The organism is Clostridium sp. ETTB3 (assembly GCF_053571985.1).
In genome coordinates this window covers 1,494,902-1,610,244 of the sequence record NZ_CP199832.1, presented here as the reverse complement: position 1 = coordinate 1,610,244, position 115,343 = coordinate 1,494,902, and the positions used below count along the sequence as shown (strand labels likewise).

The window sequence follows — 115,343 nt, the reverse complement described above, 5'->3', positions numbered from 1 at the left end:
AAAAAATATAAGAACTCTTTATGATAGCAATGATTATTCAGAAATATTACTAAGAACAATAAATAAAAATAATCTTTCTGACAAAGAAAAAGCAAGCTTACAAATAAATTTAACCCAAAGGGATGTAAATAGAGATAAATATTATTATGAAATTGATTTAAAAATAGGTATAAAAAAATATTATGTGGTTAAAAATATAGCGGAGTTAATAGAGGCTAGAAAATTTGGAAAGTTATTAAAATATGGAAAAGAATTTACATATGATCCAAATGTTCATTATTTTTCAGAAGAGGATGAGGATATTTTAAATTTTATAGAAGAATACATATCATTAAATGAACCATTTGAAAGAAGTTTTTCAGTTCAAAGAATAACAAAAAATGTTTTTGGAAACAATAAAACTTTATTTATACCACAAGCGGCTTTAAGAAGATTTTTTGATAATATAAATGATAAAACTATTATGTTTACACAAGGGCTTAATAGTATTTATGCAGAGGTATATAAAGAGGATTTGCCTATTGAATTTAACATAAATGAAGAAGATGGAGAAATTAAAATTTCATCTAATGAAGATATGCCAATAAAGTTAACATATAAAGGTGATGTATATCTTTATAATAATAAAATTTATTTGCCAAATAAAAAGCAAATAAAAAATTATAATTTTATAAATGATATTTTTTCTAAAAAACCAACAATAACATTTAAAAATAAAGAAAAGCAAGAAGTATTTAATAAGGTAATACCTGTATTTGAAACTATAAGTAAAGAAATAAATATAGATGAAAATTTAGCAAAAAATATTATAAAAGAAAAACCAAGTTTTGAAGTTTATTTTGATAGAGATAGAAAGAAAACATGGGCAACAATTAAAGCTATTTATGGAAATGTTAATTTTAATATATTAAAAAATGTTAAAGAAAATGAATATGTTATTAGAGATTTAAATGAAGAAAATGAAATAGAAAAAATATTAAATGAATTTTCATTTTATAGGAATAAAGATGTTTTTATGTTTAATGGAGATGATGAAAAATTATTTGATTTATTAAAAAATGATTTATCTTTATTAAAGGAAAAAGCTACTATATATTATTCAGAGAGATTTAAAGAAAGAAGAGTATATGGAGCTTCATCATTAAATGCAAAAATATCAGAAGGAAGAGGAAATTATTTAGAATTTTCTTTTAATATAGAAAATGTAAATGAAAATGAATATAAGAAAATAATCAATGCTTTTAAGGATAATAGAAGATTTTTTAAGCTTAAAGATGAAAGTTTTGTAGACTTAAAAGATAAGGAAGTTATTAAATTACTTAATTTAATAGATAATTTAAGTGAGGATTCAAGTATTAAATCTAATGAAATTAAAATACATAAAAGTAAGGCGGTATTTATTAATGAGAGTATAAAAGATAACAGTTTATCCTTTATACATGGTAAAAATATAGTAGAACATATTTCAAATAAAATAGAAAGTTTAACTGATATTAATTACGAAGTTCCTAAGGATTTAAAAGCTAAGCTTAGAGATTATCAATTAACAGGATTTAATTGGTTTAAAACATTAAGTTATTATGAATTTGGAGGAATATTGGCAGATGAAATGGGATTAGGTAAAACATTACAAACAATTACCTTCTTATTATCTGAAAAAGGAAAGAAAAGTGTTATAGTAACCCCAACATCATTAATATATAACTGGAAAAGTGAATTTGAAAAATTTGCACCAAATTTAAATATTAAAATAATTCATGGAAATAAAGAAGAAAGAATTTTTACAAAAGAATATATTAAGGAGTATGATGTATTACTTACAACTTATGGTACCTTAAGAAATGATTATAATTTATATGAAGATATAAATTTTGATTATTGTATAATTGATGAAGCTCAAAATATTAAAAACTCTTTATCTCAAAGTAGTGAAGTTGTTAAAAAATTAAATGCAAAAGTTAAGTTTGCATTAACAGGGACTCCAATTGAAAATAATCTTATGGAGTTATGGTCTTTATTTGATTATATAATGCCAGGATATTTATATTCAAAGAAGAAATTTCAAGATAAATTTATTAAAAATGAAAAAGGAATTATTGAATTAAAAAAATATATAAAGCCTTTTATTCTTAGAAGATTGAAAAATGATGTTATGAGTGAATTACCAGATAAAATAGAAAAAAGATATGTAGTAGAAATGACTAAGGAACAAAAGAAGGTTTATAAGACATATATAGATAATATCAAAAATAAGATGAAAGAAAAGGATCTAATTAAAGATAAGATAACTATTTTTTCTTATTTGACTAAGCTAAGACAATTAGCTTTAGACCCAGGAATACTTGTTGATGGGTATATAGGGGGAAGTGGTAAGATTGATGTTACTGTAGATTTAATAAATGAATTTATAAATAACAATCATAAAATATTATTATTTTCACAATTTACATCTGTTCTTGATAGTATAAAAACTATATTTGACGCAGAAGGAATAGAATATTTTTATTTAGATGGTAGTACAAAGGCTTCTGAGAGAGTTTCATTAGTAAATGAATTTAATAATTCAAATAAAGTTAAGGTGTTTTTAATTTCACTTAAAGCTGGAGGTACAGGACTTAATTTAACTTCTGCAGATGTTGTTATTCATTTTGATCCATGGTGGAATCCGGCAATTGAAGATCAAGCAACAGATAGAGCTCACAGATTTGGGCAAAAAAATATTGTTGAAGTTATTAAACTTATATCAAAGGGAAGTATTGAAGAAAAAATAATTAAGCTTCAAGAAAGTAAAAAAGAAATTATTAATGAAATAATGAATGGAAATTATACTAATGGAGGATTCTTAAGTAGTTTAGATGCAGATGAAATAAAAGAATTATTTAGTTAATTAATAAAAAAGAATGATATTTTTGTGAAATATCATTCTTTTTTGTTTATATCATTTTTTTTAATTACTCTACAGTTACTGATTTTGCAAGGTTTCTTGGCTTATCAACATCACAACCTTTTTGTTTTGCAACATAGTAAGAAATTAATTGAAGTGGAACAACACTTATAAGTGGAGTTAATATATCAATAGTTTTTGGAATATAAACTAAATCATCAACAACTTCCTTAGTAGTTGTATCTCCTTCATTTACAACTGCAAATATATTTCCACCTCTTGTAGAAACTTCTCTTACATTACTAATCATTTTATCCTTTAATGATTCTTGAGTTAATAAAGTTATAACTGCAGTATTTTTTTCTATTAATGCTATAGGTCCATGTTTTAATTCTCCACCAGCATAAGCATCACAGTGTATATAAGATATTTCTTTAAGTTTCAAAGATCCTTCCATTGCAACTGCATAATCAAGACCTCTTCCTAAGAAGTACATATCTTTGTGATTATAATGAGTTGAAGCAAATTTTTGAAGAGAATCTTTTATTTTTAATGCTTTATCAATTTTATTTGGTATTTGTAATAATTCTGCTTTAATTGTTTCAATTTCTTCATTAGTCATAGTTTCTTTTAATGAAGCAAAATATAAACCTAAGATATAAAAAGCAGCTAATTGAGTAACATAAGCCTTTGTTGAAGCAACTGCTATTTCAGGACCAGCTAATGTATAAAATACATCATCAGCTTCTCTTGATACAGATGAACCTACAACGTTTGTTATAGCTAAAACTCTTGCACCTTGTTTTTTACTATCTCTTAAAACAGCTAAGGTATCAGCAGTTTCACCAGATTGAGATACAACAATTATTAATGTTTTGTTAGTTACCATTGGCTCTCTATATCTAAATTCTGATGCTATATCAATTTCAACAGGTATTTTAGCAAATTTTTCAATTACTGTTTTTCCAACTAAACCTGCATGATAAGCAGTTCCACAAGCAACTACATAAACTCTATCAAAGTTTTCTAATTGTTCCTTTGTGAAAGATATATTATCTATTGAAATTTCTTTTCCTAAAGCAATCTTACTAGCTAAAGTATCTTTAACAGCTCTTGGTTGTTCATGAATTTCTTTTAACATGAAATCCTCAAAACCACCTTTTTCAGCTGCATCAATATTCCAAGTAACATGATAAATTTCTTTTTCTATTTTTTCGCCATCTTCATTTCTAAGTTCAACACCATTAGGAGTTAGTATGGCAAACTCTTTATCTTCTAAAAGATAAACATCTCTTGTATGATTTAAAACAGCAGGTATATCTGAAGCAATAAAGCTTTCATCTTTACCTAAACCAACTATAAGAGGACTGTCTTTTCTTACAGCAATTAATTTATTTGGCTCATTTTTAGCTATTACACCAATAGCAAAGCTTCCTTCAAGTTTAGAAGTTGCTTTTACTACAGCTTCAAATAAATCATCTTTATAATAGTAATCAATTAAGTTTGGTATAACTTCTGTATCTGTTTCTGAAAAGAATTTATATCCCTTTGAAGATAACCATTCTCTTAATTTCATATAATTTTCTATAATACCATTATGAACTACACTAATTGTAGCATTTTCTGTAGTATGAGGATGTGAATTTACATCAGATGGTTCACCATGAGTAGCCCATCTAGTATGACCAATTCCAATATGACCATTAACAGGTTTTTCTTTTAAGCTTAATGCTAAATTATTTAAACGACCTTTGAATTTTCTAACATTAATTCCTTCATTTAAAATTGCAACACCTGCAGAGTCATATCCTCTGTATTCTAATTTTGATAATCCTTCTACTAATAGATTAGACGCTTGTCTTTTGCCTACATATCCAACTATTCCGCACATAATAAATAATCTTCCTTCCATTATTAAAATATTTTTTAGAGTTTATTGTAATTTTTAAATGACAGTATTAAAAAGGGTATACTAGTACTAGGACATTTAAAAACACAATGAAGGTTTTAACACCAGACTAGAATTGTGCTACAAATCACTTTGTAGTTTTGCTAGTCGTTAACGGTAGTGCGATACCGTGGGGCACCCGCCGAAGAATTCGATACTCCCCATCCTCGTCAACTTAAGTGAGACCCCAAATCTTCGATTTGGTTGGTCGAACTTACTCAGCATAAGCTGAGTTTCCTTTAAAAAATCAAATCTTCGATTTGGTTGATCGAACTTACTCAGTGTAAGCTGAGTTTCCTTTAAAAAATCAAACCTTTGGTTTAATTAAATGATTTAAAAGCTAGTTAACTATATCCACTTAAGTTCTGGCGCTTTTATGAAATTATAATTTGTTGTATTACTATAATAATCACATCCTTCGTTAATTATTTAGTATACCTGTTCATAATTCTAACACAAAATTATGATTTGTCTATAGTTTAGGTATAACTATTATGAAAATTTATCCAAAAATAAAAATTATAATAATACATTATATGGATTTAAAATAAAAATGTCATAAGTTCATATAGAAAAAATATTCAGCCTAATTTTAGGAGGAAATATATTAAAATTTAAATGTAAATAGGGTAAATGTATAAATTATAAATTATCTGGCAAGAATATCTAAGAGAGTTTAAAAACAGGAGGTAATGTGAAGTGTCAGGTTTAGAAATTAATAAAAGACCAACAGATATTCCAAATAGTGCAAAAAAATCAAGAAAACATGGTAAGGTACCAGGTGTTTTATATGGGAAAACAATAAAAAACTTAGCATTTGAAGTAGGAGAAATTGAATTAGCTCATGAAATAGGAATTAATGGGCAACATGGAGTTCTTGAATTTTCTTTAGATGGAGAAAATCATAAAGGTTTAATAAAAGAAATTCAAAAAGATCCAGTTACAAATAAAATTATTCATTTGGATTTAGAAGAAGTAAGAGGAAATGAAAAGGTAATTTCTTCTGTACCAATACATTATATTGGTGAAGAATTTCTTAATAAGAAAGGTATTGTATTACAAAAAGAAAAAGATAATGTAAAAGTTGAATGTTCAGCTGAAGCAATACCTAAATATATAGATTTTAATGTAGGTACAGGAACTGTTGGGTCTGTATATAAATTTGGAGATTTAGAAGTTGCATCAGAAATATCAATTTTAGATGATTTAAATTCAGTAATTGCTTCTATAAGTTATGAACGTAAGACGGTTAGTGATGATATGGATGAAGCACAAGAAGCTGATATAAAAGATGTAGCAGAATAAAAAATATATGCAAAAAATAAGGGGCTGTCGCACTAAAATTTTTATACACAATATATTGTTTTAAAAATAAAAATCAACACAATATATTGTAGTATTTATTCTTAATGCGACATCTTCTTATTTTTTTATTTAATTTTATATAAATTTGGTATATAATAACTAAGGGATATACTATTGAAAATGTTTAGGAGGGAATAAAATGAATTATAAAGAGAAGTATAATGAGTGGTTAAACTCAAAAGTAATATCAGAAAGCGTAAAAGAAGAACTAAGAGGAATTACAGACGAAAAAGAGTTAGAAGATAGATTTTATAAAGAATTAGATTTTGGTACAGGTGGACTAAGAGGGGTTATAGGATATGGTTCTAACAGAATGAACGTTTACACTGTATCAAAGGCAACACAAGGCTTTGCTAATTATTTAAATAAAAACTTTGAATCACCAAAGGTTGCAATTGCATATGATTCAAGAAATATGTCAAAGGAATTTGCTGAAGCAGCAGCTTTAACTCTTTGTGCAAATAATGTAAAAGTATATTTATATGAAAGCTTAAGACCAACACCAATGCTTTCTTTTGCAACGAGACATTTAAGTTGTCAAGGTGGAATAGTAATTACAGCTTCACATAATCCAAAAATATACAATGGATATAAAGTATATGATGAATTCGGTGGACAAGTTACAGACGAAAAGGCTGGACTAATTATTAATGAAGTAAATAGCATAGAAAATTATGAAGATATAAAGACTATTTCTTTAGAAGAAGCAATAAAAGACAATCTTTTAGAATATATAGGTGAAGATGTAGATAAGGCTTATCTTGAAGAAGTAAAAGGTCTTACTATAAGAACAGAATTAGTTAAAGAGCATGCTAAAGACTTAAAGGTTATATATACTCCAATTCATGGTAGTGGAAATATGCCAGTTAGAAGAGTTCTTAAAGAATTAGGATATGAAAATGTTGAAGTTGTAAAAGAACAAGAAAAACCAGATGGTAATTTCCCAACAGCTTCTTATCCAAATCCAGAAAATCCACAAGTATTTGAATTAGCTTTAGAAATGGCTAAAACAAATACTCCTGATATCATATTTGGTACAGACCCAGATTGTGATAGAATAGGTGTTGTTGTTAAAGAAAATAGTGGGGAATATAAAGTTTTAACAGGAAATCAAACAGGTCTTTTATTAACAGATTATATATTATCATCACTTAAAGAAGAAGGAAAATTACCTTCAAATGGAGTTGTTATTAAAACTATCGTAACAAGTGAAGGTGCAAGAGCTATAGCTAATTACTATGGTGTTGAAATAATGGATGTTTTAACTGGATTCAAATATATTGGAGAAAAAATAAGACAATTCCAAGAAAAGGGAGATAAGAAGTATTTATTTGGATTTGAAGAAAGTTATGGATATTTAGCTGGAGAATTTGTTAGAGATAAAGATGCTGTTATAGCTTCTATGTTAATAGCAGAAATGACACTTTATTATAAAGAACAAGGAAAATCTTTATATGAAGCTTTAATTGAACTTTATAATAGAATTGGATTCTTTAAAGAAGACTTAATTTCAATTGAGTTAAAAGGTAAAGAAGGGCAAGAAAAAATTAGTAAGTGCTTAGATTTATTAAGAGAAACAGCTTTAACAGAAGTTGATGGAGTTAAAGTTGAAACTAGACTTGACTATAAGTTAAGTAAAGAAGAAAATTTAGAAAACAATACAGAATTTGTTATTAACTTACCAAAATCAAATGTATTAAAATACATTTTAGCTGATGGTTCATCATTTGTTGTTAGACCTTCAGGTACAGAACCAAAAATGAAAGTTTATTCAGCAGTTAAGGGAGAAAGTTTAACAAATGCTGAAGAAAAGTTAAAGAGATTTAACGAAAAGGTTATGGAAATTATAAATGAAAAATTAGCATAATAAAAGGGCTGCTGGTATTCCAGCAGTTTTTTTATTTTACTTAATTAATTTGAAACTTTTAAGGTAATAATGTATTATGAATAATGAAATAATTTACTAAAGGAGTGTAATTTATGGATTATAAGGCAAAAATTAAGGAAAGAATGAGTAAATTATTATTTTTAGAAATGAATAAAGATGGATTTAAAGAAAATATAGGAATACCATCATATGTTACTTTTAAAAATAAAGATTTATATTTACCAATTAGTTCTGAATACATAAGTTCAAATATAAATGATGAAATAAAGATAAAGAACTTACCAATATACTATTTTATAGAAGGAATGTTTATAGCAATTGGTGCAGATGAAAATTTAAGATTTAATGATGATTATGAGTTAATTTTAGATTATATAAAAGATACAGAAAATTGTATTAAATCATTAATAAGCAAAAGAATACAAGAAGAAAGATATTTAGATGCTTATCTTTTATTAAAAGGATATTATTCATATTCAAAGGACCTTGAAGTTATGAAAAAAATACTTCTTGTAGGTGAAACTATAAGAGAACAGGATAGTAGCTTTAAGGATATATTATTAGATGATATTGAATATTGCATTACAAATAATTTAAAAATAGCAGAACCATATTTATATAAAGCAATTGTTCTTAAAAATGAAGGTGATTTTAAGGCTGCAAGAGTTGCAATTAATGAATATATAAATAAGGGTGGCAAGGTAACTAAAGAGGTTGAAATAATAAATACTGATATACAAAATATTTCAGATTATGAAAATGCAATTGAATTATTAGCTGAAGAACCAGCAAAGGCAGTTGAAATATTATTAAGACTTGCAGGAGAATTTGAAGAAAATCCCCTTATTTATTATTACTTAGGAATTGCTTTTAGAAAATTAGAAGATTATCACAAGGCTATTTATTACTTAAAAGAAAGTGTAAAGAGAGAAAGTGGAATACTTGAAGTTATAGTTGAATTAGGTTTAAATTATGCTTGTATTAATGATTTTGAAGAAGCTATTAAATTCTTTAAAAAAGCATTTGAAGCATCTAGAGATGTTGAAATTTGTACTAATATTGTAATGTGCTATTTAAATATTAATGATTTAGAAAATGCAAAATTACATTTAGATATAGCTAAAAATTTAAATCCTGATGATGAAATAGTAAAACAATTAGATACTATGATTAACAAGGAGCAATAAGGAAAGAGAGTATATGGGTAAAGCTGAAAGATATAGAAATATAGATATGTTAGGTTATAAAATTTTTGCTTCTGATATGAATAGCTGCTTAGAAAAAGTTTTTTCCATGAAAAAGGTTCATATTGTATCAGGAAATCCAGAAGTATTATATGTTGGATTAAATAATAAAGAATTATTTAAAAATTTTATATCTGATAAGTCAGTAATAATACCAGATGGAGTTGGAGTTCAAATAAGTGCAAAAATATTAAAGACTCCAGTAAAGGAAAAAATAGCAGGAATAGAATTAATGAAAAAAATACTTGAAAAATGTGAGAAAACAGGAGAAAGTATTTATTTATTAGGAGCAAGTGAAGAAAATTTAAAGGCTTGTGTTGCTAATATAGTTAGGGATTTTCCTAAAATAAATATTGCTGGATATCATAATGGTTTTTTTGATTTAAATAATCCAAAAGAAATATTAGAAGAAATAAAAGAAAAGAAACCAATGGCAATTTTTGTAGCAATGGGATGTCCAAGACAAGAAAATTTTATTGTGAAATATATGGATGAATTACCTTGCAAAATATTTATGGGGGTTGGTGGAAGCTTTGATGTTATTGCAGAAAAGGTTAATAGGGCACCAAGATGGATGATTAATATAGGTATGGAATGGGCTTATAGAGTATCCAAGGAACCGTGGAGAATAAAGAGGCTTGGAAGTATTCCTAAATTTATAGGAATTGTTATTAAAAATAGGGGTAAAAAATATGAAAGGTAGCAAAATATTTAAAGCAGCATTTATTGTAATGATTATAAGTATAATAAGTAGATTTTTAGGTTTATTTAGAGATATGCTTGTAAGCTATCAATTTGGTATGAATATGTATACAGATGCTTATAAAGCAGCTGTATCTGTACCAGAAACTGTTTTTACTATTGTTGGGCTTGCTATATCGACTGTATTTATTCCTATGCTTAGTAAAGTCAAGTATGAAAAAAATAAAAAAGAAATGTTTAAATTTTCCAATAATATAATATCCATATTATTAGTAATATCTATTATTGCATTTTCTTTAGGGTTTGCATTTACAAGAGAAATAGTTTCTTTTATGTTTGATGGGTTTAGTAATGAAAAATTTATACTTACAGTTTTTTTAACTAGAATAACATTATTTAATCTTTTGTTTTTATCAATAAACGCTTGCTATACGGCAATGCTTCAAGTATGTGAAGATTTTGTTATACCATCAATTTTAGGAATGTTTTTTAATGTACCAATGATAATTTATTTATTATTTTTTTCAAATATAAATATTATTGGACTTACAATTGCAAATGTTATTGGTAACTTTTTAAGAGTTGCAATTCAAGTTCCGGTTTTATATAAATATGGATATAAATTTAAATTGTTTATTGATTTAAAAGATGAAAGAATTAAAAGGATTTTAATATTAATTATTCCTGTAATAATTGGATCAGGAGCTAATTCATTAAATATGGTAGTTGATATGAAAGTTGCATCATCATTGGGAGATGGAGCTGTTAGTGCTTTAGATTTTGCACAAAAGATAATAGTTTTTGCTAATACTGCAATAACAACAGCAATTGTATCGGTAATGTATCCTTTAATGGCAAATAAGTTAAATGAAGGAGATAATGAAGGTTTTGTAGTGTATTTATCAAAATCTGTTTCAATAATAGCATTATTATTAATACCAATTTCATTTGGATTTATATTGTTAAATAAAGAAGTTATTAGTATTTTTTATGAAAGAGGTAATTTTACAGCTTCTGATGTAGGATTGACTTCATTGGCATTTTTAGGTTATTCATTAGTATTACCATTTACAGGAGTAAGAGACATATTAAATTCTTCATTATTTTCAATGCAAAAAACTAAGGTTACAACGATGAATGGTGTTATAGGGGTTATTGTAAATATTATTTTAAGCATTACATTATCAAAGATATATGGAGTTTTTGGAGTGGCAATGGCTTCAACCATATCATCTATAGTAACTGCAGTACTTTTATTTATTTCTACTAGAAGACTTGTAGGTAATTTTGATGTTGTACCTATGATAATAAAGTTATTAAAAATACTTTTTGCTGCAATAATGATGTTATTTGTATTAGTTGCATTAAATAATGTGTTAAACCTTGATAATAAAATAATAATAATTTTAGTTAATGGAACTGCAGGTATACTTATATATTCTATATTATGTAAGATATTAAAAATTGAAGAATTTAATGAAGCGATAGATATGATAAAAAATAAGGTGTCTAAAAAAGCTGCATAGGAGGAAAATATGAAAATATTATTTATAGCATGTTATTCACCATTAATAAATAATTCTGCATCTATAGAAACACTACAATATTTAAATAATTTAGCTAAAATAGATGAAAATGAAGTTCACTTATTAACGGTGAACTTCCCAAAGAATTCAATTTATTATGATGAGTATATACTTAGCATGTTAAACGAAAAAGTGAAGATGCATATAATTTCAGGAGGTAAAATCTTTGAAAAAATTATGCCAAAGAAGCCTAGCAATAAAGCTGCAGTAAATTCTTCACAAAATAATAAAAGTTTTATAAAAAGTATGCTTAAAAAAGGAAAATCTATAATTGCAGTACCAGATATGTATTTTAATTGGGCTAAAGCAGCATCAAAGTATGGAATAGAATTAATGAAGAAAGAAAAATTTGATGTTATGTTTTCAATGCATGAACCGCCATCAAGTCATATTTGTGCAATGAAAATTAAAGAAGAGTTTAAAGATTTACCATGGGTAACTTATTGGAGCGATCCATGGCTTAAAGATTCAACAAGAGAAAATATAAGTCCAGTAAGAAGAAAATATGAACAATCATTTGAAAGAAAAGTTGTTAATTTAAGTGACAGATTTATTTTTGTAACTAATGCTAATAGAGATGATTATGTAAACTCATATAATATTCCAATAGAAAAAACATTTATAGTAACTAGAGGATATGATGAAAAGCAATATAAAGAAATAAAGGAAAAATCAAATCCTAAGCTTATAGAAAAGGAGAAAATAAATTTTGTTTATGCAGGAGAAATTTTTTCAAAGCTTAGAAATGTTAATCCATTTATAGATGCTTTAAATGTAATTAAAAATGAAAATATTGATTTATACAACAAATTAAATATTATGTTTTTTGGAAATATTGATAGTGATGAAGTTAAAAATAAATTAAATGTTATTGATAAAGTTAGTGTTTCACCGAGAATTCCATATGATGAAGCTTTAGGGTATATGCTTAATAGTCAAGTGCTTTTATTATTTGGAAATAAAAATTCAAAACAAATCCCAGCTAAGGTTTATGATTACTTTGGTGCAGAAGGACTTATTTTTGTTATTCTTGGAGATGAAAATGATCCTATAAAAGATGTAGTGAAAAATAAAGAAAAGTGTATTGTTGTCAATAACAATGTTGATGAAATTGTTAATGGAATCAATAAAATAGCATCTATGATTGAATTGGGAATAAAGCATGGAGCTATAGAGGAATATAAATGGCAGTACATTTCTAAAAGACTTAATGATATATTAAGGGGGTAATCATTATGCATGTTATGTTTATACCTTCTTGGTATGATAATTCAAGAAATAAAGTTCATGGTAGTTTTTTTAGAGAACAAGCTAATAAACTTCAAGAGAGTGGAGTAAAAGTAACTGTTGCTTATAACGAAATATGGCCATTAACATTAATGGGCAAAATAAAAGAAAAAAGTGGATTGTTTTTTGAAATTGAAAAAGGATTAAGAACTTATAGATATAAAAATTATAATTTTATACCTAAAAGTTCTTTAATGTTTAATGTATTTGATAAAAGAGTGGAAAAGTTATATAAGGAAATTACTAAAAAAGAAGGTAAAGTAGATATTATCCACGCTCAATCATCACTATGGGGTGGAATAAGTGCAGCTTATATAGCAAAAAAATATAATATTCCATTAGTTATTACTGAACATTCTTCTGTAGAAAGAGGAGTTTATGTAAGAAAAAGCTATTATAAAAGAATTATAGATTCTTATAAAACTGCAGATAAGATAATAACAGTTGGAAATGGCTTAAAGAAGGAAATTGAAAAATTAGCAGGAAGAAATGATATAGAGGTTATTGGAAATCTTGTTGATTTATCTTTATTTGATATTAGAAATGTTAAAAAAGAAAATAATGATTTTACATTTTTCAGTGTTGCATTTTTAGAAGGTGAAAAAGGGTTTGATACATTAATTAAATCTTTTGCAAAAGTATATAAAAATAAAAATGTTAAATTAGTTATAGGTGGAGATGGAAGTCAAAAGGAATGGCTAAAGGGAATAGCAAAAGAAAATGGAGTAGAACCACAAGTATTATTTACAGGAGCATTATCTAGAGAAGAGGTAGCAAGTTGGATGAATAAATGTGATATATTTGTACTACCTTCAAGATATGAAACCTTTGGAGTTGTATATATTGAAGCTTTAGCAAGTGGAAAACCAGTAATAGCAACATTTAATGGTGGAGCAGAAGATATAATAAATGAAGAGGTTGGAGTATTAGTTGAAATAGATAATGTAAATAAATTAGCACAAGCTATGGAAAAGGTAAGGGAGAATTATAGTAAATATAATCCAGAAAGTTTAAGGAATTATTGTACTGAAAAGTTTAGTGCAAATGTTATAATAAAAAAAATAATAAATGTTTATAAAAAAGTTATAAGATAAAGAGGTGTTAATATGTATTTTAAGGATTATTCAATAGATAAGTTTTTATATGAATTAAAAACAGATTTACCATCACCAGGAGGCGGAAGTACAGCTGCATTAGTTTCAGCATTAGCAGGAGCTTTAAATTCTATGGTATATTCATTTACTGTAGATAAAAAATCATTTGAAAATTTAAATCATGAAAATAAAGAAAAAATGAAAAGTTTAAAAGTAAAATGTGAAGAATTTATAAGTAAAAGTATTTCCTATATGGAAACAGATAGGGAAACCTTTATAGCATTAATGGATACATTTAAACTTCCAAAAGAAAGTGATGTAGAAAAGAAATATAGATCACAAATGATTAAAGAAAAGACGATAGCAGCAATGGAATCTCCTTTAAATTTAGCTAAAGATTCGTTAAAATTTTATGATAATATAGATTTTGCTATTGAATTTGGAAATAAGAATTTAACATCTGATGCTATAGTAGCAGCAATACTTTTACATTCAGCTATAGAAAGTGCAGTAGTTAATGTTTTTGTAAATTATAATAGTTTATATAATAAAGAAGGATATGAAAATATTCCAGAAGAATGTAGAGAAATAATTAAAAAGTCATTAGATAAAAAAGAAATTATAGTTAAAGAATATGGAATATAAATAATAAAGCTGTAATATAAGTTTTTCAACTTTATATTATGGCTTTATTATTTTGAAATACTTAGGTTTTATATATTAATTTTTATTGTGATTGGTATTCAGGTAAATCAGTAAGAGGTTTAAATTCATAGCCATCAGCTCTAATTTGTTGTATTACAGTTTTTAAAACAGCAGTATTTGTTTTTGAAACTGCATGTAATAACATTATGCATCCAGGATGAACACCTTGTGTTATTTTTTTTATAGCGACTTCTTCGCTAGGTTGATTGTCTATAATCCAATCTTTGTAGGCAAAACTCCAAAAAATACTTTTATATCCTAAATCATTAGTTTTCTTTAATGAATTAATAGAATATTTGCCCATAGGTGGTCTAAAAAATTTAGGCATATCGCTACCAACGACTTCTTTGTAAGCATTTTCTACATCTATAAATTCAGATTTGAATTTTTGTGGATCTGTAACACTTGCCATTGATGGATGGTGGTTAGAGTGATTACATACTAAATGACCTTCATCAGCCATTCTTTTAACTATTTCAGGATTTTGAACTATATATGGTTTTACAACAAAAAAAGCAGCAGGAACTTTTTCATCACGAAGTATATCTAATATTTTTGCTGTATATCCATTTTCATACCCTTAATCAAAAGTTAAGTAAATTACTTTTTCATTAGTATCGCCTAAATAATAGGCATTATATTTAGATAAAAGTCCTGTTGCTTCTTTAGGGCATTCAGGCATTAAATCTTTGCCTCTGTTAACAAAATACCAATTCAATTCAAAATCATCACCGATTGAATATTTTGAATAAGCATAGGCATTGCTTACAATTAAAGAAATTAAAATAAAAATTGATACTAATAAAAAGGAGAATTTATTTTTTTTCAATAGTATCACCTCCTAATAATATCTTTTGTAGAGCCGAAAATATTACACATGGAAAATAAAGAAAATATATAGAAAAAATTGACAAGAAGCTATTAAAGGGATATAATGGAAATGTATTATTAATGAAGGAGGTAGGAATATGTTAAAATCTTATATAAATTTAAAAGAAATGTTTAATTTAATTATAAGTAAATATAACAATAATATTTTTAATAACCCTATCTCTAGGAGTCTTTTTAATATATAAAATAAATATTATATTTATTAAAAAGATATGTAATAAGATTTGTTTATGGAGGTTGTGGTTATTATCACAGGTATTTTTTATATTTAAAGTTAGTATATTTAATAATAAAAGGTCGTGGAGTAATCATGGCCTTTTATTATTTTTTTAAGGGGTGAGTTTGTATTTATAAAAGGAAGAAAAGGTGAGTAAAAAAATTATAATTATAAGGGGGAAGAAAAATGAAGAGGATACTTAAGTATGTTTCTAAATATAAGGGAACTGTTATTATTGGAACAATGTGCATGTTGATAGTTATAGGAGTAGATTTATTCCTTCCATATTTACAACAAGTATTCATAGATAGTGGATTAATGAAAGGAAATCAAAATGTTATTGTTTCAGTATTAGTATGGATAGGGATTATAACTATCATAAAGGCAATGTTAGGATATGGAAAAGAATTTTTATATGATGTATTAAGTAGTTGGGTACATCAAGATATAAAAAATGATTTGTTTGCACATATTCAAACATTAGAATTTGAATATTTTGACAATATGAATACAGGGGAATTGATGTCAAGAATAGGTGAGGATGCAGAGAATATATGGCAAACAATAGGATATGGAATGAGACTTTTTATTGAAAATATAATTTACTTTGTGATTTCAACAATAATACTATTTGTTTTAAATTATAAGTTAGCTTTAGCTTGTTTTATTGTAATGATTCCAATTGGATTTATAGGAATAAAATTAGAAAATAAGTTTGGAGAAACCTATAGCAAAATAAGTGATCAAACAGCTGAAATTAATACTATTGCTCAAGAAGATATTGCAGGAATAAAACTTGTTAAGGCTTTTTCAAGAGAAAAATATGAAATAAATAAATTTTTAAAGATGAATAAAGTTTATTATGATTTAAATATGGAGCAAGCAAAAATAATAGGTGATTATTTTCCACCAATAGAGTTCTTAACAAATATTGCACTTGTTATAATGATTGTTTTAGGTGGATTTCTCGTAATGGATGGTGAAGTAAGCATAGGTATATTAGTTGCATTTAATGGATATATATGGAATTTGATATGGCCAATGAGAATGCTTGGAGAACTAACAGACTTACTTTCAAGAACAGTGTCATCTGCAAATAAAATTTTTGCAATAATGGATAAGGATCCTAGTATTAAAACTAAAGAAAACTTTAAAGATGTTAAAAATATTAAAGGTAATATAAAATTTGAAGGGGTTAACTTTAAATATGATGATAAATTAGTATTAAAAAATATAAATTTAGATATAAAAGCAGGAAGTACAGTAGCTATAATGGGAGCAACAGGCGCTGGAAAATCTTCTTTAATAAATTTAATTGGTAGGTACTATGATACTTGTAAAGGTAGTATAAAAATTGATGGAATTGATATAAAAGAATATAACTTAGAATTTTTAAGAAAAAATATGGCCATTGTTCCTCAGGAAACATTCTTATTTTCTGAAACGATTTTAAATAATATAAAGTTTAGCAATGAAAATGCAAGTTTTGAAGAAATAAAGGAAGCTAGTAAATTAGCATGTGCTAATGAATTTATTGAAGGGTTAGAATTAGGATATAATACTGAAATAGGAGAAAGAGGAATAGGTCTTTCTGGGGGACAAAAGCAAAGGATAGCTATTGCAAGGTCATTAGTTAGAAAAGCTAAAATATTAATTTTAGATGATTCAACATCAGCATTAGATATGGAAACTGAACATGAATTATTAAAAAATCTTTCAAATAGGAAGCATGAAAGTACAACATTTATAATAGCGCATAGAATTTCAGCAGTTAAAAATGCAGATTTAATTATATATTTAGAGGATGGACAGATAAAGGAAAGTGGTACTCATGATGAACTCTTAAAGAAAAAGGGAAGATATTATGATATTTATAACGACCAATTTAGAGATTTTAATTTACTAGAAGAAGAGGTGATTTAGATGAGTTATAACGAAATTGTGAAAGATGAAGAAATAACAAGAAGAAGCAAAAAAGAACTAACTATGAAGCTTATAAAATATCTTAAGCCTTATAAATTTAAAGCTTTAATTATAATAATTCTTATGATTTTTGTAATGGTTAGTGGAATAGTAAATCCATGGTTATTACAAGTTGCTATTGATAATTATATTGTAAATTTTAATGTAAAAGGATTGCTAATTATAGGAGCAGCATTGATTATATTAAACTTAGTTGCATGGGTCTTATCAAGAATAAGGTGGAAAATGATAACTTCAATTACAAATAATATTTTAGTTAATATAAGACATGAATTATATACACATATACAAAGCTTATCTTTTGATTTTTTTGATAGCAGGCCTGTTGGTAAAATACTAGCAAGGGTGGTTGGAGATGTTAATGCATTAAAAAGCTTGTTTTCTCAAAGTATTGAATCATTAATACCTCAATTATTAAATTTAATTTGTGTTGCAGTTATAATGCTTATTCTTAATTACAAGTTAGCATTAGCATGTATTACATTACTTCCATTGTTAGGGATTGTAATTTTTGCAATTGAGATATTTTCAAGAAAAAGATGGGAAATATATAGAAATAAAAGATCAAATTTAAATGGGTTTACTCATGAAGATTTTTCAGGAATAAAAGTTGTACAAGGGTTTGCAAATGAAGAGGGAACTAGAAATAATTTTAAAGGAATGGTAAAAGAATTGAATGATTCTTTTATAAAAGCTGTAATGTTAAATGATTTCTTTTGGCCATTAGTTGAATTATCATGGGGAGTTGGAACAATAGTAGTTTTTGGATTGGGATATAAGATGGTTATAAATAATGAAATTACAATTGGTACATTAATTGCATTTTCTATGTATGTAGGGATGTTTTGGAGACCCATAATGAATTTATCAAGTTTTTATAACACATTAATTACTAACTTTTCAGCTGCTGATAGGATATTTGATATATTAGACCAAAAGCCAATAGTTAAAAATTCACAAGCTGCAAAAAGTATTGGTAAAATAAATGGAACTGTAGAATTTATGGATGTTTCTTTTGCTTATGATAATGATAATGAAGTATTAAAAAATATTAATTTTAAAGTTAATAAAGGTGAAAAAATTGCACTTGTTGGAGCAACAGGGGCTGGGAAAAGTACAATTGTTTCATTAATAAGTAGGTTTTATGATCCTACAGTTGGAGAAGTGCTAATAGATGGGAAAAATATAAAAAATGTTGAATTAGAATCTCTTAGAAGTCAAATGGGAATAATGCTTCAAGATACATTTTTATTTTCTGATACTATTATGGAAAATATAAGATATGGAAGATTAGATGCTACTGATGAAGAAGTAATTAATGCAGCAAAAGCGGTTAATGCTCATGAATTTATTATGAAACTTGAAAATGGATATAAGACAGAAGTAAATGAACGTGGTTCTAGATTATCATTAGGACAAAGACAGTTAGTATCATTTGCAAGAGCATTACTTGCTAATCCTCGTATTTTAATTTTAGATGAAGCAACATCCAATATAGATACAGTAACAGAAAAATTAGTTCAAAAAGGAATAGAAAAATTACTTCATGGAAGAACTTCTTTTGTAGTTGCTCATAGGCTTTCAACTATTAGAGATTGTGATAAAATAATGGTAATTAATAATGGAAAAATTGAAGAAGAGGGAAATCATGAAGAACTCTTAAAATTAAGAGGAATTTATTATGAATTATATATGGCACAATATAATTTTATGAATCAGTGAAATGTTACAAGTTTAGTTTAAAACTCTCTTTTGGGAGTTTTTTATATGAGTGGAGATTGTTTTTAGGAGTTTTTAGTATACAATTAACACAAATAAAATATAAAATGTATTTTAAGTTAATATTTAGATTAAAAGGTTTATATTAATAATAATTTTATAGTAATTTTAATTATTTTTATTATGTTAAAGTAAGTTGTATTTACAATAAAAATAATGAAGAATCAAAAGAATATGAATTTACACATAAAATTATTAAATGAAATATTAAATATTAAGGGAGAATAGTATGACAGAAAAGGAAAAAATGTTAGCTGGAGAATTATATTATGCAAGTGATGAAGAGCTAACTAAAGAACATAATATAGCACAAAGAATTTTGTGGAAGTTTAATAATTCACCAGAAGAAAATAGAAGTGAAATATTAAAAGAGTTATTTGGAAGCACAGGAGAAAATTTTTGTATAAAGCCTAATTTTCGTTGTGATTATGGATATAATATTTATGTAGGAGAAAACTTTTTTGCTAACTATGATTGCGTTATATTAGATGTTTGTAAAGTAACTATAGGTGATAATTGTATGTTAGCTCCAAGAGTATGTATTTATACAGCTACACATCCATTAGATTCACAAACTAGAATATCTGGATTAGAATATGGAAAACCTGTGGTTATTGGAAATAATGCATGGATTGGTGGAAGTTCAGTTATATTACCAGGAATAACTATTGGAAATAATGTAGTTGTAGCAGCTGGTTCTGTAGTTGTTAAAGATGTTCCAGATAATGTTGTAGTGGCTGGAAATCCAGCTAAAATTATAAAATATTTATAAAGTATTAAAAAATTCAGTGAAAGCTGAATTTTTTTTAACAAAAAGTTATAAAGCAAAGAAAGTAAAAATTATAATTTCAGAGACAAATGTTGCAATATTTGAAAATGTAGATTATAAGAAAAATAGATAATTATTAAGTGATAAATGTTAAATTCATATTAAGAAGTGATTTGATTAATATATAAATATATAACAAATCAATATTAATAAATAAATCAGTAAAGGTAAAAGGAAATTCAATTGATAGTTTGTAATAAAAATGAAAACTATGGAGAATTAACGTACATTTTATCATTGAAATAAAATTACTTATAGAGTATAATCTTAGAAGTATTAGTAAGGTCGAAAGGATGTTATATAGATGAGATTAGGGATTGTAGGACTACCAAACGTAGGAAAAAGTACATTATTTAATGCTATAACAAAAGCAGGAGCTGAATCAGCAAACTATCCATTTTGTACAATAGAACCAAATGTTGGAGTTGTTAGTGTACCAGACACTAGATTAGATGTATTAGAAAAAATGTATGGGACAAAGAAAAAAGTTTATACTGCTGTTGAGTTTTATGATATTGCAGGATTAGTTAAAGGTGCTTCTAAAGGTGAAGGGTTAGGAAATAAATTCTTATCACACATAAGAGAAGTAGAAGCTATAGTACATGCTGTTAGATGCTTTGAAGATGAAAATGTAGTTCACGTTGAAGGTTCAGTAGATCCAATAAGAGATATAGATACTATTAACTTAGAGTTAATATTTGCTGACTTAGAAGTTTTAGAAAGAAGAATGGAAAAGGGAGTAAAACTTGCTAGATCAGGAGATAAAAAAGCTAAAGCAGAATATGAAATAATGGAAAAAGTAAAAGCACACTTAGAAGCTAATAAGCCAATAAGAACTTTAGAGTTAAATGAAGATGAAGAAACTTTTGTTAAATCTTTATTTATGATTACTTCTAAGCCAGTATTATATTCTTGTAATATATCAGAAGATGATATGATGAGCGGAAACCTTAATAATAAGTATGTTCAAATGGTTAAGGAGTATGCTGCAAACGAAAATTCAGAAGTTGTAGTTGTATGTGCTAAACTTGAAGAAGAATTATCAGGATTAGAGGATGAAGAAAAAGCAGAAATGTTAGAAGAATATGGATTAACTGAATCAGGATTAGATAAGCTTATAAGAGCTTCATATAAATTATTAGGTTTAATAAGCTACTTAACTGCAGGTGTTCAAGAAGTAAGAGCTTGGACAATAAAAGAAGGAACTAAAGCTCCAGCAGCTGCTGGGAAAATTCACTCAGATATTGAAAGAGGATTTATTAGAGCTGAAGTTGTTGCATATGATGATTTAGTTGCATGTGGTTCAGAATCAGCAGCTAAAGAAAAAGGTCTTTACAGATTAGAAGGTAAAGATTATGTAATGAAAGATGGAGATGTTGTAAACTTCAGATTTAATGTATAATGTTTTTAAGGAACTGTAAAAAAACAGTTCCTTTTTTTCTTATGATAAATTACAATATCAAGTGCAACACTAATTAATTGCAAAAAAAATAACCCATACGGGTACGTTCATGTTAAAGTAATAATTGACTAGAAAACCACTTTAAAGGACGTGACTGTATGAGCTATAAACATATTACTATAAATGAACGTTGTTGTATAGTAGAATATTTAAATTTAGGATGGAGTTTATCTAAAATAGCCAAAGAACTCAACAGAAATAAATCAAGTATTTCAAGAGAAATTAAAAGAAACAATCTTAATGGAAGATACAAAGCTCATGTAGCTCAAGATAAATATGAAAACAGAAGAGTTAAATGTAAACCTCATGGAAAAATTGCTAACGCTTCGTTAGTAAACTATGTTCAAGAAAAGCTAAATAATCACTGGTCTCCAGAACAGATTTCAGGTCGTCTAAAACTTGAATTTAATAAACAAATAATTTCATTTAGCACTATATACTCTTGGCTATATAAAGGTATTTTGGAGCACTGTTCCGTTGACCTGCTTCGCAGGAAGGGTAAATCACTAAAACCAAGAGAAACTCGAGGTAAATTCAATATAGGGAAAACAATAAGTCAAAGACCTAAAGATGTAAGAAAAAGATTAGATATTGGACACTGGGAACTTGATACTATTGTTTCAAGTAGGGGAAAATCTAAGGCGTGTCTTTCAACTTTCGTTGAAAGAAAAACACGTTTAACAAAAATCAGAATAATGCAAAATAGAAAAGCTTCTACTTTTAATGAACATTGTATTATTGCATTATGCAAATTTGGTAGGAATAATTTAAAATCATTGACTGTAGACCGTGGTAAAGAATTTGCTGGATATTTAGAGTTAGAAAATAAATTAGACTTAGATGTGTATTTTGCTGATGCTTACAGTTCATGGCAAAGAGGAACTAATGAAAATACAAATGGCTTGATTAGATAATTCTTTCCTAAAAAATTTGATTTTTCTACTATAAATCAAAATCATGTTGATATTGTTGAGGATATTTTAAATAATAGACCACGGAAATGTCTTGGATACAAGACACCGTTAGAAGCATTTAACGAAGAACAAGCTAAGTGTTGCACTTAGCTTGACAATTCGTCTTATAATAAAAATGTCTAATAAAAAAATAGAAAAATAATTAAAATTAATATTTTATATGAATATTGTGGAAAAAAACATTTTAAAATATATTATTTTATTTGAAAAAATTTTTTATATTGATTTCGCTATATTTTAACAAGAAAAAAATATATTTTTAAACAAATTTATCTTGAAGGAAAAGAGATAATTCTATAGAATATATATATAAGATGTAAAGTGGTTAAAAGTGGATTAGTTAATGCTTAATTGGGAGAATATTTTAATTGTGTAACATCTATAAAGCTTAAATGTAAAAAAATACAATTGTTATATTTTTGATATTAAGAAAAGAACTTATAAAGTGAAGTTTATAATCACTAAAAGAACGGATGATATTTTTATGGATATCAAATGAAAGAGTATAAAATGCTTGAAGAAAAACTAAAAAATTACCATTAACTAATAAAGATGCCAAGGCATTTGTAAGATTCTTTTTTGCAGATGCTTGTGAAGTTGAGACGGACAAGCTAAAGAAGATGATTAATTCCATTAAACCTAAAGGAATACGCCGGCATAGAAAAGGATATAGTAAGCATAGGGACTTTAAGTATAATAGAGATTTAGAGTAAGGAAAAATGGCAAGAAAATAATGAATCAAATATTGATTTTAACTTAATTGCAGAAAAAATGGCGATTTAGGAATATAAGGAGTAATAAAAATGGAATTTAATCACGTATCAGTTTTACTTAATGAATGTTTAGAAGCACTTAATATTAAAGAAGATGGAATTTATGTAGATTGTACTTTAGGAGGAGCAGGTCATTCATCACAAATAGTGAAGAGATTATCTAAAAATGGAAGATTAATAGGAATAGACCAAGATAGGGATGCATTAAGAGCAGCAGGAGAAAGATTACAGAATTTTTCAAATGTTACTTTAGTACATAACAATTTTCATAATATAGGAGCTATTTTAGAAGAGCTAGGAGTAGAAAAAGTTGATGGTATTCTAATGGATTTAGGAGTTTCTTCTTATCAATTAGATGAAGGTGAAAGAGGCTTTAGTTATATGAAAGATGCACCTTTAGATATGAGAATGAATAGAGAAAATAGTTTTTCAGCCTATGATGTAGTAAATGATTATAGTGAGGAGGAATTATATAGAATCATAAGAGATTATGGAGAAGAAAAATTTGCAAAAAGAATTGCTAACTTTATTGTAAATAAAAGAAGTGAAAAAAATATAGAAACAACATTAGAATTAGTTGAGATAATTAAAGATGCAATTCCAGCAAAGGCAAGAAGAGAAGGACCTCATCCAGCAAAGAGAACTTTCCAAGCAATTAGAATTGAGGTTAATAGTGAACTTTCAATTTTAAATAAAGCAATAGAAGATGGAGTTAATAAATTAAACAGTGGAGGAAGAATGGCAATAATAACTTTCCATTCTTTAGAGGATAGAATAGTTAAAAATAAGTTTAGAGATTTAGCTGTATCTTGTAGATGTCCAAAGGAATTTCCAGTTTGTATATGTGGAGAAAAAGCAAAGGTAAAAGTAATAAGTAGAAAAGCAATTGAGCCTTCAAAACAAGAGGTTGAAGAAAATCCAAGAAGTAGAAGTGCAAAACTTAGAGTGATTGAAAAATTATAAATATATTATGAAAAATAGCAGGGATGTGAATAAAATGGGAGTTAGAGAATATGATTATATAAGAGGAAATACAGCTTTAGCACCAGATAAAAAAATTAAAGAGACTGAAAAACAAAGAAAAAAACAAAGGATACAAAGTAAAAAAAGAGAAAGGGCAATGAAGAAAAATATTTTAATTGCAGGTTTTACAGTAGGAACAATTTTATTTGCATTAGGATCTACAACTTTATTTTTAGATAGTAAAATCCATGATTATCAAAAGAAATTATTAATTTTAGAAGAAAATCTGAAGGAAGAAAAAGATGTAAATGCTGCAATTAATGTTAAAATGCTTAAGTTTGCATCTTTCGATAAAATAAAAAGCACAGCAGAGGATGAGTTAGGAATGATATATCCTAACTCTGAAAGTACTATAACTATTGATATGTCAAAAGAATATTTTTCACATTTAAAAACTAAGGAAAATAGCACGAGTAATTTTTTACAAAAAATTATAGGGGTATTTAAATAATGAATAGTTTATAGGATATTTGCTTTTAATTTTGCTTACAGCTCTATTTTTACAAAAATCTTTATCATTCGTTTATAAATGCTCCTTGGAGGAATTTGTATGAATAAAAAGATTTTTAAAGATAGAGCTGTTATGAGAAAAAGAATGGTTTTAGCTTTAGGGTTTATTGTTGCTATATTTGGTTTATTAATTGTAAGATTATCTTATGTTATGATTGTAAAAAGAGATGATTATTCAAGTAGGGCAGAAGAACAATGGACTAGTGAAGTTAGAATTGATGCCAGAAGAGGTAGAATATTAGATAGAAATGGCAATGAGTTAGCAGTTTCAGCTAATGTTTATAGAGTGGATTTTGATTTAAATTCAATAAGACAGTATTTAAAGAAAACTGATAAGAGTACTGATGATATTGCACCATTAATTTCAGAAGCTACAGGAATAGATACTAAAAAGGTAAAAGATAAGTTAGAAACTAAACTTGCAAATGGAAGTGATGCAGGTTCAGCTACTTTAGTAAGAAGAGTTGAAAAAGATGTTGCTGATAAAGTTAATGATTTAAATATTCAAGGGGTTATTGTTTCACCTGATACAAAAAGATATTATCCAAAAGGACAGTTTTTAGCTCATGTTCTTGGAAGTACAAACAGTGATGGACAAGGATTAACAGGAGTTGAATTACAATATAATGAATATCTTTCTGGTGTGCCAGGATTGAGAATAACTGAACTTGATAGAAATAGTGAAGCTTTAGATTATACAATATCTAAGTTTACTCCACCAATTAGTGGTAAAGATGCAACATTAACAATAGATGAAAATTTACAAGAAATAGCTGAAAAGGTAGCTGAAAAAGGTTTAATTGATAATAAGGCAAAAAGAGTATCAATATTAATTATGAATCCTCAAAATGGTGAAATTCTTGCCATGGTAAATGAGCCAGACTTTGATCCTAATAATCCATTTTCTGGATTTGAGGATTTTGTTGGGGAAAGTGATTCAGAAAAACTTCAAAAAATGTGGAGAAACAGTTTAGTAAATGATACATTTGAGCCTGGATCTATTTTTAAAGTTATTACTATGTCAACTGCTATAGAAGAAGGCTTAGTTAATGAATCAGATGAATTTACTTGTGGTGGAAGTTTACAAGTAGGACCTCATACAATTAAATGTTGGAAACGTGGAGGACATGGAACTCAAATTTTACCTGAAATACTTCAAAATTCATGTAATGTAGGATTTATGAAATTAGGTGAAAAGATAGGCAGTGAAAAATTAGTTGAATATATTAAAAAGTTTGGATTTGGTCAAGTATCAGGTGTTGATTTGCCAGGAGAAGCAAGAGGAATTGTTAAATCAGCAGATAATATGAATGATGCGGATCTTGCAACAATATCTTTTGGTCAAACAAATACTGTTAATGCAGTTCAATACATGACAGCTTTTAATGCTATAGTTAATGGTGGAACTTTAATTCAGCCACATGTTATGAAAAGTATAAGCCATACTGATAGTGAGGGAAATACAATTATAGATGAAGAATTTGAACCTAAAACAGTAGAAAATGTAATTTCAGAATCTACAGCTGCTACGTTAAGAGATTATTTAGAAAGAACTGTTAATCAAGGAGGATCTAATAAGGCTTATATAGCAGGGTACCATATAGGAGCAAAAACAGGTACAGCTCAAAAGGTTAATGCTCTTACAGGAGGATATGAATCAGGAAAATATATTTCATCTATGGCTGGATTTGCAAGTGTAGATAATCCGCAAATAACAATTTTTGCAACTATTGATGAACCAAGTAATGGAGCTTATTATGCAGGTGTGGTAACAGCACCTTTAGGAAAAGAACTATTTCAAGATATATTTAATTATATGAATCAAGAATTTTCACAAGATGAAAATGTGATTTTAAAAGATGTAGTTTTGCCTGAAGTAAGAGGAGTTTCTGTTTCAGATGCAAAAAAAATATTAAAAGAATTAAATATAAATTGTACAGTTGAAGGTGATGGAGATACAATTACAAATATGCAACCATATCCTGGTTATAATGTTAAGGAAGGTTCAACAATTAATCTTTACACAAATCAAAATGAAACTTATAATAAAGATGTAATTATGCCAGATGTAAGAGGATATTCAAAAAAAGCTGCCATAGAACTTTTAGAAGAATTAGGTATTAATTATACTATCCAAGGTGATGGGCTTATAATAAATCAAAGTATTCCAAGTGGAGAACTTATATCAAAAGGCACAACTGTTAAGCTTACATTAAGTGCTGAGTATGAAGAGGATTAATTATTATTTAAATTTTTAGCATGTGAGTTTTCACATGCTAAATTTATGCCTATAATAATTAAATAGGTGATATTAATTTTATTTAAAATAATAAGATTAATTAAAGTAGTATAACTATAAATAATTTAAAAGCAGTTATAAATAATATTTGAATTATGAAAGTAGAGTGATTATTATGCAAATGACTTTTGAAGAAATGTTAAAGGCAGTAAATGGAGAGGTTATTGTACAAGGGATAGAAAATACCTTTAATAAATTATGTATTGATACTAGAAAGATAGCTAAAAATAACGTGTTTTTAGCTATAAAAGGAGAAAATTTTAATGGAAATGATTTTGTATTAAAAGCATTAGAATTAGGTGCAAGCATTATTATTGTTGATGAAGTAAAATTTGATGCAAATGAAGTAAAAGAAAGTGGAACTATAATTAAAGTTGAAAATACAAGAAAAGCATTATTAGACTTAGCTAAATTTTATAGAAAAAAATTAGGACTTAAAGTAGTAGGAGTAACTGGATCTACAGGAAAAACTTCAACTAAGGATTTAATAGCGGCTGTATTAAGTAAAAAATATAATGTATTTAAGACTAAAGGTAACTTTAATAATGATATAGGTTTACCATTAATGATATTAGAGCTAACAAGTGATTATGATGTAGCAATACTTGAAATGGGAATGAGTTCCCTTGGAGAAATAGAACTTCTTGCAGATGTAGCAAGACCTGATATTGGTGTAATAACAAATATAGGATTATCACATATAGAAAACCTTAAAACACAAGAAAATATTTTAAAAGCTAAAATGGAAATAAGTACTTTCTTTGATGAAAAGAATGTTTTAATACTTAATGCAGAAGATGAATATTTAAAGAATATTAATAAAAAAGGATTTAAAGTTAAAAAAATTGGTTATAATCATGAATATGATGTTTACGCATCTAATATTATATTAAGAGAAGATGAAACAAAATTTTCAGCTCATGCCTTCGGTGAAGAAGCTGTATTTACTCTACCAATGGCAGGTAAGCATAATGTTTTAAATGCAATGCTTGCAATTGAGGTTGCAGAATGTCTTGGTGTATCTTTTAATGAAATGATTTTAGGATTGGATAATTTAGAAGCAACATCAATGAGATTACAAGTGATAAAAAAACAAGATTTTATAATAATAAATGATTGTTATAATGCAAGTCCAGATTCTATGAAATCTTCTTTAGATGTTCTTTCTGCTTATAAAAATGGAAGAAGAGTTGCTGTATTAGGAGATATGTATGAGCTTGGAGATAAAGCTAAAAATGCTCACTTCAAAATTGGAGAATATGCAAGAGATAAGGCTGATTTATTAATTGTAATAGGTGAACAAATTAATAACTTTAAAGATGGATTTAAAAATGATAATATAATCATGTACAATACAAAAGAGGAATGCATAAAAGAATTGAAAAGTATTGTAAAAAAGAATGATGTAATATTAATTAAAGCATCAAGAGGTATGAAACTAGAATATGTTGTTAAAAGTCTAGAGGAAATGTAATTATACGAAGGAGGTGAACTGCTTTTTAAAGCAGTAAGAGATGGGGGATAGTGTTATGAACATATTACAAGGAAATATAACAAAAACATTAATTATTACATTTATATTAGGGGTTGTCATATCTTTAGTACTTGGGCCAATTACAATTCCATTATTAAGAAGATTAAAATTTGGTCAAAATATTAGAGAAGATGGACCTAAGACTCATTTAAAGAAAGCTGGAACACCTACTATGGGTGGTGTAATATTTATTTTATCAACTACAATTGCTATGTTTATTGTTAGTAGAAGTTTAACTGATAAGGGAATGATAGCATTATATTCGCTTATTGCTTTTGGGTTTATAGGATTTTTAGATGATATTTTAAAAATACTTAAAAAGCAAAGTGAAGGATTAAAGGCTTGGCAAAAGATGGTTTTATTACTTATAGTTTCAGGAGCATTTGCTTATTATAGCTATGTAAATTTACCACATTATATTGCAATTCCATTTACAAATATGGAACTTCCTTTAGGTGTATTATATATTCCATTTGTTATATTTGTTTATGCTTCTATGACGAATGCAGTAAATTTAACTGATGGATTAGATGGATTAGCATCAACAGTTTCAGTTTTAGTTTTAACATTCTTTGCAGTATTAACATTTACTTTAAAAGATTACTCATTAACCGTATTTTCAGTAGCATTAATAGCAGGATTATTAGGTTTCTTAAAATATAATGCTTATCCAGCAAAAGTATTTATGGGGGATACAGGTTCTCTTGCAATAGGAGGAGCAATTACTACTATAGCAATTATAAGTGGAAATCCATTAATAATAGTTTTAGTAGGTGGAATTTATGTGTGTGAAGCTTTATCAGTAATAATTCAAGTTACTTCATTTAAATTAACAGGAAAAAGAGTATTTAAAATGGCTCCAATTCATCATCATTTTGAACAATGTGGATGGAATGAAGTTAAAATAGTTACAGTATTTTCAATTATAACAGTACTTTTATGTATAATAGGTTTTTTTGCAATTTAGTTAATTAAATTGGAGGAATGTCTATGAATATAAATAAGCCCAATGATAATAAGAATATGGGACAAATAGATTATGGAATATTTTATACATTATGCATATTGTTATCTATAGGTGTTATAATGGTATATTCCGCTAGTTCATTTTATGCTATGTTTCATAATAATGATAGCATGTATTTCTTTAAAAGACAGTTAATTTGGGCAATTATTGGTATAATTTCAATGAGTATTATGATGTCAATTGATTATCATAAATTAAAAAAAATTACACCGCAACTACTTATATGTACAATACCATTATTAATTGCAGTATTCTTCTTTCCAGCAATTAATGGTGCTAAAAGATGGATTTCGTTAGGACCATTATCTTTTCAACCATCTGAATTAACAAAATATGCAGTTGTAATGTTTTTGGCCTTTAGTATTGATTTAAAAGGTGATGAAATAAAAGATTTTTGGCATGGGTTAGTACCATATTTAGGTCTTTCAGGATTTTTTGCTGCTTTAATATTAGCAGAACATAATATGAGTATTGCAACTATTATAATGATAGTTACATTTATTATGTTATTTGTAGCAGGAGGAAGAATAAAACACCTATTTGGAATAATATTACCATCGCTATTTACATTAGCAATATTTTTTATATTTAGTTCAGATTATAGAAGAGAAAGAATGTTAAACTTTATAGATCCATGGAAAGATGCAGCGGATGCAGGATATCAATTAATACAATCATTTTTAGCATTAGGTTCAGGTGGATTAACTGGATTAGGTTTAGGTCAATCAAGACAAAAAACATTATATATGCCAGAACCACATAATGATTTTATCTTTTCTATTATAGGAGAAGAAGTAGGATTAATAGGGTGCTTATTTATAATTGCATTATTTTTGATATTTATATGGAGAGGAGTAAGAGTTGCTATGAATGCAAAAGATACTTATGGTAAATTATTAGCAATGGGGATTACTTCAATTATAGCAGTTCAAGCGATAATTAATATTGCAGTTGTAACTGGGTCTATGCCTGTTACAGGAGTTCCAATGCCTTTTATTAGTTATGGTGGTACATCGCTTGTAATTAATTTAACGGCTATGGGGATTTTACTTAATATTTCAAGGCAGGTAGAAAAGAAAATAGTATAATTTTGGATAAGAGCTTCTAGTTTTAGGAGCTCTTAAATTTTTATGTACAATCAATGAATAATAATATAAAATAATTATAAAAAATATAGCTTTTATGTTAGAATTATAGTAAAAGATAGAAATTATAAGGAATAAGGTAAATTATGAAAGATGTAAAAAAGTTTATTAGAGCAAAGAAAAGAAAGAAGAAGATAAAAAAATTAACTTTAATGACAGTAGTAATTGGAGCAGCTTCATTTATTTTCTTTACTAAGGCACCAATATTTAATATTAAAACTATTTCATTTAATGGAAATGTAACTATATCAAATGAGGTTTTGTATGATGAGGTAAAGGATAGAATAGGCTTAAATATTTTTACTGTAAATCAAAAAAAAATTAAAGAAGAAATTTTAAAAAATAGGTATGTAAGTTCAGTTAATATAAAAAGAAAGGGAGTGAATACTTTGGTAATAGGAATAACTGAAGAAGCTCCAGTTTATTATATAGATAATGGATCAAAACTTGAAATTATTAATGAAAATTTAAATGTATTAGAAGAAGTAGATAGTATTGAAGGAAGAAATTTAGTTGAAGTTAAAGGTATTGATTTAAGTAGAGTTAATGATGAGAGTTATGCAGATGATATACATACTTATAAAAGTATTTTAGCTAATTTTTATCCATTTATTTCTGAAAATAAAGAGCAAATACATCTTTCAAGTTTAGATATAAGTAATATAGTAAATATAATTGGGTATATAGGGGATGTTAAAATTTTCTTTGGGGATGATAGTGATTTATATAATAAGATGGAAAATGTGTATAGAATAATTTTAAGTGAAAATATAAATATAAAAAAAGGTTATATAAATGTTAGTATAAAGGGATCACCAGTAATAAAAAATGAACCAGTTGATGAAAGCAAACCTAAAAATGAAGCAGAAACATAAGCAAAGATAAATGAGAAAATACAAACAGAAAATGAATAAAATTTAAGTTTTGAAAATGTGAAGTAGGAGGAGAGTATGAAAAGAACAGTATCTCAAATTTTTGTTGCTATTGTTTGTGCATTATTAGGTTTTTTATTAACATATCAGTTTAAACAATTAAATATAGCAAATAGAAAAAATATAGATTACAATAGTTCAGATATATTATTAGAATTAGAAAATCTAAAAAAAGAAAAAGAAGATTTGCAAAAAAATAATGAAATTTTATCTGAAGAATTAAAGCAATTAGAAGATGCGGCAGCTGAGGAAGGGGAAGTTGAGGGTGAAATAAAAAAACAACTTGATAATGCAAGAATGCAACTTGGACTTTTAGATGTAAAAGGACCAGGATTAACTATTACCTTAACTTTGAAAAATTCAGTATTTGGTGCAAATGGTACTCAAAATGTAAATACTCTTAGTGAAGAAGAAATTATAAATTTAATTAATTCTTTATGGTATGCAGGGGCTGAGGCTATATCTATAAATGAAATGAGAATTACACCACAAACAGGGATAAAAACAGCAGGTAGTTCAATTTCTATAGGATCAGCAGGTAGAGTAGATCCAAATAGTGAAGTTGTAATTAAAGCAATTGGAGATAAAAGTAAATTAAATGTTGCTGTAAACTATCCAGGTGTTTTAGATTATGGAGCTTTAAAAAGTTATAATAGTGATGTTAAGCAAAGTGATGACATAACAGTAACTAAGACAACACAATCATTAAGATATGAATATATAAAGCCAATTCAATAAATAGGAGGAAGAGTTATGATAGCATTAATAGGTTTGTTATTAGGTGTATTTTTAGGACTAGTTTTTGATGTAAATATACCAGAAAGTTTTTCGCCCTATATGTCAGTTGCGATTTTAGCATGTTTAGATTCTGTATTTGGGGCATTTAGAGCATCTTTAAATAATAATTTTAAATCAGATATATTTATATCAGGATTTTTTGGAAATGCTTTGCTTGCAGCAGGATTAGCATATCTTGGAGATAAATTAGGTATTCCTATATATATTGCATCAGTAATAGTATTTGGGGGAAGAATATTTGATAACTTTGGAGCTATTAGAAGAATTTTATTAGAAAGATTCAAAAATAGACGAAGAGGTGATTAGGTGGTTAAAAATAAAAGCAAATTTTTTCTTTTCCTTGGAACGATATTAATTGGTTTTTTTATTGTTATTAATATAGATATTAATAATACTAATAGTTTTTTTAAAATGAATTCAAAAGAATATAAAAATGCAATTGAAGAAAGAAATAAATTATATGATGAAATTACAGCGTTAAGTGAAGATAATTATGATTTATTAAAGAAAATATCTCAACTTAATGTAGATGATAATAAAGATAATCAAAAAGTAATAAAGCATATGAAAGAACAATTAGAAGAATATAATTTGCTTTCTGGAGTAGTTGAAGCAAAAGGACCAGGGGTTGTCTTAACTATTAGTGATGGGAGTTATGATATTTATAGTGATAGTCAAGAGGAAGTTAATAGAAAAACATTACATTCAGCTGATGCAGCATTAATATTAAATGAATTAAGAACTGCAGGTGCAGAAGCAATTGCGATAAATAATTATAGGGTTTTAAATAATACAGGGGTTGTTTGTGCATGGGCTTTTATAAGATTTGAAGAAAATAAAAATGAAATGGAAGGAGCTCCATTTCATTTTTATGCAATTGGAAATCCAGAACAAATTGAAGCAGCGTTATTTGCTGAAGGAAGCCATTTAAATGAATTAGTTTTAAGAAAATTAAATGTAACATTAAATAAATATGATGAAATGGAATTACCAAGTGCGAGTATATCAATTTCACCAAAATTTATGAAAAGAGCAGATAATTAAATTTAAAAAAGTATTAAAAAAATTATAGAAAAATGTTATAATTAATTATAGTATAGAAGGAAATTTGATACTTTTAAAGAATATATAATTATAAAAGGTTATTATGCTCTTTTAAAGGAGGGATAAATATTAGTATTGCAGAAAAAACAATAGCAATTTTAAATGAGATACCTAATGATGTTACTTTAGTAGCAGTATCTAAAACTAAACCAATAGAAATGATAAAAGAATGTTATGATATTGGTCAAAGAGACTTTGGTGAAAATAAAGTTCAAGATTTAATTGCTAAAAAGGAATTATTGCCTAAAGATATAAGATGGCATTTTATAGGTAAATTACAAACTAATAAGGTTAAATATTTAGTTAATAATGTTTATTTAATACATTCTTTATCTAGCATAAAACTTTTAGAAAAGATAGAAAGTGAATTTTCAAAAAGTAATTCATCTGTAAATGCACTTATTCAAATAAATATTGGAAGAGAAGAAAGTAAGAGTGGAATTTATGAAGAAGAACTTGAAGATATGATAAAAGCTATTGAAGCTTGCAATCATGTAAAAGTAAAGGGAATAATGGTAATTATCCCAAAAGGAAATGATGAAGAAAATAGGTATTATTTTAGCAAGACTAAAGAGATTTTTAATAAATTAAAAGATAGAAATCTTAAGAATATATCTATGGAAATTTTATCAATGGGAATGACAAATGATTATAAAATTGCAATTCAAGAAGGAGCCACAATGATAAGAGTTGGCTCGGGAATTTTTGGATTAAGAGAAAAATAGGAGGATGGAAAAATGAGTATGTTTGATAAGTTTAAGGAAATAATAGGTGGGTCAGATTATGATGAGGACTTCGATGATATAGAAGAAGTAGATGAAGAGGAAGAAGTAGAGGAAGTAGAACCAATTATATCAAAACAAAGGGGTAATAAAGTGGTTAATATTCATAATTCAGCATCTGCTAAGGTTATGGTTGTTAAGCCAAATTCTTATGATGAAGCAAGAGAAATTGCAGAGGCAATAAAAAATAGAAAGATAGTTGTTGTTAATACTACAGCTATGGAAACTAAAGTTGCTCAAAGATTAGTTGACTTCATAAGTGGAGCATGTTGTGTTTTAGGGGCTCAGCTTCAAGAAGTAGAACAAAGAGTTTATTTACTTTCACCATCAAATGTTGAAGTTAGTAATGAATTAAGAACAGAAATAAGTTCGAAGGCATTATTTAATTGGAATAAATAGGGGGTGACTTCTTATAGGAATTATACGTAGTTTTTTATATTTACTGTTTTCAGTCTTAAACTTAACAATTTTAGCTGAAGTAATATTATCATATATTCCAAATATTAATGAAACTAATTTTTATAGAATATTAGTTTCATTAAATCAGCCTATATTAGAACCATTTAGAAGGCTTCAAGAAAAATATTTTGGAAATATGATGATTGATTTTGCACCTGTTATGGCTATATTAGTTATAAATTCAATAAGTGGGATGTTGTTATAATAATGATTTCAAAAGATGAAATTCTAAGGAGTTTTCCAAAAGAAGATATTGAAGAAGTTTTAAAAGTTTATCAAACTATGAATTTAGCATATAGTAAAGGGATTACAACCTTTACTAATTTCTTTTGTAAGCCTAATATATGGAATTATTTTATTGAAAAATTTGATTCTAAAAATTTTAGGGTACAAGCAAAGGGGGCCTTTGATGAATGTGATAGAAGAATATTAGTTTTTAATAATATTTATAATATTCCTATGCCATATAGAATATTAAAAATAAATAATAAATCAAAATTTAATAATTTATCACATAAAGATTATCTTGGTTCAATTATGGCTTTAGGATTAGAAAGAGAAAAATTAGGGGATTTAAGAGTAATTGATGATTATGCAGTACTTCCTATTTATGAAGAAATTACAGATTATATTATAGGGCAATTAAAAAATGTAGGAAAAGCTCCTATAACAGTGGAAGAAATTTATGAAGAAAATTTACCAAAATGTAATTATATTGAGGAAGTAATTATAGTTTCATCTTTAAGGATGGATAATATAGTTGCAAAGCTTGCAAGACTATCAAGAGGAAAGGCAATTGAATTAATAGATAGTGGTAAGGTATTAATTGATTATTCTAAGAATTCTCAAAAAAGTAAAGAAATAAAGACAAATCAAAGAATTACTATTGGAGGAACTGGAAAGTTCATAATAGGGGAAATTGTAGGAAATACAAGAAGTGGAAAATTTAAAATTAAAATAAACAAATTTGTATAGAAGAGGTGGATGGAATGAAATTAACTGCTATGGATATAAACAATAAGGAATTCAAAAGGGGACTTAGAGGATACTCAGTAGAAGAAGTAGATGAATTTTTAGATCAAGTTGTTGAAAATTATGAAGAATTATATAAAGAAAATTCTAGATTAAAGGAAAGCTTAAGCAGAGTAAACGAAAAATTAGAGCATTATGAAAAATTAGAAGCTACAATTCAAAATACACTTTTATTAGCACAAAATGCAGCTGATCAAGCAAAGGAAAGCTCAGAAAAACAAGCAGAATTAATAATAGGAAATGCTAATGAAACTGCACAAAGAATTTTAGATAAGGCTCATGGTGATGTTATTTCTATAAATGATGAATATGAAAAAGTTAAGGAAGAGTTTATAAAGTTTAGAGCTAAGTTTAGAGGATTTATGAATACTCAACTTCAAACTTTTGATGAACTAGAAAAGGATTTAACTAAGAATTATAGTGTTTCTCAGCCAGTTGATAACTATGAAATTCATGAAAAGGAAGCTGAAACTACTAATACTGAAGAAAAAGAAGAGTTTAATGTGGAAGATCTTAATGATGATATAAATGCAGTTAAGAGCTTTTATGCAAATAGCTAATACATATAGGAGGCCGAAATTCGGTCTCCTTTAGTTAATTTATGTTATTAGATATTATAATATTATAAATAGTATTAGGAATTAAGTTTATAATTTCTGATAGTATTGAGAAAGATAGCTTTATATATTATAATGTCTTAAGAACATAAATAAACGGAGTAAAATTATATGGAAATTTTAAATTATATAATTAATGAAGATCAAGAAGGTCAAAGAATAGATAAATATTTATCCATTAATATAGAAGGAAAATCAAGATCATTTATTCAAGGATTAATTGATGAAAAAAAGGTAATGGCTAATGATAAAATTATAAAAAGTAATTATAAATTAAAAAATAAGGATTTAATTACTGTGGAAATGCCAGACCCAGTTGAGTTAAATGTTGAGCCAGAAAAAATGGATTTAGATATTGTTTATGAAGATGAAGATGTAATTGTAGTAAATAAGGCTAAAGGGGTAGTTGTACATCCAGCACCAGGAAATTATACTGGAACTTTAGTTAATGGAATATTATATTATTGTAGTGACTTATCAGGAATTAATGGCGTAATAAGGCCTGGGATTGTACATAGAATAGATAAAGATACATCTGGAATATTAGTAATAGCTAAAAATGATGAAGCTCATAATAAGCTAGCAATTCAATTTAAAGATCATTCAATTAAGAGAGAATATTATGCTTTAGTTGAAGGGAAATTTAGCAATACCAATGGAACTATTGATAAGCCATTAGGTAGAGATAAAAAAGAAAGAATAAAGATGGCAATTAATGAAGAGGGAAAAAGGGCTGTTACTCATTATGAAGTATTAGAACAATATGATAAAGGAGTTTCCTTAGTAAAGTGTACTTTAGAAACAGGAAGAACTCATCAAATAAGAGTTCATATGGCATCTATAGGGCATCCATTAGTTGGTGATTTAGTTTATGGTTATAAAAGACAAAAATTTAATATTGAAGGTCAAGCATTACATGCAAAAACTTTAGGGTTCATACATCCAAGAACTAATGAATATATTGAATTTACATCTGAACTGCCAAAATATTTTAAAGAATTATTAGAAAAATTAAAAAATAATGTTAATAATAAATAGTATATTTTTTTTATATAAAATAAAAATAGATTTTTATGAATCATATTACAAAAAAAGCTATAAGATAAATTAAGAAAATATAAAATAGGGAGTTATTTTTATGAAATTAAAAGCTAATTTATTAGATGAAAATGCTGTTAGAAGAAGTTTAATTAGAATTTCACATGAAATAATTGAAAAAAACAAAGGTGTTGAAGATATCGTATTAATTGGTATAAAAAGAAGGGGATATCCATTAGCAAAGAGAATTGCAGAAAATATAGAGAAAATAGAAGGAGTATCTGTAGAAGTAGGATATGTTGATATAACTCTTTATAGAGATGATATAAGTGAAATTACAGAAATACCTAAAGTAAATTCAGTTGATTTAGGCGTTGAAGTAAAAGGTAAAAAGGTAATATTAGTTGATGATGTGTTATTTACTTGCAGAACAGTAAGAGCAGCAATTGAGGCTATAATTGATGGAGGAAGACCGTTATCAATTCAATTAGCTGTATTAATTGATAGAGGTCACAAGGAACTGCCAATAAGAGCAGATTATGTTGGAAAAAATATACCTACATCAAAAAATGAAATAGTTTCAGTTGCAATAAACGAAATAGATGGAGAAGATTCAGTTAAGATATATGAATCTTAGAAGGAGAAATTAAATAATGGATTATAATTTAGTAGCAACAACAACCTTTGGATTAGAAGGAATAACAGCTAAAGAATTAAAAGCTTTAGGATATGAAGATTTAACTGTTGAAAATGGTAAAGTTCATTTTGAAGGGGATGAAATGGATATTGCAATTGCAAATGTTCATTTAAGAACTGCAGATAGAATTTTTATTAAAATGGCAGAATTTGAGGCTAGAAGTTTTGAAGAGTTATTCCAAGGAACAAAGGCTGTAAAATGGAGTGATATAATTCCGGTAGATGGAGTTATGCACGTTGTAGGAAAATCTGTTAAATCAACACTATTTAGTGTTCCAGATTGTCAGTCTATAGTTAAAAAAGCTATAGTGACAAGTATGAGTGAATCATATGGAGTAAGCCATTTTTCAGAAGATGGTCCAGTTTATAAAATAGAAGTATCAATATTAAAAGATGTTGTAACATTATCTATTGATACAAGTGGTATTGGGCTTCATAAAAGAGGATATAGAGAAGAAGCTGGTATAGCACCTTTAAAGGAAACATTAGCGGCAGCATTAGTTTTAATATCAAGATGGAAGGAAGACTATACTTTAGTTGATCCATTTTGTGGTTCAGGAACAATTTTAATTGAAGCAGCAATGATAATGCAAAATATTGCACCAGGGTTGTTTAGAAATTTTGTTGCTGAAACTTGGCCAACAATAGGACCAGATGTATTTGAACAAGTTAAAGAAGGCGCTGAAAGGTCTATTAAAAACAAGGATATAAAACTTATTGGATATGATATAGATGGAAGAATGCTTAAGATTGCAAGAAGTAACTCACAAAAAGCTGGAGTAGCTAAGTACATAGAATTCCAAAAAAGAGATTTTAAACAATTCTCTAGTAATGAAAAAAATGCATTTATAATTACAAATCCTCCTTATGGTGAAAGATTAGGAGAAAAGAAAGAAGTTGAAGAACTTTATAAATATTTAGGAATGAATAAGAGAAAACTTGATACTTGGGATTTTAACATATTAACATCATATGAAGGATTTGAAAATCCATTTGGAAGAAAAGCAACTAAGAATAGAAAATTATATAATGGTAAGTTAAAGTGTTACTATTATCAGTATTTTGATAATGAAAAAATAAAAAATCATGGAGATATGGTAGTAAATCACATTTAGCTTAATTAGAAGTTAGAAGTGTGTAGTTTGTAGTTAAGGTATAAATTCAACTTAAGTTGAATTTATAAAATTATATTTCAAGGGGTTGTCGCACTAAAACTTTTATACACAATATATTGTTTAAAAAAATAAAAATTAATACAATATATTGTAGTATTTATTCTTAATGCGACATCCCCTACCTTAACTATTAACTTATAACTACTAACTTCTAACTATATTCAGGTTGTTAATTTCAGAGGGTTCTACTGTCATAGTATAATTAGTATGATAAATAACCATTCCTGGATTAGCACCATTTGGTTTTTTTAGGTTTTTAACTAATGTATAATCTACATCTACTTTTGATGATTCTTTAGCTTTACTATAATAAGCAGCTAAAACTGCAGCTTCAATTAAAGTATTATCAGGTATATCAGTAGAGCATACAATTACATGTGAACCAGGAATATTTTTAGTATGAAGCCACATATAATTTTTATTTGCAAATTTTAATGATAAATGGTCATTTTGAATATTATTTTTACCTACAAAAATATCAATACCATCTGATGAAATAAAATGAAGGGGTTTAGAAGGATTAGATTTTTTATTTTTACCATTAACTTTTCTTTTTCTAACATAGCCAGTTGAAATAAGTTCTTCTTTTATATCATCAATTTCAGCATAACTTTCACAGTTTTCTATATTAGTTAATACAGAGTTAAGATATTTAAGTTCATATTCATTTTTTTCTAATTGTTCAATTGCAGATTCCTCTGATTTTTTTAATTTATTATATTTTTTATAATAAATTTGAACATTTTCAGAAGGAGTTTTATTTTCATCTAAAGGTATTGTAATTTCTTCGCCATCTTCACTAAAGAAGTTTACAGTTGTAAAAGAAGTGTCCCCTTTTTTTATACTGTATATATATGATGTTAATAAATCACCTTTAATTTTAATATCATCTTTTAAATTACATTTTTCTAATACTTCATTTAATTTCTTTTCTTTTTTTAAACAACGTTCAATATTAGTAGTAACAAGTTTTTGAAGATTTACTGAACGTCCTTTTATTCTTTCTTGTTTATCCTTTTCTAAATAATAATTATCCATTAATTCATGAGTATTATCAAATATTTCAGCAGTAAATATATCTTCAAATTGATCTAAAGGAATAATATAAAAATCTACATAATTTCCATCTTTGTCTTTATAAATTTTAAAAATTTCATTATTTATTAAGTCTTTTAAAAATTTATTAATAAAATTATTTATATTATTTATAGAAAAATCACTATAAATTTTACTATATTCAATAAATAAATGTTCAGATAATGGTTTACTAATACCTGTAAAACAAGAAATAAAGAAATTTTTATTAAAAGTAATAGAGTTATTATTCACAAATTCTTCTAAAGTGATATTATTATAAGAGAAAGGATTAACTTTAGGTGATTTTGGGGGAAGCTTGTAGGTTGCTCCAGGATGTAAAATTCTAAAGCTATTCATTGATGGAGTTATATGTTTAATACACTCCATTATTTTATTATCTCTTTCTCTAACTAAGGTAATGTTACTGTGTCTGCCCATTATTTCAACGATTAATGTGTAGATACTGTTAAAACCAAGTTCATCAGATGCTTCAATTAAAAATTTTACAATTCTATCACCTTCAAGTTGAACAATGTCAATTATTTTACCACCAGTTAAGTATTTTCTAAGAACCATTGTAAACATAGGGGCTTGTAATGGGTTAGGTTTAGTAACTTCTGTTAGGTGAATTCTTGGGTAATTAGGTGATGCAGATAACAAAAGTTTAAGGTTTTTTCTTTCTTTTCGTAATGTTATTATAATTTCATCTTTTTCAGGTTGATTAATTTTATCTATTTTAGAATTTAATATTGATTTTTTTAAATCTTCAACTAAACTATATAAGTAGATACCGTCTATTGCCATAAATATCATCCTTTCTTTAGTATTAATTAAAGTAAGTATATCATTATTTTTTGTAATAGTAAAACGGTAAAATGAAGGAGGGGATATATTATGAAGTTTACAAAAATGCATGGAACAGGAAATGATTTTATATTTTTATTAGATTTGAATAATGAATATGTTGGACAAGAAGAAAGTTTAGCTAAAAAGCTTTGTCATAGAAGATTTGGAATTGGAGCAGATGGGTTAGTTCTTGTTAGAAATTCAAATGTAGCAGATATACAAATGGTTATAATTAATAGTGATGGGTCAAGAGCTAATATGTGTGGAAATGCTATTAGATGTTTTGGTAAATATGTATATGAAAGAAATATAGTAACAAAAGATTTAATATCAGTTGAAACTGGAGATGGTATAAAGAAGCTTGAACTTACAATAACAAATGGAATTGTTAAAGGAGTAAAAGTATATATGGGTGAAATATCCTTTGATGGATTATTAGTACCATTAAAAAATAAATCAGAATTAATTGATGAAGAAATTAATGTTAACGGTAAGAAGTATAATGCAACATCTATTTTAGTTGGGGTTCCTCATACAGTTATTTTTGTTGATGATGAAAATTTTGATGTTAGTGAGGGAAAGAATATTGAAAAATATGAGCTTTTTGAACAAGGTACAAATGTAAATTTTGTAAAAGTAGTTGATGATGAAAATATTATAGTAAAGACCTGGGAAAGAGGAGCAGGAGCAACTTATTCTTGTGGAACTGGATGTTCGGCATCAGTTGTAGTATCCAATAAGTTAAATTTAACAAAGAAAAAAGTAAATGTAAAAGTTCCAGGTGGGGATTTAAGAATAGAAATTGAAGGTAATTCAATTTATATGATTGGAGATGCAAGCTTTATTTGTGATGGAAGAGCATATTAAAAAATGAGGAAAAATAGATGACTAAAAAAATATATATAAAATTATTAGTAGTAATTCAAATTATGGTATTAGGAGTTATGCTTATTAGTTGTGAGAAAGATGAGAAAAAAGATGAAACTGGCATTTTGTTAAAGCAAGGTGCCTTCGTAGATGAGAAAGATAATTATAAAACATTTAATGAAAATGATGAAGGCGTTTATAAAGAAATTGATACAAATGGGAAAATAATAAATAATTATAATTTATCTTCTAATACATATACTTTTTTTAAGGATAATAGTTTTTATGTTAATTATAATTCAGAAGATATTAAAATAAATCATGATAAAATTGCAAATTTGAAGATATCTCCTAATGGAGAATATATTTTTTATTTTATTAATGATGAATATCTTATCCCTGCTGTTATGAATCTTAAACAAAAAAAAGAAATATTATTAGAAAATAAAGCTCTTATTTCAGGGCAATTTATTGATTGGATTACAAATGAAAAGCTTGCTTTTTATGGTGTAGATACAGATAAGAAGACAACAGGAATATTTACATATGATATTAGTGATAATAGCGAAGAAAATCTTTATAAAATCAATAATGGTTTTGTTAAATTTTTGAAACATATAAAAGATGGCGTAGCACTTGTAGAAGAACACTATGAAGAAAGTACAGTATTAAAAGTTATTAATATAGATTATACAGTAAAAGAAATTTCAAATGAAGTAATAGATATTAATGATGTTGAAGAAGTTAATGGGAATCTTTATTTACTAGGAAGAGTTAAAAATAATAATTTTTCAATTTATGAAATTAGTGATAATGGTATAAAAAGATTAATTTTTGATTTTCCCAATATATTATATGTAGATAAGGGATTATCAGTAAATGAAGATGGAGAAATATTATTTATAGGAAGTGCTGGAGAAGATAAGAAAGAATATATTTATAAGTATTCGGATGGCACAGTAACTTTAGTTGATGAGGATATTGATACTTGTAATTTTATAAATATTAATTAGATAAGAATTTAGAAATATTTCTAAATTCTTATCTAATTTTTTTTATTTTTTTATAAAAAATATTTTATTTGTATAAAAGTTAATTAAAGTGGCAAATTTTATAAATAGTTATGAAATTAGATAATAAATTTTCAGTAAAAGATATTGATATTACAGTAGTTAGAAGAATCAATGAATTAAAAGCAGTTAAAATTAAAGCATTTCCATTTAAAGAAAATGAAGAGGAGGTTTACATTTATACTAGTAATTTTACTAAAGAAGCAGAAGAGGAAATAATGTTTATTTTTAGAAAAAAGGTAAAAGCCATAATTATTAGTGAGGAAGAATTTAATTATTTATTAAAAATAGTATTTTTAGGTCAAAAAAGAAATGTATATGAAATTATAATAAAGGATGCAATAAATTTAAATGTATCAGATATTCATTATGAACCTTATAAAAATTTTGTGGTAGTTAGATTTAGAATAGATGGATTATTAAGGATAATGTATATTTTTAATAAAGAAGAATTTCAAATTGTTTTATCAAAGATAAAAATAAACTCTAATATTGACATAACAGAAAAGAGAAAACCTCAAGATGGAAAGATTTCATTTGAGTATAAAGAAAAAAGCTATGATTTGAGAGTATCTACAATGCCAACAATTTTTGGAGAAAAAGTAGTTATAAGAATTTTATATGGAAATGATTTTAATTATGCTATTGAAAATCTTAATTTTACAAAAGAACAAATAAGAAAAATAAATTACATCATGAAAGTTAGCAGTGGGCTTACCATAGTTAATGGGCCTACAGGTTCAGGAAAATCAACAACTCTTTATAGTATATTACAAGAATTAAATAAAGATGAAATAAACATATCAACACTAGAAGATCCAATCGAAGCAATAATTACCGGAATTAATCAAATGAATTTAAACAAAACATTAAATATAGGATTTGCAGAAGGATTAAGGTGCTTTTTAAGACAAGATCCAGATATTATAATGCTTGGGGAAATAAGAGATGAAGAAACGGCTAAAATGGCTGTTAGAGCTTCCCTTACAGGGCATAAGGTTTATTCTACAATTCATACATGTGATCCAAGAGAAGTTTATTTTAGGCTTGAGGATATGGGAATTGAAAAATATTTAATAAGAGATTCTTTAGTAGGAATAATATCTCAAAGGCTTATTAGAATTTTATGCAATAATTGTAAAGTTGAAACTAATGAAAAACTTATAAATGGTAAAAAAATAAAGCTTTATAAAAAGTGTGGATGTAATAAGTGCAATTTTACAGGTTATAAGGGAAGAGCTTTAGTTGCTGCAATTCATATTATTAATAAGGAAATGAAAGAAAAAATAAAAAATATTTATAATGACAGAAGTATCTTATCAAATTTAGAAATGATAGAAAATTTAAATGAATTATTAGAAAAAGGAAATATAACTTTAAGTGATTATAATAAATTTATTGAAATGGAGGGCCTAAATTTTAGTTATGAAAAAGAAGGTTAGTTATAATGACTTAGCTTTAATTGCAGGTAATATTTCTACATTATATGAAGATGGAATTCAATTATTAAATATATTTACTTTGCTAGATGAATTGCCCTTAAGAAAAGAATATAAGAGTTTATTAAGGGAAATGGAAGAGGTTATAAAAGAAGGTGGAAGTTTAAAGTCTGCTTTTAGTAAGGAAAGAGAAACATTGATTCCTAATTTTTTTATTTCAATGGTAGGCATTGGTGAAAAAACAGGAAGAATAGTTTATGTGTTAAAAGGATTAGAAATTTATTATAAAAAACTAGAGCAAATAAATAAAAGTATTATAAAGGCAATTACATATCCAATATTTTTAATGTTAGCTCTTATTGCACTTGGGATCTTTGTGTTATTTTTCTTTATTCCTAATATGGCAGATATTTATGGAGCTATGGGGAAGGAAATTCCTAATGTTTATTTAAAGGTTATTTTAATAAAAAATAATTTTTTAAACAACACATTTTTAATATTATTAGAAACTTTTATTTTAGGAATATGTGTGCCATATATTGTTTTTAAATTTTTTATAAAAGAGAATTTGAATTTTTTAATGCAAAAAATACCTATTTATAACTTATTTAATGAATACATTATTATTGTATTGATATCAGTTATTATTAATAGTGGAATTAATATTGCTATAGGACTTGAATACTGTTATCAAGGAGATTTAAATAAAAATATTATGATAGGATTAAAAAAGATTAATAATGATTTAAAAAATGGCAAATTACTATCCCAATCCATGATTGAAACAAATATGTTTTCAAAATCTACATTAGCTCATATTAAGTTAGGAGAGGAATGTGGAGCTTTAGATAAACGATTAACTATTCTTGAAGATACTATATTTACTAATTTAAGTTTTAAAATTAGTAAAATAACATCAATGATTCAGCCGTTTTTAATATTATTTATTGGTGTAATTATTATAATTTTTATTATTAAATTTTTAATGCCACTTTTAGATATTGTATTGGTTTGAAATATGAAAAAAGGTTATACATTAATTGAATTAATAATTGTTATTGCTATTATTGGAATTTTAATGCTTCCAACATTAAAGTTAACAAAATCATTTAATAATATTTTAAATAAATCAGCAGCCATGGGATTTTGTAATGAGTTAAGCAATATGATAAGTTATGGAAAATTCTATTGCATGAAAAATAATAGCTATGGAGAAATTGAAATTAATAAAAGTGCAGGAGTAGTTAAGTTTAAAGATAAAAAACAAGGTGGAAAGGTAATAAAAACTATATTTTTACCGGGAAACTTTAAGTTTTCAGCAATGTATATTTTAAAAATAAATACTTTAGGTAATGTAGAATCAGATACTATAAGAATTTTTGATAATTATGGAAATGTGTATAAAGTTACTATATCAACAGGAGTAGATACAGTAAATATTTATGAAGGTGATTAAATTTGAAAAAATATAAAGGAAGTACTTTGATTGAAGTTATATTAGGCGTAAATATTATTTTATCAATGTTTATTATAGTAGCATTATTAATTGGAAGTAATAAAGCAAGTCACATAAAAAGAATTAAAATTGAAGAAGGTAATAGAATTATTTATTGTGTTATGCAAGAAATTAAATACAATATGACTATTAATGAATTAATTGGGAAGGAAAATTTAATTAGTTTTTCTTTAAAATATAATGAAAAATTTTTAGAGAATTTAATAAATACTTCTATAAAAGATATGGAAAAGGGAAAGGAAATAGTTATAACGATCAATAAAATAAATGATGAAAGTGTAAATGTTAATATAAGCTATAAATTACCTTTTGATAATGAAATTATTGATAGAAATTTTATTAAATATAAGTGGATGGAATATTATGAGTAATTATAAAATGGGATATACTTTGATAGAAACTATACTAGTAATAGCAATAGTTTTTATTTTAGGAGGAATAACAATTACTTTATCTATTGAAAGCATAAATGATTATAATTTAAGTTTAAGCAATTGTTATTATGAAGATAAATTTGATAATGCTTTATTAAATTTAGAGTCATTATGTACTTCAGCAGGAATTGAGTATATAGAAGGAAACAAAGAGCTGAATGATGTGTATTCAGCAGAAATAATTGGAGATAATATAACAGTTAAATTTAAGGATATAAATAATGATGAAAAGATAAAAATTATTTATTTAAATAAAGAAAAATTAATGATAAAGACTATAAGTTTTTCAAATGGAATAGTTAGTGTGGGAAATAATGTCCTTATTGATAAGATAGAAAATTTTTCAGTTAAAAAAAAGAATAAGCTTATTTACTATAGTATAAAAAGTAAAGAAAATGGAGTTAGAATAAGATGTATTTAAATAAAAATAATGGAGTAATAATGTTAGAAGTAGTAATGCTTTTAAATGTATTGATAATATTAATTGTTTTAAGTTCAAAGATGATAATAGCAAATGTAAGCAAGTTTTCTCTTTATGAAATAAAAGAAGATATTTTAACTTTAAGTAGTGAAGAATATGAGTTTTTAAATGAAGTTAAAGAAAGTGTATTAAAAGATAATGAAATAATAAAAATATTAAAACAATATAAAGAAGATAGGAATTTAGAGTTTCAATATACATTTAGTAAAAATAATAATATGCAATTTATTATTAAAGAAAATGAAATGTTTATAAAAGAAGATTATTTAAGATCGTATGAATCAATTAGAAAGATAAATGTAATAGTTAAAGAAGATGAGAACAAAACAGAAATTATATTTATTCCCACATTATATAAGTATAAAAAGGAGATTTAAAAGGAGCAAGTATGAGAGATATAGTAATAGCCAATAAAAATAAGTATATTTACAATGGTAAATTATATGATGATATTTCTATTAAGAGGGTTATAAGTAAAGAAATAGAGTTATATGTAATGGAAGAAGATTTACTAATAAAAACATATGATGAAATTAAAAATGATAAGGAAGATATTGTATATGAAATTATAAATGAAGAGTATGGAAGTGAAAAATCTGCATTGATGCATTATGAATATGATAAGAAAAGAAAAAAATTATTCTTGTATTCCATTGGTAATGGGGAAAGAATACAATTTTTATGTGAAGATTTAAATGAAGTAATAATATTGCCAATACAGTTTTATATTAGAGATATTGTAATAAAGAAAATAAAAAAGATATTTAACTATATAGTGTTAATAGAAATTAAAGAAGTTGTGTATTATTTAGAAATAAAAAATAAATTAATAGTAAATAGTTTGATCAAAAATAAAGAAGACTTTACAAATGATTTTAAATTTAATGAAATAAAAAAAGAAATTCCATTAATTATTGATAAAAGCTTAGATTATTTAATACCAAAGGAAGCTGATTATAAAATAGAAATTGTACAATTGAATATTGGAGATAAAATAAATGAAAAAATATTTAAAATATAAAAATTTCATTCCGTTAGATTTTATTGAAAAAAAGAAAAATAAAGAAAATAAAGGAAATAAAAGAGGTTTTCAAGTGTTGATATTGGTTAATTTAATATTAATAAGTATTAATTTACAGTTTATATTTAATAAAAAAGAAGAGGAAGTTATAATTACCTCAGAAAAAGAAGATAGTTCTTTAAATAAAGAAGAAATTTATAAGTGGTTAAATTTATATGATAATAAGATGGTTGAATTAAATGTTGAAAATAATGACGGAAGTATAATATATAATATTGATGAAGATATTGATTATTTAGAAAAGAAAGGGCTTACAATAAGTAAATCCACTAAAATAGATGAATTTAAGGTAGTGAAAGTGATTTATGAATAAATTTAAGTTTTATATTGAAGAGCATAAAGAAAATATAATTATTTTAATTACAATATTACAAGTAATATCTTTAGTTTTTTTTAGTGGAATAAAAAAGCAAGAACATAAAAATGAAGTTATAGTTACAAAACATATGCTTATTTCATATAGTGAAATTGCTAAGGAGTTAAATAAAATAAAAGATATAGAAGTTATGGAAATAGAAAATTGTGGAGAAAGCTGGCGTATAAAAATTAAATTAAATGGAAAAGCTAACGATATAATAAAAAACATAGAAGAATTAAAAAATTTTACCGTAAAAACTTATAATATTAATGGAAAAGATAATAATTTATTAACAATATTAGAGTTAAATAGATAATTATATTAAAAAATTTCATGTTCTACTTTAAATAATTGCATTTCTTTAGTAATTTTGATAGAATGTTTTTGTTGTGTCATTAAACAACAGAAGAAGTTATGACTATTTACATAAAATATAGGTCATAATAACTATGAATTCAAGTTATTTGGAGGGAATTTTTTATGATATCAGCAGGAGATTTAAGAAAAGGTACAACTTTTGAGTATGAAGGACAAGTATATACAGTTATAGACTTCTTACATGTTAAACCAGGTAAAGGAGCCGCTTTCGTTAGAACAAAGTTAAGAAACGTTATTTCAGGTGGAGTTACAGATACAACTTTTAACCCAACAGCTAAATTACAAGAAGCTGTAATTGAAAGAAAAGAAATGCAATACCTTTATTCTGATGGCGAATTATACTACTTCATGGATCAAGAAACTTATGAGCAAATTCCATTAAATTATGAAAAAGTAGAAGAGGCTATAAAGTTTATAAAAGAAAACATGTTTGCTGTAATTAAGTTCTACAAAGGTGAAGCATTCTCAGTTGAAGCACCAAACTTTGTTGAATTATTAATAACTCAAGCAGATCCAGGTGTTAAAGGAAACACAGCTACAAATGCTATGAAACCAGCTACATTAGAAACTGGAGCAGTTGTAAATGTACCAATGTTCGTTAATGAAGGTGACACTATAAGAGTTGATACTAGAACTGGCGAATACATGGAAAGAGTTTAATATTTAAGATAAATGCTAGGTTTAAAGACTTAGCATTTGTTTTATCTAAAAAATTTAAAAGTGGGTATAATTAGTAATAAAGCTAAAGTTTCTTCGAAGGAAGTGAAAAGATGAAAGAATTAAATGATAAAATAAATAATTTAAAAGAACAAATTGAAAATATCAAAGAAAATCAATATAAAGATTTATTTGAATCTGTAAGTGGAATATTATCAGATTTATCTTCTAAGGTTGAAGAAATATCATTAAGGCAAGATTACTTAGAAGAAAATATGGAGTTTATGGATAATGACTTAACAGATATACAAGATGAACTTTTTGAAGAAGTTTCATTTGATGATTTAAGTTCAATTGAAGATGAATATGTAGAAATAAAATGTGAAAATTGTGATAAGCCATTATTTGTTGAGCAACAAGCATTAAATAATAATTCAAGTATTCCTTGTCCGTTTTGTGGAAAAAGGGCAAGATAGTGATAAATAAATATTTAATACATACCCCAAAATATAAAGCATAGACTAATGCAATAAATTTGCAAAAGTCTATGCTTTTTTGTTTTTGGGGGGATGTCGCATTAAGAATAAATACTAGAATATATTGTGTTAGTTTTATTTTTTAAAACAATATATTGTGTATAAAAGTTTCGGTTTGACAACCCAATACTTATTTTAGAGATTAATTTACATAGTATTAAAATTGAAAATTTTAAGGCACATAAAATAAATATTTTACATATTTTTTTATACTATGAATAATTATTAATTATGTGAAATAAGAATTAAAGAGAGAAAGATAATTAAGGAAGTGAATTTATGAAATATGATGAGATTTGCAAAATACTTCCAAAAGAGATTGGTGATGTGGTAAATAAATATTTAAATGATGATGTAATACAAGAAATACGTATAAAGGTAGGAAAGCCAATAATATTAAATTTATCATATGGAGAAAAAATACTTGAGTATAAGACAAAGGTTGAAGATTTAAAGTTTATGATGGCAAAGATATCTAATTATTCTTTATATGCTTTTGAAGAGGAAATTAAACAGGGATATATTACATTAAAAGGTGGACATAGAATAGGATTGGCTGGGGAATGTGTAATATCAAATGGAGAAGTAAGAACTATAAAAAATATATCATCTTTAAATATAAGAATTTCAAGAGAAGTAGTAGGTTCTTCAGATAAGGTAATGAAATTAATAACAAATAATAACAGAGTATATAATACGTTAATTGTTTCCCCTCCTAAGTGTGGTAAAACAACAATTTTAAGAGATATAGCAAGGAATATATCTAATGGTATGTATAAGATAAGTTTAAGTGGAAAAAAAGTAGTTATTGTAGATGAAAGAAGTGAAATTGCAGCTTGTTATAATGGTATTCCACAAATGAATGTTGGTATAAGAGCTGATATATTAGATAATTGTTTAAAAAAGTCAGGAATGATTATGGCAATAAGGAGTCTTTCGCCAGAGGTATTAGTTTGTGATGAAATAGGGACAAAGGGAGATTTAGAAGCTTTAAATATGGCGTTTAATTGTGGAGTAAATATAATTGCTACAGTACATGGATATGACATAAATGATGTTTATGGAAGAGCTGTATTTAAGGATTTAATTGATAATTGCATATTAGAAAGAATAATACTTCTTAGCAATAGAAAGGGGGCTGGAACAATAGAAAAGATATATAAGGTTAACAGGGAGAAGGGATTACAATGTTTAGAAATATAATGATATTTTTAATGTTTCTAATTTGTACATTTATAGGTTATTTCATAGGAGAAAATTACAAAAGAAGAAGTCAAAATTTAAAAGAAATACAAAAAGTATTGTTGTTATTAAATAATGAAATAATATATTCTAATACACCTTTACCAACTGCTTTATTTGATGTTGGAAATAAGGTTTCAGAGCCAATATCAAATGTATTTATAAAAATGGCAAATATGCTAGATGAAGGAACAAGCAATAGTGTTTATGAAAGCTTTGAAAAAGCATATTTAGAAAATAAAGAAAAACTTAGTTTAAATTCTGATGATTATAAAATATTAGAAGATTTTTTTAAAACCTTAGGTAGTAGTGGAATATCAGGACAAGAAAAAATTTTTAGCTTAGCCTTGGAGAATATAGATATCAATTATAAAGAAGCTAAAAAGAAGGAAAAAGAAAATATTAAATTGTATAGAACGTTAGGTATATCTATTGGTGCAATGTTAGCAATATTTTTTATCTAAAGGGGGAAGGGCTTAAGGATGTTTGATGTAAGTTTATTATTTAAAATTGGAGCAATGGGAATTTTACTTATGGTTATTGAAAAGATATTAAAGGGAAATGGAAAAGAAGAAATAGCAGTATTAGCAAACTTAGCGGGAATTATTATTATTTTAATTACTGTAATAGGAATGATTTCTAATTTGTTTGATACTGTAAGAACTATGTTTAGTCTTTAGGTGAGGTTTATGGAAATTATTAAAGTTGCTTTTTTTGCTTTAACTGCTTTATTTATATATCTTTTATTAAAACAAAATAAATCAGAATTAGGAATGCTTATAGTACTTGTAGCTGGAGCAGGAATTTTTCTATATATGATAGGACAACTAGGGGAAGTAATTGATTTTATAAATGATATTGCTAATAAAGCCAATATAGATACTGTATATATTGGTATAGTACTTAAAATTTTAGCTATTGCTTATATTACATCATTTTGTAGTGAAATTTGCAAAGATTCAGGAGCAGGTAGTATAGGAAGTAAAGTTGAATTTGCAGGAAAAATAATGATTTTAGGCTTAGCTATTCCAATACTTATGGCAGTATTAGATTCAATACTTCAGATATTGTAGGTGATAAAATGAGAAACAATATTTTAAAAGTAATTTTTATTGGGGTATTAACACTTATATTAGGAATTACTTATATTTCTTCAATAAGTGAAAATGAAGTTTATGCAGAGGAAAATACAGGAGTAACATTAGTTAATGATGAAGAAACAGAATCAAAATTAAATAGTTTATATGATTATATTAATACAATGAAAAGTGATGTTGAACTTATGAATGATTTAGATACAGTTTCATATATACAAAATTATATTAAAACTGGTGAAGGAAATTTATCAGTTTCAAAAGTGTTAAGTGCAGTTGTAAGTTTATTTTTTAAAGAAGTAAAAACAGTTTTATCATTAGCATTTTCAATTATTGTAATTGGAATAATATGTTCTCTATTTAAAAATATACAATCATCTTTTTCTAGCGAAGGCATTTCACAAGTTGCATTTTTTGCATGTTATGCAATTTTAATAATATTGCTTACAAAAACATTTTTAGTGTCATTATCACTAGCAAAAGATGTAATTATTCAAGTTACAACATTTATGGATAAGGTTTTACCAATATTGGTTGTTATGTTAGCAACTGCTGGTGGATTAACACAAGCAGCAACAATGGATCCTATAATTTTAGGAGCAACTATATTGATACCTAAAATTTATTTAAATGTAATTATTCCATTAATTTTAATTACATTTGTATTACAGTTTGCTAATAATATTTCTACAGAACCTAAATTATCAAACTTTTGTGGATTAATTAAAAAATCAACAGTTTGGCTTCAAGGAATTATTATTACTATATTTGTTGCAATTCTAACAATAAGAGGAGCAACCTCTTCAACGATAGATGCAGTTACACTTAAGACTACAAAATTTACAATAGATAATTTTATACCTATCGTAGGTAAATCACTATCAGATGCAATTTCTTCTGTGGCTGGATATTCATTAATAATAAAAAATGCAATTGGTTCAATTGGCTTAATTATTATTATTTTAATAATTGTATATCCAATAATAAAAATAGCATTATCATCACTTATATTTAAACTTTCAGCTGCATTACTAGAGCCAATAACAGATAAAAGAATTACTAATTCAATTGCAGCAGCAGGTGAATCTTTAATATTAATAATGTCATGTGTTGTATGTGTAAGTTTAATGTTTTTTGTTCTCATATCAATAATGATATCAGCAGGAAAATTTGTTGTGGGAGGATAAGAGATGGAATACTTAAATAATTTTATTATTACTTTAGTGGCAACCATGATTTTTATGACAGCTATAGAGATAATTGCCCCAGATAACTCTATGAAAAAGTATATTAAGTTTGTATTAGGACTTATATTGATTTCAGTAATGATAAATCCAATAATTAAATTTTTTACTGGTGGAGAACAAGAGGTGATTAATAGAATAAAAAGATATGAAGATATGTTGAATTTAGGAGTTACAAATGAAGGTGAATCTAAAGAAGTAATAGAAAAGCAAAAAGAGGCCTTTAAAAGTAATTTAAATAGTAACTGTGATAATTTATTAAAAGAGAAGTTTTCAGATAAGGATTTTAAGTCAGATATAAAATGCAATATAAATTTAAGTGATATGACTTATAGTATAGATAGTTTAGAAGTTGGTGTAAGGGAAAATGGTATAAGGCTTGTAGATAAAATAAGAATTAATGTAAATGATGAAAGTGAAGAAGCTGTATCAAATAATGAAAAAATTGATAATGAAGAAGAAATAAAAAACTATTTATCAGAACTTTTTAAAATACCTATAGAGAAAATAAAATTATACAGTATGGGAGGATAAGGTTATGGATAAAGATAAGCTAAATAAAGATATGAATAAAATGTTCCAAAATAAAAAGTTTGTTAATTGTTTAATTGTTTTATTAGTTATTATATTTCTTTGGTTAGCAGTAAGTAATTTTTTAGGAAATGATAGCAATGTATCTGATAAAAATAATGCACCAAAGGGGGCACAAGAAGTTTCTACAAATGATGGAGGAATGACATCAAAGGAATTGTTAAGTTATGAGGAAGATCAAAAGAAACAATTAGAAGATATACTTTCTAAAATGAGTGGGGTAGGTCAAGTAGTAGTAACTATTCATTTTGAAAGTGGAGAAACGCAAGTGCCAGCAACAAATTCAAGTACTCAAACATCAGAAACTCAAGAGGAGGATACAAATGGAGGTACAAGGCTTACAAAGCAAGAAACAGAAGGTACAACTGTAGTTATGAAAAGTGATTCAAATTCAAGTGAACCATTTATAACCAAAACATATAAACCAGCAGTTACAGGAGTGCTTATAGTTGCAGAAGGTGCTAAAAGTAGTGAAATTAAGTACAACATTCAAAAGGCTGTATCTAAATTATATGATATAAGTTTAGAGCAAGTTAACGTATATCCAATGAAGGAATAGCATATAATGTTATATAAATGTATGGGAGGAATTAAAAATGACAAAAAAACAATTTGGGATTATCTTTACACTAATGGCCTTGATAGTATGTGTGGGTGTATTATCAATGAAGTTAAATAAAAATGGATTAAATGATCCAACAAGCTTAGAAGCTGTATTAGAACAAAACAGTACCAATAAATCAAGTGAAAGTGAAACATCAACAGATGAAACATTAAGTACAACAGAGTATTTTTATAGTATGAGATTAACAAAGGAACAACAAGATGAGAAATATGTAGCAGATATGAAAGCAATTACTGAAGATGCAAATGCATCACAAGAATCTAAAGATGCAGCAAACAATGCATTAGTAGAAAAAGCAAAAATGAATGATCAAGAAAGTAGAGTTGAATCTGAAATAAGAAATAAGGGATATGAAGATTCTTTATGTATGATTAATGAAAATGGAAATGTTAAGGTTTATGTAAAAGTAAATGAAACTTTGTCTGAAGAAGATTCAGCATCAATTAAAAAGATAGTTGAAGATATTACTACATTAAGTGATGTAGATGTTACTGCAATGAAATAATACATTGTAAAATAGTAACTCTTTTGTTATAATGAACATAAGTAAAGGTAGGTTTAACTAGATAAACCTTTAGGAGGTTAAGGTCATGGAAAATGTAAACAATGAATCAGCAATAGGAATTGTTAAGATTTCTGATGAAGTTGTAAGTGTTATAGCAGGAATAGCTGCAGATGAAATTCAAGGAATTGTTGAAATCCCACATGGTGTTTCAAGTAACATATCACAAATTTTAAAAGGGAAAAAAGCTTCTAGTGGTAAGGCTGTAAAAGTTACATTAGAAGAAGATAAAGCTATTATTGAATTAAATGTAGCTGTAGAGTATGGAATGAGAATTCCAGAGGTAGTAGCTTCAGTTCAAGAAAATGTAAAAAGAACTGTTGAGGCTATGACTGGATTGAAAGTTGACAAGGTAAATGTTAATGTTCAAAACATATATGTTCCAAAGCAAGAACAACAAGAAGCAGAAAAAGAAGTGTAATTAAAAGAGGGGATGTCGCATTAAGAATAAATACTACAATATATTGTGTATAAAAGTTTTAGTGCGACAGCCCCTTTCTCAATGTATACAATAAAAATGTTAAATAAATACATTTAATAATTGTAAAATAAAATATGAAAAATTATTTTTATAGACAGAAATAAGATAATATTGTAATATACATATGTTTAATTAATATAGTATAAGTTTATAATGAAATTATTTACATTACATACCTAGGAGGAAATTATGAAAAGACAAAAATCAAGAGAAAAAGCAATGGAGCTGCTTTTTAGTATGGAATTAAGCAAAAATAGTTATGATGAAACTATAGAAACATTTATTGAAGATTATGAAATGGACTTAAAAACTATAGATGTTGAATACATAAAAAATGTTGTAAAAGTAGTTACTGATAATTTAGGTACAATTGATGACAAAATTTTAAGCTCATTAGTAAATTGGAAATTAGATAGAATTTCAAAGGTAAACTTAACAATTTTAAGATTAGCAGTAGGAGAAATGCTATTTATAGAAGATGTACCAGGTGGAGCTGCAATAAATGAAGCTGTTGAATTAACTAAAAAATATTCAGATGATAAGAGTTCATCTTTTATTAATGGTGTATTAGATAAAATATTAAAAACAACATTAGAACAATAAGAATTTTTAAATTTGGAGGGGCAAAATGGGTAAAAGAATAGATGGCAAGGAAATTGCTTTAGGAATAAAAGAGGAAATTAAAGCATTTGTTAATGATAGAAAATTAAAAGGGCTAAGCACTCCTAAAGTAGCATCAATATTAGTTGGAAATGATGGTGGATCAATTTTTTATTTAAATAATCAAGAAAAGGTAGCCATATCACTAGGAATGGAATTTGAAAAGGTTCATTTAAATGAAGAAATAGTAGAAGAAGAATTAATAAATAAAATAGATGCTTTAAATAATGATAAAAGTGTTAGTGGAATAATTCTTCAATTACCATTACCAAAGCATATTAATGAAAAAAAAATTATCTCATCTATATCTCCTAAGAAAGATATTGATTGTTTAACATTTGTTAATCAAGGAAAGTTATATATTGGAGAAGAAACTTTTATGCCATGTACTCCTAAGTCAGTAGTAACTATTTTAAATAGTTTGAACATCAATTTAGAAGGAATGAATGTAGTTGTTATAGGAAGAAGTAATATAGTTGGTAAACCAGTAGGTGCCTTATTACTTAAAGAAAACTGTACAGTAACAATGTGTCATTCAAAAACAAAAAATTTAAGAGAAGTATGTAAAAGATCTGACATTTTAGTTGTTGCAATTGGAAAAGCAAAGTTTATAGATGATAGCTTTGTTAAAGAGGGAGCTATAGTTATAGATGTAGGAACAAATTCAGTTCAAGGTAAAATTACTGGAGATGTTGATTTTGATAAGGTTATTGATAAAGCTTCATTTGTAACTCCAGTTCCAGGTGGTGTAGGAGCTCTTACAACTACTTTACTTATGAAAAATGCATGTGAGGCTATAGAAAAATATGAGGATTAAAACCTTAACGGTATCTGAAGTTAATAATTATATAAAAAAAATATTAGATAATGATTTTATATTAAATAATCTTTCAGTTAGGGGAGAAATTTCTAATTTAAAATATCACTCAAGTGGACATATTTATTTTTCATTAAAAGATGACAATAGTAAAATTAATTGTATTATGTTTAAAAGTAAAATCTATGATTTAGATTTTGTTTTAAAGGAAGGTATGGCTGTAATTGTTTCAGGAAGGGCAGCTGTATATACTGCTAATGGAACCTTTCAGTTATACTGTAATACAATACAACAAGAGGGCCTTGGAGAACTTCACATAAGGTTTGAAAGGTTAAAAGAAAAGTTAAGTAGGGAGGGGTATTTTAATGCAGAAGTTAAAAAAAACCTTCCTAAAAATCCAGAAAGAATTGGAGTAGTTACATCAGAAACAGGTGCAGCTATTTGTGATATAATCAATGTTATAAGAAGAAGAAATAATAAAGTAGATATTGTACTTTATCCTGCTTTAGTGCAAGGAGAAGGTGCATATAAAACAGTAATAGATGGAATTAAATATTTTAATAATAAAAAAAGTGTTGATATAATAATTATAGGAAGAGGCGGAGGAGCTCTTGAAGAATTATGGAATTTTAATGAAGAAGAGTTAGCTAAAGCTATTTATAATTCAAAATTACCTATAGTATCTGCTGTAGGACATGAAGTAGACTTTACGATATCAGATTTTGTTGCAGATTTTAGAGCAGCAACACCTTCACAAGCAGCTGAGATTGTGGTGCCTCTAGAAGATGAATTATATAGAGAAATTAATGAGTATGAAAATAAACTAAACTTTATTATAGATAATAAATTATCTAATGAAAGAAGAAGAATTCAAAACTTAGAAAAAGTTTTAAGTTTAAATTCACCAAGTAGTAAAATTGCAAATGCATATTTGGAAATAGATAATTTAAAAGATAAGATTGAAAAAATTATGGCATTTAAAATAAAAAGCAACAAACAAAAGATTTTTTCACTTAATAATATATTAAATGCGCATAATCCTATAAATATATTAAAAAGAAGTTATGCTATAATAGAAGATGAAAATGATAAACTAATAAAAAGTAAAGATTTCTTTGATGAAAAAAAGAAAATTAAGATTTATATGGAAGATGGATATGTTGTGGGAAATTTTATTCCGGTAGAAAGAGGGGGAAATTATCATGGCAAAGAAGGAAAGTTATAATGAAATGCTTGAAAATTTAGAAGGTATTTTATCTACTTTAGAAAATGATGAATTAAGTTTAGAGGATGCTATGAAAGAATATGAAAAAGGAAGTAAAATAGTTAATAAATTATATAAGACCCTTGATACTTTAGAAGGAAAATTTTTAACAATAAAAGAAAATTCCGAAGTAGTGAGGGATAATGATGTTTAATGAAATGAAAAGTGAAATAAATAGCTTTCTATTAAATTATTTTAAAAATAAGGGCACTTTTAACAAAATAATATATGACTCTGCAAGCTATAGTCTTAATATAGGTGGTAAAAGAATAAGACCTTTGCTTATGTTATTAACTTATAATATGTATAAAAATAATTGGAAAGATATAATAGAGTTTTCAGCAGCAATAGAAATGATTCATACATATTCATTAATCCATGATGATTTACCTTGTATGGATAATGATGATTTAAGAAGAGGAAAACCAACTAATCATAAAGTATATGGTGAAGATATTGCAGTTTTAGCTGGTGATACATTATTAAATGAAGCAATGAATTTAATGATGAAGTTTTCATTAAAGCATGGAAAAGAAGCTTTAATGGCAGCACAAAAAATAGCTGAAGCATCAGGACCGGAAGGGATGATTGGTGGGCAAGTTGTAGATATAATAAATGAAGGCAAGAAAATAAGTGAAGAAGAACTTAAATATATGCATATGAAAAAAACTGGAGCACTTATTAATGTTTCAATAATTTCTGGTGCAATACTTGCAAATGCACCAAAGGAAGATATTAATTTATTAGAAAAGTTTGGAGAAAAATTAGGGTTAGCATTTCAAATAAAGGATGATATATTAGATGTCATTGGGAGTACGGAAAAACTAGGTAAAAATGTATTAAGTGATAAAGAAAATGATAAAACTAATTTTATAACAATGCATGGTTTAGATTATTGCATTAAGGAGTGCGAAAAGCTAACAAATGAAAGCATTAAAATATTAGATAGCTTATCTGTAGATACAGAAGCTTTAAAGTTTTTAACTAAGAAACTTTTGGATAGAGAAAACTAAACAAAGGAATGGTAATTATGTCAAAATTATTAGAGGATATAAATTCACCAACAGACATTCATGCCTTAACTGATAAAGAGTTAAATGAGCTTAGTGATGAAATAAGAAGCTTTTTAATAGATAAGGTATCAAAAACTGGGGGTCATTTATCTTCAAATTTAGGTGTGGTGGAATTAACACTTAGCTTATATAAAGTCTTTAATTTTGAAGAAGATAAAATAGTATGGGATGTTGGACATCAAAGTTATGTCCATAAAATATTAACAGGAAGAAAAGATAGGTTTGATACATTAAGAAAGTATAAAGGGCTTTGTGGATTTCCTAAAATAACCGAAAGCAAATATGATGTATTTGGAACAGGTCATAGCAGTACATCAATATCAGCAGCCCTTGGAATTGCAAGAGCAAGAGATATAAAAAAAGAAAACTACAATGTTATTGCAGTTATAGGGGATGGGGCATTAACTGGAGGAATGGCATTAGAAGCACTTGATGATGTTGGATTTAATAAAACTAATATGATTATAGTTTTAAATGATAATCAAATGTCTATTTCTAAAAATGTAGGGGCATTATCAAATCATTTAAATAAGCTTAGGGTAGGACCAGGATATAATAAGCTTAAGCAAGATATTAATAATACACTTAGTCATAGTGATGCAGGAAAAACTGTGGTTCAATGTTTACATAGAGTAAAAGACAGTTTAAAGCATTTAATAGTTGAACCAATGTTATTTGAAAATATGGGAATTAAATATATTGGTCCAATAGATGGTCATGATATAGAACTTATGAATGATGTATTTAGTAAGGCAAAGTCAATAAAAGGACCAGTTATAATTCATACTATCACTCAAAAAGGAAAGGGATATGAATTTGCAGAAAAGAATCCAAATAAGTTTCATGGAGTTTCGCCTTTTGATTTAGAAAGTGGAGAATCATTTATGTCACCAAAGAAAACATATTCTAAAGTATTTGGTGATGCTATGATAGAATTTGCTAAGGAAGATAGTGATATAGTGGCTATTACAGCTGCTATGCCAGATGGTACAGGCTTAAAGGAATTTGCAAATATATATAAAAATAGATTTTTTGATGTAGGAATAGCTGAGCAACATGCTGTTACTCTTGCAGCTGGTATGGCAAGTGCAGGATTAAAGCCTATTTTTGCAGTATATTCTACATTTTTACAAAGGGGATATGATCAAATTATACATGATGTATGCATTCAAAATTTACCTGTAATATTTGCAATTGATAGAGCTGGTATTGTAGGAGAAGATGGTGAAACTCATCAAGGGGTTTTTGATTTATCTTATTTATCAGCTATACCTAATATGACTATTTTAGCTCCTAAACATTTAGAAGAGTTGCCTTTAATGTTAAAATGGGCATTAAATCAAAATAGACCTATTGCTATAAGATATCCAAGGGGGACAGATTGTGTTGAGGATATAAGACCATTATCTGAAATAAAATACGGGAAATGGGAAAAGATGATAAATGGTGATAAAATTGCAATAATAGCAGTTGGTAAAATGATTCAACATGCAGTAATTGCAGCTAAAACTTTAAATAAACAAGGGATAAACCCAACAATTATAGGCGCAACTTTTGTAAAACCTATAGATATAGAAATGTTAAAAGAATTAACGAAAGATGGATATAACATTATTACAATTGAAGATAATAGTATATGTGGTGGCTTTGGAAGCTATGTTTTAATGGAACTTAGCAAATTAAATTTTAAAGGTAAATTTAAAGCTTTAGGATATAGTGATAAATTTATACCTCATGGCGATATTGATTTATTATATAAAGATGCAGGATTAGATTCAAAATCAATAGAAAAAAGTGTTATAAACATTATGAATAAAGGAGAATAATATGGCATCAAAAAAAGAAAGATTAGATGTATTATTAGTTGATAAAGGAATTTGCACATCAAGAGAAAGAGCAAAAACTAATATTATGGCAGGACTTATTTTTGTTGATGGACAGAGAGTAGATAAGGCTGGTGAAAAGGTTAGTGTTGATGCAGATATAGTATTTAAAGGAGAAGAACTTAAGTATGTAAGCCGTGGAGGATTAAAACTTGAAAAGGCAATGAATACTTTTGGGATAGATCTTACTAATAAAGTATGCATGGATATTGGAGCTTCAACAGGAGGATTTACAGATTGTATGCTTCAAAATCATGCAAATAAGGTTTTTTCAGTAGATGTTGGTTATGGGCAATTTGCATGGAAATTAAGAACAGATGAAAGAGTTGTCTGTATGGAAAGAACAAATATAAGATATGTAACACCAGAAGATATTGGTGTACCATTAGATTTTGCATCAATAGATGTATCTTTTATATCATTAAAAACAATAATGCCTGCAGTTAAAAATCTTTTAGGAGATAAGGGTGAAGTTGTAGCTTTAATAAAGCCACAGTTTGAAGCTGGAAGAGAAAAGGTAGGAAAAAAAGGTGTAGTAAGAGATATAGAAGTTCATTTAGAAGTTGTAAATAAAATAGTAACTTTTTTAATTGAAAATGAATTTAATATATTAGGATTAAGTTTTTCACCTATTAAGGGACCTGAAGGAAATAGAGAATATCTAGTATACTTTACTAAAGATAAAGAAAAAGAAGGATCTTTTGAAATGAGTCAAATTGATGAAGTTGTAAAGGAATCACATAGCCAGCTATAAAAAGCTGGCTTTAGGTATATAGTATAAGATTTTAAAGGGAGAAATATGAAAAATATTGTAGTAGCATTAAATCCTTCAAAAGATAAAGATGGAAAAATATTATCTTTAGTAATGTCTCAAATTACAACGGTATTTAAACATTCTAAGGTTATAGTGTTAAATAGTTATGAAATGAATAAATACAGATTTCAAGACAAGCTTGATTTGTTAATAGTATTAGGTGGAGATGGTACATTATTAGGTGTAGCAAGAGATATTAATGGGAAGTATGATGTTCCAATTTTAGGAGTAAATATTGGAAATTTAGGCTTTTTATCTAGTATAGAAATACAAGATTTTAGTGAAGCATTAAAAAAGATTAAAAATGGACAGTATATTATTCAAAATAGAATTCTCTTAGAATGTACAATGTTAAATCAAGATGATAATGACAAGGGTAAAGCTTTAAATGATGTTGTTATTGCAAGAGGTACATTATCAAGAATGGCTAAATTTGAAGTGTTTATAGACAATAAGCTTTACTATAGATTTAAGGGAGATGGATTAATAGTTTCAACTCCTACAGGATCTACAGGATATTCATTTTCTGCAGGAGGACCATTTATTTATCCAGATGTAGATGTTATAATTTTAACCCCTATATGTCCTCATACAAGGGGAATGCAGCCAATAGTCTTAAAAAGTAGCAGTGAAATACTTATAAAGGCTGAAAATTATAATGGAGAAATTTATTTAACATTTGATGGACAGGAAGCAAAACAAATAAATGATAATACATCTATAATAATAAAAAAGGCAAAACAAATAGCAAAAATTTTATTATTTGATAATTATGATTATTTTAATGTTTTACGGCAAAAAATATTAGATAACTAATAAGTTAAGAAGAAACTTTTATATAGAGAAGGTGATTGATTTGAAATCTAAAAGACACAATCAAATTTTAGATATTATAAATAATAATGATATAGAAACTCAAGAAGAATTAGCAGATGCACTTAAGATTGAAGGATATGATGTAACACAAGCAACCGTGTCAAGAGATATAAAATTATTAAAATTAGTAAAAATGCAAAGTGAAAGTGGTAAATATAAATATAGTGCACCTACAAAAGAAGAAAGAGATATTAATGATAAGTTATATAGCATATTAAAAAATGCTGCAATTTCTGTAGAACAAGTAGATAAATTTGTTGTTGTAAAAACTTTAACTGGAGCAGCATCAGCTGCAGCAGAAGCAATAGATAGTTTATATACTAATGATGTTGCAGGAACTATTGCAGGAGATAATACGATTTTTGTATTAGTTAGAAGTGATGAGAAGGCTGTAGAGCTTATTTCAAAGATAAGAAAAATGATTTCTTAGATTTTAAAGGTGGGGTATAATGCTAGTTGAGTTAAATATTAAAAATTTTGCGTTGATTCAAGAATTATCAGTTGAATTTGGTGCGGGATTCAATATATTATCAGGAGAAACTGGTGCAGGTAAATCAATTCTTATTGATACAATAGATTATGTATTAGGCGGAAAATTTTCTAAAGATCAAATAAGATATGGAGAAGATAAAACAATGGTTGAAGCTGTTTTTTCTATAGAAAATGATGAAATATATGAAGTGTTAGATGATTTATCTATAGAAAAAGATGATATGCTTATAATTCGAAGAGAAACAACTTTAAATGGTAAAAGTATTATAAAAGTTAATAATAGAAGTATTGTTTTATCTCAATTGAAAAAAATTAGAGAAAAGCTTTTAGATATTCATGGGCAACATCAAAATCAAAATTTGCTTAATAAAGGAACTCATATTTTATATGTTGATGAATTTTATCATGATAAAATAAAGGATTTACTTAATGAATATGAAGAATTAAGACGTACATATATAGAAAATTCTGAAAAAATAAATGAATTAAAAGGCAATGAAGATAGAGAAAAATTAGCAGATTATATTAAATTTCAAATAGAAGATATAGAAAAAGCAAATTTAAAAGTTAATGAAGAAGAAGATTTAAAAGAAGAATTTAATATGCTTGCTAATGCAGAAAAGATTTCTAATAGTTTAGTTAGAGCATATGGATATTTAAATTCTTCAAATGAGGGAATTTCTATATTGGAAGGATTATCAAAAGTTATTTCTGAATTATCTTTAGTTGAAAATCACTCAGATGTAATAAGAGAAAAGAAAGTTCAAATTGAAGAAGCTTTTTATAATTTAGAAGATGTTACAAGGGAGATTAGAGACATAGGCAGTGAAATAACATATGATGAAGATAGATTAGCTGAAATTAATGAGAGAATTTATAGTATTAGTTTATACAAAAAGAAATATGGAAATTCAATAAAAGAAATATTAGATAATTTAAAAAACTTAAAAGAAAAATATAATGAACTAATAAATAGTGAAGAAATTATAAATAAACTAAAAGAAGAGCAACAAAAAATTGAATCAAAAATGAAGATTATAGGAAAAAAACTTCATGATTTAAGAGTTGAAGCAAGTGAAATATTAGAAATTAAGATAAAAGAAGAATTATCTTATGTTGGACTTGAAAAAGCAATAATAAAAATAGATGTTGTATTAACTGAAAATATGAATAGCAGAGGATATGATGAAGTACAATTTTTAGTTTCTGCAAATCCAGGAGAACCTTTAAAGCCTTTAGAAAAGGTATTATCTGGTGGGGAACTTTCAAGAATTATGTTGGCATTAAAATGTGTTTTTGTAGATAAGGATAAAATCCCTACATTGATTTTTGATGAAATAGATACAGGTATAAGTGGAACTATAGGAAAACGTGTAGGTGAAAAAATGTATGAAGTATCTATAAAACATCAAGTTTTATGTATTACTCATTTACCACAAATTGCAGCACTTTCAGATAGTCATTATTTTGTTTCTAAAGAGGTGTTAAATGGAAAAACATTTACTGGAATTAGAATGTTAAATAAAGATGAAAAGATTAAAGAAATTGCAAAAATGGTAGGTGGAGATGAAATTAGTGATGTAACAATCGAAAATGCATCAGAAATGGTGAATTTTGCTGAAATAAAGAAAAAAGAAATTAAAAATAATTAATATTTATATACATAATGGATATAAATACTGTAAACAATAAAATCATGGTAATTTATCATGGTTTTATTTTTTTTATAGAAAATGTATTTACATATAAATTTTTAACTAACTTAACAAAGTTATTATAGCATATAAAGAAAGTAGAGAGGGAAAATTAATGTTAGAAGGCAAGGAGGAGATAAAATGATTAAAAAAATATTAAAGTATTTTAGTATAATTATTACTCCAATAGCTATTTTGGCATTAATAGCATACATTAGTGTTTTGCAATTACCAGAAAAAATATACATAAATGATAGTATGGAAGTTTCTGATATTTCTGTACAAAACCAAGGGATTTTAAATACTGCTAAATTAAATAAAGATAAAGTTAATATTGATTTTCTTGGGCTTATTCCAATAAAATCGGTAGCAGTGCAAAAATTAGAGGATATAAAATTATATCCAGGTGGAGCCAGTGTAGGAATAAAATTATCAACAGAGGGAGTTCTAGTCGTAGGATTTTCTAATGTAGAAACTGATGATGGTAGTGAATTAAGTCCAGCAAAAGTTGCTGGAATGCAGTTGGGTGATGTTTTGTTAGAAGTTAATAATAAAAAAATTGAAAGCTCAAAGCAGTTGATAAGTTTAATAAAAAGTGCTAATTCATCTACAATAAATGTAGAATTTATGCGTAATGGATGTAAGTTTAACAAGGATATTAATTTAATTAAAGAAGGAGAAAATTATAAATTAGGCTTGTGGGTTAGAGATTCTACAGCAGGAATAGGTACATTAACATTTTATCATGAGGATACTAATACATTTGGAGCCTTAGGACACCCAATAACAGATGGTGATACAAATACAACATTTACTATAAAAGATGGAGATCTTTTATCAGCATCAATACTAAGTGTAAGAAAAGGTGAAAAAGGAGTACCAGGAGAATTAAGAGGATTGTTTGTAAATGAAAAAAAATCAATAGGTCAAATAGAAAGTAATTCATCTTCAGGAATTTTTGGAAAAACATATCAACCTTTAGTAAATTCCATATTTAATAAACCAATGTCTGTTGGTTTTAGAAATGAAGTTGTAGAAGGTCCAGCAAAAATAATAACAACTATAGATGATAATGGACCAAAAGAATATAATATTGAAATAATCAAGTTATTACAACAAGATAAATCAGGACCTAAAAGTATGATAATAAGAGTAACAGATGAAGAATTATTAAGCAAAACAGGTGGAATAGTGCAAGGTATGAGTGGAAGTCCAATAATTCAAAATGATAAAATAGTTGGTGCTGTAACTCATGTACTTATTAATAAGCCTGAAATAGGTTATGGAATATACATTGAATGGATGCTTGAAGAAGCAGGTATAATTCAATAAGGTAAATGAGAAAACATAATTGTAAGATATTATTTAAGCTTTAAAATTAAATAATATCTTACAATTTTAATTTATTCAATATATAAAAAAGAAAAAAATACAATTTTTTTAGAGAAAAATTTCAAAAATATGTAAAATAAGCTATTTTATTTATTAAATTTATGTTATAATATATTACATAAAATAAAAAAACAAGTAAATATACTTAATTAAATGCTTAATTAAGTGAGAAATTAAGTTATATTTCTATTTTAAGTTTGAATTATAAAATATATTATTGTAATGGGTAGAAAGGGAGATAAAAAAGATGGATGGAAATAAAATATCAGTAGTAATAGCAGATGATAATAAAGAATTCTGTAGTATTTTAAATGATTATCTTTTAAATCAAAAGGACATTGTTGTAACAGGAATTGCAAAGGATGGAAGAGAGGCTTTAACTTTAATTGAAGAAAAACAACCAGATTTAGTAGTTTTAGATATAATAATGCCACATTTAGATGGTTTAGGAGTATTAGAAAGATTAAATTCTATGAATTTAACTAAATTTCCAAGAATAGTTGTATTATCTGCAGTTGGACAAGATAAGATAACTCAAAGAGCAATAACTTTAGGTGCAGATTATTATGTGGTTAAGCCATTTGATATGGACATATTTACTAAACGTATTAGAGATATGTTTAATGATTCATTATTAGGAAATGATGAACCAGTTAAAAAGCAAGTAGCTATGACAACAACAGAAATGATTACTGCTCCAAGCAGAGGACCAGTTGATTTAGAAACTGAAATTACAAACATAATTCATGAAATAGGTGTACCAGCTCATATAAAAGGTTATATGTATTTAAGAGAAGCTATTACTATGGTTGTTAATGATATGGAATTATTATCTGCTGTAACAAAGGAATTATATCCTTCAATAGCTAAGAAATATAACACAACAGCTTCAAGAGTTGAAAGAGCTATAAGACATGCAATTGAAGTAGCTTGGGGAAGAGGACAAGTAGAAGCAATTAATAAGTTATTTGGTTATACTGTTCATAATGAAAAAGGTAAGCCAACAAATTCAGAGTTTATTGCTATCATTGCAGACAAGCTAAGATTAAAGAATAAAGTGTCTTAATTAGGGTGTAAGCTAGTAAAATAGGGCGAGAGCATATAATTGATATTTTGTCAAATTTATATTAAAAAGCCGACTAATATGTTTTTAAACCTACTAAGTAGGATATTTATACATGTGAGAATACTTCTATTGGCAAATACAGAAATGTATTAGCAAATGGAGGTATTTTTTTATGGCAAAATTATTAAAACAATCAAAAACATTAGAGTTCTATTTAGAAGATTTTATGGAGCACTGTACTTTAAAAGAGTTAAGTAAAAAAACTTTAAATAGTTATGAATCTACCTTACAATTATTTTTTAAATACTTAAAAGAAGAATATATGATTAATAGAATTCAAGATGTTACTTATGAACAAGTTGATTCTTATTTAAAGTTCACTAAAGAACGAGGAAAGTATAGTTATGTATCAGATGATAGAACTGTAAAGCTTAACTATCCTGATATGAGAAAAGATTTTGGTAATACAATATCTGATACAACAATTAATAACTATATTAGGAATATGAAAGTATTTTTTAACTATTGCTTGGAACGTAAATATATAAAAGTAACACCTATGGAGAATATTAAGTTTTTAAAAGCTAAAAGAAAGATGAAGGATGAAATTACAGATATTGAGTTTAGAGCATTAATAAAAGCTATAAATATAACAATTTATAGTGAGTATAGAGATTATACTATTATTCAGCTAATATTTGATACTGGTATGCGTTTAACAGAAACCCTTAATTTAAAACTAGAAGATATAGATGTAGAAAGAAGAACTATTCTTATTCCAGCCGAAATAAACAAAGGGAAAAAAGATAGATATGTATTTTTTAGTAATACTATGGCGAATATTTTAAAATCATGGATTCAGTATAAGGATAGATATTGTAATAATGAATATTTATTTCCAACTAAAAAAGGAACAATAATTACTGCGAGTAATTTTGAACGAAATTTTAAATTTTATAAGCAGAGAGCTGGAATAACTAAAAATATAAGTCCACATGGATTAAGAAATAATTTTGCTAAAAGGTTTTTACTTAGTGGAGGAGATATATTTATGCTTTCAAAGATATTGGGGCATAGTAGCGTTACTGTAACAGAACAGGCTTATTTAGATGTTACTATGACAGATATAAGAAAGTCATATCAAAGGTTTAGTCCATTGGAATCTATGAAAAAATAATTAACTATAAAAGCTAGAATTTCTATAACAAGATAATAATAAGACTTAAATTAGTAATGATACTGATTTAGGTCTTTTTTTATTTTCAATACGACAATATCATCTACCTATACCAGAGACTACTACAAAGATTACATATAGTAGTAAGGGCAATTCAGCTCAAAAAAAGATGCTAACCATTTTAATTATTGATTAGCATTTTATTTTTACTCATCTTCTTTAATAACTTCTATGTTATGTTGCTTGAAAAGTAGTTCTAAGGCTTCATCTACTAATTTACTTTTTGGTATTCTACTTTCTTCAGATAGCTTATTTAGTGTATTAAATAAGTCCTTATCTATTGTTAGACCTTGTTTAACTCTTGATTTATATATTTGTTTTGCCAATGGTGACACCTCCTAAATTTAATATCTCTATATATCTTACCATATCGCGATAAAAATTTCTTGACTTTTAATATCGCGACAATTATAATGTGAATATATCGCGATTAGTAGCGATATATATTTTTAAATTTAAATATCGCGACATATAGCGATGAATAGGATTTTGTGGATGCCGTACCACTTGAAAAACGTAAAAGGTTAGTTGAGCCAATGCAGTAAATCAACACTATTGTTATTCATCAGTAGTTTCTTCAATTGTAGCTGATGTAAGGTAGTAATAATAGGCTAGGTGAAGCCAACCAATAACCGATAAAATAAAGGGCTGGAGGTAGTTTGGCTCTCTAATGAGAGGGTAAGCATTAGTAACAAAAGACAACTTAAAGGACAAGCTATTTAAGGTAAAACTAATGATTCAGTATTAATTGAAGATGTAAAAAGTGAGAACTCAACTTATACAGTTGTAAATTTTACTTTATACTCTTACTTATGTTTAACAGAAAGAATTTTTTTGTTAAATGTAAGGTAAGGTATTATGCGTTAGCTCGAATCTAAGCTTTCCAGTTGTAGCTTACGCTTCGCTACCTTAATGCGAGTATTTTAAATAAATAAGTAATAGAAATGAACAATATAGCAAGAATTACAGTATTGATAATACATAATGATGTTGATATTATAAAAATATAGATTTAAAGTATAAAAGTGGGAGTAAAATGGTATAGGAAATGTTTGAAGGAAGATATTTACAAGAAGAGTTAGAATATATTTGGGACTATAGTAAGAAGACTGGTTTTGCTCAGTATATAAATGATGATAATAAAGAATGGATAAGAAATTCTATAGTTAATTATGGCTTTACTACAGTTCAACAAGCTATAAAAAGAGCACTTTATAAAAGAGATAAAAGTGAGAAAAAATATACTAATGGAATGGTAATAAGAGAATTTAAACAACAGTTGTATCTTTTAACAGTTGATGAAGCAAAGTTAGAAAAAATTAAAGCTTATATAGAAGGTAAAAAACTAAATGAGAAACAATTAGAAGAATGGAAACAACTAGAGAAGAATCAATTGGAGAAATATTATAGCTTCAATAATTTTGAAGAAAGAGATAGAAGTAAAGATAGTGATTATATTAGTTATGAAGATATAGAAAATAAGTTACTAGGTTGGGAAGATGATATAGAAGCTCCAGAAGCTAAATTAACTAATAAAACTATTATATATAAAAATGGAATTGAGATAGGTTCAAATCTAACAGAATAATAAATTTTATAATGTTTAAAGTATATAAATAGTTAATTTATAAGAAAGTATAATTTTAAGATTTATAGTATTAGATTCTTAACGTACTGATGTATATAAAAATATTGAAAGAGAAATAAGAAATTACAATTACTATAAATAAAAGATGAATTTTATATAAATAAATAGAATGATATCAGTAAAAAAATGGTATAATTATGTAATTATAGAAAAAGAAATGTTTAATATTATAATTATATTTTAGAAAATAGAGCACTATGCATAAATTTGTAGTAATGAAGCTAATTAGGTGTTGATTAAAGTGTTTATATTATTTAGATAAGGGGATGAAGTTAAAGAATGTACTATATGTATATAGAAAATGTGTATAAAGAACTTAAAGAGGAGATAGAAATTATAAAAAAAGAAATTGAACAGTATTTCAATAGAAATTATGGAGAAGAAATAAAATTAGATTATAATATAATTGAATACTGCGAAGATAAATTTTTTGCATGTGTTGATAATAACAATGATGTTAGATTTAACCTTGAATTTATAAATGATGTATATAGGTGTTTATTTAATAGAATATTTAATATTAATCCAAGTTACGATAAGATTTTAAAAGACGTAATGAGAATACTTTTAAATTGTATCTTAGTACATGAAAGTCACCATTTCTACTATAAAAAATATAGAACTGAAGCGTATAATAAACTTAAAGAGAAAGATGATAAGCAAAACTTTAGAAAGTATATGGATTTGGAAGTATTAGCAGATAATTTTATGTTGAATTTTATGGCTAACAAGGGAGATTTACATTTTAGGATTGCTGGATTAGCAGAGAAGTTTAATCAAATGAAAAAAGATGGCTATACAATAAATGATAGGATAGATGATATAGTTGAAGAAGTTAAAAGGATATATATACTAAATTGAAATTAAATTAAGTGTATTATAGGAGGATATTAATAATGAAAGATTCTAAAATGAAAGAGAGTGCAAATCAAAAAAGTTATTTGATTTGTAATTTACGTGGATTTGATAATGTTACTATTGATAATAATAAAGAATATATAATAAATAATAATATTATTAAGCTTATTAAGATTAATGATGATTTAAAAAATATATATGTGGAGCTTCAAGATGGTATTACATATAAAGAATACCACAAAGAAATAAATAATTATCTTTATCATATATGCTTTAATTTAATAGTAAGAACTAATGTTTCTTACAACATTCCAGTATATTCAATAAATGTAATTTGTGAAAATAGTAAGAATATTATGTGCCAAGATAGATTAAATATGCATGATTCGATAGAATTTAAATACAATGAGGATTCTACTGACTTATATAATAAAATAATAAATTTTAAAACGAGTATTGATAGCAATTTTATGAAGTATGAACGTATATTCAAAACACTACATAATCCTAACAATATTGCTCAATTTATGAGTTTATATCAATTCTTAATGGAATTATTACAAAAGAATAGACCCCATATTAGTCAAAAATCAGTTATAGATTATCTAAATGATAATAAAGATAAATATGATTTTCTTTATTTCAAGCCAACTAGAAGAACAGATAAAACATTTGATGAAGATTGTTTTACTTATATACGTAATGAAATAGGTCATAGTGAACAGAGTAATGATATTAATTTATATAAACAACTAGGTTCACAAATAACACAAAGGCTAATTAAGAACTTACTAATTGTAATTAATGATGTAATTATTGATGCCTAAAAGTGAAAAAGAGAAATTTTATTTAATATTTAATAAAATCAATAAAATTGAATTTTTATGTTACATAATAAAGGTATGATTTTATTTTTGTATATTAATAGAAATAACGTTAGCTAATAAATATTATATTGTATTTAAATTATAATGTAAATTATGTAACTTTTGATGTATAATGGTATTAATAAATAATATTTTGCAGAGCGGGAGGAATTTATGGAAAAATATTATCAAAAACTTAATATAACACCATCACAATCACCGATTTTTACATTACTTAATGATGTTAGAAATGTTAATTTTAATGGATTAGACATTTCACCTAATTATCAAAGAGAATATGTTTGGACAGCTGAATATATAGACAAGTTATTGTTAAGTTTAATATTAAATTATCCAATAGGAAATATAGTAGTAAATCAACTTAGAGAACCAAATGAAAAAAATGCTAGGTCAGAATTAGTAGATGGAAAACAACGTTTAAAAACAATTTTAAATTTTGTTGATGGAGAGTATATAATAAAATCTAAGGTTGTTGATGAAATTAAAGGAACTATATGTAAGATAATAAATAATGATGAATCACCTGAAATAGTTGAGTTGAAGAAAAAGAAAAGATTATCATTTGAGGACTTACCTAAAGCTATTCAGAATAATATAAATGCGTATAACATACCTCTTTATACTATTCAATCAGCTGATACATTCCAAATAAGAGAGTATTTTAAAGTATTGCAAAATCAGGAGAAATTAAGAGCTGGGGAAATTATAAACTCATTACCAAATAATGTTTTTTATGATTATTTCTATGATATTAATTATGAACTATTAACTAAAATAAATTATGAAAATCTAAAAAGAGCTGATTTTGAAAAAATATATTATGCGATAATTGGAGTTAGGCTTAATAAGATTCAATTAAATTGTCCAGATAAGCAAATAATAGAGTTTATAGAAAAAAAATCTGATATTACAGATTTAGAAAAGGATATGTTGTCTATATATAATAATAACTTAAAGTATATAGTAAATATGTATAAAAATATACAGACAAATGGATTAAATAAAAGGACATTAAAGTATATTTTAGCAGTGGCTATTTCAAATGAAAATTATTTTGAAATAGATACATTTAAAAAAGTAGAGCATATAGTAGAATTGAGTAAGAAATTAGCGGCATTTAATACAAGTATGTCAGATGATGAAGCATTTAGTAAATATTTTGGTTCTCAGTTTACATTGCGAAAAAAAGAGTTTATAGACATTGATGCTAATAAATATAGAGATATATTTAATGTTTCAACCAGAACAACTTCATATTCTGAGTTGGAAAGAATATGTAATTTAATAGTGGAAGATTATTTTAATAGAAATTAAATATAACTTTAAAAAAGAAGCTTTAGAGATTTAAAGCTTCTTTTTTGATGTACAGGAAATTATAAAAATTTTGAAGTCGTAAAGCTAGTGATATTAATAGGTTTTGGGATTTAAAACTGTAAATTTTAAACCACGAAGTGGGCGTGGCGATAGCCACTTTTTTATTAAATAAAATTGAACTTTCAATTATATAGTCTAAGACATTATAATTGTTAATCAAAGTTGATAAATTTGGAAATTTAAGATATAATATAAGGTGCTGAATACTATTTTATAAAGTATCAATAAGTATTTACCTAGTGAATACTTAATGTAAAATTAAGGAGGAAAAATTATGGAGTTAAAAGCAAAAGTTAACAGATTAAATGATTTGGAAAAGAAGTTTTTCATTGAAATTGTACAAAAAATTAAGTATAGAAATACTGATATGCTAAAGGAATCATTTAAGGATATGGAAAGATTTAATGATTCAGAAATAAAAGGAATTTCTAATGCAATAGAAGAGATACAAATATTGAAGCAAGAAGGAGATAGTTTAACAGTTAATAAGAAGAGTGAAATTTTAAATAAGGTACTACTTAAAAGTTTAGATTTATAAATTTAACTATAATAAAATCAGGATTTTAATCCGTACGTTTATTTTCTAAAAAGGAGGTCAACTAATGGGAAAGTTTAAGGAGAAGCTTAAAGAAAATTATCACTTAACACCAATAATATTATTTACTATATTCGTTATAGGTATTATAATCATAGCTTTAATAGCATCAATGAATTAAATACATCATTACTTAAATTTTATTTAAAGCAATAAAAAAGGATTTGGATTTATTTCCGAGTCCTTTTTTGTCTTTAAATTACCAATCTGAAAATATTTTAGTAAATTATTTATACAATTTTACATTTTCAAACCTTTTTACGGATTAATATATTGTAAATGAATTAAGTATGAAAAGGAGAATGAATTATTATGGCAAAACAAGTTAAAGCAATCAACATTAGAATGAGTGAGGAATTAAATGACAGACTTGAAGACTATTGTTGGAGCAATAGAATTCGTGTATCAACTTTTATTAGAGAGGTTTTAGAGAGAGAAATAGTAAGACTAGAGAAGGAAGGTAGAAGATAATGATAAATAATGTAGGATATGTTATACAAGTAGGTAATGATATGAAAAGGATTTTAAGAACCTTATCGGTTAAAAAAGTAGATATAGAAATTGACCAAGATAATGATAGTACAGTAATTATAGCTAGTTATGAAAGGCGTAGAAGTGTATATATAGTAAAAAATAAAAATTCTTGTACGTATCAAATAGACTTATTAGATGAAACACATGATGGGGAAATTACAATTTGGTTTAGTAGCCAAAGTAGTGTAATCAACTTCTTAAAGAATAATTTTTTAAGATAAGTAACTAATGCTGGAGTAAATAAAACAAGCTCCAGCAATAAATACAAATTAACAGATGAAGGAGTATTTTATTATGGTAAATGAATTTTTAATAGAAACATTAATTGAGTATCAAAAATTGTATGGTGAACTTGAAGCAATGGGAGCACCTGAGGAAGCTTTACAAATTGTAAGAAAATCTATTGATGATACTAACTTATTGATTAAGGAAAGAGAATCTATGGAGCTAGAAGCTATAGAATTACCAGCATCAGTTGCAGAAGATTCATCACCTGAGGAAGAATCAGGGTTAACGGTTGGGAGAGTATTTAAAAATTACAAGGAACTATGTGAATTTATGGGGTGGAAGTCTACTGGTGGAGATTATAAGAAGGCTAGACTTAAAGAATTAGATACCTTATGCAAATGGCACAACGAGGGTTATAAGTTTGTAATAGATGAAGTGTACCAGCAACAATTGCTGAAAAAAGATAAGAGGAGAGATAAGGCTATTTATGTTAATCCAATAAAGGGTATTTTATTCTATTCACTAAAGACTTTTAAAGGAGAGCTTTACTTTAGTGTTAACAAGTTTATTGAGTTATTGGAGATATTCAATAAAAAGTATTGTGATTTGCAAATTGATTCAGATTATCAAGAAGCATCATTAGAAACTGGAATAGATGTTCATACATTAAAGGGATTTAAAATAGGAAGTAAAAGAGAAGCTCAAAGGATTATTGAGAGAGCCTTAAGAAGTATGAAATCACAAAGAATTTTAGACTATATGCAAGGAAGAATAATAGTTACTAATGATAATAATTATAGATTCGCAATGCCTGAAGAAAGAATAGTAATTCAAAGGATTGAAGAAGAAGAACTAAGAAAACTAAATTGTTTCAATATGGCAAGTTTGAAATTTAAGAACCTAGAAAGTAAGTTCTACCATAGAATAAGAGAAAGGTTCGATAATGAAGGATTAGAATATATAAATTATACTTTCTATGGTTATTCAATTACTTCACATGATAAGACTATAACTGAGCAAATAGAACTATTAGAGAAAGAAGCTAATGTAGTTGAATTAAAAGGATTGTTTAAAAAAAGACTTGAAGAGTTTGCAGTAGGAAGTCACGCAAGAGAAGTGAAAAAGGAGCTTGATTCAGTTGGATTTGGTGAACCAATTTTAGAATTTAATCCGATAGCTTCAAGTAGTTATATACCAAACTTTCAAAAAGCTATTGATACATTTATATAAAATAAAAGTTTGACTATTTAGAGTCTTATATAAATGTTAAATAATTATATATAAGACCCAATATAGTCAAACTTTTGTATAGGAATTACTATTACTCACCAGCGAAACTTCGAACATTTAAACTTTAACGAGCAAAGCGAGATAAAGTTTATAATGTGAGATGCTGAGCTGAGAGGTTAAAACCGTTAGGTTTTAAGCTCAATGTAACTACTCTTATTATTAATAAATGTAGTATATCTATTAGTATTTAAGCTTGAAAATTTCATTTTCAACCTTTCAGCGTAACTTTTCGCTGGTGAAATTAATAGTACCTTTTTTGATGTATAGAGTATATTCTCTCTTTTATATACATCAAATTGTATACCATTGAATATGGGGAAAAGGTTAGTCTCTTAAGCTCCAAAAATGAGAGATAAAGTTTTATGTAAATGATAATATAACAATGAACAGAAAATGGAAAATAAAAATGTACAAAAATGATCATTAGTTATATCCTATTTATTGGAGGGATACTAATGATTATGAATTTACAAGGTCAATTAACTATATTAAAATCTATGAATATTAAACCTAACTTTTCAGAGTTAGCTAGAGAATATGATTTAGATCGAAGAACTGTGAAGAAATATTATGAGGGATATGAAGGTAAATCAAAAACTAGAAATAAAAGTAGTAGATTGGATCAATATTATATTGAAATAAAAGAAAAGCTTGCCATAAATGGCGTTACGATAAATGGAGTATATCAATATTTTAAAGATAAATATGGTGATATAGGAACTTATTCAAATTTTAATAAATATGTAAAACTTAAAAACCTGAAACCAAAGAAAGCCATAAGAGGACATGCTAGATTCGAAACACCGCCTGGCAAGCAAGCCCAAGTTGATTGGAAGGAAGATATTAAGTTAACTTCAAAATATGGTGAAGTTTTTATTTTCAATGTATTTTCTTATAAGTTAGGAAATTCAAGATTCTGTTGTTTTACTTATAAAAAAAATAAAACACAACAAGATGTATTTGAAAGCCTAATAGAATCTTTTAAAATGACAGGAGGTGTTCCTAAGGAAATTTTATTTGACAATATGAAAACAGTTGTTGATATAACTAAAGATGGAAGAAAAATAAATAGCAAGCTAAAAGCTTTTGCGGATGACTTTGGATTTAAAATTACATTGTGTAAACCAAGGCATTCTTATACCAAAGGAAAAGTAGAATCTGCAAATAAATTTGTAGAATGGATATTACCTTATGATGGAGAATTTGAAAATGAATCAGACATCATTGAACTGCTTCAAAGAATAAATTCTAAGGTTAATCAAGCACCAAACCAAGCAACTAACATTCCACCTATATTATTATTTCAAAAAGAAAAGGAGTATCTACTTCCCTTACCAAGTAATCATATCATAGAATCCTATATGAACTACGACCGTCAAACCAAAGTTCATAAGGATTCACTAATAACTTATAAAGGAAGTAAATACTCTGTACCACCTAAATATATAGGTAAATCTGTAACTCTTAGAAGAATAGATAAAGAATTACAAATATATTTTAACACAGATTTAATTTCAACACATCAATTAAGTGATAATAAGATTAATTATAATGAGTGTGATTATAAAGAAATTTTAGGATCAGTGTTAAAAAATAAGAGTACGGATGATATAGAATCGCTAGCGGAAGCTAATTTAAAACAGTTTGATGCTTTTTTATAATTAAATAGGAGGATAATATGAATAACTATGTTAAATTACTAAATAATCTTGAGGAGTTAGGATTGCTTAATATCAAAGCTAGTATTGATAAATATATAGATCTAATTAACTCTGGAAATAAAAGTATTGTTGATGCTCTTTATGAGTTAAGTAATTTAGAAATTAATGCAAAATCTGATAGAGCTATGCAGGCATGTGTAAAAGTTGCTAACTTTCCATTTTTAAAGGAAGTTACAGATTTTGATTTTGATTTTCAACCTGCAATAAATAAGCAGCAGATACTTGATTTAATGACTTTAAGATTTATAGAAAATAAAGAAAATATATTATTTGTAGGATCATCCGGCGTGGGTAAAACCCACCTGGCGACCTCTATTGGAATAGAATGTGCTAAGCATCGATATTCAACATATTTTATATCTTTTCAGGATTTAATTTCTCAATTAAAGAAAGCTTTATCTGAAAATAGATTAGATATAAGACTTCGTCATTTTTGTAAATATAAGATTTTAATAATAGATGAAATAGGATATTTACCTATAGATATTGATGCAGCAAATCTTTTCTTTCAATTAATATCTAAAAGATATGAAAAACATTGTACAATAATAACTACTAATACTAATTTTTCTAAATGGTCTGATATTTTTGGAAATTCCGTTATCGCAAATGCGATATTAGATAGACTTTTACATCACTCTCATATTATATCTGTAAAAGGACCTTCTTATAGAACTAAATCAAAATTAGAACATTTAGAAAGCCCTTTGACTAAGATGTAAATTCTAATTATTGTACATAATTATTTTCCACTTTTTATACAAAAATATATTGACATTTACATTTTAAGATGTAAATAAAAACTGAACAAGTAGCTACTCTTATTATTAGTAAGAGTTATATATACGAGTACCTAAATGGACACCTTTTGAAGATGGGGAGATTACCTTATTGTAAATGAAAAGTAAAGGAGGGAGTAACAATGGATAGCTCTTATCTAATGGAGTTATCAAATATACATATAATAAGGAGATAAAAAAGATTATGGAATTAGAATTAACAAAAGTAGAATTAAAGAAGGAAATTACAAGTGCAAAAGATAGGGTTGAGTATTTAGAAAGTATTCTAGGAACTAATGAAATTAAGGATTCTTATACTAATGCTAATGATAAGAATTTCAATAAGCTTAGTGAGGATAATTACAACAATAGAAGGATTGAAACTTATGCTAATTGGTTGCTTAAAGGCGAGATGGAGAAAGAAGAAGTTTATTCTTATGATACTAGAACAGACAAGCAGTATAATGATGCTGAGAAGGCTAAGAGATTCATTGCTAAAGGGGAAGGAAACACAGATGCTGAAGGAAATACAGAAGCTCAAGTGGAGAGATTAAAGACTAATGGAATCCAGTACAAGAGTAATAATATAAAGATTACACCAGCGTTAATCAAAGAGGATTCAGAGCTTGGTGATATCAACCACTAAGGGAATTACTAGGTCAAGAGCTTCAGAAGATAAAGAATGGACAACCTATAAGGAAAATTACTATTGAAAAGGATAGAGAACTTATAGAAACGCCATTAAACTTTAAGATGGTAAGGGAGCATCTATCAGAGGTAAATTCAGATATGCTATTGAGTATTAAGTATAAGAAAGGTTTGGATGCACTAAAACCAGCACCGACCCCAATATATGAGAATAAGTTGGACATGATTGATTATAGCAATTGGAAGATGATTAAGAAGTTATTAGGGCATTTATGGTTAAAAGAAACGGCTATGAATTTAGATGATATAATCCTTGTTGCAGATTTACAAAGGGCATTAGACAATATTAAATTGGATGCTATTGATAAGAATATCATAGAAAAGTACAACGAAGGATATACTGAGGAAGAGATTGCTGAAGAGTTAGAAATAAATCAATCTACTGTAAATAGGAGAATAGCTTCAATCTCAAAAAGGATAAGCGAATATTTAAGCAAATAAATAAAAAATATTCGGATTTATTGCATAAAAAACCTTGTAAATCATATAGATAGTGAGGGAGTATATAAATAATATATATCACCTTTAGGAACGACCAAAACAAAAGATAAAAGCTCTAGTAGTTACACTACTGGAGCTTAACTATTTTAAAAGAAAGGAGCAATTAAGACTTGAAAAAATATTCTATGTTGTTGAATATGGATGAAGAGTTAAAGCATCAGCTGGAACAGATAGCTAAAAAACTACATACTACCAAAAGCCAAGCAATAAGATATTTAATACTAAACTATGATAAAGATTGATATTTACTTCAAGGCTATTTTCATAATGAATACCAAAAACCACTAGGCGATACCAATAGCGATTCTAAATTCCACATTTAAAAAATAGCTTTGAAGTAGCTATCATTCCTTCAATAGTGATGGCTATGATTCTAAAATTCCATAATAGCATAAAATGACATTCTCATACTAGGAAGTAAGAGAACATCCTTTCTCTCTTACTATCTAGTTCTTTAAAGCTAGGGTATTTAAATTAGGAACGGTGATATTCTAGCTTTAAAGATTGTATTTAAGTGTATACGTTTAATATATATAGATAAATGCAATTTCTCAAAGGGGATTGTAAATATAATAAGTATGTTTTATCTTCGTATAAATTCAAAGCTTATTAAATTCCTTTATTTGGTTTATAAGTAGCAAGGTATGGTCAAAGGAAATTACATTAGATAAAAAATATAAGGACAGCTAGGCTATTGCCTTGCTACATTAAAACAACCAATATGAATAACCTAATGAAACCTCATGTAACTACTAAAGAATAACTATACAATAAGCATAAGATTACAAGATACTCATGATAATGTAGAAGTAAGTTGTAATAATATATGTGTAAGTTGTAGAGTATTAGATGTTAGATTGATATATCTATAAGATATTGAAGTGAGTACATGAGTTGAGAAAAGCAAGTGTATATGATGAATTGATGTATTAGATGATATGGAGATAAGTAAGTATCATTAAGTATTAAGTATGATTAGATAATATTAAATAGTGATTATAAATAATGTGTTATAGTGTGAAGAAAGAAAAAAATAAAAGTAAGAGATTAAGTTTTGTTGGGATGATTAATAACGGAAGGAATGACCTTTCTTTTTTTTATTGAGATGGTATAAGAGTTCAGCCCTGCCCTGTTGTGAAATATGTGTGTAAATTTTATCAACGAAAAAATAAGGGGTTACAAAGACACCCATAGATACATATATACAAAACAAAAAAAGACCTTCAAGGCTAATAAATTCAATAGCCTAGAGGTCTTTTCTTATTGTAACAATAGTAACATTTAAACAAAAAATTTGTCAAGAAGAAAGGAGAAAAAAGTTTGGATAATAGCAGAAATATACAACAGATGTTTAAAGTTAGCTTAACAGAAAGGCAAGAAATACAAAGGATTATGATTGAAGAAAATCTGAGTCTTAGTGATGTTATAAGAAAGGCTATCAGAGAAACATATGCAGTAGAAGGTTTTGAGTCTTCATATGAGAAGAGTGCTAATAGAGAAGTTAATATTAAGAAAAGTAAAAAGTGGGAGCTTTATTAATGATGGATGAAAAATTGAAAGAGCTTCAGGAGTTTCATAGTGCAATAGGATTTGATTTAGCTGAGAAGAAAAATGACCTAGATTTATTAGCATCGAAAGAAGAACGAAAATACTACTTATGGTTAATAAAAACTATTCCCAATATTACTAATGTCGATATAATTCCTATTTGTACAATGGCAATGTTGTTAGCAACTATAAGCAAATTAAATATATATATGGCTCAATGTGAGGGGAATGTGGAGCTTTATCTTAAGCTATTGGCTAAACGTAATGAGAGTATCACTAAGCTAGATATGATAATGAAGAGTTATGGATTAACTAATACAACAAAAGATAAAATTTTTATTTCATATGAAAGTGAGGAAGAGTGATGACTAAAAAAATAATTAAAAAGAGTAGAAACAATAGCGAAGATTATACGTCATATCTAACTGGTGACCCACTTTTTGATTTGTTGAGAGAATTTTATAGAAGCCAATACGGATTAGACAGTGAGGAATGGAAAAGTATTGTAGATAATGATAGAAGGCTACAACTTGAGAAGAAAAAGAAGAAAATTAATGCTGATAGAAGATATAAATAAATCAAAAAATACTAGAGAAAGAGGAGAATTATTATTATGGCAAAAAGTAAAAGTACAACAACAACAATAAATGCAAAAAGGATTCAAGATATTGTTTATTACGATTTAAGTCTAGGTTCACTAATCAACCCCAATATTAGACAACATTTAAAATTAAACCCTATTGGTGTACAAGTTGCAATCAGAACACTGAAAGAGCTTAGAGAAGAGTTAGAAGGTTATGAGATAGCATTAGAACAAATTGATTGTAATAGAATTTTTTGAGATGTCACGGAGCTTACTGAAACTGAAGTATTCATTAAGAGTATTCACGACTATGCATACTATATAAACGAATATAATAAAATTAAAGAAGCTAGAGAGTTAGATAAAAGTTTCAGTAGGGAAGAAAGACAAAAGATTGCTAATGAACTAGAAACGGAAATAAAAAAGGAGTACAGAAAAATCGAAACTGTAGGAAAGCTTAATAGAAGCCTTAGAAAAACTTGTGAAGCAAAGATTGAAGAGTTGGGGAAACAATTAAGAGATATTTTAAGTACTTTGGAAGTGCCTACTGAAGAATCTATAAATAATAGCTTATACTCAATAGCAGAGTATAAGCTAAGAGAAATAAAAAATAGATTAGATTATAAAAATACTTATCTTGAGAATATTGTGGAGGAAATGGCATAATGTTAGAAACAAGGATTTTACAAGAAGAAGAGATAAGAAGTCTTAGAAGTAGTAATGTAGAAATAAGAATGGACGACAACCACCTTTATATTGGTGGTTCTTTACCCCTTAGAAGCCTTTCCTCACCAATAACAGATAGAAAGACTGGCAAAAAGTTCAGGGAGTGTGTAGAGCCACTAGCCTTTAAATTAGCACTAATGAGCAACAAGGCTCATGGCTATAAGACAAAATTCTTAAAGAATCACAATTATAAGTTAGAATTTGAATATGAAAAGTTGGAATTTGATGAAGTCAATGAGCGAGAGCTGAGATTTCTATTCACATTGCCAAAATCCCAATTAAACTTAGAATTACTTGAAGATATATCAGAAGATAACGCTTCATTCAGTTTTGGGTTTGTGTGTGGAAGTGAAAGGAAAGCTTTATCCAATGAGAAAAACATAGAGTATATAAGAATTATTGATTCGTTCAAGGAGCTTAAAGAAATAAGTATTCTCGATAAATTCACACTACCAGCATATGAAAAAGCCAAGGGATTTAAGAGTTATGATTACCAAAGTGCAGAGAAGAAAGCTGAAAAGCTTGTTTTAAATAAGAATAGGGAGTCTTTGTGTGAACAGTACGATAAAAAGCTTCAAGAGATAAAAGAATATATACAAAAACAGAGAAAAAATGCTTTTTTTAGAGTTGGTGGAGAATTTAAGATACCACTATAGATAATAATCGGGGGAGTAGTTAATTAAAAGTTAGCTATTTCCCCAATTTTTTTTGTTTTTGTAGCAAAAATAAATTTTGAAAACAATTCGTAACTATAACATAGTAGGTTGTAAAGATTGTAGAAATTATAAATTAAACAGAAAGCAAGTGGATATAATGAAAGCTGGATTTTATTGATGAAAATAGTGTTTGTACTTTTGATTTACACGCAGAAGAAGATAATACGGATAATACCTAAAAGAAAGTTTTAGGAGGAACTAGGTTTATGAATATTAAAAATAAACATGGCTTAGCTAAAAAGACTAAACTATATGGAAGATGGGTTATGATGAAGCAACGTTGCTATAACCCTAATAATAAAGATTATTATAATTATGGTGCTAGAGGTATAAAAGTATGTGATGAGTGGAGAAATAGCTACTTGAATTTTCATAACTGGGCATATGCTAATGGGTATAATGATATGCTCAGTATTGATAGGATTGATGTAAATGGTGATTATGAACCTGATAATTGCAGATGGGTAGATAAGAATATACAAGCAAACAATAAATCGTGTACTATTTATATAGATTATAAAGGTAAGAGAGTTACACTAACTGAATTGAGTGGTATTACTGGTATAAAAAGAGAAACATTAGAAATGAGATATATTAGGGGAGATAGAGGAGAACGGCTTTATAGACCAGTTAGAAAAAGAGCAAGTTAAGTAAATTTATACAAAAGTTAACCCAACCAACAGTTGACTTTTTTGATTCGCTATTATATCATTATACCAACCAATACATTTTTTGTAAGCCTACCAATAGAGGATAAAAAGTATGTATAAACTGACGAAAACATATGGTTAAAATGGCTTAAACACTAGATTTTATGATTTGATTACTAAAGTGAGCAAGCCAACAAACTCAGAATTTATTGCTATCATTGCAGACAAGCTAAGATTAAAAAATAAAGTGTCTTAATTAAATTTAAATAATGAAATAGAAATCCTTCTAGATATTGAGTTTTATAATTCTATAAATGGAAGGATTTTTTTATAAATAATTAAAGAAAATAGCAGTTACATAAACAATGTTTGATGAAAGATGTTTAAGAGGTGAACTAAAGTATATTTGGGATTATAGTAAAAAGACAGGTTTTTCACTGCAGAACAGTTTAATAATTTTTAGGAAAGAGATAGAAGTGAAAGTGGTTCATATATGAGATATGAAGAAATAGAAACTAAATTACTTGGTTGGGATTAAATAAGAAATTTTAGCAATTGAAAATAAAGTTGATATAAATAATAATTGATAGGGTATTATTATTCATAAGGGTGTTTGAAAGAGGGATATTATGGAGAGTAAAATTAATAATACATTAACAAGAAAATTAAAAATAGTTGTTATAGAAGAAGATTCTGCTAAGAGGAATGAAATATATAGACTTATTAGAAATGAGCAATATCAACAATATAGAGCATTGAACTTAGGAATGTCTTTATTATATACACATAATCAGCTTGAAGGGGTTGGTTCAGGTGCTGAGCATAAGATTGGGAGTAAGTTGGCTAAAGTAGATAATAATATAAAAAAAGCAAATGATGAGTTACAAAAGGCTAAAAGTGCTAGAAAGATAAATAAAGATAAAATTGAAAAAATAAATAATAATATTGAAGAATATAAAAATGAGAAAGTAAGGTTAAAAGAAGAGTTTGACAATAAAATGAACTCAAGAATATTAGAAGATAAAGAATTTAAAAAGAAGTATATAGATGAATTATATACTGTTCTTCAATCCCAAGTTAATTTTAATAATAAGGATAATATGTCATTAGTAATTAAAAGAGTTAAAGCTGATTTTAAAACAATATTGGAAAATGGATTAGCAAGAGGTGATAGAAGCCTTACTAATTATAAGAGAGATTTTCCTTTAATGGTTAGAGGGCGAGATTTAACATTTTATAAAGACAATGACGAGTTTTTTATTAAGTGGATAAAAGGAATAAAATTTAAAGTGTTAGTAGGTAGAAATGATAAAGATAGAGATAAGCTTATATATACTTTAAATAAGGTAGTTTACTTTCAATCAATGCCTAGTGAGATAGAAGTAGGTGTTAATGAAAAGGGCAAAGCAAAAACTAAAGATAATCCACTAAAGGACTATAAAGTTTGTGATAGCTCAATATCCTTAAACGATAATAAATTAATTTTAAACTTAGTATTAGGTGTAAAAACTGAAAAAGAGACTGGATTAGTAAAAGGTAGAGTAGTTGGTGTGGATTTAGGCATAAAGATACCTGCATATGTTTCTTTAAGTGATAAACATTATGTAAAAAAAGCCATAGGTTCATTTGAAAGTTTTATGAAAGTAAATGCTCAAATGAAAGCAACTAGAAGAAGAGTTAATAAGCAAGTAAGTAAAGCTAAGGCAGGTAAAGGTCGTGATAAAAAGTTAAAGGCACTCAGAGCTTTAAAAAATAAGCAAAGTAATTATAATACTACGTATAATCACTATTTATCTAAAGAGATAGTTAAATTTGCTGTTGATAATAAGGCATCACAAATTAATGTTGAATTTTTAACTGGAGAAAATTTTAAGAAAAATAAGCTTTTGGCTGATTGGAGTTATTATCAATTACAGGAAATGATTGAGTATAAGGCTAAAAAAGTGGGTATAATAGTTAAAAAAGTTGATCCATATCGTACTTCTCAAACCTGTAGTATTTGTGAGAATTATGAGGAAGGTCAGAGAGAAAACCAAGAAGAATTTATATGTAAAGTATGCAAAAGAAACTTAAACGCTGACTATAATGCTAGTAGAAATATAGCTATGAGTGACAAGTATGTAAGTGATATTAAAGATACACAATATTACAAATTAAGAAATCAAAAGGAAATTGACAGCTAGAGAAATTTGAATTAAAATTAATATAATATTAAATATATTTTACAACTGATATATTTAATTTAGTCGATTTAGCGACTATAACGTGAGGTTGAAACAATACACTCGCGAAGGGTTAACTCAAGACATTATTAAAAACCGTCTTGACACTTCAAAAGCTCTACGGAGCTTAGTTGTAATATATTAAAGGTATCAAAATATAGTATTATTGTCGATCTAGCTTAGTGTTAAATTATAAGGATGTCGACAATGGTACTATATAGGGGTTATAAATGTGTTTGCACTAAATTTTAAAATTAAATATAGCTCTAAGTTTACACATAGACAGAAAGTGTTAATAGAGTGTATTAATATTAAGCTTTAGCCTTATAACGGGTTATAGCTTTGATATATTGAAGTGTAAATTTCACAATAGTCAAGATCATACTCTTTTCTATTTTCGTTATAGCTTTGATATATTGAAGTGTAAATTATTTCTATTAGTATTTCTACGTTCTAACCTATTAGGTTATAGCTTTGATATATTGAAGTGTAAATTACAGAAGATGATGAAATATTATATACAATTGGTTGGTTATAGCTTTGATATATTGAAGTGTAAATAAAAACAACGTTGAAATATGCGTAGATGATTTAGAGTTATAGCTTTGATATATTGAAGTGTAAATTATTGAAATTCTGTACCAGCTTTAGTAGCGTATCCAGGTTATAGCTTTGATATATTCAGTTGTAAAGAGAGTGAAGCTCAGAGAGTTGTTATTTATATTTAAATTATAATTTAAAAATATACTTAAAAGGGGCTGTCTCACTAAATCATTAGTGCACAGCTCATTTTTGTTAAAAAAATAAATCCCAAACTTCACGAGTTTAGGATTTATGGTAAAATATTTTTCATGCTAACAAAAAAATCTTACACAAGAATTATACGATAAATCGAAAGTTTTATAAATTAAAACTTCCTTTTGATATAGAGTGCATAATTCCAGATAATGATTCGGTGAGATTACTAAGCCAGTTTGTGGATTAGATGGATTTAACTGAGCTATTTTTTAGTTAAAGATAGTTTTTAATTTTTGTTACTTATAAGTTTTGTTTTTTAGTAGCATTTTTATACATACTGGCGTAAAACCGCTATCCTTTTAAAGTATCGGATGTAAGCCCTAACCTTGATTTTGTATATATTTTTCAATTGTTTCCTTAGAAACATTTCCAATACTGCATGAGAAATATCCACCTGACCAGAAAGTTTTTTCTTTCCAAAAGAACTTAGCTAGTTCCATCATATTATTGTTTTGCCTCCACAATCTATATGTAGAAATTTGCTTAAACCATCGAACTAAGTCTAAAACTGACATAGTTTGTTTGTAATGTACCGGTAGATGTATATGGTTCTTATATACTTCCATTTCTACAATCACAATATCTTTCTCCTTGGCTATATCATAAAATATTTGTTTAATCTCATCTCCAAATTTGATAAGCAAATTTCTTCGGTATTTCACAACAAATATCAAATGAACCATTAACAGATATTTACTGTGGTTTTCACTAACATAATCCATAACTCCAGTTAAGCCCTTTCTTAAAAACATAAGGTATTAATAACTCCACTTTAGGAACTTTTTTAATTTCCTTTAAAGCGATATACTTGCCTTCGTTTTGAGTTCCTTTAACAGTATAAACTTTTCCATCATATTTAACTAAATCATTAGGTTGATAGAAATATTTTTGTTTTCTTATTCTACGCTGACCTTTTGATATTTTAACACCTCTATATTTTCTTAAATTTTCTGTATTAAGATTTTTGTTTCTTGTGCTTCTACCACAGTTTAAGTCTCCACCAGAAACCTTTTTTTCTGTTCTAATATCTATAATTTTTGAATCATAGAATTTCTCTAAACTTCTATTTTTGAGCCTATATTGAATTACTAAAAACCTCTCTTTAGTTCGAGCTTGATTCGTTCCTTTTGCAATAGCAAAAGCGTCGTTTAAATGGCTCTTTTCGATACCATTTTGAATTCTATGATTTTTAGTAATATATCCATAAGTTATAGACACATTATTATGTTTATATTTTAATTCATTAACTAAATACCATCTAATCATACTCATAAATGTAGCATCTTTAAAACCTCTAACTTTTTTACCATTCACGCACCAATCATAAAGAAATTTTCCATTCTTATGATTGGCTGGAGTATGGCATTTGCTACAAAGTGTAATTAAGTTTTCAGGTCTATAACTACCACCTTCGCTTAGGTATCTAATGTGATGAACTTTTAATATCTGCTCTTTCTTATCTTTATGTTTGCAGTTTGGATTTTGACACTTATGACCGGCCCTGTGAAGGACAAATTCTCTCACATTCCAAAAAGCAAACATATCCCCATTTTGATAATCAACACCAGAAATCAAATCATATTTCATCTTTTGAATATTGAAATTAGCAACTTCAATAGTAATTTTCCCTATTGGAGTTCAACCATCACATTCGCCTGAAGACTATGCAATATTACTTTCAGAGAAGAAACTAGGGAGTTTCATCCCAAGCCCCTATCCCTTTAGGGGAGTGGGCTATTGACTTAATTATCATTTTTCATTTCTTTTTCTAAGACAAATGTCATTATAATTCTTATTATAAATACAGAAGCCAAAATAATTAATTCATTTAAGTCTTTAATAATAACTGTTTTAAGTATTTCTGCTGCTAATTTAAAATCTAGTGTAGTAACCATTGCATCTGAAAATTCATATTTAATATTAAAATTTTTATGAAAAAATCTCTTTAATATATAGTGATAAAAGGCTGTAAATGTACCTATTAATAAAATAAAAATACCCATTAGTTCAAATATGTGAATTAAAATTGGTAAATAGCTATCAAATAATTCTTCCAAAATATAAACACCTCAAAATTAGTAATATTTTTAGAATTCCCTAAAATAAAATTAAAAATACAAATTATTTGTATCTGTTAGCATAAACAAAAATTTCATGTAATAAAAATTTATTATTTGTAAAATAATGAAAGCAAGAAAAACTAAATAAATATAATACTATATTTTAGAGGAGAATATAATGGAAGAAAATAAGTTAATGGAAATTCAAAGGGAATTAATGGTTTGTAATAAGCCATCAGTTTATTTAGAAAAAATTAAAAATTCATTTAAAGACACGCCTTTAGAATCCTTATGGATACTTCAATTAATAGAACAAAATCCAAGGTATCATCCTGAGGGAAATGTTTGGAATCATGTTATGCAAGTAATAGATATAGCTGCAAAAATAAAAGATTTTGCTATAGATAAGGAAGCATTTATGTTAGGTTCATTATTACATGATGTAGGAAAAGGAATAACTACAAAGAAAAATAACCAAGGAAGATGGACTTCTTATAATCATGATGTAGAAGGGGTAAAAATAGCAGAAAAAATATTAAACTATTATAAATATGATGATTATGAAAAAGAAAAAATATTAAATTTAGTAAGGTTTCATATGCATCATTTATATATAATTAAAAACTTGCCTTATGCTAAAACGAAAGAAATGATAAAAGAGACAAATTTAAATGATATTATTTTATTATTTATAAGTGACAGAATGGGAAGAGGAAATTTCGAAAAACATAAAAAAGAAGAGGAAATTAATGATATTAAAAAAGTTATATCAATTTTAGAAAATAATTATATCTTAAATTTAAAAGATATTAAGGAAAATGTTAAAAAGATAGAAAAAATTATATAAAAATTTAAGTTACATATATTCAATTATGAATATACTTAAAATCACAATCATATTATTAGGATATAACAATGTGGGGGTGGTTTTAGTTGGAGATTATAAATAAATTAAATTTAAGTAAAAAAGAAAATAAATTTTTTTATTTTATGGTTTTCATATTTTTTTGTGTGGGGATAGCATTAGGTACATATATAGTTAAATATATGAGAGCAAGTGATGCATCAGATCTTACAAGTTATTTTTCAACATTTGCACAAAGTATAGTAAAAGAGCCAGTAAATAATAAAGCGCTATTATTAAATGTATTAAAGAAAAACTTAATACTTTTAACAGTATTAATTACAATATCTTTTACTGTATTTGGTACGCCAATAATTTTATTATTAGATCTTATAAAGGGCTTTACATTAGGTTATACATTTAGTTTTTTAATTTCAACATTTGAAGGAAAAGGTCTATGGTTAGCATTAGTTGCAACAATACCACAAAATATTATATATATTCCATGTTTTATAGCATTAAGTATAGTTGGAATTGAATTTTCTTCAACAAAACTAAAAGATAAGTTCTTTAATAAAGGTAAAGTAAATACAATAGTAGAGAGGGAACTAATTTTTAAGATTGGGGTATTTGCATGTATATTTATTATAGGCACATTTATTGAAGCTTATCTTTGTCCAAATATTATTAAATTTGTAGTAACAAATGTTTATAAAGTTAGTTAAAGAATAGATGATTATAAAAGGAAATTTTAAAGTTGTTGTCGAATAATAATAATTAAGGTGGGATTGGGGAAAATCATGAAAGAAATAGTAAATGAATATAGAGAGTCATTACTTCAAAGTCATAAAAGTGATAATACTGTTTATGCATACGTAACTGATGTAAATTTGTATATTAAATATTTAAATAGCAAAGATATATATTTAGATGAAACTGATAACGTAACAGTTAAAAATTATATCGAACATTTATTAGAAGATGGAAAATCAGAAAGATCAATAAGTAGAATCGTCATTAGTTTAAGAAGCTTTTATAATTATTTAAAAGATCAAAAGATTATTAGAGATATACCTAAGATTTACTATAAGAGTACAGATCAATCAAAGAAACTACCAGAAATATTAACAGTTGAAGAAGTTGATAAAATTATAAAGATAGTTGATAAAGATTGTAATAAGGGGATTAGAGATAATGCCTTATTAGAACTTATGTATGCAACAGGAATGAAGGTTTCTGAAATAATCAAATTATCAGTAGAGGATGTAAATCTTGATTTACTTTATGTTAGGTGTCATGATAATAAAAATTATGAAAGACTTATTCCTATTGGAAGAAGTGCAGAAGCAGCACTTAAAGAATATTTATCTATAAGAGATATGATAGCTTCAGCTGGGGTACACAATTTATTTGTTAATTTAAATGGAAATCAATTAACAAGACAAGGTGTATGGAGGATTGTAAAAGAATATTCTCATAAAGCTGGAATAAATAAGGATGTTAATTTAAATACATTTAGACATTCTTTTGCAGTACATTTACTTCAAAATGGAGCAAATGTAAGAGCAGTACAAAAGCTTTTAGGAAACCAAGTATTAACTTATATGGACACTTACTATGAAATAATAAATAATGATAAAATAAACTTAGTTTATAAAAATTCCCATCCAAGAGCTTGATGCTTTTTAAAATGGGCATTATATACGAAAGGAGAAAAAAATGAAGAGAGCAATTTTAGTTGTATTAGATAGTGTAGGAGTTGGAGAATTACAAGATGCGAAAAGTTATGGTGATGAAGGAAGTCATACTTTAGATCATGTATATAAAGCTTGTAATGGACTTGAAATAAAAGAATTAGAAAAGTTAGGGTTAGGAAATATAGAAGGTGTTAATGAGCCTAAAAAATGTAGCAAACCAGTAGGTGCTTATGGAAGGTGTAAAGAAGCATCAAAGGGGAAAGATACTGTTACAGGGCATTGGGAAATTGCAGGTGTTATTTTAGAAAAGCCACTAAACACTTATCCAGAAGGATTTTCTGAAGAAATAATTGAAGAATTTAAAAAGAGAGCAAATGTAAAAGGGATATTAGGAAATGTTGTTGCTTCAGGAACTCAAATAATAGAAGAATTAGGTGAGGAGCATGTTAAAACAGGATATCCTATTATATATACATCTGCAGATAGTGTATTTCAAATTGCAGCACACGAAGATGTTATTTCAGTAGAAAAATTATATGAAATGTGCCAAGTTGCAAGAGATATGCTTGTAGATAAATGGGCAGTAGGAAGAGTTATTGCAAGACCATTTATAGGAGAAGCTCCAAACTTTAAGAGAACATCAAACAGAAGAGACTATGCATTAGATCCATTTAATAAAACTATGCTTGAATATTTAAAAGAAAATAATTTAGAAGTTGCAGCCGTTGGAAAGATAGAAGATATTTACAATAGAAAGGGTATTACTTCTGCAGTTCATACAAAAAATAATATGGATGGTGTAGATAAAACTTTAGAGTATATGGATACAGTAAAAGAAGGTCTTATCTTTACAAATCTAGTTGATTTTGACATGTTATATGGACATAGAAATGATCCTAAGGGATACGGAAAAGCTTTAGAAGATTTTGATAACAGATTACAAGAAATTTATTCAAAGATGACTGATGAAGATATTTTTATAATAACAGCAGATCACGGCTGCGATCCAACAACTAGCAGTACAGATCACTCAAGAGAGCATATACCTGTACTTGTTTATGGAAAGAATGTAAAACCAGGAGTTAATATTGGAACAAGAGAGAGATTTTCTGATATAGGAAAAACAATATTAGATTTCTTTAATGTGAAAAATGAGTTAGTTGGAGATAGTTTTTTTAATAAAATAATGGAATAGCTAGGAGTGTGTAACTTATGAGGATGTATGACCTTATAATGAAAAAAAGAAAAGGTGAAGAATTAACAACAGAAGAAATAAACTTTTTTGTAGAAGGATTTACAGATGGGAGTATTCCAGATTATCAAGCATCAGCAATGCTTATGGCAATATTTTTTAATAAGATGAATAAGAGAGAAACAGCAGATTTAACAAATGCGATGGTTAAGTCAGGTGATGAAATTGATTTAAGTAGTATTAAGGGGATAAAAGTAGATAAACATTCTACAGGAGGCGTTGGAGATAAAACATCAATTTGTTTAACTCCGTTGGTTGCATCACTTGGAATACCAGTTGCTAAAATGTCAGGAAGAGGTTTAGGTCATACTGGAGGTACTATAGATAAACTTGAAACTTTCAAGGGATTTTCAGTTGAATTAACAGAAGAACAATTTATAGAAAATGTAAATAATATAAATATAGCTATTATGGGGCAAAGTGGAAACTTAGTTCCAGCAGATAAAAAATTATATGCATTAAGAGATGTAACAGCTACAGTAGATAATATGTCTTTAATTGCTTCAAGTATAATGAGTAAAAAAATTGCTTCTGGAGCAGATGCTATAGTTTTAGATGTTAAAGTTGGAGATGGTGCATTTATGAAAACACCAGAAACGGCTAAAGAACTTGCAAGAGAAATGGTTGATATAGGAAATCATCTTAGAAGAAAAACTATTGGGGTAATTTCTGATATGGATCAACCATTAGGTTTTGCAATAGGAAATAGCTTAGAGATTATGGAAGCTATTGAATTATTAAAAGGAAATGGACCAAAAGATCTTTTGGAATTAACATTAACTTTAGGGTCAAATATGCTTATTTGTGCTAAAAAAGCAGAAACTGAAGAACAGGCACGAAAGATGCTAAAAGAAAATATAGCTAATGGAAAAGGATTAGAAAAGCTTAAGGAATTTATAAAAGCACAAGGTGGAGATATTTCAGCAATAGATGATTTTAGTAAATTTCCTAAAGCTAAATATATAGAAGAAGTTGTAGCACCAAGAGATGGATATATTACTAAGATTAAGGCAGAAGCTTTTGGTCTTATAGCAATGGAACTTGGAGCAGGACGTGCAACTAAAGAAAGTGAAATAGATTTAGCTGTTGGTCTTGTTTTAAATAAAAAGAGAAGTGATAAAGTTAATAAAGGTGATGTTCTAGCATACATACATTCAAATAATAAAAATAATATTGAAAAGGCTAGAAAAAGCATCCTAGAAAATATAACTATTGAAGATAATTATGAATTAAATATTCCGTTAATATATGATATAGTTAAATAATTTAACACTTATAAATAGAATAATTCTAAAAATCAACACTAGGTTTTTACTGTTGAATAACACTAAAACCTTAGGGTTGATTTTTTTATGAATTATTTACACATAAATACTAATTACTAACTATTTATCATATTTTTATTTTGTTTTGGTAATAATAAGCTTAAAAGGAGGAGAACAAATGAAGAAAAAAATATTTAATAAAATCTCTATTATTCTTTTATGTTTATTATGTTTAAATACAGTAATACCAATGGCTGCAGAAAGAGTAGAGCTTAAAAATTCTACTCCACATGATATTTATACAGCTTGTTTAGAAGAAGGAATGAATGTTGATGCAAAATCAGCAATTCTTATTGAGCCTGTAACTGGTACAGTATTGTATGAAAAAAATCCAGACGAAAAGTTTGCGCCTGCTTCAGTAACTAAGATAATGACAATGTTATTAGCAATGGAAGCAATAGATAGTGGGAAAATTTCATTAGATGATAAAATTACATGTAGTGAAAATGCTAAAAGTATGGGTGGAAGTACAATGCTTTTAGATACTGGTGAAGTTAGAACTGTTGAGGATATATTAAAAGGGATAGCCATAGCTTCAGGTAATGATGCAGCTGTAGCAATGGCTGAATTTTTAAGTGGGTCAACAGATGAGTTTGTAAAAGTAATGAATGAACGTGCAAAAGAACTTGGAATGACTAATACAACATTTAAAAATTGTAATGGTTTACCAATGGAAGGGCATTTAACAACTGCAAGAGATATTTCTATAATGTCATTGGAATTATTAAAGCATCCAACTATTTTAAAGTATAGTGGAACATATATGGAAACTATATCTGAAGGAAGAAAATCTCCTATAGAATTAGTAAATCATAATAAGTTAGTACGATTTTTTGATGGATGTGATGGATTAAAAACAGGATTTACTCAAGAAGCTAAATATTGTATAAGTGCAACCGCTGTAAGAAATGGGGTAAGAATGCTTGCTGTAATTATGGGAGCTCCAACATATAAAATAAGAAATAGAGATGCAAGTATGCTTATGAATTATGGATTTTCTAAATATGAAGGTAAAAAATTATTTAATAAAGATGATGATGTTGAAACTATTTATTTAGGAAAAAATACTGAAAGATACTTTATTGCAAAGGCAAAAGATGATTTATTTATAGTAGTATTAAAGGGTAGTGATGGAGAACCTATAAATAAGATTGTATTAGATGAAGAAAAAGATAGTTATAGTGAAGGTGAAACAATAGGTAAGTGTGAAGTGTATTTAAATGAACAAAAAATAGGAGAAGTAGAATTATATTGTGACAGGGATGTTGAAAAAGGCGGATTCTTTGATAATTTAAAATATAATATGAAAAACTTATTTAAAAAAGGAGTTTAATTTAAAGTTTAGTTTAAAAGGATTAACCCTAAAAATGGATTAATCCTTTTTTTTATATTAAAATATAAATATAGGAAGGATGATTAATATGAAGAAAAAAATAATATATACACTATTATTATTGTTGTTATTAACTGGATGTGCTGATAACAATAAATCAGAATTAAATAAGGATAATAATCAAGATGTTATAGAAGAAAATAATGATAAACCTATTGAATATACTAAATTTACTGCTTTGGACAAGGTGTATGAAGAAAATAAAAATATAATGGACTTAAATGAGGGGGATAAGATATATGATAGGATGAATGATTATCCTCATGTTTATGGAGAATATAAAGAGATAGATTTTGCAAGTGATTTATTAACAGAGTACTTACATAAAAATCCTAAGGTATATAACTATATAGTAAGTGAATGGAATGAAGATAGTGATGAAGTTAAGTTAATAACTGGTGAAGATAAAGAAAGAATTGAAGAAAATGTTAACTTTTTAGGAGAACAATTTGGATTATCTAATGAAGATCCTGTTTATTTTCAATTAGATAAGGTTATACTACAAAATAAAAATGAAAATGATAATATAGTTGAATTAGAGTTAAGAGGATATTTATCAGCAACAGACGGTAATTATAGACCATTAGGAACATTTACAGTTATTGTATATACTAAGGGTGATAAATTATATGGTTCAATTATATAAAATTAATATATATTTAATTAATGAATTTTTATAAAAATTAAGGTTCTATGATAATTAAATATTTTATAAACTTAAATTAAGGAAATAATATATTTTTGAGAAAGTAATATAATGTTAAAATATAAGTGAGAATATTTTGGGAGGTATTAATATGTCAATTTTAAAACGATTTAGCGATATAATGTCATCAAATATTAATGCACTATTAGATAAGGCAGAAGATCCTGTTAAAATGATAGATCAATTAATGAGAAATTTAAATGATGATTTAAACAAGGTAAAAGCTGAAACTGCATCAGTAATGGCTGAAGAAACAAGGGCAAAAAGAGAATATGATGAATGTGAAAGTGAAGTAAATAAAATGCTTTCTTATGCAAAAAAAGCTGTAGATGCAGGAAATGATGATGATGCAAGAGTATTTTTAACTAAAAAAGCATCATTAACAGAAAAATTAAATGTACTTAATACTAAATATGAAGCAACTCATAATAATTCTGTTAAAATGAAAGAGATGTATAATAAGCTAACAAATGAAATTGAAGAACTTAATGAAAGAAAAGGTACAATTAAAGCAAAAGTTGCAACAGCAAAGATGCAAGAAAGAATTAATAAAATGGGTTCATCTATAAGTAATTCAAAATCAAGTTTAGATTCATTTAGCAGAATGGAGGAAAAAGCTAATAAAATGTTAGATGAAGCTAATGCAATGGCTGAATTAAATAGTATGCTAAGTGATGAAATTGATAATTTAATGAATAAATATAATACAACTAATAACAGTCAAATTGAAGATGAATTAGCAACTTTAAAAGGAAATAATATTATTAGTGATAAATCTGAAATAGATAATGAATTAGCAAAACTTAAAGAAGAAAAGTAACGGGAGTATATTTAAAATAAACCGTATAGGAGGCAATAGTATGGGGTTGTTTGGTAATCAACTGTTAGATGTAATAGAATGGAATGAAACAAGAAATGATGTTTTATTTTGGAAGTGGAAAAATAGTGAGATTAAAAAGAATAGTAGATTAATAATAAGACCAGGTCAAGATGCTATATTTATGCATAATGGTAAGGTTGAAGGTATATTTACTGAAGAGGGAAATTATGAAATAGAAACTCAAATAATACCTTTTTTATCAACATTAAAAGGATTTAAATTTGGATTTAAATCTGGACTTAAAGCAGAGGTACTATTTATAAATACAAAGGAATTTCAAGTTAAATGGGGTACTAAAAATCCTGTAAATATACCAGCACCAGGAATGCCAGGAGGAATGCCTATAAGAGCATTTGGATCATTTAATGTTAAGATACATGATACCATGACTGTAATAGATAAGATTGCTGGAATTAAAACTCAATTTACTGTTGATGATATAAAGATGAGAGCATTAGCAGTAGTTGATCAACTTTTAATGAAATGGATTGTTAGAGAAGGAAAGGATATGTTTAATTTACAATCAAATTCATTTGATATTGCAAATGGAATTAAGAGTGACTTAGATATGGAAATGCTAAAAATAGGTCTTACTGTAACCTCATTAAATATTGAAAACTTTAGTTATCCAGAATCAGTTCAAAAGATGATTGATAAAAATGCTGCATATGGAATGGTTGGTAATATAGGTCATTATCAAAGTGTTTCTATGACTGAGGCTATGGAGAAAAATCCTAATAGTTCTATGACTAATATGGCACAAGCAGGAATGGGAATGCAGATGGGAATGCATATGATGAATGAAATGAAAAAGAATATGGAAAATGATTCTTTAGTAAATTCATCAAATGGAGATAATGATTCTTCAGATAGTAAAAATGTTATTTGTAAAAATTGTGGAGAACAATTAAGTGAAAATACTAAGTTTTGTCCAAATTGTGGAACTAAAAATACATCACAGGAATTAGAAGTTAAAAAAAATAAGTTTTGTAGTGAATGTGGGTCAAAAGTAGCAATAGGAGCTAAGTTTTGTCCAGAATGTGGAGCTAAAATTAATTAATTGTGAATTAAAATATTAAAAGTAGGAAATACCTAAGCTTAAGACAAACATTTAAGGAGTACATTATGATTATTAATAAAGAATTTTATAACAGAAGTGCAGTAGATGTTGCTAAAGACTTATTGGGAAAAGTATTAGTAAGAGAAGTTGATGGTAAAATATTAAAAGGTAAAATAGTTGAAACAGAAGCTTATATAGGTGAAAGTGATAAGGCTTGTCATGCTTATAATGGAAGAAGGACTAAAAGAACTGAACCATTATATGGGGAGGGTGGTATATCTTATATTTATTTTATATATGGTTTATATCATTGTCTTAATGTTGTTACAAGAGAGGAAAATGTTGCTGAAGCAGTTTTAATAAGAGCATTAGAACCATTAAATGAATTTGATTATATTTCTCAAATTAGATATAAAAAGGATTTTAATGAACTTACAAAAACTCAAATTAAAAATTTAGCTAATGGGCCATCTAAATTATGTTTAGCATATTTAATAGATAAAAATTTAAATGAATATAAATTATATGAAAAAGGTGAGCTTTATATAGAAGAACATGAAAGTGAAGATTTTGAAATAGTTGAAACAAAAAGAATTGGAATAGACTATTCAGAAGAAGCAAAAGATTTTTTATGGAGATTTTATATAAAAAACAATAATTTTATATCAAAAAAATAACTAATTTAATTAATTTTAAAATAAAGTTTTAGTTTAGTGAAGATAAAAAGAAGGGGTAAAAATGAAGGTAGCATTAATTGCACATGATAAGAAAAAAGAAGAAATGGTTAACTTTGCAAAAATGAATGAGAAAAGATTATCTCATTTAGAGTTATATGCAACTGGTACAACGGGATTAAAAATAATGGAAAATACTAATTTAGAGATTCATAGATTAAAAAGTGGACCTTTAGGAGGAGATCAACAAATTGGAGCTTTAGTATCTGAACAACAAATTGACTTAGTAATATTTTTAAGAGATCCATTAACATCACAACCACATGAACCAGATATAAATGCATTATTAAGACTTTGTGATGTTTATGAAATTCCTCTTGCAACAAATGTTTCAACTGCTCAATTAGTATTAGATGCATTGCATAAATAAAAACAGTATATTTTAATATTTAGTAAAAAAAGAATTTCATTTGTTAATTAATAACAAGTGAAATTCTTTTTTTGTGTATAATGTTCATTAAATAATGATACATTTACAATATTAGTATAGTTAAATAAGTAATAATATATTCATGAAATTATAAAAGTGTGCAAAAAAATTAAATATATAAATAATAAATTTAAAATATGAAACTTAAGATGAATAAATAAATAAGCATAAAAACTATGAAATTTTCATAGAATTTTTTAAGAACAATATTAGGGGATAATTAAGAAAAAGTTTAATATGAGTGTAAAAGTAGAATTATTTTCAGGATTTTTAGGTGCTGGAAAAACACAGTTAATAAAAAAGCTTATAGAAGAGGGATATTATAAGGAAAATATAGCTATTATTGAAAATGAATTTGGTGAAGTAAGCATTGATGGAACTATTTTAAAAAGAACTAATACTTTAGTTAGAGAAATTAATGCTGGATGTATATGTTGTCAGGTAATAGGTGATTTTAAGGAATCAATTTTAGATGTAGTTGAAAATTGTAATGTTGATAGATTAGTAGTTGAGCCTACTGGTGTTGCTAAATTAAGTGATATAAAAAAGGCATTTGAAGATGAAGATTTAAAAAATATAGCTGAGGTAGAAAAGTCAATAACTGTAGTTGATGCAGAAAAATTTAATTTATATTTATCTAATTTTAAGAGCTTTTTTGATAATCAAATAAAAAATGCTGATATTATAGTTTTAAGCAGAACTCAAAATATATCAACAGAAGAAGTAAATAAAATCAATGATGAAATAATAAAAATGAATAAAGATGCAATAATTATAAGTAAGGATTGGAAAACTACCAAGGCAGAAGAATTAATACCAAAAAAATTTATTATAAGGCAAAAAGAAATTAAAAAAGATAAACCTATATTTAGAAGAGAAGGATTAAAAAAGACTTCAGTTAAGAAAAATGAAGAAAAGTTTGAAAGCTTTGCGCTTAAGATAGATAGAAAAGTATCTAAAGATGAACTTTTAAGTAAATTTAATTTTATAAAAAATAGCCTTGAATTTGGACAAATAGTAAGGGCAAAAGGTATTGTTGAAACTAATAATGGTAAGGAGCAATTTGATTATACTTTATCAGAAATAAGTATGGAAAAGATAGTTTATATGGGAGAATCAGTTATTTCTTTTATTGGTACAAATTTAAATAAAGATAAGATAAAAAAATTCTTTTTATGATTTTGTAGCAAGAAGGTGAAATTATGAAGGTTGGTATTGAGGTAGTTACAGGATTTTTAGGGGCTGGTAAGTCAGCCTTTATTAATTCATTGATAAAAACAACAAAGGCAGTTGGAGAAAAAATAATAGTTTTAACTTGTGAAATTGGAAATGTAAAAATAAAAGAGTTTAAGGAGAAGGATTTATTTGTTAAACATATAAACTTTATGGAAGATAATGCTGAGCTTGATAAAAATATATATGAAATAATAAATGAGTACAAGCCACATAGAATAATAATTGAATATAATGGAACAGAAACATTGGAGTATTTATATAAATGTATATTTGATAATAAAATAGGAAAACTTATAAAGCTTAATACAATGTATTTTGTATGTAATGGTGAAAGTATAAATTTTTATATTAAAAATATGGGTGAAATATTACTTCCTTTTATACAAAACAGTGATGTTATTGCAGTAAATAATTGCAGTAATTTAAATGAAAGAGATTTAGAAGAAGGTATTAATATTTTAGAAGCATTAAATCATAAGGCACAAATAATTATAGTTAATGATAATAATAATTTTGAGGAAGCTTTAAATAAAAGTAATTTGATTGAAAGTGATTTTTTAAGAAACATTAGAGTAAAATTGATGGATTATATGAGAAAGTAAGTTAGCAGGTGGTAAGGTGAGTATAAGTAAATTTGAGTCTTGGATATGGAATTATCTTGGGATAATTGTAGAAGCATTGCCTTTTTTACTAATAGGTGCAATAATATCAGCAGTTATTCAAATTTATGTTTCTGATGAATTCATAAAAAAAATAATACCTAAAAACAGCATCATAGGATATTTTATAGCTGCGATATCAGGAATATTTTTTCCTATATGTGAATGTGCAATTATCCCTATTACAAGAAGTTTAATAAAAAAGGGATTGCCTATAGGAGTGGGGGTTACTTTCATGTTAGCAGTACCAATAGTTAATCCAGTTGTAATTATGTCTACATATTATGCATTTCCTAATAACATAAATGTTGTTATTTATAGAACTATCGGAGGTGTAATAGGTGCATTAATAATTGGTTTGTTAACTGGAGTAATATATGATAAAAAGAAGAAAGAAGAAATAATAAAAGATGATACAGTAGGACTTTATTGTGATTGTTGTACTTATAGTAATAATTATTATATTTCATTAAAGGGAAAAATTAAAAATTTAATATTAAATGCATCTAATGAATTTTTAAATATTAGCATTTATTTTATTTTAGGAGCATTTATATCAAGTATATTTGTTACATTTATGCAAGATAATTTAATAAACAATATTACATCAGGAAAAAGCATAGGAATAATAATTATGATGATTTTAGGATTTTTACTTTCATTATGCTCAGAAGCAGATGCTTTTGTTGCACGAGGATTTTTAGATAATTTTGGAGTTGAAGGAGTTATAGCTTTTTTAATTTTAGGTCCAATGATGGATTTAAAAAATTTAATATTATCTTTTGGATTCTTTAAGAAGAAATTTGTAATTCAACTTTTGGGAATTATTATCTTAATAGTATTTCTAATATGTTTAATTGTAGTTTAATATTTTAAATTAAAATAATTTTATAATATAAATAATGATTATTGTCTTTGTTTTATATGGGGGAATTATGAGAAAATTTAATGTTGATGAATTAATATGGTTTATAATTTTAACATTACTTTCAGTCTCTATTATTTTTTTAATAAAGAGTGGAAATATTACTAATTTTGTAGGTGCAGATATGATAAAATATTTTTATGTAAGTATTGTTATTTTAATGTTATTTGCATTTATTCAGTTTGGAAGAATATTTACAATTAAAAGAAGAATGGAAATAACAAATAAGTTCATACCTTTAACATTTACATTATGTATTGGAGTAATTTTATTTTTTTTAATTCCTTTATTAAAAAATGATGATATAAATAATAACTTAGGACTTACTAAAACAGAAGATACAATAGTAATCACAAATGATAACTATGAAATATTAAATAGTATAAATGAAAACAAGAAAGAATTTGAAGGTAAAAGGCTTATATTTTTAGGATATATAGATAAAAGTGAGGAATATCATGACTATATTGTTGTTTCAAGATTAGCAGTAAGTTGTTGTCAAGCAGATAAAGAAAAAATGTCAATAAGAGTTAAAGGCGTAGATGAAAACTTAGAAAATGGACAATGGATAAGTATAAGTGGAAGTATTTGTTTTGATTCAGGTTTTTACATTTTAGCTCATGAATATAAGATTCAAAATGAACCTAAAGATATATATTATCATAATAACCTTTAGGGTTGTTCTTTTATTAGAAACTTGATATTATATAGGTTATGGACATTAGGGTTGTGTTAAAAATGTTTAATAAAAATAAAAAGGTGGGATGAATTAATGGAATTGCCAAAGATTAAAGTGGCAGATTTTGAGGGGCCTTTTGATTTATTACTGCACCTTATTAAAAAAAATAAGATGGATATATATAATGTAGAGATATATAAAGTTACAAATCAATATTTAGAATATCTTAATACTAGAAAGGTGATGGATCTAGAAATTACTTCTGAATTTATAGTAGTTGCAGCTACTTTAATAGAAATAAAATCTAAAAATTTACTTCCAAAAGTAAAAGTTGAGGAAGAAGAAAATGAAGAAGATATTGAAATAAAATTAATGGAACGATTGATTGAATACAAAAGATTTAAGGCAGTTTCAGAATTTTTTAATGATAAGTATGTAAGTTCAGGAGAAGTCTTTAGTAAAAAGCCAGAAGTTATTGAAGAAATAAAACCTGAAAAAGTGGATAATGATGATATATTTAAAAATATTACACTTTTAGATTTATATAATATTTATAATAAAATATTAGAAAACTATAGAGAAAAACAAAATAAGGTTAATGTAGTACAAAAGAAGATATATGTAGATAAGTATAAGGTTGAAGATAAAATGGAGGAGCTTTTAAAAAAATTTAATTCTGTTGAAGTAATTGAATTTAATAATTTAATGAAAGAAAGCTCATGTAAGCTTGAAACAGTAGTAATATTTTTAGCTTTATTAGAATTAATAAAAATAAGAACTATCCAAGTTTTCCAAGATGAAAACTTTTCAAATATACTTATTAAGAGGAGGAGAGATATTGAGTAACATTGATGTTAAGCAATATGAGTTTAATGAATTATCGAGAAAGTCAGATATAAAATCAGCTATAGAATCAATGCTATTTGTAAGTGGAGAACCTTTGCCATTAAGAGAAATAAGTAATAATTTAGAGCTTAAAGAAAAAAATGTGTTGGAAATACTTCAAGAAATGACTACTGAATATGAAGATAAAAGTAGAGGAATAAGGTTGATTAGCTTAGATGAAGCTTATCAATTAGTAACTAAAAGTGAAAACTCAGAATTTGTTCAAAAGTTATTAAAAAAGAATAAGAAGCACTCATTATCACAAGCTTCTATAGAAAGTTTAGCTATAATAGCATATAAACAACCAATAACTCGTATAGACATAGATGAAATAAGAGGAGTTAAATCTGAATCAGCTATTACAAGATTAGTTGAAAGAGGTTTAATAAAGGATGTTGGAAGATTAGAAGTTCCAGGTAGACCAATACTTTATGGAACAACAGATGAATTTTTAAGACAATTTGGACTTAAAACAATAAAAGAATTACCATCTTTAGATTTATATGGTGATGAAGGTGTCCAAAGCTCAATGGATTTATTAAATAAAGCAATTGAAGATATAGATTTAGAAGAAAATAAAATTTTAAAACAAGCTTCAAAAAATGAAGAAGAAGCTGCTATAGATGAAGAAAAATAAATCAATTTATAAGTTTATTTTAATAAAGAGAAAAGCTGTATCAAATTTAATTAATATTTGGTACAGCTTTTAATTTTATAAATCTAAATCATCATTCTTTTCTGTAGAATCTTTTTTATTAAACAGACCTTTAATTAAGTCTATAAATTGAGGAACGGAATCAACAATTCTATCAACAGTAGTATCATAATCAATAGGTTGTAATCTTACAGAACTATCTTTTACAATTAGAAATGCTATTGGTTTTACACTAACACCAGCACCAGAACCACCACCAAATGGATAGTTCTCATCACCATTTCTTATAGCTACATGTTCTCCAAATTCACTTCCTCCAGAAGCAAAACCAAAAGTAACCTTAGAAATAGGAACAATAGAAGTTCCATCACTAGTTTCGACTATATCTCCAACCACAGTGTTAACATCTATCATATCTCGTAAATTCTCCATAGTACTTCTCATCAAATTTTCTAATTCATGTTTATCAGCCATAATAATCCCAATATAAAGGGATTCACCTCCTATTTTTATTAAATGATTTTAAAATAATAAAACATATATAAATAATTTTAGCTAAATTAAAGGTAATTATACTGTTTAAAGTAAGTTCAAAAAGTATTTTATCCTTAAAAACAGGCTTAAAATCATTTTTATATTTTTTCACCTTAAAGATAATAGAAAATATATTTAATAGCAGTGGGTTAAGATTATAAAGCAATCCAAAGGCAATAGCAGTATTAGCAGCATCACCAAGTGAATAAATAGTTGTGCTATTAAAGTTTAAAGTAGGCTTAAACTTATTATGAATAAGGTTGTTATAAAGTTTTTTTAATGATATTTCTTTAGATTTAACTTTTTTATTGGAAGAGTCATTATCATCATTATTTTCTATTGTTTTTTTAGTTTTCTTTTCTTCTAGTTTGTTTAATTTTTTTTTATTAATTAAGTTTCTTATTATTCCATCTTCATTAGATAATAAATTTAAACTATAAAATTTTATATAAAACTTATCTTTAGAAATATATAAGTGAAAACTAAGAGGAATTGGAATAAAGAAAATTAATACTATAACAACAATAATTATAAGAATATGCATAATTACCCTCTCCTAATCTTTTTTAGTATTGCCATAAATTTTAAATATAAATCATAAAAATTTAATAAATAGGTTTAAAATTTTTAGATAATGAAAATACTATACATGTAAGGAGAAAATAGGAGTGATACAAATGAAAAATTTTAAAATCCTAGGAGTAACTTTAAGTTTGTTTTTTATTTTAACAGATTTATTTGGTTATTGTGTTTATGCACAAAGTTTTGAAGAAGATGAGGATAATGATTTAGCTATAATTGAAGAAGATGATGATTATAATACAGATGATGTTAATATAGAAAATTTATTAAATAGTATTAGAGTTAATGCAAGATGTGCCATAGCAATGGATAGTAAGACAAAGCAAGTTTTATTTGAACAAAATGCAGATGAAATAGTGCCAATGGCAAGTACAACAAAAATCCTTACAGCCTTGATTGCCATAACTCAAGGAAATTTAGATAAAGAAGTAACAATAAGCAAAAATGCATCATCTATAAGAGGCTCAAAAGTTAAATATGCTGCAGGAGAAAAAATAAAATTAAGAGAATTATTATATGGACTATTATACAAGTCTGGCAATGATGCAGCTATTGCAATTGCAGAAGATATAGGGGGAAGTATAGAAGGATTTGCTAATATTATGAATGACTATGCAAGAAGCTTAGGATTAATTAATTCTCATTTTGAAAGTCCTCATGGATTAGATAGTCCAAAGCATTATACATGTGCCTATGATTTAGCTTTATTAACTACAAAGGCAATGGAAAATAAAACATTTTGTGAAATATGTGGAACAAAAACTATATTAAAAGATAATTCTGGATTTACAAGGGATTATAATAATATAAATAAAATTTTGTATAAAATTCCAGAAGCAAATGGCGTAAAGACAGGATATACAGGTCAAGCAGGAAAATGCTTAGTTTCATCTATTAAACATGCAGGAAGAAATATTGTAATAGTTGTTTTAAATTGTAGTGATAGATGGAATGTTACAGAACAAATTTATAAATATGTTGTAGATAATTATTGCTTTAAAGCAGATAATATGAAAGATGTTTTAAAGTCATCAGAATTTATAAATTTGGGAACTATAATTCAAGATACAGATTTTGAATATGGTTTTAAAGGTGAAGGTTCTGTGGAAGTTGAAGTATTTAATACTTTATTAGATAAAAAAAATGGAGATATAATAGGGAAAATTGCATTAAATAATAGTGGAGATGAACTATTAAAAAAGGCATTAATTTGTGATAAAGATATTTCACAAAGAGAATTTGAAAAATTATTTCAATTAGAAGGCACTAATAATTAGTGCTTTTTTCTTTTAATGTATATAAATATGGTATAAAATAACTATATAGATATTGAAAAATATATGTTAAGTATTTAAAAATGGAGGAAAGTGTTTTGAGTAAAACTATAGTAAAAGATTTAAAAGTATTAGCAAAAACAAATTTTTTGAGTTTATATAATGCAGATTATATAAATAAAGGTGGAAAAGAAAAGACTTGGACAATTGCTACAAGAAAAAGCAAGGAAGCATTAGAGGAACAGTTTTTTCAAGGAAAAGAAGATAAAATGGATGCTGTTGTTATCTTAGCTTATCATAAAGAGGAAAAGAAGTTAGTTGCAATTAAACAATTTAGAGTTCCTTTAAATAATTATGTTTATGAACTTCCAGCAGGGCTAATAGATAATAATGATGATATAATTTCAACAGTTGAAAGAGAGTTAAAAGAAGAAACAGGATTAAAACTAGAAGAGGTAATAGAAAATAAGATAGGAAATAAGCTTTATTTATCTCCAGGAATGACAGATGAATCTGTAGCTTTAGTTTATTGTACATGTTCTGGAAAAATATCTACAGAAAATTTAGAAGAAGATGAAGATATAGAAACTATATTATTATCTAAAGAAGATGCAATAAAAATATTAAATAGTAATGAAAGATGTGATATAAAGTTCTTTATGGCATTACAAAACTTTATTATTAATGGTGAAGAAATATTTAAATGATTTAAAAAAATATCAAAAATAATAATTAAATTAACTATAGTGTAAAAAAATAAAAATGATAAAAATTTTTTTGAAAAAAGTTTTATTATTTGTTTACTAAATTATATTTGCATGTTATATTAATAGAAACTTAAAAGATTATTCTAATATTATTTATATTAGAATAATCTTAGATATAACAGAAGAAAAATATTCGGAAAAACATTGGGAGGAAAGAAAATGAAAAAAAATGAATATGGATTATTTACTGCCATAACAATGATAGTTGGAATTGTTATAGGATCAGGAATATTCTTTAAAAGTGATAATATTCTTATTGCTACCGGTGGAAGTATAGCTTTAGGGGTATTAGTATTTTTTATAGCAGCTATAGCTATAATATTTGGAAGTTTAACTATATCACAATTAGCATCACGAAGTTCAAAGGAAGGTGGATTAATTTCATATGCAGAAGAATATTATAATAAATCTACTTCATGTGCTTTTGGATGGTTTCAAACATTTTTATATTTTCCAACATTAATATCAGTAGTTTCTTGGGTTGCTGGAATTTATATATGTATCTTATTTGGAATTGAAGGAACATTAGAAATTCAAATGTTAATTGGTTTATTAATAATGATATTTTTATTTGTAATGAACACTTTATCAGCAAAGTTAGGAGGCTTATTCCAAAATGCTTCAACAATAATGAAACTTGTACCATTAGTATTAATATCAATTGCTGGATTAATATTTGGTGATACAAGTAATATTTCATTAAGTGATATTACTGCAATGAAGTCTACAGGTTGGATTGCGGCAATAGCACCAATTGCATTTTCATTTGATGGATGGATTGTTTCAACTTCAATATCACATGAAATAAAAGATTCAAAAAGAAATTTACCAAAAGCACTTATAATAGCTCCAATATTCATATTAATAGTATATGTTTTATATTTTATTGGAATAAGTATATATATCGGGCCAGAAACAATTATGAGCTTAGGAGATGCACACGTTGATTTAGCTGCAAACAATTTATTAGGTCCTTGGGGGGCAAAAATTGTATTAATATTTGTTATAATTTCAATTATGGGTACTATTAATGGGATAATATTAGGGATGATTAGATTGCCACATTCTTTAGCATTAAGAAATATGTTCCCTAAATCAAAAGAAATAATCAAAATAAATGAAAAATTATTAATGCCAGTTAACTCTGCAATAGTTGCATTTATTATAAGTTTTGTTTGGTTTATTGTTCATTATGTAACAACTAAGTTTGAATTATTACCAAATTCAGATATATCTGAAATTTCTATAGCAATGGGTTATACATTATATATCCTTTTATATGTTAAAGTAATTCAACTAGGAAATAAAGGTGAAATTACTGGGGTGTGGAACTCTAAAATAAACCCTGTATTAGCAATAATAGGATCATTAATAATATTATTTGGAAGCATGGGTAACCAATTATTTTGGTTATATGCAGCTGTTTGTTTATCAATAATATTAGCAGCAATTTTATTCTGGAAAAAAACTGAAAAAACAATAGAAGGTTGTTTAGAATAGTTAAAGTACACAATTATATGTTTTAATTCATATAATTGTGTGCTTTTTTATTATATTAAAAAGTAGAAAATTTTATATAATGGGCGATTTATAGTAACAAAACAAATTTATTGAAATAATCTATATAGTGTATAGTATTAATTAAGGAGTCAAGATGTTTAAGGAGACAATTGATTGTATAGATGCAGGTTCTGAATTTTGTCCTTGTCATTTAGCTGAAAGTGGTGAATGTATACTTTGTTCACAATTACAAGGAAGTCATTTTTGTGATTGTCTAAATTGGAAAGGAGTTTGTATTTATCAAGAACTTTATAATAATGGTAATAAAGCTAAGGAGCAAAGAAAAACTTATACTTGCAAGGTATGTGAAAAAGTGTTGTGTCAAGATGATGTTCTTTTAATTAAATTTGAAGCACCACATAAATTAGTAATAGATTTAGCAAGACCAGGAAGCTTTATTTTTATAAGAAGTAATGAAGATGTTTATTTTGATGTTCCTATTTCTATTTTAGAATCTGATATTGAAACAAATATTATTTCCATAATGATAGAAATAAGGGGAGTTAAAACAAAGCAATTATTAAATATTGAAAAAGGAGGACTAATAACTATTAGAGGTCCTTATTGGAATGGAGTATTTGGATTAAAAAACATAGGAAAACAAAAAGATAATGATACTTTAGTAATTGCAAGAGGCATTGGAATGGCTCCTATGATTCCAGTAGTACAAAGGCTTGTGCAAAATGGAAATAAAGTTACTGTAATATTAGACAAATCACCTTTTAAGGACATTTATATAATGGAATGGTTAAATAAATTAAATATAGTTCCTCAAGAAATGAATTTAATTGAAAAGGGAAAGTTATCTCCTGAGGCTAAGGTAGCTATTAAATCTATAGTTAAATATAATAATATATCTTTAGTTCATATCGCAGGGGCAGATATATTAACTTACAATATTATAGAATATTTAGATTCTTTAGAAAGGCAAGATATTGATTTATCTTGTTGTAATAATTTTAAAATGTGTTGTGGAGAAGGTGTTTGTGGAGCATGCACAGCAAGATTTTCAGGTCATAGAGTAAAAAGATTCTGTAAAGTACAGGCTAGTCCAAGAGCTATATTTGAGGGGAGGAGATTAATATGAAGGTAATAATAATAGGTGGAGGATGGGCTGGATGTGCTGCAGCTTTAACAGCAAAGAAAGCTGGGGCAGAAGTCCATATTTATGAAAAAACAGATCTTTTACTTGGGCTTGGAAATGTTGGCGGAATAATGAGAAATAATGGACGTTATACAGCGGCAGAAGAATTAATTGCTTTAGGTGGTGGAGATTTAATTAAGTTAACTGATAAATGTGCAAGACATAAAGATATAGATTTTCCAGGTCATAAACATGCAACTTTATATGATGTAAATAAAATCGAAGGAGTGGTAAGGGATTATTTAAAGGAAAAGGGAATAAACCTCCATATGGAAAAAAGAGTGATGGATGTTGATTTTGAAAATAATAAGATAAATGGTCTTTTATTAAGTGATTATACCTATGTTAAAGGAGATGTATTTATAGAAACTACTGGTACTACAGGTCCAATGGGAAATTGTTTAAGGTATGGAAATGGATGCTCTATGTGTATTTTAAGATGTCCTGCTTTTGGACCAAGAATAAGTATTAGTGCAAGATGTGGAGTTTCTGATATTCAAGGAGAAAGAAATGATGATGTACTTGGTGCTTTTTCTGGATCTTGTAAACTTGCTAAGGAAAGTTTGTCTGATGATATAAGGAATAAGTTAGATAAGGATGGAGTTGTTGTATTAAGGGTTCCAGCTGAGGATATTAATTATGGTAAGCTTAATACTAAGGTATGTCAACAATATGCATTAAAGGAATTTGCGGAAAATGTAGTGTTGTTAGATACTGGACATGCTGTATGGTTGGATTTGCAATAATTGGAATGAATCTGGAAGTAGAGAATCTACTTTTTTTCTACGTCTCCACTTCCAATGAAATATACTGTTACATCTTGAGTATTACCATCCCATAGAATCTTATCTACTAAAACACCTATTAGAAGTCTTTGTTCATTAGAATCTAGTTCTCTTATATCAGCACACTTTTCTAGTAAGCTTTCTATAAAGACTAGGTCTAATTTCTTATAGTTTGAATCTTCTATCTCTTTTGATATTTCATCTAGTTGTTTCTGTAACTCTTGCATTTCATTTTTAGCGGATCTTATTCTTTGTATTATTATATCGTCTAGATCATCAGCAACTGCTAATTTATCTACTAGATTGTTTAGAATTTTTTGTTTGGCATACATTTCTTTTTGAATTGCATTTTGCTTTAGTTTTACATCTTTATTTTTCTTTACTGCGTCATTTTTCCTTTTTAAGCTTTGGATATAGCTTTTCTTATTTTTGCCTAGATTTTCTAGCTCTAGGAGTAATAAATTTTCTACCTCTTCTACCTTTAAATTTTTATTTTTGCATAGTTCACTTTTTGATTTCTTTTTTAATGAGCAGGAGTAGTAGTATTGTCTTTTTCCTGTATCTTTTTTTATATTTCCATGAACTACCTGCATGTAGTTATTACAGTGAGCACAATAAATTTTTCCAACAAGTTTTGCATTGTGGGTTCTTGCCTTTTTAGGGAAAGAACCTCTATTGCCCTTAAATTGCTCTTGGACTGCAATCCATTTATCTGCATCAATTATGCCAGGGCAATCACTTATTGCAGCTATCCAATTTTCTTTATCATTTGATATTTTAGTTGTTTTTCCGTTTCTAGTTACTTGCTTTGTCTTATTGTAGCTAAGATAGCTATGTTTGCCATCAGGTTCACCATATACATTCCATCCGTCATCCTCAAGCCACCTCTTAAGTTCAGGGGAGCTTATTGCATAAACAGGATTGCTTAAGATTACCTTTAATGATGTTTTTTCAAGAAGGATATTTCTATTTGATTTAATGTTGTGAGAAGCAAAGTAAACTTCTGTCTTATGTAATGATCCTTCTCTTAGATAGGTATCATAAATTAAGTTAACTAATTGTAGTTCTTCATCATTTTTTACAAGCTTAACTAATTTTCTTTCATTACCTTCTTCATCAATATAAGAGGAGCTTTCACTATTAAAGCCAAGTGGAGTTCTACCTCCAGACCATTTTCCTGACTTAGCTAGTTCAACCATATTATCCTTTACACGCTCAGCAATGGTTTCACGCTCTAGTTGGGCAAATACTGATGCTATGTATATCATAGCCCTTCCCATTGGGGTAGTTGTATCAAATTGTTCCTTAATACTTATAAAGTCAACTCCATAACTTTGAAGCTCTTCTAAGGTAGTTGAGAAGTCTGATACATTTCTACTAATTCTATCAAGCCTATAGCAGATTAAAATATCAAATTTTTCTTTTTTTATATCACTAAGAAGCTTTTGGAACCTTGGCCTGTTTATATTTACACCAGAAAATCCTTCATCTTCATAAATGATATATTCAAGGTCATTATCTATATAATGAGTCTCTATATAGTCCTTACACATTTGGATTTGGTTTACTATGGAATCACCTTTTCCTGTATATTTACTTTTTCTTGAGTAAATAGCAATTTTCATATAATCACCTCGGTTTAGTATATGCAATATTATCATAAATTAAATATATTTTAGTTTTATTTTAATAAGTTCTATGGGGAAATTTTCTATAGTAGCCATTTCTTCAATTGTATTATGTTTATATTCATGTTTCTCTTAGTAGACTTTATAAATAGTAAAAAGCTAACTCAAAAAGAAATGGATAAAAAGTTAGGATACCCTGAGCTATTATTCTAAGATTGAACTTGGACTAAAAAATCCAAGCTATAATTTTATGGAGAAATTTAAAGCTAACTTTGGTCATGAATGTATTTATGAGATTTTTTTAGAAGAAATAACACATAACGTGTGATTATGTATTTCAGTGTAACAAGAAGAAGTGTACAAGCATAGTATAGATTATTAATTTATAGGAGGCGAGATAGTGACGATTACATGTATTTATCCAGAGGATATGAGTATTTTAGAAAACAAGTTAATAGATACATTAACAGATATTGCAATACAAAAGTTTACTTCTGAGGAAATAGATTTAATTGTTGATTATCTTGAAGAAAATGATTGTAAGTACTTCGATTAACTTATGAAAAATTGGCTAATTAGCCTTAAGCAATAAGGATTAATTTTAATGAAGAGTTACATTGAAAATATAAAGTTTGAAATAGAGATTTTAAGCAATATGATGATTTGGATTAGGGTTGATTTCAGTGCTCTTAAAGGTGAAGAGGTTACATGGTTGAATTAAGAGATATTAATACTTTGAAATTAGTTTTAGAACTAGAGTGAAGGGAATATGTAAAAGCCACATACCTTACAGAAGAAGAATTTAGTAAAATACAAGTTTCTAAAAATAGTGACAAGAATTTTAGATATATTAAAGGCTCTGGTCTACTTAAGATTTTGGAGATTAAAATATGAAAATAATATTTTTACAGGTAAAAAGACACATTGACAATCCGGCAAGATTAATCTCAATGTGTCTACATGAAAAGTTTAATAAAATTCTCTATTTTTATTAAACAATAGGGAATTTTCTCTGTAAATAAACTGTTTTTAAAGGTACTTAATTTAATGCCTTTGAGAGCTTGTAATAGGTATTATCTTTAGAACGTTATTTAAATTTAAGAAATAAAGTTATAGGGGTAAAGGGTATGGCTATTAGAGAGAAGAGGTTTCTATGTGGTAAATATTTAGAAGTAGAAATATATCCTATTTCTAAATATGAACAAAAGAAGAGTAGATCAAAGAAAAAGAAGGAGAGTAGAAAGGAACAAAAGAACCTAAATGATAAAAATGCAAGAAAGAATTTAAGAAGAAGAATTCATGTTAACTTTGATAATAGGGATTTAATAGTTAGCCTTAGTTATAATGCAGCTAATCTTCCAAATAGTGAAGAGGCTGCTATTCGTGATAGAAATAATTATATTAGGAGAGTTAAAAACTTTAGGAAGAGGAATGGGCTTGATGAATTAAAATATATAGCAGTTTTAGAATATAGAGAAGCTACAGATGATAAAAGAACAAAAACAAGAATACACCATCATATTATAATATCTGGCATGGATAGAGATAAGGCAGAAGAACTATGGGGAAAGGGCACAGCTAATGCAAATAGAATGCAAGCTAATGAACTAGGCTTTGAAGAATTAGCAAATTACCTTTCAAAGGATCCTAGAGG

120 protein-coding genes, 3 pseudogenes and 1 CRISPR repeat array (2 of these 124 running past the window's edge) are annotated in these 115,343 nt (G+C 26.5%); of the genes and pseudogenes, 113 read left to right on the top strand and 10 right to left on the bottom strand.

The genetic code is table 11. The features are described from left to right. Positions 1-2,887 carry the 3' portion of a DEAD/DEAH box helicase gene (locus ACUN06_RS07950; RefSeq protein ID WP_449389595.1) on the top strand. Its footprint begins 353 nt before the window's first position, so the window shows 2,887 of its 3,240 coding nt (coding positions 354-3,240); its start codon lies off the left edge, out of view; its stop codon occupies positions 2,885-2,887. Positions 2,888-2,951: 64 nt separating this feature from the next. On the opposite strand, the gene glmS is transcribed toward ACUN06_RS07950, so the two are convergent. Next, positions 2,952-4,775 (bottom strand): glutamine--fructose-6-phosphate transaminase (isomerizing), encoded by a 1,824-nt coding sequence (gene glmS, locus ACUN06_RS07945; RefSeq protein WP_449389594.1) that lies wholly within the window; start codon positions 4,773-4,775, stop codon positions 2,952-2,954. 756 nt (positions 4,776-5,531) lie between these two features. On the opposite strand from glmS, the gene ACUN06_RS07940 reads away from it, so the two are divergent. From ACUN06_RS07940 to ACUN06_RS07905, 8 genes are all read left to right on the top strand, one after another. Next, a complete protein-coding gene (locus tag ACUN06_RS07940) occupies positions 5,532-6,137 on the top strand; it encodes a 50S ribosomal protein L25 (RefSeq protein WP_291733016.1) in 606 nt (201 codons plus the stop codon). Between the two features lie 199 nt (positions 6,138-6,336). After that, a complete protein-coding gene (locus tag ACUN06_RS07935; RefSeq protein ID WP_449389593.1) occupies positions 6,337-8,064 on the top strand; it encodes a phospho-sugar mutase in 1,728 nt (575 codons plus the stop codon). 113 nt (positions 8,065-8,177) lie between these two features. Further along, positions 8,178-9,272: a tetratricopeptide repeat protein gene (locus ACUN06_RS07930; protein WP_294161362.1), complete on the top strand. Its 1,095-nt coding sequence runs from the start codon at positions 8,178-8,180 to the stop codon at positions 9,270-9,272. A gap of 13 nt (positions 9,273-9,285) precedes the next feature. Continuing rightward, entirely contained in the window at positions 9,286-10,032 is a 747-nt protein-coding gene (locus ACUN06_RS07925; protein WP_412873243.1) for a WecB/TagA/CpsF family glycosyltransferase, read from the top strand. Continuing rightward, on the top strand, positions 10,022-11,557 hold the full coding sequence (gene murJ / locus ACUN06_RS07920) for a murein biosynthesis integral membrane protein MurJ (protein WP_449389592.1): 1,536 nt from the start codon (positions 10,022-10,024) through the stop codon (positions 11,555-11,557). Before ACUN06_RS07925 ends, murJ begins: the two co-directional genes overlap by 11 nt. A 9-nt stretch (positions 11,558-11,566) precedes the next feature. Then, entirely contained in the window at positions 11,567-12,847 is a 1,281-nt protein-coding gene (locus tag ACUN06_RS07915; RefSeq protein ID WP_449389591.1) for a glycosyltransferase, read from the top strand. Positions 12,848-12,852: 5 nt separating this feature from the next. Further along, positions 12,853-13,998: a glycosyltransferase gene (locus tag ACUN06_RS07910; protein ID WP_449389590.1), complete on the top strand. Its 1,146-nt coding sequence runs from the start codon at positions 12,853-12,855 to the stop codon at positions 13,996-13,998. A gap of 12 nt (positions 13,999-14,010) precedes the next feature. Then, the gene (locus tag ACUN06_RS07905) at positions 14,011-14,643 is read left to right on the top strand and encodes a cyclodeaminase/cyclohydrolase family protein (RefSeq protein WP_291733031.1); all 633 of its coding nucleotides are present in this window, start codon (positions 14,011-14,013) and stop codon (positions 14,641-14,643) included. Positions 14,644-14,725: 82 nt separating this feature from the next. On the opposite strand, the pseudogene pdaA reads toward ACUN06_RS07905, so the two are convergent. After that, a pseudogene (gene pdaA, locus ACUN06_RS07900) lies at positions 14,726-15,490 on the bottom strand (delta-lactam-biosynthetic de-N-acetylase). Positions 15,491-15,997: 507 nt separating this feature from the next. Between pdaA and ACUN06_RS07895 the strand changes: the two are divergent. The 24 genes and pseudogenes from ACUN06_RS07895 to ACUN06_RS07780 all read left to right on the top strand — a co-directional run bounded on the left by ACUN06_RS07895 (position 15,998) and on the right by ACUN06_RS07780 (position 39,722). After that, complete coding sequence (locus tag ACUN06_RS07895) at positions 15,998-17,734, top strand: ABC transporter ATP-binding protein (RefSeq protein ID WP_449389589.1); 1,737 nt, start codon at positions 15,998-16,000, stop codon at positions 17,732-17,734. Continuing rightward, positions 17,735-19,516 (top strand): ABC transporter ATP-binding protein, encoded by a 1,782-nt coding sequence (locus ACUN06_RS07890; protein ID WP_449389588.1) that lies wholly within the window; start codon positions 17,735-17,737, stop codon positions 19,514-19,516. Positions 19,517-19,802: 286 nt separating this feature from the next. Beyond that, a complete protein-coding gene (locus ACUN06_RS07885; RefSeq protein WP_449389587.1) occupies positions 19,803-20,345 on the top strand; it encodes a sugar O-acetyltransferase in 543 nt (180 codons plus the stop codon). Positions 20,346-20,706: 361 nt separating this feature from the next. Beyond that, positions 20,707-21,804, top strand: coding sequence for a redox-regulated ATPase YchF (gene ychF / locus ACUN06_RS07880; RefSeq protein ID WP_449389586.1), 1,098 nt, complete (start codon positions 20,707-20,709; stop codon positions 21,802-21,804). 158 nt (positions 21,805-21,962) lie between these two features. After that, positions 21,963-22,778 (top strand): IS30 family transposase, encoded by an 816-nt coding sequence (locus tag ACUN06_RS07875; protein WP_449389585.1) that lies wholly within the window; start codon positions 21,963-21,965, stop codon positions 22,776-22,778. Positions 22,779-23,245: 467 nt separating this feature from the next. Continuing rightward, positions 23,246-23,629: pseudogene (locus ACUN06_RS07870) on the top strand (division/cell wall cluster transcriptional repressor MraZ). Positions 23,630-23,641: 12 nt separating this feature from the next. Further along, positions 23,642-24,574 (top strand): 16S rRNA (cytosine(1402)-N(4))-methyltransferase RsmH, encoded by a 933-nt coding sequence (gene rsmH / locus ACUN06_RS07865; protein WP_291733485.1) that lies wholly within the window; start codon positions 23,642-23,644, stop codon positions 24,572-24,574. Between the two features lie 34 nt (positions 24,575-24,608). Beyond that, positions 24,609-25,085, top strand: a complete 477-nt coding sequence (locus tag ACUN06_RS07860) for a hypothetical protein (protein WP_291733488.1) — start codon at positions 24,609-24,611, stop codon at positions 25,083-25,085. Between the two features lie 99 nt (positions 25,086-25,184). After that, the gene (locus tag ACUN06_RS07855; RefSeq protein ID WP_294161375.1) at positions 25,185-27,383 is read left to right on the top strand and encodes a stage V sporulation protein D; all 2,199 of its coding nucleotides are present in this window, start codon (positions 25,185-25,187) and stop codon (positions 27,381-27,383) included. 175 nt (positions 27,384-27,558) lie between these two features. Continuing rightward, entirely contained in the window at positions 27,559-28,917 is a 1,359-nt protein-coding gene (locus ACUN06_RS07850) for a UDP-N-acetylmuramoyl-tripeptide--D-alanyl-D-alanine ligase (protein ID WP_449389584.1), read from the top strand. Between the two features lie 40 nt (positions 28,918-28,957). Then, positions 28,958-29,944, top strand: a complete 987-nt coding sequence (gene mraY / locus ACUN06_RS07845; protein WP_291733495.1) for a phospho-N-acetylmuramoyl-pentapeptide-transferase — start codon at positions 28,958-28,960, stop codon at positions 29,942-29,944. Between the two features lie 23 nt (positions 29,945-29,967). Continuing rightward, positions 29,968-31,092, top strand: coding sequence for a stage V sporulation protein E (gene spoVE, locus ACUN06_RS07840; RefSeq protein WP_291733496.1), 1,125 nt, complete (start codon positions 29,968-29,970; stop codon positions 31,090-31,092). Positions 31,093-31,235: 143 nt separating this feature from the next. After that, positions 31,236-32,024, top strand: a complete 789-nt coding sequence (locus ACUN06_RS07835) for a cell division protein FtsQ/DivIB (RefSeq protein WP_291733497.1) — start codon at positions 31,236-31,238, stop codon at positions 32,022-32,024. 75 nt (positions 32,025-32,099) lie between these two features. Then, on the top strand, positions 32,100-32,819 hold the full coding sequence (locus tag ACUN06_RS07830) for a DUF881 domain-containing protein (protein ID WP_291733499.1): 720 nt from the start codon (positions 32,100-32,102) through the stop codon (positions 32,817-32,819). Between the two features lie 15 nt (positions 32,820-32,834). Further along, the gene (locus ACUN06_RS07825) at positions 32,835-33,185 is read left to right on the top strand and encodes a small basic family protein (protein WP_294161378.1); all 351 of its coding nucleotides are present in this window, start codon (positions 32,835-32,837) and stop codon (positions 33,183-33,185) included. Further along, a complete protein-coding gene (locus tag ACUN06_RS07820) occupies positions 33,186-33,923 on the top strand; it encodes a DUF881 domain-containing protein (RefSeq protein ID WP_301953402.1) in 738 nt (245 codons plus the stop codon). Positions 33,924-34,051: 128 nt separating this feature from the next. Then, positions 34,052-34,708 carry a YggS family pyridoxal phosphate-dependent enzyme gene (locus tag ACUN06_RS07815; protein WP_291733513.1) on the top strand — a complete coding sequence of 219 codons (657 nt, stop codon included), beginning with the start codon at positions 34,052-34,054 and terminating at the stop codon, positions 34,706-34,708. A gap of 12 nt (positions 34,709-34,720) precedes the next feature. Further along, positions 34,721-35,164 carry a cell division protein SepF gene (locus ACUN06_RS07810; protein WP_291733504.1) on the top strand — a complete coding sequence of 148 codons (444 nt, stop codon included), beginning with the start codon at positions 34,721-34,723 and terminating at the stop codon, positions 35,162-35,164. A gap of 13 nt (positions 35,165-35,177) precedes the next feature. After that, positions 35,178-35,429, top strand: coding sequence for a YggT family protein (locus ACUN06_RS07805; RefSeq protein ID WP_366001992.1), 252 nt, complete (start codon positions 35,178-35,180; stop codon positions 35,427-35,429). Between the two features lie 2 nt (positions 35,430-35,431). Then, a complete protein-coding gene (locus tag ACUN06_RS07800; protein WP_449389583.1) occupies positions 35,432-36,199 on the top strand; it encodes a YlmH/Sll1252 family protein in 768 nt (255 codons plus the stop codon). Between the two features lie 14 nt (positions 36,200-36,213). Next, positions 36,214-36,816 carry a DivIVA domain-containing protein gene (locus ACUN06_RS07795; protein WP_291733509.1) on the top strand — a complete coding sequence of 201 codons (603 nt, stop codon included), beginning with the start codon at positions 36,214-36,216 and terminating at the stop codon, positions 36,814-36,816. 168 nt (positions 36,817-36,984) lie between these two features. Further along, entirely contained in the window at positions 36,985-37,911 is a 927-nt protein-coding gene (locus ACUN06_RS07790; RefSeq protein ID WP_331893322.1) for an RluA family pseudouridine synthase, read from the top strand. A gap of 100 nt (positions 37,912-38,011) precedes the next feature. Next, positions 38,012-38,548: a bifunctional pyr operon transcriptional regulator/uracil phosphoribosyltransferase PyrR gene (pyrR, locus tag ACUN06_RS07785; protein WP_291736769.1), complete on the top strand. Its 537-nt coding sequence runs from the start codon at positions 38,012-38,014 to the stop codon at positions 38,546-38,548. Positions 38,549-38,564: 16 nt separating this feature from the next. Beyond that, a complete protein-coding gene (locus ACUN06_RS07780) occupies positions 38,565-39,722 on the top strand; it encodes a THUMP domain-containing class I SAM-dependent RNA methyltransferase (RefSeq protein ID WP_294124525.1) in 1,158 nt (385 codons plus the stop codon). Positions 39,723-39,926: 204 nt separating this feature from the next. On the opposite strand, the gene ACUN06_RS07775 is transcribed toward ACUN06_RS07780, so the two are convergent. Further along, entirely contained in the window at positions 39,927-41,663 is a 1,737-nt protein-coding gene (locus ACUN06_RS07775) for an Rqc2 family fibronectin-binding protein (RefSeq protein WP_449389582.1), read from the bottom strand. A gap of 90 nt (positions 41,664-41,753) precedes the next feature. On the opposite strand from ACUN06_RS07775, the gene dapF reads away from it, so the two are divergent. The 35 genes from dapF to ACUN06_RS07600 all read left to right on the top strand — a co-directional run bounded on the left by dapF (position 41,754) and on the right by ACUN06_RS07600 (position 69,569). Next, a complete protein-coding gene (gene dapF, locus ACUN06_RS07770) occupies positions 41,754-42,572 on the top strand; it encodes a diaminopimelate epimerase (RefSeq protein WP_291736477.1) in 819 nt (272 codons plus the stop codon). A 17-nt stretch (positions 42,573-42,589) separates the two neighbouring features. Next, a complete protein-coding gene (locus ACUN06_RS07765; protein WP_302542143.1) occupies positions 42,590-43,585 on the top strand; it encodes a hypothetical protein in 996 nt (331 codons plus the stop codon). A 110-nt stretch (positions 43,586-43,695) separates the two neighbouring features. Next, complete coding sequence (locus tag ACUN06_RS07760; protein ID WP_302739291.1) at positions 43,696-45,084, top strand: GspE/PulE family protein; 1,389 nt, start codon at positions 43,696-43,698, stop codon at positions 45,082-45,084. Beyond that, the gene (locus ACUN06_RS07755) at positions 45,068-46,096 is read left to right on the top strand and encodes a type II secretion system F family protein (protein ID WP_294367481.1); all 1,029 of its coding nucleotides are present in this window, start codon (positions 45,068-45,070) and stop codon (positions 46,094-46,096) included. The genes ACUN06_RS07760 and ACUN06_RS07755 overlap by 17 nt, the downstream gene beginning before the upstream one ends. Positions 46,097-46,099: 3 nt before the next feature. Next, positions 46,100-46,537, top strand: a complete 438-nt coding sequence (locus tag ACUN06_RS07750) for a prepilin-type N-terminal cleavage/methylation domain-containing protein (protein ID WP_291732350.1) — start codon at positions 46,100-46,102, stop codon at positions 46,535-46,537. A 2-nt stretch (positions 46,538-46,539) separates the two neighbouring features. Next, positions 46,540-46,968 (top strand): hypothetical protein, encoded by a 429-nt coding sequence (locus ACUN06_RS07745; protein WP_291732352.1) that lies wholly within the window; start codon positions 46,540-46,542, stop codon positions 46,966-46,968. Continuing rightward, entirely contained in the window at positions 46,961-47,452 is a 492-nt protein-coding gene (locus ACUN06_RS07740; protein ID WP_291732354.1) for a pilus assembly FimT family protein, read from the top strand. Before ACUN06_RS07745 ends, ACUN06_RS07740 begins: the two co-directional genes overlap by 8 nt. Next, positions 47,443-47,889, top strand: a complete 447-nt coding sequence (locus ACUN06_RS07735; RefSeq protein ID WP_449389581.1) for a hypothetical protein — start codon at positions 47,443-47,445, stop codon at positions 47,887-47,889. Before ACUN06_RS07740 ends, ACUN06_RS07735 begins: the two co-directional genes overlap by 10 nt. Positions 47,890-47,900: 11 nt before the next feature. After that, on the top strand, positions 47,901-48,533 hold the full coding sequence (locus ACUN06_RS07730) for a hypothetical protein (RefSeq protein ID WP_291732357.1): 633 nt from the start codon (positions 47,901-47,903) through the stop codon (positions 48,531-48,533). Next, positions 48,511-48,906 carry a hypothetical protein gene (locus ACUN06_RS07725; protein ID WP_449389580.1) on the top strand — a complete coding sequence of 132 codons (396 nt, stop codon included), beginning with the start codon at positions 48,511-48,513 and terminating at the stop codon, positions 48,904-48,906. Before ACUN06_RS07730 ends, ACUN06_RS07725 begins: the two co-directional genes overlap by 23 nt. Further along, positions 48,899-49,267 carry a hypothetical protein gene (locus ACUN06_RS07720; protein WP_449389579.1) on the top strand — a complete coding sequence of 123 codons (369 nt, stop codon included), beginning with the start codon at positions 48,899-48,901 and terminating at the stop codon, positions 49,265-49,267. Before ACUN06_RS07725 ends, ACUN06_RS07720 begins: the two co-directional genes overlap by 8 nt. 164 nt (positions 49,268-49,431) lie before the next feature. Beyond that, positions 49,432-49,989: an elongation factor P gene (gene efp, locus ACUN06_RS07715; RefSeq protein ID WP_291732364.1), complete on the top strand. Its 558-nt coding sequence runs from the start codon at positions 49,432-49,434 to the stop codon at positions 49,987-49,989. Between the two features lie 110 nt (positions 49,990-50,099). Next, positions 50,100-50,462 (top strand): CD1247 N-terminal domain-containing protein, encoded by a 363-nt coding sequence (locus ACUN06_RS07710; protein WP_449389578.1) that lies wholly within the window; start codon positions 50,100-50,102, stop codon positions 50,460-50,462. Between the two features lie 339 nt (positions 50,463-50,801). After that, entirely contained in the window at positions 50,802-51,725 is a 924-nt protein-coding gene (gene spoIIIAA, locus ACUN06_RS07705; protein ID WP_294367471.1) for a stage III sporulation protein AA, read from the top strand. Further along, on the top strand, positions 51,710-52,228 hold the full coding sequence (spoIIIAB, locus tag ACUN06_RS07700; protein WP_291732370.1) for a stage III sporulation protein SpoIIIAB: 519 nt from the start codon (positions 51,710-51,712) through the stop codon (positions 52,226-52,228). The genes spoIIIAA and spoIIIAB overlap by 16 nt, the downstream gene beginning before the upstream one ends. Before the next feature lie 18 nt (positions 52,229-52,246). Beyond that, a complete protein-coding gene (gene spoIIIAC, locus ACUN06_RS07695; protein WP_291732372.1) occupies positions 52,247-52,444 on the top strand; it encodes a stage III sporulation protein AC in 198 nt (65 codons plus the stop codon). 9 nt (positions 52,445-52,453) lie between these two features. Beyond that, positions 52,454-52,837 carry a stage III sporulation protein AD gene (gene spoIIIAD, locus ACUN06_RS07690; RefSeq protein ID WP_291732374.1) on the top strand — a complete coding sequence of 128 codons (384 nt, stop codon included), beginning with the start codon at positions 52,454-52,456 and terminating at the stop codon, positions 52,835-52,837. 8 nt (positions 52,838-52,845) lie between these two features. Continuing rightward, the gene (gene spoIIIAE / locus ACUN06_RS07685) at positions 52,846-54,045 is read left to right on the top strand and encodes a stage III sporulation protein AE (RefSeq protein WP_291732377.1); all 1,200 of its coding nucleotides are present in this window, start codon (positions 52,846-52,848) and stop codon (positions 54,043-54,045) included. Positions 54,046-54,048: 3 nt separating this feature from the next. Next, positions 54,049-54,636, top strand: a complete 588-nt coding sequence (gene spoIIIAF / locus ACUN06_RS07680; protein WP_291732379.1) for a stage III sporulation protein AF — start codon at positions 54,049-54,051, stop codon at positions 54,634-54,636. 4 nt (positions 54,637-54,640) lie between these two features. Beyond that, positions 54,641-55,252, top strand: coding sequence for a stage III sporulation protein AG (gene spoIIIAG, locus ACUN06_RS07675; RefSeq protein WP_291732381.1), 612 nt, complete (start codon positions 54,641-54,643; stop codon positions 55,250-55,252). Between the two features lie 37 nt (positions 55,253-55,289). After that, positions 55,290-55,823 carry a SpoIIIAH-like family protein gene (locus ACUN06_RS07670; RefSeq protein ID WP_291732384.1) on the top strand — a complete coding sequence of 178 codons (534 nt, stop codon included), beginning with the start codon at positions 55,290-55,292 and terminating at the stop codon, positions 55,821-55,823. A gap of 85 nt (positions 55,824-55,908) precedes the next feature. Beyond that, entirely contained in the window at positions 55,909-56,301 is a 393-nt protein-coding gene (locus ACUN06_RS07665) for an Asp23/Gls24 family envelope stress response protein (protein WP_291732387.1), read from the top strand. 249 nt (positions 56,302-56,550) lie between these two features. Then, a complete protein-coding gene (nusB, locus tag ACUN06_RS07660) occupies positions 56,551-56,964 on the top strand; it encodes a transcription antitermination factor NusB (protein WP_291732388.1) in 414 nt (137 codons plus the stop codon). 25 nt (positions 56,965-56,989) lie between these two features. Beyond that, positions 56,990-57,838, top strand: coding sequence for a bifunctional 5,10-methylenetetrahydrofolate dehydrogenase/5,10-methenyltetrahydrofolate cyclohydrolase (locus ACUN06_RS07655; RefSeq protein ID WP_449389577.1), 849 nt, complete (start codon positions 56,990-56,992; stop codon positions 57,836-57,838). Continuing rightward, the gene (gene xseA / locus ACUN06_RS07650; RefSeq protein WP_449389576.1) at positions 57,828-59,063 is read left to right on the top strand and encodes an exodeoxyribonuclease VII large subunit; all 1,236 of its coding nucleotides are present in this window, start codon (positions 57,828-57,830) and stop codon (positions 59,061-59,063) included. The genes ACUN06_RS07655 and xseA overlap by 11 nt, the downstream gene beginning before the upstream one ends. Further along, positions 59,041-59,256: an exodeoxyribonuclease VII small subunit gene (gene xseB, locus ACUN06_RS07645; protein ID WP_291732393.1), complete on the top strand. Its 216-nt coding sequence runs from the start codon at positions 59,041-59,043 to the stop codon at positions 59,254-59,256. Before xseA ends, xseB begins: the two co-directional genes overlap by 23 nt. Further along, positions 59,246-60,115, top strand: a complete 870-nt coding sequence (locus ACUN06_RS07640; RefSeq protein ID WP_294397378.1) for a polyprenyl synthetase family protein — start codon at positions 59,246-59,248, stop codon at positions 60,113-60,115. The genes xseB and ACUN06_RS07640 overlap by 11 nt, the downstream gene beginning before the upstream one ends. Before the next feature lie 17 nt (positions 60,116-60,132). After that, entirely contained in the window at positions 60,133-62,001 is a 1,869-nt protein-coding gene (gene dxs / locus ACUN06_RS07635) for a 1-deoxy-D-xylulose-5-phosphate synthase (protein WP_294124505.1), read from the top strand. A gap of 1 nt (position 62,002) precedes the next feature. After that, a complete protein-coding gene (locus tag ACUN06_RS07630; RefSeq protein WP_291732399.1) occupies positions 62,003-62,812 on the top strand; it encodes a TlyA family RNA methyltransferase in 810 nt (269 codons plus the stop codon). Positions 62,813-62,857: 45 nt separating this feature from the next. Then, the gene (locus tag ACUN06_RS07625; protein ID WP_291732401.1) at positions 62,858-63,688 is read left to right on the top strand and encodes an NAD(+)/NADH kinase; all 831 of its coding nucleotides are present in this window, start codon (positions 62,858-62,860) and stop codon (positions 63,686-63,688) included. 40 nt (positions 63,689-63,728) lie between these two features. Further along, on the top strand, positions 63,729-64,178 hold the full coding sequence (locus ACUN06_RS07620; protein ID WP_291732403.1) for an arginine repressor: 450 nt from the start codon (positions 63,729-63,731) through the stop codon (positions 64,176-64,178). A gap of 19 nt (positions 64,179-64,197) precedes the next feature. Beyond that, on the top strand, positions 64,198-65,892 hold the full coding sequence (gene recN / locus ACUN06_RS07615) for a DNA repair protein RecN (RefSeq protein WP_440250127.1): 1,695 nt from the start codon (positions 64,198-64,200) through the stop codon (positions 65,890-65,892). 183 nt (positions 65,893-66,075) lie between these two features. Further along, on the top strand, positions 66,076-67,266 hold the full coding sequence (spoIVB, locus tag ACUN06_RS07610; protein ID WP_291732407.1) for a SpoIVB peptidase: 1,191 nt from the start codon (positions 66,076-66,078) through the stop codon (positions 67,264-67,266). A 307-nt stretch (positions 67,267-67,573) separates the two neighbouring features. Next, positions 67,574-68,392, top strand: coding sequence for a sporulation transcription factor Spo0A (gene spo0A, locus ACUN06_RS07605; protein WP_291732410.1), 819 nt, complete (start codon positions 67,574-67,576; stop codon positions 68,390-68,392). A 172-nt stretch (positions 68,393-68,564) separates the two neighbouring features. Beyond that, positions 68,565-69,569, top strand: a complete 1,005-nt coding sequence (locus ACUN06_RS07600; RefSeq protein WP_449389575.1) for a tyrosine-type recombinase/integrase — start codon at positions 68,565-68,567, stop codon at positions 69,567-69,569. A 206-nt stretch (positions 69,570-69,775) separates the two neighbouring features. On the opposite strand, the gene ACUN06_RS07595 is transcribed toward ACUN06_RS07600, so the two are convergent. After that, positions 69,776-69,955, bottom strand: a complete 180-nt coding sequence (locus tag ACUN06_RS07595; RefSeq protein WP_207739598.1) for a ribbon-helix-helix domain-containing protein — start codon at positions 69,953-69,955, stop codon at positions 69,776-69,778. A 722-nt stretch (positions 69,956-70,677) separates the two neighbouring features. Here ACUN06_RS07595 and ACUN06_RS07590 point away from each other — a divergent pair. The 21 genes from ACUN06_RS07590 (at position 70,678) to ACUN06_RS07490 (ending at position 87,158) form a co-directional block, all read left to right on the top strand. Further along, positions 70,678-71,217, top strand: coding sequence for a hypothetical protein (locus ACUN06_RS07590; protein ID WP_195514806.1), 540 nt, complete (start codon positions 70,678-70,680; stop codon positions 71,215-71,217). A 339-nt stretch (positions 71,218-71,556) separates the two neighbouring features. Next, a complete protein-coding gene (locus tag ACUN06_RS07585; RefSeq protein ID WP_195514807.1) occupies positions 71,557-72,138 on the top strand; it encodes a hypothetical protein in 582 nt (193 codons plus the stop codon). Between the two features lie 35 nt (positions 72,139-72,173). Next, positions 72,174-72,962 (top strand): hypothetical protein, encoded by a 789-nt coding sequence (locus tag ACUN06_RS07580; RefSeq protein ID WP_195514808.1) that lies wholly within the window; start codon positions 72,174-72,176, stop codon positions 72,960-72,962. Positions 72,963-73,175: 213 nt separating this feature from the next. Continuing rightward, entirely contained in the window at positions 73,176-74,336 is a 1,161-nt protein-coding gene (locus tag ACUN06_RS07575; protein ID WP_449389574.1) for a DUF262 domain-containing protein, read from the top strand. A 334-nt stretch (positions 74,337-74,670) separates the two neighbouring features. After that, entirely contained in the window at positions 74,671-74,934 is a 264-nt protein-coding gene (locus ACUN06_RS07570) for a hypothetical protein (protein WP_449389573.1), read from the top strand. Positions 74,935-75,303: 369 nt separating this feature from the next. Further along, positions 75,304-75,462, top strand: a complete 159-nt coding sequence (locus tag ACUN06_RS07565; RefSeq protein ID WP_449389572.1) for a hypothetical protein — start codon at positions 75,304-75,306, stop codon at positions 75,460-75,462. Continuing rightward, positions 75,462-75,746 carry a hypothetical protein gene (locus ACUN06_RS07560; RefSeq protein ID WP_449389571.1) on the top strand — a complete coding sequence of 95 codons (285 nt, stop codon included), beginning with the start codon at positions 75,462-75,464 and terminating at the stop codon, positions 75,744-75,746. The genes ACUN06_RS07565 and ACUN06_RS07560 overlap by 1 nt, the downstream gene beginning before the upstream one ends. Before the next feature lie 73 nt (positions 75,747-75,819). Then, the gene (locus ACUN06_RS07555; RefSeq protein WP_449389570.1) at positions 75,820-76,983 is read left to right on the top strand and encodes a hypothetical protein; all 1,164 of its coding nucleotides are present in this window, start codon (positions 75,820-75,822) and stop codon (positions 76,981-76,983) included. A 518-nt stretch (positions 76,984-77,501) separates the two neighbouring features. After that, entirely contained in the window at positions 77,502-78,704 is a 1,203-nt protein-coding gene (gene istA / locus ACUN06_RS07550; RefSeq protein WP_370778846.1) for an IS21 family transposase, read from the top strand. Positions 78,705-78,721: 17 nt separating this feature from the next. Further along, positions 78,722-79,486, top strand: a complete 765-nt coding sequence (istB, locus tag ACUN06_RS07545) for an IS21-like element helper ATPase IstB (protein ID WP_449389569.1) — start codon at positions 78,722-78,724, stop codon at positions 79,484-79,486. Positions 79,487-79,748: 262 nt separating this feature from the next. Continuing rightward, on the top strand, positions 79,749-80,189 hold the full coding sequence (locus ACUN06_RS07540; RefSeq protein ID WP_449389568.1) for a hypothetical protein: 441 nt from the start codon (positions 79,749-79,751) through the stop codon (positions 80,187-80,189). A gap of 143 nt (positions 80,190-80,332) precedes the next feature. Then, positions 80,333-80,692, top strand: a complete 360-nt coding sequence (locus ACUN06_RS07535) for a sigma factor-like helix-turn-helix DNA-binding protein (protein ID WP_449389567.1) — start codon at positions 80,333-80,335, stop codon at positions 80,690-80,692. A gap of 185 nt (positions 80,693-80,877) precedes the next feature. Continuing rightward, a complete protein-coding gene (locus ACUN06_RS07530; protein WP_449390261.1) occupies positions 80,878-80,994 on the top strand; it encodes a ribbon-helix-helix protein, CopG family in 117 nt (38 codons plus the stop codon). Between the two features lie 1,078 nt (positions 80,995-82,072). After that, a complete protein-coding gene (locus ACUN06_RS07525; RefSeq protein ID WP_226891385.1) occupies positions 82,073-82,291 on the top strand; it encodes a hypothetical protein in 219 nt (72 codons plus the stop codon). A gap of 2 nt (positions 82,292-82,293) precedes the next feature. Then, positions 82,294-82,665 (top strand): hypothetical protein, encoded by a 372-nt coding sequence (locus ACUN06_RS07520; protein ID WP_449389566.1) that lies wholly within the window; start codon positions 82,294-82,296, stop codon positions 82,663-82,665. Further along, on the top strand, positions 82,665-82,877 hold the full coding sequence (locus tag ACUN06_RS07515; protein ID WP_449389565.1) for a hypothetical protein: 213 nt from the start codon (positions 82,665-82,667) through the stop codon (positions 82,875-82,877). Before ACUN06_RS07520 ends, ACUN06_RS07515 begins: the two co-directional genes overlap by 1 nt. Positions 82,878-82,913: 36 nt before the next feature. After that, the gene (locus ACUN06_RS07510; RefSeq protein ID WP_449389564.1) at positions 82,914-83,141 is read left to right on the top strand and encodes a hypothetical protein; all 228 of its coding nucleotides are present in this window, start codon (positions 82,914-82,916) and stop codon (positions 83,139-83,141) included. 243 nt (positions 83,142-83,384) lie between these two features. Then, positions 83,385-83,549, top strand: a complete 165-nt coding sequence (locus tag ACUN06_RS07505; RefSeq protein ID WP_449389563.1) for a hypothetical protein — start codon at positions 83,385-83,387, stop codon at positions 83,547-83,549. Beyond that, positions 83,549-84,265 carry a hypothetical protein gene (locus ACUN06_RS07500; protein ID WP_449389562.1) on the top strand — a complete coding sequence of 239 codons (717 nt, stop codon included), beginning with the start codon at positions 83,549-83,551 and terminating at the stop codon, positions 84,263-84,265. Before ACUN06_RS07505 ends, ACUN06_RS07500 begins: the two co-directional genes overlap by 1 nt. 266 nt (positions 84,266-84,531) lie before the next feature. Then, positions 84,532-84,975, top strand: a complete 444-nt coding sequence (locus ACUN06_RS07495) for a hypothetical protein (RefSeq protein WP_195514821.1) — start codon at positions 84,532-84,534, stop codon at positions 84,973-84,975. A gap of 629 nt (positions 84,976-85,604) precedes the next feature. After that, positions 85,605-87,158 (top strand): RNA-guided endonuclease TnpB family protein, encoded by a 1,554-nt coding sequence (locus tag ACUN06_RS07490; RefSeq protein WP_291734657.1) that lies wholly within the window; start codon positions 85,605-85,607, stop codon positions 87,156-87,158. 372 nt (positions 87,159-87,530) lie between these two features. Continuing rightward, a CRISPR array of direct repeats spans positions 87,531-87,890; the repeat unit is 30 nt; unit sequence GTTATAGCTTTGATATATTGAAGTGTAAAT. 425 nt (positions 87,891-88,315) lie between these two features. Here the strand turns inward: ACUN06_RS07490 and tnpA are convergent. The 3 genes from tnpA to ACUN06_RS07475 form a co-directional block, all read right to left on the bottom strand. Further along, positions 88,316-88,678 (bottom strand): IS200/IS605 family transposase, encoded by a 363-nt coding sequence (gene tnpA, locus ACUN06_RS07485; RefSeq protein ID WP_449389561.1) that lies wholly within the window; start codon positions 88,676-88,678, stop codon positions 88,316-88,318. 25 nt (positions 88,679-88,703) lie between these two features. After that, entirely contained in the window at positions 88,704-89,570 is an 867-nt protein-coding gene (locus tag ACUN06_RS07480; RefSeq protein WP_449389560.1) for an HNH endonuclease, read from the bottom strand. 167 nt (positions 89,571-89,737) lie between these two features. Beyond that, positions 89,738-90,052, bottom strand: coding sequence for a DUF1622 domain-containing protein (locus ACUN06_RS07475; protein WP_291735309.1), 315 nt, complete (start codon positions 90,050-90,052; stop codon positions 89,738-89,740). 181 nt (positions 90,053-90,233) lie between these two features. Between ACUN06_RS07475 and ACUN06_RS07470 the strand changes: the two genes are divergently transcribed. The 17 genes from ACUN06_RS07470 to scpB all read left to right on the top strand — a co-directional run bounded on the left by ACUN06_RS07470 (position 90,234) and on the right by scpB (position 105,397). Further along, on the top strand, positions 90,234-90,902 hold the full coding sequence (locus tag ACUN06_RS07470; protein WP_291735307.1) for an HD domain-containing protein: 669 nt from the start codon (positions 90,234-90,236) through the stop codon (positions 90,900-90,902). An 86-nt stretch (positions 90,903-90,988) separates the two neighbouring features. Next, positions 90,989-91,624 (top strand): stage II sporulation protein M, encoded by a 636-nt coding sequence (gene spoIIM, locus ACUN06_RS07465; protein WP_302569863.1) that lies wholly within the window; start codon positions 90,989-90,991, stop codon positions 91,622-91,624. Positions 91,625-91,699: 75 nt separating this feature from the next. Beyond that, a complete protein-coding gene (locus tag ACUN06_RS07460) occupies positions 91,700-92,578 on the top strand; it encodes a tyrosine-type recombinase/integrase (protein WP_291735303.1) in 879 nt (292 codons plus the stop codon). Positions 92,579-92,618: 40 nt separating this feature from the next. Continuing rightward, positions 92,619-93,791 carry a phosphopentomutase gene (locus tag ACUN06_RS07455; protein WP_294162470.1) on the top strand — a complete coding sequence of 391 codons (1,173 nt, stop codon included), beginning with the start codon at positions 92,619-92,621 and terminating at the stop codon, positions 93,789-93,791. A 17-nt stretch (positions 93,792-93,808) separates the two neighbouring features. Then, complete coding sequence (locus ACUN06_RS07450) at positions 93,809-95,113, top strand: pyrimidine-nucleoside phosphorylase (RefSeq protein ID WP_294367833.1); 1,305 nt, start codon at positions 93,809-93,811, stop codon at positions 95,111-95,113. Positions 95,114-95,291: 178 nt separating this feature from the next. After that, entirely contained in the window at positions 95,292-96,506 is a 1,215-nt protein-coding gene (locus ACUN06_RS07445) for a D-alanyl-D-alanine carboxypeptidase family protein (RefSeq protein ID WP_331893171.1), read from the top strand. Between the two features lie 88 nt (positions 96,507-96,594). Then, positions 96,595-97,212, top strand: a complete 618-nt coding sequence (locus tag ACUN06_RS07440) for a lipoprotein (protein WP_294367838.1) — start codon at positions 96,595-96,597, stop codon at positions 97,210-97,212. Between the two features lie 151 nt (positions 97,213-97,363). After that, positions 97,364-98,092: a PspA/IM30 family protein gene (locus ACUN06_RS07435; RefSeq protein ID WP_449389559.1), complete on the top strand. Its 729-nt coding sequence runs from the start codon at positions 97,364-97,366 to the stop codon at positions 98,090-98,092. A 40-nt stretch (positions 98,093-98,132) separates the two neighbouring features. After that, positions 98,133-99,212, top strand: coding sequence for an SPFH domain-containing protein (locus ACUN06_RS07430; RefSeq protein WP_294383598.1), 1,080 nt, complete (start codon positions 98,133-98,135; stop codon positions 99,210-99,212). A gap of 65 nt (positions 99,213-99,277) precedes the next feature. Further along, the gene (locus ACUN06_RS07425) at positions 99,278-99,889 is read left to right on the top strand and encodes a DNA-3-methyladenine glycosylase (RefSeq protein ID WP_412655748.1); all 612 of its coding nucleotides are present in this window, start codon (positions 99,278-99,280) and stop codon (positions 99,887-99,889) included. Between the two features lie 61 nt (positions 99,890-99,950). Beyond that, positions 99,951-100,316 (top strand): methylglyoxal synthase, encoded by a 366-nt coding sequence (locus ACUN06_RS07420; RefSeq protein WP_291734314.1) that lies wholly within the window; start codon positions 99,951-99,953, stop codon positions 100,314-100,316. A gap of 297 nt (positions 100,317-100,613) precedes the next feature. Next, complete coding sequence (locus ACUN06_RS07415; protein ID WP_294367845.1) at positions 100,614-101,555, top strand: CobW family GTP-binding protein; 942 nt, start codon at positions 100,614-100,616, stop codon at positions 101,553-101,555. A 23-nt stretch (positions 101,556-101,578) separates the two neighbouring features. Continuing rightward, positions 101,579-102,214 (top strand): GTP-binding protein, encoded by a 636-nt coding sequence (locus ACUN06_RS07410; RefSeq protein ID WP_291734309.1) that lies wholly within the window; start codon positions 101,579-101,581, stop codon positions 102,212-102,214. 16 nt (positions 102,215-102,230) lie between these two features. After that, positions 102,231-103,139: a permease gene (locus tag ACUN06_RS07405; protein ID WP_294162458.1), complete on the top strand. Its 909-nt coding sequence runs from the start codon at positions 102,231-102,233 to the stop codon at positions 103,137-103,139. 67 nt (positions 103,140-103,206) lie between these two features. Continuing rightward, complete coding sequence (locus ACUN06_RS07400) at positions 103,207-103,872, top strand: TIGR03943 family putative permease subunit (RefSeq protein ID WP_291734307.1); 666 nt, start codon at positions 103,207-103,209, stop codon at positions 103,870-103,872. A gap of 96 nt (positions 103,873-103,968) precedes the next feature. Next, the gene (locus ACUN06_RS07395; RefSeq protein ID WP_291734305.1) at positions 103,969-104,721 is read left to right on the top strand and encodes a segregation/condensation protein A; all 753 of its coding nucleotides are present in this window, start codon (positions 103,969-103,971) and stop codon (positions 104,719-104,721) included. Then, a complete protein-coding gene (scpB, locus tag ACUN06_RS07390) occupies positions 104,714-105,397 on the top strand; it encodes an SMC-Scp complex subunit ScpB (protein WP_449389558.1) in 684 nt (227 codons plus the stop codon). The genes ACUN06_RS07395 and scpB overlap by 8 nt, the downstream gene beginning before the upstream one ends. A gap of 75 nt (positions 105,398-105,472) precedes the next feature. Here the strand turns inward: scpB and ytfJ are convergent, their stop codons facing one another. Together ytfJ and ACUN06_RS07380 are read right to left on the bottom strand one after the other, a co-directional pair. After that, positions 105,473-105,889, bottom strand: a complete 417-nt coding sequence (gene ytfJ, locus ACUN06_RS07385; RefSeq protein WP_294397333.1) for a GerW family sporulation protein — start codon at positions 105,887-105,889, stop codon at positions 105,473-105,475. 22 nt (positions 105,890-105,911) lie between these two features. Continuing rightward, the gene (locus tag ACUN06_RS07380) at positions 105,912-106,493 is read right to left on the bottom strand and encodes a DUF2953 domain-containing protein (RefSeq protein ID WP_294124481.1); all 582 of its coding nucleotides are present in this window, start codon (positions 106,491-106,493) and stop codon (positions 105,912-105,914) included. 133 nt (positions 106,494-106,626) lie between these two features. Here ACUN06_RS07380 and ACUN06_RS07375 point away from each other — a divergent pair, with 133 nt between their 5' ends. The 5 genes and pseudogenes from ACUN06_RS07375 to ACUN06_RS07355 all read left to right on the top strand — a co-directional run. After that, positions 106,627-107,808: a D-alanyl-D-alanine carboxypeptidase family protein gene (locus tag ACUN06_RS07375; protein ID WP_294383610.1), complete on the top strand. Its 1,182-nt coding sequence runs from the start codon at positions 106,627-106,629 to the stop codon at positions 107,806-107,808. A 95-nt stretch (positions 107,809-107,903) separates the two neighbouring features. After that, the gene (locus ACUN06_RS07370; protein WP_294124479.1) at positions 107,904-108,512 is read left to right on the top strand and encodes an NUDIX hydrolase; all 609 of its coding nucleotides are present in this window, start codon (positions 107,904-107,906) and stop codon (positions 108,510-108,512) included. A gap of 219 nt (positions 108,513-108,731) precedes the next feature. Further along, positions 108,732-110,072 (top strand): APC family permease, encoded by a 1,341-nt coding sequence (locus tag ACUN06_RS07365; protein WP_302740444.1) that lies wholly within the window; start codon positions 108,732-108,734, stop codon positions 110,070-110,072. Positions 110,073-110,226: 154 nt separating this feature from the next. After that, positions 110,227-111,219, top strand: coding sequence for a sulfide/dihydroorotate dehydrogenase-like FAD/NAD-binding protein (locus ACUN06_RS07360; protein WP_291736347.1), 993 nt, complete (start codon positions 110,227-110,229; stop codon positions 111,217-111,219). After that, positions 111,216-112,001 (top strand): annotated as a pseudogene (locus ACUN06_RS07355) (FAD-dependent oxidoreductase); the annotation flags it as partial. The gene ACUN06_RS07360 and the pseudogene ACUN06_RS07355, both read left to right, overlap by 4 nt. Positions 112,002-112,048: 47 nt before the next feature. Here the strand turns inward: ACUN06_RS07355 and ACUN06_RS07350 are convergent. Then, the gene (locus ACUN06_RS07350; RefSeq protein ID WP_449389557.1) at positions 112,049-113,722 is read right to left on the bottom strand and encodes a recombinase family protein; all 1,674 of its coding nucleotides are present in this window, start codon (positions 113,720-113,722) and stop codon (positions 112,049-112,051) included. A 367-nt stretch (positions 113,723-114,089) separates the two neighbouring features. On the opposite strand from ACUN06_RS07350, the gene ACUN06_RS07345 reads away from it, so the two are divergent. Both ACUN06_RS07345 and ACUN06_RS07340 read left to right on the top strand, forming a co-directional pair. Then, entirely contained in the window at positions 114,090-114,245 is a 156-nt protein-coding gene (locus ACUN06_RS07345; protein ID WP_022167717.1) for a hypothetical protein, read from the top strand. 571 nt (positions 114,246-114,816) lie between these two features. Next, positions 114,817-115,343, top strand: partial view of a rolling circle replication-associated protein gene (locus ACUN06_RS07340; protein ID WP_449389556.1) — the 5' portion only. Its footprint extends 13 nt past the window's final position; the window shows 527 of its 540 coding nt (coding positions 1-527); it begins with the start codon at positions 114,817-114,819; its stop codon lies beyond the right edge, outside the window.

What these genes read in the sequence shown, in the direction of transcription:
- glmS (WP_449389594.1), bottom strand. Translation starts at nt 4,775, where the DNA reads ATGTGCGGAATAGTTGGATATGTAGGCAAAAGACAAGCGTCTAATCTA.
- ACUN06_RS07935 (WP_449389593.1), top strand. Translation starts at nt 6,337, where the DNA reads ATGAATTATAAAGAGAAGTATAATGAGTGGTTAAACTCAAAAGTAATA.
- ACUN06_RS07930 (WP_294161362.1), top strand. Translation starts at nt 8,178, where the DNA reads ATGGATTATAAGGCAAAAATTAAGGAAAGAATGAGTAAATTATTATTT.
- ACUN06_RS07925 (WP_412873243.1), top strand. Translation starts at nt 9,286, where the DNA reads ATGGGTAAAGCTGAAAGATATAGAAATATAGATATGTTAGGTTATAAA.
- murJ (WP_449389592.1), top strand. Translation starts at nt 10,022, where the DNA reads ATGAAAGGTAGCAAAATATTTAAAGCAGCATTTATTGTAATGATTATA.
- ACUN06_RS07915 (WP_449389591.1), top strand. Translation starts at nt 11,567, where the DNA reads ATGAAAATATTATTTATAGCATGTTATTCACCATTAATAAATAATTCT.
- ACUN06_RS07910 (WP_449389590.1), top strand. Translation starts at nt 12,853, where the DNA reads ATGCATGTTATGTTTATACCTTCTTGGTATGATAATTCAAGAAATAAA.
- ACUN06_RS07905 (WP_291733031.1), top strand. Translation starts at nt 14,011, where the DNA reads ATGTATTTTAAGGATTATTCAATAGATAAGTTTTTATATGAATTAAAA.
- ACUN06_RS07895 (WP_449389589.1), top strand. Translation starts at nt 15,998, where the DNA reads ATGAAGAGGATACTTAAGTATGTTTCTAAATATAAGGGAACTGTTATT.
- ACUN06_RS07890 (WP_449389588.1), top strand. Translation starts at nt 17,735, where the DNA reads ATGAGTTATAACGAAATTGTGAAAGATGAAGAAATAACAAGAAGAAGC.
- ACUN06_RS07885 (WP_449389587.1), top strand. Translation starts at nt 19,803, where the DNA reads ATGACAGAAAAGGAAAAAATGTTAGCTGGAGAATTATATTATGCAAGT.
- ychF (WP_449389586.1), top strand. Translation starts at nt 20,707, where the DNA reads ATGAGATTAGGGATTGTAGGACTACCAAACGTAGGAAAAAGTACATTA.
- ACUN06_RS07875 (WP_449389585.1), top strand. Translation starts at nt 21,963, where the DNA reads ATGAGCTATAAACATATTACTATAAATGAACGTTGTTGTATAGTAGAA.
- rsmH (WP_291733485.1), top strand. Translation starts at nt 23,642, where the DNA reads ATGGAATTTAATCACGTATCAGTTTTACTTAATGAATGTTTAGAAGCA.
- ACUN06_RS07860 (WP_291733488.1), top strand. Translation starts at nt 24,609, where the DNA reads ATGGGAGTTAGAGAATATGATTATATAAGAGGAAATACAGCTTTAGCA.
- ACUN06_RS07855 (WP_294161375.1), top strand. Translation starts at nt 25,185, where the DNA reads ATGAATAAAAAGATTTTTAAAGATAGAGCTGTTATGAGAAAAAGAATG.
- ACUN06_RS07850 (WP_449389584.1), top strand. Translation starts at nt 27,559, where the DNA reads ATGCAAATGACTTTTGAAGAAATGTTAAAGGCAGTAAATGGAGAGGTT.
- mraY (WP_291733495.1), top strand. Translation starts at nt 28,958, where the DNA reads ATGGGGGATAGTGTTATGAACATATTACAAGGAAATATAACAAAAACA.
- spoVE (WP_291733496.1), top strand. Translation starts at nt 29,968, where the DNA reads ATGAATATAAATAAGCCCAATGATAATAAGAATATGGGACAAATAGAT.
- ACUN06_RS07835 (WP_291733497.1), top strand. Translation starts at nt 31,236, where the DNA reads ATGAAAGATGTAAAAAAGTTTATTAGAGCAAAGAAAAGAAAGAAGAAG.
- ACUN06_RS07830 (WP_291733499.1), top strand. Translation starts at nt 32,100, where the DNA reads ATGAAAAGAACAGTATCTCAAATTTTTGTTGCTATTGTTTGTGCATTA.
- ACUN06_RS07825 (WP_294161378.1), top strand. Translation starts at nt 32,835, where the DNA reads ATGATAGCATTAATAGGTTTGTTATTAGGTGTATTTTTAGGACTAGTT.
- ACUN06_RS07810 (WP_291733504.1), top strand. Translation starts at nt 34,721, where the DNA reads ATGAGTATGTTTGATAAGTTTAAGGAAATAATAGGTGGGTCAGATTAT.
- ACUN06_RS07800 (WP_449389583.1), top strand. Translation starts at nt 35,432, where the DNA reads ATGATTTCAAAAGATGAAATTCTAAGGAGTTTTCCAAAAGAAGATATT.
- ACUN06_RS07795 (WP_291733509.1), top strand. Translation starts at nt 36,214, where the DNA reads ATGAAATTAACTGCTATGGATATAAACAATAAGGAATTCAAAAGGGGA.
- ACUN06_RS07790 (WP_331893322.1), top strand. Translation starts at nt 36,985, where the DNA reads ATGGAAATTTTAAATTATATAATTAATGAAGATCAAGAAGGTCAAAGA.
- pyrR (WP_291736769.1), top strand. Translation starts at nt 38,012, where the DNA reads ATGAAATTAAAAGCTAATTTATTAGATGAAAATGCTGTTAGAAGAAGT.
- ACUN06_RS07780 (WP_294124525.1), top strand. Translation starts at nt 38,565, where the DNA reads ATGGATTATAATTTAGTAGCAACAACAACCTTTGGATTAGAAGGAATA.
- ACUN06_RS07775 (WP_449389582.1), bottom strand. Translation starts at nt 41,663, where the DNA reads ATGGCAATAGACGGTATCTACTTATATAGTTTAGTTGAAGATTTAAAA.
- dapF (WP_291736477.1), top strand. Translation starts at nt 41,754, where the DNA reads ATGAAGTTTACAAAAATGCATGGAACAGGAAATGATTTTATATTTTTA.
- ACUN06_RS07765 (WP_302542143.1), top strand. Translation starts at nt 42,590, where the DNA reads ATGACTAAAAAAATATATATAAAATTATTAGTAGTAATTCAAATTATG.
- ACUN06_RS07760 (WP_302739291.1), top strand. Translation starts at nt 43,696, where the DNA reads ATGAAATTAGATAATAAATTTTCAGTAAAAGATATTGATATTACAGTA.
- ACUN06_RS07755 (WP_294367481.1), top strand. Translation starts at nt 45,068, where the DNA reads ATGAAAAAGAAGGTTAGTTATAATGACTTAGCTTTAATTGCAGGTAAT.
- ACUN06_RS07750 (WP_291732350.1), top strand. Translation starts at nt 46,100, where the DNA reads ATGAAAAAAGGTTATACATTAATTGAATTAATAATTGTTATTGCTATT.
- ACUN06_RS07740 (WP_291732354.1), top strand. Translation starts at nt 46,961, where the DNA reads ATGAGTAATTATAAAATGGGATATACTTTGATAGAAACTATACTAGTA.
- ACUN06_RS07735 (WP_449389581.1), top strand. Translation starts at nt 47,443, where the DNA reads ATGTATTTAAATAAAAATAATGGAGTAATAATGTTAGAAGTAGTAATG.
- ACUN06_RS07730 (WP_291732357.1), top strand. Translation starts at nt 47,901, where the DNA reads ATGAGAGATATAGTAATAGCCAATAAAAATAAGTATATTTACAATGGT.
- ACUN06_RS07725 (WP_449389580.1), top strand. Translation starts at nt 48,511, where the DNA reads ATGAAAAAATATTTAAAATATAAAAATTTCATTCCGTTAGATTTTATT.
- ACUN06_RS07720 (WP_449389579.1), top strand. Translation starts at nt 48,899, where the DNA reads ATGAATAAATTTAAGTTTTATATTGAAGAGCATAAAGAAAATATAATT.
- efp (WP_291732364.1), top strand. Translation starts at nt 49,432, where the DNA reads ATGATATCAGCAGGAGATTTAAGAAAAGGTACAACTTTTGAGTATGAA.
- ACUN06_RS07710 (WP_449389578.1), top strand. Translation starts at nt 50,100, where the DNA reads ATGAAAGAATTAAATGATAAAATAAATAATTTAAAAGAACAAATTGAA.
- spoIIIAA (WP_294367471.1), top strand. Translation starts at nt 50,802, where the DNA reads ATGAAATATGATGAGATTTGCAAAATACTTCCAAAAGAGATTGGTGAT.
- spoIIIAB (WP_291732370.1), top strand. Translation starts at nt 51,710, where the DNA reads ATGTTTAGAAATATAATGATATTTTTAATGTTTCTAATTTGTACATTT.
- spoIIIAC (WP_291732372.1), top strand. Translation starts at nt 52,247, where the DNA reads ATGTTTGATGTAAGTTTATTATTTAAAATTGGAGCAATGGGAATTTTA.
- spoIIIAD (WP_291732374.1), top strand. Translation starts at nt 52,454, where the DNA reads ATGGAAATTATTAAAGTTGCTTTTTTTGCTTTAACTGCTTTATTTATA.
- spoIIIAE (WP_291732377.1), top strand. Translation starts at nt 52,846, where the DNA reads ATGAGAAACAATATTTTAAAAGTAATTTTTATTGGGGTATTAACACTT.
- spoIIIAF (WP_291732379.1), top strand. Translation starts at nt 54,049, where the DNA reads ATGGAATACTTAAATAATTTTATTATTACTTTAGTGGCAACCATGATT.
- spoIIIAG (WP_291732381.1), top strand. Translation starts at nt 54,641, where the DNA reads ATGGATAAAGATAAGCTAAATAAAGATATGAATAAAATGTTCCAAAAT.
- ACUN06_RS07670 (WP_291732384.1), top strand. Translation starts at nt 55,290, where the DNA reads ATGACAAAAAAACAATTTGGGATTATCTTTACACTAATGGCCTTGATA.
- ACUN06_RS07665 (WP_291732387.1), top strand. Translation starts at nt 55,909, where the DNA reads ATGGAAAATGTAAACAATGAATCAGCAATAGGAATTGTTAAGATTTCT.
- nusB (WP_291732388.1), top strand. Translation starts at nt 56,551, where the DNA reads ATGAAAAGACAAAAATCAAGAGAAAAAGCAATGGAGCTGCTTTTTAGT.
- ACUN06_RS07655 (WP_449389577.1), top strand. Translation starts at nt 56,990, where the DNA reads ATGGGTAAAAGAATAGATGGCAAGGAAATTGCTTTAGGAATAAAAGAG.
- xseA (WP_449389576.1), top strand. Translation starts at nt 57,828, where the DNA reads ATGAGGATTAAAACCTTAACGGTATCTGAAGTTAATAATTATATAAAA.
- xseB (WP_291732393.1), top strand. Translation starts at nt 59,041, where the DNA reads ATGGCAAAGAAGGAAAGTTATAATGAAATGCTTGAAAATTTAGAAGGT.
- ACUN06_RS07640 (WP_294397378.1), top strand. Translation starts at nt 59,246, where the DNA reads ATGATGTTTAATGAAATGAAAAGTGAAATAAATAGCTTTCTATTAAAT.
- dxs (WP_294124505.1), top strand. Translation starts at nt 60,133, where the DNA reads ATGTCAAAATTATTAGAGGATATAAATTCACCAACAGACATTCATGCC.
- ACUN06_RS07630 (WP_291732399.1), top strand. Translation starts at nt 62,003, where the DNA reads ATGGCATCAAAAAAAGAAAGATTAGATGTATTATTAGTTGATAAAGGA.
- ACUN06_RS07625 (WP_291732401.1), top strand. Translation starts at nt 62,858, where the DNA reads ATGAAAAATATTGTAGTAGCATTAAATCCTTCAAAAGATAAAGATGGA.
- recN (WP_440250127.1), top strand. Translation starts at nt 64,198, where the DNA reads ATGCTAGTTGAGTTAAATATTAAAAATTTTGCGTTGATTCAAGAATTA.
- spoIVB (WP_291732407.1), top strand. Translation starts at nt 66,076, where the DNA reads ATGATTAAAAAAATATTAAAGTATTTTAGTATAATTATTACTCCAATA.
- spo0A (WP_291732410.1), top strand. Translation starts at nt 67,574, where the DNA reads ATGGATGGAAATAAAATATCAGTAGTAATAGCAGATGATAATAAAGAA.
- ACUN06_RS07600 (WP_449389575.1), top strand. Translation starts at nt 68,565, where the DNA reads ATGGCAAAATTATTAAAACAATCAAAAACATTAGAGTTCTATTTAGAA.
- ACUN06_RS07590 (WP_195514806.1), top strand. Translation starts at nt 70,678, where the DNA reads ATGTTTGAAGGAAGATATTTACAAGAAGAGTTAGAATATATTTGGGAC.
- ACUN06_RS07585 (WP_195514807.1), top strand. Translation starts at nt 71,557, where the DNA reads ATGTACTATATGTATATAGAAAATGTGTATAAAGAACTTAAAGAGGAG.
- ACUN06_RS07580 (WP_195514808.1), top strand. Translation starts at nt 72,174, where the DNA reads ATGAAAGATTCTAAAATGAAAGAGAGTGCAAATCAAAAAAGTTATTTG.
- ACUN06_RS07575 (WP_449389574.1), top strand. Translation starts at nt 73,176, where the DNA reads ATGGAAAAATATTATCAAAAACTTAATATAACACCATCACAATCACCG.
- ACUN06_RS07570 (WP_449389573.1), top strand. Translation starts at nt 74,671, where the DNA reads ATGGAGTTAAAAGCAAAAGTTAACAGATTAAATGATTTGGAAAAGAAG.
- ACUN06_RS07565 (WP_449389572.1), top strand. Translation starts at nt 75,304, where the DNA reads ATGGCAAAACAAGTTAAAGCAATCAACATTAGAATGAGTGAGGAATTA.
- ACUN06_RS07560 (WP_449389571.1), top strand. Translation starts at nt 75,462, where the DNA reads ATGATAAATAATGTAGGATATGTTATACAAGTAGGTAATGATATGAAA.
- ACUN06_RS07555 (WP_449389570.1), top strand. Translation starts at nt 75,820, where the DNA reads ATGGTAAATGAATTTTTAATAGAAACATTAATTGAGTATCAAAAATTG.
- istB (WP_449389569.1), top strand. Translation starts at nt 78,722, where the DNA reads ATGAATAACTATGTTAAATTACTAAATAATCTTGAGGAGTTAGGATTG.
- ACUN06_RS07540 (WP_449389568.1), top strand. Translation starts at nt 79,749, where the DNA reads ATGGAATTAGAATTAACAAAAGTAGAATTAAAGAAGGAAATTACAAGT.
- ACUN06_RS07535 (WP_449389567.1), top strand. Translation starts at nt 80,333, where the DNA reads ATGCTATTGAGTATTAAGTATAAGAAAGGTTTGGATGCACTAAAACCA.
- ACUN06_RS07530 (WP_449390261.1), top strand. Translation starts at nt 80,878, where the DNA reads ATGTTGTTGAATATGGATGAAGAGTTAAAGCATCAGCTGGAACAGATA.
- ACUN06_RS07520 (WP_449389566.1), top strand. Translation starts at nt 82,294, where the DNA reads ATGGATGAAAAATTGAAAGAGCTTCAGGAGTTTCATAGTGCAATAGGA.
- ACUN06_RS07515 (WP_449389565.1), top strand. Translation starts at nt 82,665, where the DNA reads ATGACTAAAAAAATAATTAAAAAGAGTAGAAACAATAGCGAAGATTAT.
- ACUN06_RS07510 (WP_449389564.1), top strand. Translation starts at nt 82,914, where the DNA reads ATGGCAAAAAGTAAAAGTACAACAACAACAATAAATGCAAAAAGGATT.
- ACUN06_RS07500 (WP_449389562.1), top strand. Translation starts at nt 83,549, where the DNA reads ATGTTAGAAACAAGGATTTTACAAGAAGAAGAGATAAGAAGTCTTAGA.
- ACUN06_RS07495 (WP_195514821.1), top strand. Translation starts at nt 84,532, where the DNA reads ATGAATATTAAAAATAAACATGGCTTAGCTAAAAAGACTAAACTATAT.
- ACUN06_RS07490 (WP_291734657.1), top strand. Translation starts at nt 85,605, where the DNA reads ATGGAGAGTAAAATTAATAATACATTAACAAGAAAATTAAAAATAGTT.
- tnpA (WP_449389561.1), bottom strand. Translation starts at nt 88,678, where the DNA reads ATGGTTCATTTGATATTTGTTGTGAAATACCGAAGAAATTTGCTTATC.
- ACUN06_RS07470 (WP_291735307.1), top strand. Translation starts at nt 90,234, where the DNA reads ATGGAAGAAAATAAGTTAATGGAAATTCAAAGGGAATTAATGGTTTGT.
- ACUN06_RS07460 (WP_291735303.1), top strand. Translation starts at nt 91,700, where the DNA reads ATGAAAGAAATAGTAAATGAATATAGAGAGTCATTACTTCAAAGTCAT.
- ACUN06_RS07455 (WP_294162470.1), top strand. Translation starts at nt 92,619, where the DNA reads ATGAAGAGAGCAATTTTAGTTGTATTAGATAGTGTAGGAGTTGGAGAA.
- ACUN06_RS07450 (WP_294367833.1), top strand. Translation starts at nt 93,809, where the DNA reads ATGAGGATGTATGACCTTATAATGAAAAAAAGAAAAGGTGAAGAATTA.
- ACUN06_RS07445 (WP_331893171.1), top strand. Translation starts at nt 95,292, where the DNA reads ATGAAGAAAAAAATATTTAATAAAATCTCTATTATTCTTTTATGTTTA.
- ACUN06_RS07440 (WP_294367838.1), top strand. Translation starts at nt 96,595, where the DNA reads ATGAAGAAAAAAATAATATATACACTATTATTATTGTTGTTATTAACT.
- ACUN06_RS07435 (WP_449389559.1), top strand. Translation starts at nt 97,364, where the DNA reads ATGTCAATTTTAAAACGATTTAGCGATATAATGTCATCAAATATTAAT.
- ACUN06_RS07430 (WP_294383598.1), top strand. Translation starts at nt 98,133, where the DNA reads ATGGGGTTGTTTGGTAATCAACTGTTAGATGTAATAGAATGGAATGAA.
- ACUN06_RS07425 (WP_412655748.1), top strand. Translation starts at nt 99,278, where the DNA reads ATGATTATTAATAAAGAATTTTATAACAGAAGTGCAGTAGATGTTGCT.
- ACUN06_RS07420 (WP_291734314.1), top strand. Translation starts at nt 99,951, where the DNA reads ATGAAGGTAGCATTAATTGCACATGATAAGAAAAAAGAAGAAATGGTT.
- ACUN06_RS07415 (WP_294367845.1), top strand. Translation starts at nt 100,614, where the DNA reads ATGAGTGTAAAAGTAGAATTATTTTCAGGATTTTTAGGTGCTGGAAAA.
- ACUN06_RS07410 (WP_291734309.1), top strand. Translation starts at nt 101,579, where the DNA reads ATGAAGGTTGGTATTGAGGTAGTTACAGGATTTTTAGGGGCTGGTAAG.
- ACUN06_RS07400 (WP_291734307.1), top strand. Translation starts at nt 103,207, where the DNA reads ATGAGAAAATTTAATGTTGATGAATTAATATGGTTTATAATTTTAACA.
- ACUN06_RS07395 (WP_291734305.1), top strand. Translation starts at nt 103,969, where the DNA reads ATGGAATTGCCAAAGATTAAAGTGGCAGATTTTGAGGGGCCTTTTGAT.
- ytfJ (WP_294397333.1), bottom strand. Translation starts at nt 105,889, where the DNA reads ATGGCTGATAAACATGAATTAGAAAATTTGATGAGAAGTACTATGGAG.
- ACUN06_RS07380 (WP_294124481.1), bottom strand. Translation starts at nt 106,493, where the DNA reads ATGCATATTCTTATAATTATTGTTGTTATAGTATTAATTTTCTTTATT.
- ACUN06_RS07375 (WP_294383610.1), top strand. Translation starts at nt 106,627, where the DNA reads ATGAAAAATTTTAAAATCCTAGGAGTAACTTTAAGTTTGTTTTTTATT.
- ACUN06_RS07365 (WP_302740444.1), top strand. Translation starts at nt 108,732, where the DNA reads ATGAAAAAAAATGAATATGGATTATTTACTGCCATAACAATGATAGTT.
- ACUN06_RS07360 (WP_291736347.1), top strand. Translation starts at nt 110,227, where the DNA reads ATGTTTAAGGAGACAATTGATTGTATAGATGCAGGTTCTGAATTTTGT.
- ACUN06_RS07350 (WP_449389557.1), bottom strand. Translation starts at nt 113,722, where the DNA reads ATGATAATATTGCATATACTAAACCGAGGTGATTATATGAAAATTGCT.